The following is a 115,343-nucleotide window of genomic DNA, read 5'->3' on the forward strand; positions in this document are numbered from 1 at the left end:
AAGATGGAAAAATGGCGAGAAACTCTTGGGTTGACAATGGAAAATACTATGTAGGAGCTGATGGTAAATGGGTGAAAGACGCTCATAAACCTGGCTGGCATAAAGATGCCAAAGGCGATTGGTTCTATTACAAAGCAGATGGCTCTCTAGCGAAAAACCAATGGATTGACAATACCTATTGGGTCGGGCAAGATGGAAAAATGGCGAGAAACTCTTGGGTTGACAATGGAAAATACTATGTAGGAGCTGATGGTAAATGGGTGAAAGACGCTCATAAACCTGGCTGGCATAAAGATGCCAAAGGCGATTGGTTCTACTACAAAGCAGATGGCTCTCTAGCGAAAAACCAATGGATTAACAATACCTATTGGGTTGGTCAAGATGGAAAAATGGCGAGAAACTCTTGGGTTGACAACGGAAAATACTATGTAGGAGCTGATGGTAAATGGGTGAAAGACGCTCATAAACCTGGCTGGCATAAAGATGCCAAAGGCGATTGGTTCTACTACAAAGCTGATGGCACTCTAGCGAAAAACCAATGGATTGACAATACCTATTGGGTCGGGCAAGATGGAAAAATGGCGAGAAACTCTTGGGTTGACAACGGAAAATACTATGTAGGAGCTGACGGTAAATGGGTTCCTAATTATTCTAAAAAGTCTTAATTGAATCATAAATTCGCTTTAAATCATAACCCCCAAGTCGTTAGCTTTAGGCTCTTTATCAACTGTGGTGGGTGAGGAAAAGCTAACATCGAGAAAGGACCATATTGGTCTTTTCTTTTTTAATGTTTAGCATGATGAAAACAGGCTTCTTAAAGTTTAAAAAATTTCTAAAGCCGAACCCCTAACACTTGATATCTTTAATAAGCTTGTTTGTAACTTCAAGTTTGGAGTTCAAATAATCTGATTCTAGTGCGCTTGTGATGTATTGTTTATGCTTAAGAAAAGTTTTAAAAACAATCTGAAAATAAGAATTGATGACAGCTAAGTTGTTATGAATTAGCTCAAAAAACTCAGCCACCCTCTTCTCTTAAAAGTGAAAAAGCAAAAATTGATAGAGATTATAGTAATTGGTGATCTCGTTTGAGAATCCTAGTGTTTTCTTAATAAATTCGTATGGCGACAAGGTTTGACGGGAAGTCCCTGAATAGAAGGTATTGTGTGATAGTTTTCGACTGTCCTTTTGAAAGAGTCGCTAGTAATTCTTTAGGGATCGATAAGACAATGATTTTTTGTCATACTGATTCATGATGGCAATGCATGTCTTCAAGAATGTCCGACCTAGATGCTGGATAATCCAGTTTTTCTTGAATCTCAATGTGAGTATTTTTTTCAAAAACGAATGAAATAGTCATATTAGAGTCTTTAATTCCGATTAATTCTGTGGTATTCTTAATAAGTTTCACGAGCAGCTTTCTAGCGTATTGTGTGGTGCTTTCATTATAATTCTTATGAGACTTTTTATGTGCACTCAAAAAGCTCTATAATCTCTACAGTGGATCTAACCACTATAGAGATTATAGAGCTTAAATATACTTCTTAGCATCACTAAATTTACTTGTTTGACTTACTATTATCACCTGATAACAATCACATGTGGAAGATAAGAATCAAAAAATTAAAACGCACATTCATTGGTAAGCGAAAATGCTCTTCTTACCAAGGTGAGATCGGAAAGAAAGCTGATAATCTAATTGAAAGCTTCAAGCTCCTACGAGCAATATTATACAGATGTCACTGAGTTCTCCACTTCAGCAAGTCATCAAAAGTTATATTTCTCACCAATCTTGGATAGCTTTAACAGTGAAATTCTTGCCTATCATCTGTATGCCTCAGAGTAACCAAAATTGGCAATCCCACAGACAGTTTTATCATAATGTTCTTAGGCAAAAGGGCATTCATTTATCCATGGTTTGAAAGGAGGATAGCACCTCATCTCCTCAGTTGTTTTTAATTTTAATATATAAATGTGAATGAGTAAAAATTAACTATCACATCTTCTTTAAATTCCACTGTAAATTATAAGAATGATGAGAGACTTGTTTTTCTTTAGGAGGCAATATCATATAATTTCCATATTCTGATTTTAAGATATTATCATAATCTTGAGGAACTTGAAATAGTTCACCATTAAATTCAAGAAAGTGACCTACACCAAATTTATCATATCGAAAAATACATTTTTTAGCATCAGAAGTTCCAGTTTCATAAGTAGCAATATAAAGACTTTTGTCAAAATCATATTGACTATTATGCTCTGTCAATTTTTGAATATAATGCCTACTCCCCCTCATTTTAAAAGGAAGATTTTTCAACCATCTTAACAATCCCTTTAGTTTAGACATCGAAGAAGGGGCTAATTTCAAGCGAGATTTTTTCCAATATCTATAAAGCTTAAAGGCTTCATCATAATGTTGCACTGCAATATGATAATCATCTCCAGCACCATCCATCAAAAAGATATCAACATAAACACCTAACGGAACTGGTTCAATAATATCATAATCTTGAACGAGAAGTGTCCGTGTATCAACAATCTTAGGAAGTGGCACTTGAAACCGTTTATCTGTATCAGCAGATATGAGTTTATAATAGGGGTGTTGTTGTTCATTTAAAATTGCTAATAATTTTTTATAATCTTTCCTAGGCATCATAATATCAATGTCATCATCCCAAGGAATAAACCCCTTGTGTCGTACTGCACCAATTAATGTACCATACGCTAGATAATAACGAATTTGATTCTCATCACACACTTTTTTAATAAACTGTAAGATACCAAATTCTAATTCTTGAACCTTAGTTAATGTAAATTGTTCCTGCATTTGTCTTCCTGCTTTTATTTTAATGTAATTTTCTTAAAGTTCTCTTTTGAAAAAATCGTGCAAGAGCCAGCATTAAGCTACTTGACTTTAAATACTTTTTCATAAACAATAATCTACTATGATATAAAATCTCAAGTTGCTTACTTTTTTGACTAATCGATTTATTGATACTAACAGAATGCTCATGCTTATAGTAATCATCCAGAATTAACAATGATTTGTACCCTTTTTCTTTAAATTTAAATCCAAGAGTAGTTTCTTCTCCAAACAAAAACATTTCCTCATCATAACCATCTACTTCTAGAAATTTATCTGCATCATAAAGTAACAAAGCACCTGGAACACAATCAACATACTGCTCAGATTTACTAAAATCCAATACATCATTTGTTGGAAAAAAACGAGCAAGCTTACCTGAATTTAAAATGGCATATTCAAATGAAGTTGGAACTTTCCAAGACAAATCGTGAATTGGCTGATTGTTAATATCGTGTTGAATGGCAGAAATCAAAGCTAACTGAGGTTGTTGCTCCATCGTCCGAACAAATCTTTGAATAAGATCATTAGAAAATACAACATCTGGATTAGATAAAAGAACATATTTAGAATTAAAATGTTCTTTTATATATCTCGTTCCAAAATTATTTCCATAACCATAGCCACCATTTTTATCAGTTTTTATGACTGTAACTTTTTCAGAAACTAAAGACTGTAAATCCGCATAAGAATCGTCTGTCGAGCAATTATCCACTACAACAATATGATTAAATACAGGATAATTTTCGATCTCTGTTACTAATTTTTTCACAATCTTTGCATCATTGTAATTTAAAATCATACATGAACAAGTGTCTATCATCTATTCTCACCTTCTTATAACCATCGCTTTTAAACGCTCTAATGTTTCATTTGCCAACTTTTCTTTGAATAAAAGAAGTGACACTCCATACACTCCCACAAACACGCTGCCATACACTACACACGCAAAGAAAGCTGCCTTGACTAAAATATTATACTTTACCACTAACACTACTCCTGACGTGATAAAGGTAGATAATATTGCAATGAGTAATTCTCTCTTCTCAAAAGTTCGACTGACAATCTCTTTTAATGCTTTTAAATGAACAGATAAAACAGCCAATTCTGCTAATGTCGAGGCAATGGCCGCACCAACTCCTCCCCAAGCAGGAATCATTAAAGAATTTAATCCTAAATTAACAATAACCCCTGCAAGCGCACCAATAACAGTGTATTTCTCTTTCCCAAGAGGGATCAATAATTGCCACGCCGTTACACTGCTTAGTCCTATAAAAATTAATGATGGCATTAAAAACTGTAACATTGGTATCGCAGGAAAATAATCTTTTCCTGCTAACACTAAAATGATTTCTTTCGACAGAATGATAACTAAAAAACACATTGGTATTGCAGAAATGATAATAAATTCAAAAGATTTTCTAATCATATTCTCAAAATGCTCACGTCCCTCATTCTTCAAAGCATATGAAATTTTAGGCAACATGACAGCACCTAAGGCAGTAATTAAACTGACTAAAATATTCTGTATTTTAATAGCTGCCGCATAATAACCAACACTTTCATTCGCCTTAATGAAACCTAGCATAACCTGATCAAGGCTAGTAAAAATAACAGTCGTAGCATTGTATAAAAAGAGTGTTACAATCGGCGCTAAATGAATGAATAACTCATACTTTTGATTTCTTTTAAAGCCCAAATCAACATACTTTGATAATTTCAATGCATTTAAAATATTTGAACCAACTGAAGCAAAAACATTTATTCCTGCATATAAAATATAATCAGATGGCTTATGAACAAACACAAACATTAAAATAATCGAAATGATTTTAAATGAAATATTTCTGATTGTAATGTACTGATACTGCTCAATTGCTTGATAAAACCATTCCACCCCTAGCATATTAAACAGAATTGTTAACGATGTAATAGAAAACAACAACGTTTCACTTGAGAAACGTGGAATAGTTATCACTAAAGCAATAAACACTAAATAAGACAACAAAGTACAGATTGAATTGATAATCAATAATTCTGTGACCACCTTTGACAATCTTGCTCTATCATCCCTAACCTCAGCACATTTGCGAATACCATAAGATGGAATTCCCATTGAAGCAACTAATGAAAAATATCCTACGACTGAACTTGCAAAAGCAATTTTCCCATTTGCAGCACTAAGCAATACTCTAGAAACATACGGAAACGTAATTAAAGGAAAAATGACTCCCGACATTTTGAGAATGATATTCATTAAGAAATTATGTCTTACCGACTTTACTTTAAACTTCTCCCCCATAAGGTCCTTTCATTCCAACTTTGTGTTTTTTATTAGAAAATATACCTGAAACTCTAGCATCTAAAAAACTATAAATCGCTAAATAAACCGGTACATCAAAAATTCTTTGCTTATCAAAAATATTCAACAACAAACATGAGCCAATTAAGTAGATTGTTAAACCAAGAGAATACAACAGATAGTCTTTATTTTCTTGTTTGAAACACTTTATTGTAACTTGAACAGCCTTTATAAATAGAAAAATATGTGTCACTATAGTAAATAGCCCAATCTGCACAAAGGTTCCTAGCATACCTAAGTCATCAAGATAATAAATACTCCACTGATTTCTAGCCATCAAAGTGTTTACCGCATAGTTTCCTTTAAGTAAAAATCCTAAACCAAAATAGGCATTTTTTTGAGCCATAACGGATAAATAATGATCCGCTCCTTGAAATCTAACCGCTGTTGATGCTCCATATTGACCACTAGTTAAGATTTTATCTACAAAGGCTTCTAATAATTGAGAATTAAATATCAACATTCCAAACAGGCATATAAACAAGAGTGTTTTTAACAAAAAACCGCCTTTTGTCTTAGTTTTATAAAAACTGTATATCGCACCGACTGTTAAAACAGAAATAAAAGTCTGAAAGCGAACACGCGTAACAACTAGTAGAAATAAAATCATGAAAGCTAAGAGGCATTTATAAATCAATCCCTTCATTCTGTTATTTAAAGATTGAACTGCAACAAAGACTAAAGTTATCCCATAAAGCATACCGGATTCTATTCTCTGAAAACCATCTCTAATCCATTCTTCATACTGGAATAACAATCTTGAAAAATAAATCTGTCCTCTAAAGTTATACATCACCCAACTAAACATTCTTATGAACAACATAAACAAAACAATCTTTGAAATAAGTGATAAGAATCCCTTTATTGAATTATCAGTATGGAAAATAAATATAATTGGAAAAGCTGCTATAGGCAACAAGTACTCTAGTAAAATACCTTTAACCAGTTGATCCCACGAATAACCATAAGTCATGCGGGAAAAGTACACCATAATAATAATTACCAAAATATATAGGAAAAAATATTGATTTAAAAACTTGAATTCTCTTTTCAATTCAGTATTTTTATCCGATAGTATAGGAATGCAAAGTAAAATCGAAACTAGTATGATAATGATTCTTTGAGCAGAGCTCCCAATTATCTCAATAGGAAAAAGCAGAGGGACTCCTACCATAAAGGCTACAAAGATTACAACAATTGCCTTATATAAAGATGATAGTTTGACCATTGATAAATCCCTACCCCTCTATAATATCTTGAACAATTTTATCCAGATTATCTTTCTCAAAGAACTTCAAGCAATTTTTACTCATTTCATCATGATGTTCGTCAACATACTCAACACATTCTAAAACAGATTCTGGTGTCATATCTTTTGCACACCTACCAATATTGTATCGTTCAAATGGGCGCAATAACCCCAATACATTTGTCCCAATCATTGGGACTCCGAAAGCACTATATTCATAAATTTTATTTGGTGCACAATAAAGGGCATTAAGAACTGGATGTAATTTAGACTGAGTTGGGACATAAGGTGTTAAACCAATATATGCATACTTAATAAGTTCAAGATGAGCAGGAGCAGTATGATAACCAAGGTACTCAATATTGGGATATTGTTGTAATAATTTCTCAATATAGCCTACCCCACTTGGACTTCTACCAATTATATATAGTACAAAATCTTCTGAACCCTCAAGCGCTTTCGCAAAATCTTCAATATTTCTTTCCGGCATAATGACTCCCGAATATAAAAGGATTTTTCGGGTTTCTTTTTCTAATTTTTTCAAAGCTACTAATGTTTCTGCAGGCAACTCCCCACTATTTAATGAATAAGGCTTGTTAGGTAAAATCGTAGGAACTTCTGGTAAAGTCCACCAAGCCTGTTGAATATAGGCACGATCTAAATCAGGAACCACAACCTTATAGGCTTTTTGTGCATATTCAGGCAACCGATGATCTAGTATTTTCATTTTAGTAAAATGCGGAAAACGCTGGATTAGCTCCATTAGTTGCATCACGTGTTTATAGTCCAATACAAGGTCACCTAAAACTTTTACCGAAATATCTGTTGTTGTCCATAGCAAATCAGAAGTTAACATAGAGTCTTTTACAGTCTGCCGAATTTGTTTTATATCAAAAAAAGCTTGAATTATTCTGCTTTTTAACCTTGAACTAGTATTAAAAGGTACTTTTTGATAGTTGAAATATTTACTCTCTTTCATCCATTCAGGGATTCTATCAACATCAATTGTGCTAATAACATCCATTTTAATTCCATTGTGCATTAAGTTCTGAATTAGACTAATTACTGGTGGATACATTAAAAAATCTCCGATATGGACGATTGTTATTTTCTTATGCTCTCTCATTAATCTTCCTTTTCTTTCAACAATATTTTAGCAATTCTCTCACTTGCAAAACCATCACCATATGGATTACTTGCTTCACTCATTTGCTTATAACGATTTTCATCCGACAATAGACTTGAAAATTCTTCATAAATCGTTTCTTCTTCTGTCCCAACAAGTTTCAGAGTCCCTGCCTCCACACCTTCTGGACGCTCTGTCGTATCACGCATAACAAGAACTGGTTTACCGAGAGAAGGTGCTTCTTCTTGAACCCCACCAGAATCTGTTAAAATCATATAAGACCGCTTCATAAAATTATGAAAATCAATAACTTCTAAAGGTTCAATCAACCGAATCCGTTTCTCATCACCAAATATCCTTCTAGCTACTTCACGTACCTTTGGATTTTTATGAATGGGATAAATAACTTTTACATCCTCATGTTCTTGTAACACGCGCTTAACAGCTTTAAACATATGTTCCATAGGAGTTCCGAGGTTTTCCCGTCTATGAGCCGTTAGTAAAATTAATCTATTATCTCCTACCCAATCCAGAATCGGATGGTAGTAGGACTCAGTAATCGTTGTACGCAAAGCATCAATTGCCGTATTCCCTGTTACAAAGATGGTCGACTCTGGCTTTCCCTCACTTAAAAGGTTTTGTTTTGCTTGTTCTGTGGGAGCAAAGTTAAAGTTTGATACAATAGAAACGGCCTGTCGATTAAACTCCTCTGGAAATGGGCTCTGTAAGTTATAAGTTCTTAAACCAGCTTCTACATGTCCAATTGGGATATTAGAATAAAAGGCAGCTAAGGAGGTGGCAAAGGTTGTTGTTGTATCTCCATGAACTAAAACTACATCTGGCTTCTCAGATTCTAATACTGGCTTGATTTTTTCCAAGATCGAGGTAGTTATACTATACAAGGTCTGTTCTTCTTTCATGATTTCTAAATCATAGTCAGGAATCACACCAAAGACATCTAATACCTGTTGAAGCATTTCCCTGTGTTGACCTGTTACACAAACAATCGTTTCAAATTGTTCATGCTTTTTAAGTTCTTTCACGAGCGGACACATTTTTATCCCTTCAGGTCGTGTCCCAAATACCAACATTACTTTTTTCATAAACAACCTCCTAAAATATTATATAACATTAAAGACAATTACAATAAACTGTTATAAATGTTTCTCAAAACATTGGCACTATCCTTAATATCAAATCCCGCTGCTTTCAACTTCCTATAAGGATCCCTTAAATAACGAGTATAATCCATCTTTTCAATTTTTTCAACCCAACTCCAAAGATTGTCCGTAGTATTCAAACGATAGAAGTTAGGATTAACTACTGCCAAATCTGGAATAGATGAACTGACAATACATGACAGGCCTGAAGCTTGAGCTTCAATATTTACAATTCCAAATCCCTCGTATAAAGAGGGAAGAACAAACAAATCCATTGCTTGTAAATATAGCGAGGGATTCTCCTGATTTCCTAACATGAAAACACGTTTATTATCTATCTCATTTGCTAGTAATTGTTCAACAGAACCTCTTTCCTCACCATCACCAATCCACAAAAAAAGATATTTCTCGTCACTCCTCTGAAGTTGCTTGATTAGTTCAACAATAAAGTATGGATTCTTTGAAGTTGTAATTCTGCCAATTGTTCCAATAACGACTTGCCGATCCGAAATGTTCAATGCTTTGCGGACTTGTTCTCTATTTACTTTATTAAACGAAAACTTATCAATATCAATTCCATTCTTGATAATAGTTGCTTTTGAGGAAGACTTATTTCCAAACATGTAATCTGCCGCCTCTATCGAACAAGTAAGCCTATCATCTACAAAGCAATTTATAACTATTCTAGCTATTACTCGTTTAAGCTGACTAACAAAACCTTCTTCAATATTAGGGGAAGTTGAATGAGCGTGTACAATAGTACGAGCACCTGATAATTTCGACAAAATAAAATTTACCAGTGCTTCCGATGCATCATCAGCATTTATATGGATAATGTCAAACTTTTCTGATTTTAAGATTTTCAATATTTTTCTAAACTTACTTAACTTATTACTAGTATCTTCTACATGAATAACTTTCCCTCCATTTTTCTCGATAATTTGGTGAAACTGAGGGTTTTTTAATTCTCCAAGTGCCAAAAAGTCAATCTCATAGTCCGTTATTAAAGGATAAGTTAAATTATAAGCAATCACAGATCTACCACCGGCACCAAAATTTTCACTACCAATTTGTAATACTTTGGGTCTATTCATTAACGCTTCCACCTCATAAATTTATACACATCACTTTTTTTGTTCAAAACTACTCTGTGTATTTAATAATTTATCCATTGCAGCAATAAATTCTTGCATCACTTTTTCTTCATCCTTAATATCATACCCATCATTGATACACATAATTTTGTATTTTCCAGAATTTAACAAGTCCCAAAATTCTGGTCCGGCATTGTCCAAAGAAAAGAGGCCTCCCAACTTAGGATTTCCGATCGCGTATTGACCACTGGCAATTTGCCAATATTTAAAAAGCCAAACATTGGTATCAGACGGACTTCTGAAGCGACTAGCCGATGTTCTTTCCAAGACCTTTTTTTCCTTCTCCCATACCAATTCCATGGTCGACTTTAATAGGGGATAGGGTAAGTGACTCTCCCAGAAACCACAGATAAACTGACTGTTTCTGTATAGTAGTGACTTAACAATATTTTTCAATCCCTGCCTAGGATCAAAGAATTGGCCATTCTTCAAAATTTCATTTCGACTGAAATAGCTAGTGACAATCTCCATGTCATTTATCTGAAAATTCCCCGTTCCATATCGCTCAGGAACAATCGGTGAAAGAGCCGTATTATATTTAGGTAAACCGTCCTCTGAGAAAAAGTCTGTCGGCTCGACTGGAGCCGTTAAATACATATCGTCATTGAAAACCACAAAATGCTCACTTAAACCAGAAATCTTATGAAGATTTGCTTCAATTGCATTAGAAGAAAAAACTGGTAGGTAGTCATTGCATATAATCTCTGTATGATCTATCAGAACCAATTTATCATTATCAATATCTAACCAACTTGGTTTTTGCTGATCCGTAACGAGATAAATCTTGTTTACCCAAGGAGCAAACTTTTCAACTCCTCTAAACCAGTATTTAAAGGTTCCCCATTCTCGGTAAGCTTTGACCGAGTTCATACTGTTTTTAGAAGTATCCACAGCTCCAGAATATTTAGCCTTCTTGGTTTGCCAAATAGGATCTCCACCATCTACCCAAGTAACAACAAAATCTATTTTATTCATAACTAATCTTTTCTATCTATTTTATATAATTCCAAGAAGTTCTTAACATAACTATCCAAAAAAATAATTCTACCTGCCGTATTATAGATGTCTACCAAATTGCAATTGTTTATCCTTAATGACCAAGTGCAAAACAACTGATATTAATTCATCTAATTAGCATTGTTTCTTACATTCTAACTCTTGAATAATATTCTATAACCTCTATTACGTGATCTTTCAAAGTTTTAAGTTTAACTGTCTCACGCTGGACACTATTCAATTTATCAAGTAGGTCTTGTTTGTCATAAAATATATGATTTTGAGAAACTAAGTCTTTTGAACCCACATTTTCACTAACAAATACATTGACACCATAAGATAACGCCTCCATCGTGATGAAACCAAATGTTTCTTTCCATTTACTAGGTACAATAAGAACATCTATATCAGCGTAGATCCTATCGATAGTTTCTTTTGTAAAATAACCATTCTGTTGGATATAGGATGGGCAATCTTCATTTGGAAAATGCCCATATGTTTTAATATCATACTTTTCCAGATCTAAATCATCAACTATATTTAGAAAATCAAAATACCCCTTATATTCCTCATCAGGCCCAATATAAGCTACCACTGTTTTCTCCCGGGAATTAGAAAGAATATTATGCTTACTTATTGAGCTGTTAGAAATGGAAACTATGCTACTATTTTGAGGTGTTATATGATTAGCTTCATAAACTTCCTTAGCTAACTGACTATTGAAAAGGTAAGCATCTATCAATCCAAGCATTGCTTTATAATAAGAGCGTATACCACTATAATCAATAACCTCTGTGACCTCACGAATTACCAAGTTTTTCTTGGATTTTGGATTTTTCCCAAGTATTTTCAGCAATTTCCGAATTGTTGGGTAAAAAGGGACTTGAAAAAGTCGAAGTTTCTTTACACTGAGAGCATTGGAGGACATAATATTCCATGCTAAATTAGTGTTATTGCTACTGTAATCTACTCCGTTAAAATAAAAATGCGGAACTGGCGCCAAACCATAATAATCATGGCTTGTAAATACAGTTTTAATTCCTAATTCTTTTGCAACTTCAAGAAATTCCTTATGTAATCCTATAAGCGAATGAATATGAATTACATCCACCTTAATGCTTTCCAAAAATTTCCTATAAGAAACTTTATCACAGCTCTTCATAAATTTATCTGGTTCTGAAACACCACCAAATAGAGCCAAGGGCAGGCTATTTATTATTTTATAGCATTGAAATTTTCGATTCTCTGCTTTTTTTATTCTAACTTGCCTAAATATAAAAGAGATTTCTCCTGGATATAATGCAATTACTTCATGTCCATCTATAGCTTGCTGAGTCATCAAATCCTCAGCGTACTTGACAAGACCACCTGTACGTGATGGTTGAAAACCTAAAGTATAATGCAAAATTTTCATACAATGAACACTTCCTCATAATCTGACACAATCTTTTCCCACTTAAATGCATCCACAATTCGTTGGCTAGACTTTGCGTCTAATTCCGAAATAGCACCTTCATCAAATCGTTCCACTTCCTCGATTACATGCGCTAGCTCATCTTTTTTCCAGTAAATGGCTCCATCCTCACCAACTTCACGGTTAAAGCCAACATCTAGCAACAAGTTAAGCTTTGTTGAGGCAAGGGCTTCTAAAAGCGATGGGTTGGTCCCACCTACTTCATGACCATGGAAGTAAGCAAAAGCATTCTCTCGGATGTATTTGAGCAATTCTTGGTCATAGACAGTCCCAACAAATTTGACTCTCGGGTCTTTGTCGAAGCCTGTATCCTTGAGCAACTGATCGTAAAACTTATTTTGTTCCACATTTGTAATGAGAACAAAGTCTTTTTTAGAATTAGACTTCATAAATTCACGAATCATGGCTTCATAATTATTTTCAGGGACAAAACGTCCAACTACAAGATAATATTCATTCTCTCGAACATTTTTTTATCATACCAAGAACGCACTTTTTCATCTAAAGACGTTAATTGCGATTTGGTTATATCCGTTCCATACGCAATATAAGTTGTCTTGGGTTGATAACGATTATAGTCTTTGTGAATATATTTTTCAATATTTTTACTATCACAAATTAATAGATCTGCATGTTTCACCATCAATCGCTCAGAGTATTTCCAATATTTACGAACAGGCAAGCTCCACTTAGCTCGTAGCCATTCGTGCCCGTCCGGATTAACCATCAGAGTTCCTCCAAGAGCTTTGATTTTTCTTTTTATACTTGAAATAAACGGACCAATTCGGCAGGCTAAAATATAAAATATCGGTGCTTCGTCCCTGTTTGTTTTTGCTATTTCAATCGCCTTATTTAGAGCAGCAATATCATAAGAAATGGCGCGAGCTGGACCGATGTTTGGAACATCAATATTGAAACAAATTGCTCCATTATGCTCAAAAAAATCTTCTGTAATGCCAGACTTTGCTGAATTTTCCCTCATGCAAGCAACATAATATTGAATATTTTTACTGTTTTGAAATTCTGTTAATTTCTCTACAAAGGTTTCAAATCCACCATATTTAGCTGGAATTCCTTTAGAACCAATAATATAAACTGTTTTTATCATTTTTCTTTCATCAAAAATAGAGAAGAGGAAGTAAGACTACTTCGCTCCGTCTTTCATTAGCACAACTTTAATTGTTTTGAGTAAGATTTTGATGTCTGACCAAATGGTCCAACCGTCAATATAAGCGACATCTAATTTGACAACTTCGTCAAAATTAGTAATACTGCTGCGACCACTAATTTGCCACAAACCAGTGATACCTGGCTTGAAACTCAAACGCCGTTTTTGTTCAGGAGTATAGTGCTCATATTCATCTTTGGTTGGTGGGCGCGTTCCCACAAGACTCATATCTCCTTTAAGAACATTATAAAATTGTGGTAATTCATCCAAGCTTGTTTTTCGAATGAATTTCCCAATTGGAGTAATCCGAGGATCATCATCCATTTTAAACATCCCACCACTCATGGTATTATGTGCCATCAGTTCTTTCTTACGTTCTTCGGCATCTATGTACATAGAGCGGAATTTGTAAAATTTAAAGATCCGACCGTTTTTCCCAACACGTTCCTGAACAAAAATAGCTGGTCCACCATCTTTACGAATCATTGGCACTAAGAAAATCGCTGCAATACCACAAAGCAAAAGTCCAAAGAAAGAACCAATAATATCTAAAATTCGTTTGGCAACAATATGACTATAATTGTAGAAATTTGTTGAGAAAGTGACTACGCTAAAACCAGCAATCTCTTGAAGCCTCTTCTCACCAATTTGAAAATCTAAGGCGTTAATATTCACATTAACTGTGATTCCCATATTCTCAAACTGAATAACCAAATCCTCAATGGAATAGTAATCACTTGGCAAACTAATAAAAACTTCATCAACAACGGAACGAGTCGCAAATTCAATGAGACGTTCTCGCGGAACAACATCAAAGTTGGGATGCTGATAATAGGAATTATCAAATACAGAGACAGCAGCGATGCAATCATTAAATGAGCAAGTTTGCGTTAGCTGCTGCAAAATTCTATCCAAGCGGCTTGAAACAGTAATGACTAGTACTTTCTTACTACTTTTTAGTTTCGGATGCACTCGCAGATAATATTGTTTAATCAACAAATTGATACAATAAATACAAACAGCATTTAAAAGAATAAAAAGAATAAGATCTTTCCGAGTTAGTAAAAAGCTACCTTTTGACATAAATGAAAAGAAAGTAATCATAACAGTATATAAGGCACTGTATTTTATCGTTTCTGTAAACTCAATCAAATAACCGCGTTTGAAAAAGTGGTAACCATAATTACTGATATAAAAAGCAACGATATGCAGCAATACTAGTATGATGATGTCTTTACTTGTTAGTTTTGAATTCAAGACTAAATTCATAATTGTAGAAATAGTGACAACAGAAAGTAGTTGTGTCAATACAATCTCTATTTTTTGAAATTCTTTTCTATTTTCAAACATCCCTACTCCTAAATTTACTGAACTTTATTTCTTGCCATAGTTCCCATAGTCTCCATAATTACCATAAGAACCGTACTTTTCTAACTGTGTATCATACTTATTTAAAATAACTCCCAAGAATGGAGTGCCTGTTTGCTCTAGTTGCTCCTTAGCTTTTTGTAAAGCTTTACGTTTTACATTTCCTGATTCAACCACTAACGCACTAGCATCACATTTTTGAGCAATGATGGCTGCATCAATCACAATTCCAATAGGAGGAGTATCGATGATAATATAATCATAATGATTTCGTAAAATATCAATCATCATCCCAAAGTTCTTACTTTGAAGAAGTGCAGTTGGGTTGGGCGAAATCTGCCCTGCTTCAATCACAAATAAATTTTCAACATTTGTATCACATAAACCGTTTGATAAATCAGCTGCACCAGCTAAATAATCTGTCAAACCTGTAATTTTGTCACGTGTTTTAAAAACTCCCGACATGACTGAATTACGAATATCTGCATCAATCAGCAAAGTGTTATAGCCTGATCGTGCAAAAGCAATAGCTAGATTAGTAGAAGTTGTTGACTTCCCTTCACCAGACTGTACAGAAGTAACAGCAATAACTTTAATATTTTCTCCACTAAGCTGAATGTTGGTTCTTAAAGCGTTGTAATATTCTTCTGACTTTTTGAGAGCTTTCTCTTTATTTTTAGCTAATTCTAATCTTGGCATCATTTCCTCCTATTTTAGTTTATCCATATTCGGCACAACTCCAAGAAGAGTAATTCCTAACGCTTCTTCCACATCTTCTGGCTTTTTCACTCGATCATCCAACACTTCAACGATAATAATAACCATTGAAATCAAGGCTCCTCCAGTTAAGAAACCAATTAAGGTATTGCGTTTGATATTCGGTGAAGAAGGAGAGTTTGGTACTTCTGCTTCTTCTAATGTCGTCACGTCTGCTACTTTTGTAACAGCTATAATCTTTTCAGCTGCTACTTGGCGAAGGCTATTAGCAACACGCGCAGCTTCCTTTGCATCACCATCTGAAACGGCTATTGAGACAATACGTGTATCGGTCGGAACAGTGACTGTAATCTTCTTAGCTAGTGCACTTGGCTGCATATTTAATTTTAAGTCAGAGATTACTTTGGCTAATACATCCTGCGATAAAATGATTTCCTTATAGTCTTTAACCAAGTACGATCCAGCCTGCAAATCTTGGTTTGTCAATGTGGAATTATCACTAGGCTGTCGATTTACTACATAAATCCTTGTAGAACTTGTATAATTAGGCTTTATAATAAAGGTATTATATCCTAAAGTAATGATAGCCATCACAAAAGCTGTCACAACGATGAGAAATTTTCGTCTCCATAGACTTTTAACTAATGATAGAACATCAATTTCCACCGTCTGATTATCTTGATTTTTCATTTCTTCTCCTAAATTAATTCGTCTTTTAATAATATTTCTTGATTTTCGCGAAATAGTGCATCAGCATATGCTTTGCCATACTTTTTAGAGATAATTTGGTAGGCTTCCTGCATATAAGGAGGTCGTGGACCTAAATTGTGCATATCACTCGCCACAAAGTGCACTAAATCCTGCTCCATAAAGAACTGCGCCCGTTTCTTCATGAATTTATACTTATCGCCACTAAATAACTTCGGCTTTAGGACACTGGAGCTATTGATTTGCATATAACATCCCATGTTGATCAAGTCTTGCACTTTTTTCACATCGTTTTCCAAGCAATGATAACGCTCAATATGGGCTACAACTGGTGTAATCCCTAAACGCAGAACATTATTTAAAGCACTGTGGATTTCTCTGTACGGAGTTGTCATACTAAACTCAATCAGAGCATAACTCGTTCCACCCAAAGTTGGAATAATTTTTTTATCCAATTTTTCTAAAATATCGCTAGTATAGTAAATTTCGGCACCATAAAGAATGGTGAGGTCGTCCGCCACTTCTTTAGCGATTTGCTGAACCTCATGAAAATTTGCCGCGATTTTTTCTTCAGGAGTTTCAAACATTCCCTTTCTACGATGAGAAGTTGAAATAATCGTTCGAACTCCTTGGCGATAACTTTCCGTCAAAAGCTCTCGCGTATCCTGACGTGTCTTGGGACCGTCATCTACATCAAACACAATATGCGAATGAATATCAATCAATCTTATTTACCTTCCATCACTTTCTGAATTGCCACTTTGGCTGCATTCAAGCTATCTTGATTTAATTCCATCATGTAAAGATTCGCATCTGGCATAGCATAAGACGGAAGGTCTGTCCGTCCCTCACCTGTAACAGCTTGAGAAGTCACAGTATAACTACCGCCAGATTCTAGTTGTGTATTAATGAGATTCATCATCGTTTCAAGACTCATATTGGTTTGAACTGAATTTTGTAAACCTGAAATAATCTCATTGTAATTCTTCAAAGCATGTGTTGAAGTCAACTTTTTAATAATTGCCGCAATTACTTTTTCTTGATTTTTACCACGGTCGTTATCTCCGCCGCTCAATGAATACCGTTCCCGCACAAAGCCTAGAGCCTGCTCAGAATTTAGATGAACATCTCCTACACCAAAATGATAATTCCCGTGCAAACTTGTAAATTCTTGGTCATTATAAACGTCAATACCACCTAACAAATCCACTAATTTGAGGAAAGAAGTGAAATTGAGTCGGATGTAATAGTTGGTTTTAATGCCATAGAGATTTTCCAATGTATGAATGGACGCTTCCACACCATAAATGCCAGCATGCGTCAATTTATCATTTTGATTGTTGCCACCATCAGCAATCGGTACGTAAGCATCACGCGGTGTTGTTGTTAATAACACTTTTTTTGTTTTGCGATTCACTGTCATGATGATATTCACATCCGAACGAGATACAGACGAAACGGGACCATAAGTGTCAATACCACTAACATAAATGTTAAAGACATCGTTGTTGGTAGCTGGTGATTGCGCATTTTCTATTTTCTTACTAATCTTATAAGTATAGATTTTCTTAATTTTTGAAGCATAATCTGGATGTTCGTTTTCGATAACACTTTCAAAAACACTATTTAGCACCATAGCCTTCGCTTCACCATTCCTCAAAGAATTATAAGCTGCCAGATAAGAAGAAGATTGATCAACCGTTAGATTGACTTTTTTAGTTTTTGCTAAGTTGTTTGTTAATGCCTTGATATTTTTTTCATCATTTGCTGTCGGAGCAAGAACATTTTTCACTTGGCTAATATCTTTAATGTCGCTATTTGCCGGTACCACCACACTCATTTCATATTCAGAATAGTTGGATGTTGCATTTAGACCATTAGACAAATCCAGCACTTCTTTAATGGCATACATCGCACCTGAACTAACTAAAATAGCCAAAATGAGAATAATAGTCGTTGTGACACGCGCTTTATTTTTAAAAATTAAAAAGCCAGTCACTAGTGCTACGGCTACTAGCAAGATTGATAGTAAAATATTCAAGTGCCGAAATGCTAGAATATTATACCGAAACATTGAAAAAACCAATAATGCTGTTAGCAATGCAAAAACGATTAGCAAAGCAATATTTAAGATTCGATAACCTCTCTTCTTAGAAGAGCGCAATCTTTTTTGGACCATTTTAAACCCCTACGTAGAATTATCCATTTTATTACTCCATTATAGCATAAAATAACTGAAAGTTAAACATTCTTTAAGAATTACAAAAACTTTAAATTATAAATGCGTTTTCAATGCAATCTTTCGCCATTACATTTTAAACAACAAAAAAGTAGGAACAATCAATTCCTACCTTGGTTCAAATTTATTCTGTTTTATCTCGATTAACCTGCTCAAAACTTTCTGTGCCATCATTCAATCTATCCCAAATAATCACTTTTCCAGCTTTGAGAGACTTTTGTACATCAATAATACGCTGATTAGAGGAACCTCGAAATTGTAACATGAGATTTCGTTTTGCCTTATCAAAACGACCATCTACCAGAATATCAATGAGACTAAGAAGTTCAAGTTTATCTGGTGTTTCCAGCATCATTTCTTCCCATGTATAGCCCGTCCAAGACCAAATATCTTTGTCAGGCAACTCTCGTCGAATACGCTTGACTAAGGGCAAGAGAATCCCAGTATTCAGAAAAGGCTCTCCTCCTAGCAAGGTCAGTCCTTGAACATAGGGCTCAGCCAAATCTTTCATGATTTGCTCTTCCAGCTCTTGCGTATAAGGAATCCCGGCATTGAACGACCAGGTCGCTACATTGTAGCAGCCCTCACAATGAAACATGCAGCCGCTGACATAGAGGGAATTACGCACCCCTTCACCATCCACAAAATTAAAGGCTTTATAGTCAATAATACGCCCCTTGCTTAACTCTTCACTTTTCCACTCACCTGGCTTCGGTGTATTCCATGTCATTTTTCTACTCCAAATCTATCCAATAGCGCTCTTTCCCGGCTCGTACATCTTCCAATATTCCGCCATTTTTTAAAATTACTGCTCGACTAGCTGGATTATCTACCGCACAAGTCACCAGCACTTGGTGAATATTCTTTGAAGCAGCAACAAGAAGTCCTTCTTTCAACATCGAAGTGGCATAGCCTCTCCCTTGCATAGATGGACGAACACTATAGCCTATATGACCACCGTGTTCGAGTAAGTATTCATTTAGGTTCAGGCGCAAATTTAAAAAACCAACTGCTTGTCCTTCATCAAACCCGACAAATTGTATAGCTGGCACCCAAGTATCAGGAATATTGAGACCCATTTCTGCATTTCGGTTCCCAGCAATCCAATCTTCATAATCAAAATCCTCCTTGTTCCAAAAACCACCATCGTGTGCGGCATTTGAATTTTCAAATTCCATTATGAGAGCCATCACAGCGTTTTTATCTTCTAGCCTCGGTCTTCTCAATTCCATTTTTTCTCCCTGATAGAAAGAAAGTGAGATTTACCGATGTCATCTCACTTCTTCTTTTATTGTTTCGCACTTACTTTTTGTAAAAATTGTTCTCGCAGTTTAGCAACTCGATCTTGTTTCTTTACTCCACCCTTGGAGTGTTTTTCATGATAGCGTGTGACTTGTGCTTTTCCTTTATCGTCTAATTGATATTTTCCCATGAAAGTCCCTACTTTTCTACATGATGTCCTTCGAACTTGATTGTTGAACCATTCATGTGTTTAACACGAGCTGAAATCTCCTTGTGACGTCCATTTACCATCGGACGGGCTTGAGGATTTCCAAGATAACCACAAGTTCGCTTCACAACATCAACTGTCTTAGGATCGCTATTGCCGCAGTTTGGACAAGTAAATCCACGTTCTGTCGGCGTGAAATCCCCTTCAAAATCGCACTTGTAACAATGGTCAATCGGAGTATTGGTTCCAAGATAGCCCACACGATCGTAAGCATAGTCCCAGACTGATTCGAGTGCTTTCGGATTTTGTTGTAGAACAGGATATTCACAGTAGTGAATAAAGCCTCCTGAAGCCCCGGCCGCTGGATAATCTTTTTCAAAATCTAATTTTTCAAATGGTGTCGGATTTTTACGGACATCATAGTGGAAACTGTTCGTATAGTATTCCTTATCTGTAATATCTTTTACAAGACCAAATTTTTCTGTATCCAGACGACAAAAGCGGTCTGTCAGACTTTCAGACGGTGTAGAATAAACAGAGAAGTGGTAGTCATATTGGTCAGACCATTCTTCTACACGGCGTTTCATTTCACGAACGATATCGACTGTAAATTTCTTGGCTTCTGGATTGTGCTCCCATTCACCACCATAAAAGACTGTAGCCACTTCATACAGACCAATATAGCCGAGAGAAACTGTGGCTCTACGATGCTTAAAGAGTTGATCCACCTTATCATATTTACCTAGACGTTTTCCAAAAGCACCATATTGATAAAGAATAGGAGCATTAGCTGGAGTCGCTTCTTTGGTGCGTTCAACACGGTAGACGAGCGCATCTTCAGCAATATTCATCCGCTCATTAAAAATTTCCCAGAATTTCTCCATGTTGCCTTCAGATTCAAGGGCAATTCGTGGAAGATTGACCGTCACAACACCAAGATTCATCCGACCAGAATTGACTTCTTGACCGTTTTCATCTTTCCAGCCTTGTAAGAAAGAACGGCAGCCCATTGGAACTTTAAAAGAACCTGTTAATTCCACAATTTTGTCGTAAGACAAGACATCTGGGTACATCCGTTTCGTAGCGCATTCCAAAGCCAGCTGTTTAATATCATAGTTTGGGCTATCCGGTTCTAAGTTCAATCCGCGCTTCAACGTGAAAATCAATTTAGGAAAAATAGCTGTCCGATGTTCAGACCCCAGACCTTTAATGCGAATTTGAAGAATGGCTTTTTGAATTTCACGCTCAAAACGATTGGTGCCAAGACCAAAACCAAGCGATGTAAATGGGGTTTGTCCATTTGACGTAAACAAGGTATTGATTTCATATTCCAAAGACTGCATGGCATCGTAAATGTCTTTTTTCGTCTTTTCCCAAGCAAACTCTTCCTGTTTTTCAGGAACGACCCATTCACGCGCATCCTTCAAATGCTTTTCGTAATTCTTTTCAGCATAAGGCGCTAAAACTTCATCAATTCGATCAGCTGAACAACCACCATACTGACTAGAGGCGACATTGGCAATGATTTGAGAAATTTGCGCAGTCGCGGTTTGAATCGACTTTGGACTTTCCACCTCTGCATTTCCAATCTTGAAACCATTTTTCAACATCCCTTTGAAATCAATCAAGCAGCAGTTTGTCATCGGCGTATATGGGCTATAGTCCAAATCATGATAATGAATATCCCCTTTTTGATGGGCGTTTGCTACATGCGGCGGCAGCATTTGCAAACCAATTGATTTCCCAACAATCCCCGCTGTCAAATCACGTTGAGTATTGAAAACATCACTGTCCTTGTTGGCATTTTCATTGACAACCGCTTGATCTTTATTCAGCAATTTGCCGATTGTGAAGTTGATATCTGTTGCTTTTGAACGCGCAAAATCGCGTTGGGTACGGTAAGTAATATAACTTTCCGCAATAGCATATTCATTGGCTTGCAACAATTCATGCTCAACGATATTTTGAATTTCATAAATTTTAACACCAGCAGGGAAGCGTTCAATCACCTCTGCTACAATTTTATTGGTAATCCCTTCAAGTTTTGCTTCTAACAACGGCGTCATCGTCGTTACTTCTTGACTAGCTTTGACAAGCGCTTTATAAATCTTATCTGCGTCAAAAGCCACACGACGACCGTCACGTTTTTCAACATAAATATCAGCAAAACCTTGTACTGTTTCTTCTTTTAATGCTATCATGAGCTCCTCCATTCATATAAATCATATTATATCACTCTCATAAAAAAAATCAATATCTTGTGGTAAAAAACTTAAAATTTTATTTTAAACACAAGATATTGATTAAATCATTTTAATTTATAAAGCTTGAAATGATGAAGTTCCAGGTCAGTTTTCTCATAATTTTTCTGAATTTGTTTTTGCACATCTTGAAGAACAGGCACTTGATTATTCACTAAAATATAGGTTGGTGCATTTTCTTTCAGACTCCTAGCTAGCGCCATTTTATTTTCATCGGTTCCTTGGTACAAGCTAGGTGTTAAAATTGGTACTGCAGATAAGTGTCTACTCGCCTGATAAAGCGCTGCTGTTTTATCCCAAGCATAGATTTTATCAGTCTTCTTCGCTTTATCTTTGATATAATTTGCCGCAGAAACACGTTCACTTGCTTCACCTGAAGATAAAATATAGTGATTAACAAGCGGAGAACCAATTAAGTAAGCAACTGCTAAAAGCGGCAAGAAAGCATTTTTTGCAACATACGTTCCTAAAATAGATGTAGATTTTTGTACACGGCTATGACGTCCACCTCTTTTAAGTTTACTTTTTCCTAACCACATACTGAGCAGAATCAGGAAGAATGGCAAAACAGGCAACAGCTGATAAGCGCCTTGATCTGGCAAAAAGAAAACAAATAAAACTAAAATTAAGGACGCGAAAAAACTAAATAGCTGCAGGAAACGTTCCAAAGAATTTGCTGGCAATGAAAAACTTCTCACCCAAGAAAACACTAAACCAATTCCAATGATTAACCCACCATAAAGTAAACCATTATACAACAAGTGCTGCCCTGCAAAGCGAAAGCTTTCCAACGGATAAAGAATCTGACTAATCGCAAGACCAAAGCTACCATTTAAAACCGTATAATAGCCCAAAGGATAAAATAGAAACGAAAAGCCTACAAGTGCTGCTAAAAATTGATAAAGGCCATGTACTTTTTTCTTTACACTAATATTATAAGCTGACAAAACAAGGAAAGCCACTAAATAAAACACGAGACTTGTCATCGGATCTGTCATAAACATCAATGTACCGAGCGCACCAAAACCAATAAAACCTCTGTCACTAGCTTCTCCTGCAACATAGCGCATCAGAAAGTACAGTGCACCAAATACAAAAGGAAAAGCAAAAATACTAGAATATAAACCGCCCCAGCCCAAAGCTAAGGTTAAGCCATAAAATAAAGAAAGAATCTTCACAGAGGTATTCCTTACAGTTGTTAATTGGTAAACAATTTTAAAAAGAAAAATTCCTGCAACAAATAGGGCAAAGCACTGCACTACTGCAAATAAAATATTGCCCATGAAAAGACTACCCACCCAATTAGTTAGATAATAAAGCAAACCACTCGTTCCATAAATATTTCCATAAATAACCTGCCCCTGCGCCATTGCCCATCCAGCATATAAATTTTGAGATTGCAGATTAGTAGCAAAGTTGGTCAAAAATGGATTGGCAACACTCAAAACACTCAATAATAAGCTCCACAAAAATAAAACGACAAACGGCGTCGGTGTAGGTTCTACAAAAAATTTTTTCTGTTCACTTTCTTCGTGAATACTCTCTACCATTGGCCCTTGTTCAAGCATTGTGTCGTGCATAAAGATTCTCCTTGATATCAGTCTTATTTAGTATACCAAAATCTCCTCTATCTGTCAGCTTGATTCTGACACAATCTTCATCTTTTGCAAAAGCAAGGCATAATATTCCAAATCTCGAAAACGGTGATGACTTCTGTTTGTATACTTTTGCAAAAATTCTTGTTCTTCTTGTGTTAGATGTATCATTATTTCGCCTTCTTTTTACTAAATTATTCGTAAAAAAGAAAAAATTCCTCTCATACAAGAGAAATTTTTATAGCATCGGCGCAAACAATTCGACAATCTCTTTGATTAAACGTTGATACCAGGTATTTTTAATAGTGTCCTCATGAATTTCTTGAGAATTCTCAAAAAGGTTTTCAAAATCTTGTTTTAAGTCAAACATAGAAGGCGTTTTATACATCAAAATAGCATTTTCATAGTGGTGAACCAGACTTCGATAATCAAAGTTGATTGTTCCAACCACACCAAAATCATCATCTGCCACCACATGCTTACTGTGAATAAAACCTGGGGTATATTCGTAAATCTGCACCCCAGCTGCTATCAAGTCTGGATAAGCGCCTCGCGTAATGAGTTGAATCAGCTTTTTATCTGGAATGGAAGGGGTCACAATCCGCACATCTACCCCACGCATAGCTGCATTTTTAATGTCTTCTGTCAAGTCATAATCAATAATTAAGTACGGTGTAGCAATATACACATAATCTGTCGCTTGACTGATAATATTTTGGTAGACATTTTTACCCACTTGAGCTTTGTACATAGGCTTAGGTCCGCTTCCATACGGAATATAAAGTCCTGATGCATCTATTGCTTTATTGTCCAAATGATATTGATCAAAATCGCTAATGGTTCCACGGTTGATATACCAGTTCATAAGAAAAAGACGTGTCAAGGCCTTTACTGCACGACCATTTAAACGAATCCCACCGTCTTTCCAGTGACCAAAACGCTCAATGTGATTAATGTATTCATCTGCTAAATTGACCCCTCCAGTATAGCCAATCTGCCCATCAATAACAAGAATTTTACGATGATCTCGATTATTATAAGCTACTGTCATTCGCGGAATCACTTTGTTAAATTTATGGGCATCAATCCCTATAGCTTGTAATCGACTGGTGTAGTCGCCAGGAAGAGTCGCCATACAGCCAATATCATCATAGAGCATCTTCACTTCGACACCTTGAGTTACTTTCTCACGCAGAATATCCAAAATACTATTCCACATGAGACCTTCTTCCACAATATAATATTCCAAAAAGATAAATTTTTCTGCCTTACGCAAATCTTCCAGCATTTTTTGAAACATTTCTTCGCCTAAAGGGAAAAATTGTGATTCCGTACCGTCATATACATCCGCATTATGATCCATGCTAAGAAGTGATTTGATAATCCCATAAGCTGACTTATCTGTATTTTTCAACTCTAAACGCAACTCATAACTATTATCCTCACGAAATTTCATTTGATCCATATTTTTCAACTGTTTCAATTCACTTCTAGACAAACGACGCTCACCAAACATCAGATAAAGCAACGGTCCAAAGACTGGAATAAAAGCCACTAAAAGCCAGGTTACTTTGCTTTCTGGCGTCATTGAACGATTGACAATCGCCAAAATCGTTGCCACACTGAACAAAATCACAAAGGCAATCCATAAAGTAGGCGTCCATCGACCGAGCCAAAAGAAAAACCAAAAAACAAGCACCAGTTCTAACACCATAGTAATGATGCTAAAACCATATTTTGACATCAATAGCTGAAATTTCCTAAAACTCATATTCTCTCCCTATCAGTATTTAGTACTAGTATAACGGGGATTACCTAATAAATCAAGCCAAAGTCAAGTCTTGCTTGATTTTCAAATCATTTTTAAAACTTTCAATAAAAAAGGGAACCTAATTCGGCTCTCCATTTCTCATTAGGCTTCCACCTCTAGACTTATTTTTTTCTTGATGAAGTAAACTGCACCCACTAACAATATCATATCCATAAAGATTGCTAAGTAATGAACAGCTGTTCCTGTTTTAGGCAAACCTTTCTTCGGCGGTGTTGCTGGTAGGGTATAGCTATTTTCAAAAGCTTTAACATCCTGATCATATCGACCTTTAGTTTCTAGTATACGCGAACTATTGTCTGTAACAGTCACTGTTACTTTGATCACTTTTTTATCATAGATTACACCTTGAAGTTTCGTATCTTTTTCAGTAATCATATAATGATATGTTCCCACTTTCGTGTACTCAATAGTATCGAAAACCACCTCACCATTAACATCATTTTTCTTGACTTGGTGGACATTATCCTCTGTGCCTTTGAGTTCAAACTCAAAATCACCTGCCTTTAAATCACGTCCAATTAATAATTTCTTAACTCTCAATTGACCTCAACCAATCCTCGTTTATTGAGAACTTCCAAATCATAAGTCTTCTCATTATTAAACTTATCCGGAGTAATCTTAAACTTTCGTTTAAATAGCTGATATCCAGCCGGAGCTTTTATTTCTTTAATTTTATAAGTATCTTTTAATAGATTCGGACTTGTTACCTCCCCTGCACTATCTGTGGTAAATTCCCCAACTGTAGTACCGTTGCGATCTCGTATAACCCTAAAGATAGTTCCCGTTAAAGGCATACCAGAAACTTCATCCTTTTTATGCAGCGTGATTGAGTAAACATAACCTTCTGCATTTCCGCCTGCTTCTCTGTAAGTAGTCTTCACTATGGAATTTATGATTTTTATTTTACTTGACCAAAGTGAAGCAATATTTTCAACAATTTCTCCATTCTGTAAATTATAGTTTGCTTTAGCTTTATAGTTAATACGATAACCTTCTCCTGCTTTGATATGACCTAAATCAACAGAAAATTGTGAGTCAGATATGAAATTGATTGTAAATTGTTCCGTGACATTTATTTTATTCTTCATACCCAACGATTATTTACAATCACCCACTTACCTTTTTCAATTTTGAAACTGTTCTTAATATAAGAAATTTTAGGAGTACTCAGAATGTCTGTTACTTTGGCATCAGAAATCTCTTTACCAGATTGATTAATAGACATGTGATAACTGATAATCTTATCTGTTTTATAGCTACCTAATTTTGTAAGATCTGTCTTTTTAACTTGTCTTCCCCCTTCAAAATCCACCTTTCCTACTGGTACTGTATTTCGATTTACCGTAAGTTGAAAAAATTCTCTCTCGCTGTTCGTTTTTATCACCTATTACACTTCAAAAAGTTAGTCAAATTCTCTTCCCTCATCTTCTTATTTCTAAATTTTTTCTGAAATACTAAACTTTTTTCATTCTCACATAACTCCAGTATAGAGAATCACTAGCGAGCGCAGATAAAATCCACGAAGCGAACAATTTATAAACCATTTGGAGCGGTGGGTAAAACAAACACAATTTAAAGCAGTGGTTATAAAAACTGATGAAATATCTGAACTCAACCTCCTACATTTGCAAGCTACTATTTAGTTTTTCTATTAAGAGTCATTGCTCCAATATCAAATAAGTTATTGCTTCGTTAAAACAACCGTATCATTTTCGCCGTTTTCTTGCTCAATATCCTCAATTGTCAACTGATTGCCATTAATCATATAACGCTCAATGTCGTCACCAATCGTCATTCGCTGATTTGTTGGATCAATGCTCACTTGTTTTACTTCTTTCTTACCATTTGGCTCTTCTTCTGTCCACGTGCCACTGTTTCCCTTGATAACCAAAGTGATCTCATCTTCTTCGTCCATACCTTTATAAGTACCGTCTAATTTTTCTACCGAATTTTCTGCAATAGTTGACGAAGTGCTGCTCTCACTTGAGACTGTAGTTGATTGACTGCTTGAGACAGATTGAGATGATGATGAAGTTTGATTAGACTTGGCACACGATATCAAAATGATAAGCCCTATTAGAAACAATGTGGCATAGCCAAGTTTCTTTAATTGTACCATTTGATTCCCTCCTTTTTTGATTACATTTCTATTCTACTATTTCTCGTTTCAAGCAGTCAATTCTTTCTCCAAAAGAAAAGCACGAACTTCTGCAATGAAATAAAGAGAACCTGTCACAAAAAGAAGCTGATTATCATTAGAATTTTTAATGAATTGTTCAATAAACTCCCGATAAGAGGAAACATAGGTTTCAGTTGTCAGATTCCGCTTATCTATTGCATCGTCATCCTCAAATGTCGTTATCGTCAACCGCACATCTGGCAATTCTTGTTTTAGATAAGACAGCATTCCCTGATAATTTTTACGTTTCAAAGCACCGAATAAAAGAAAAATTTCTTTTTGTTCTTGCTGGCGAATAAACTCCACCAAACGTGACAAAGCGGGTAAATTGTGAGCCCCGTCCAAATAAATTCCTCTCTCAAAATATTCCAGTCTCCCTGCCCAATGGGTCTCTTGCAAAGCCTTGCGTATCCATTTTACTTGTGGTTGCCAATTTTGCTGTTTCATGAATAAAAGAAAACTTTGCAAAGCAACAGCTGCATTTTCTTCCTGATAAGTACCTTTGAGACCCAGCTGTAAACCAACTATCATTTTATCTTGATTAGAAAATTGTCCTTTTGAAAATGAAAAATCCCTACCGTATTCATACAAGACAACTCCCAACTCATCTGCGCGCAATTCGCAGACCCTTCTGGCTTCTTCAGCCAGCGGCCCGATAACAGCTCGTTCCTTTTTCTTGAAAATCCCTGCTTTCTGCTCCGCAATTGCTACTATGGAGTCTCCTAATGTTTCTTGATGATCCAATCCTACAGACGTTACAACCGCAACATCTCCTATCACTACATTTGTTGCATCTAAAAGTCCACCAATTCCCACCTCAATTAAAGCCACATCTACCTGCTTTTCTTCGAAATACAATAAAGCTATGAGTGTTAAAATTTCAAAATAAGATAATGGATCTTGTGTCCGCAAAAGTTGCCTTTCCATTGCTTGAATACGGCGCCTAATTCTAACAAAATCCTTGTCAGAGATTGGTTTATGATTGACACAAATCCGATCATAAATGCTCACCATATGAGGTGACGTAAAGGTTCCCACCTTCTTTTTATGCTCTGCAAATAATTGACTCATAAAAGCAATGCTTGAGCCTTTTCCGTTCGTTCCTGTCACATGAATAATGGGATAATTTTCTTCCGGATGATCCAAAAGACTTATAGCCTGTCTCATTCGCTCTAAACCAGAGCGAAAATTTAAACCAATGCGACTCTCTAGCCACGTTTCAATTTCATTCATATTCTTCTCCCAGCAAAAAGGGAGTGAAACAGAACCAGACTTTGGTTTATGTCACACCCCACAATTCACTTGAATGGCTGAAACTCTTGCTCCACATGGGAATTAACCAACCACTCATTCGTATACCATAAAAATAACTATTCACACAGCCTTTCAATCTCTTCATTGTTTGTAATACGAAAAGCTAGTGTACGCAATTTTTATTCTTCCATAAAGCTATTGAAAACTTCTTCAATCATATCCCATTCAGCATCTGAATCTTCTGGAATTGGTTGGAGGTCACCCTCTGTTCCGTCTTCATTTTCAGTAAACGAGTAGGCTTGAATTTCTACCTCGCCATTTTCATCTTCTTCTGCGCTAGCTGGAATCAATAGAACGTAGTTTTTCCCAAATTCTTCTTTTCCATCAATGGTCAAGAGAATTTCAAACAAAGTTTCGTTTCCCTGCTCATCCACTAAAGTAATTAGTTCACGTTCTTCGTGTTCATGGTCATGGTTATGATCGTGTGCCATGTTTTCTCCTTTATTTATTAAAAATTTCGATCTAAATAATTTTGTAATATAAGCTGTGCTGCGAGCTTATCAATCACTTTTTTTCGCTTCTTTCTGCTCACATCCGCTTGCTCAATCAACATTCTCTCCGCAGCTACTGTTGTTAGGCGCTCATCTTGGTATTCAACTGGCAAATGAAATAGCTGCTCAATCTTAGTCCCATAAGCCTGACTTGCTTCTACACGTGGTCCGCTTGTATTGTTCATATTCTTAGGAAGACCCACAACAAACTTGTCCACCTTATATTCTTGGACAAGTTCAGTCAAACGCTCAAAACCAAATTCTTCTTGTTCTTCATTGATGGGAATAATTTCAAGCCCTTGAGCTGTAAAACCAAGTGGGTCACTAATTGCAACACCAACTGTTTTTGAACCAACATCTAACCCCATAATTCTCATTAGAGATCAATGCCTTGTCCTTTCAAATAATAACGAACTAATTCTTCTACAATCTCATCACGTTCATATTTACGAATTTGATTTCGTGCATTATTATAGCGAGGTACATACGCAGGATCACCACTAAGCACGTATCCTACGATTTGGTTGATTGGGTTATAGCCCTTTTCATTCAGCGACACATAGACATCTTTCAATGTTTCACTAATCTCTTTTTTGTTTGAATCATCAAGATTAAAACGTACTGTCTCATCTGTAAATCCCACAATTACACCTTCTTTCACTAGAATACCCATATTATAGCACATTTCAAGACTTTTCACAAATGAAAGGGGTTGAAAAAAGCTGAATAAATTTCAGCTTTTTTTGTTTCATATACACCTATAAAATCATGGATTTGCAACTTCTTTAGCACCAGCTGCTTTGACAGATTCAATATATTGTTTGGGTGTTAAATTTTTGATAGTTGAAAACATAGAGCCATATGTATCCAGTTTTGATGCTTCATCAAGGTTGATTTTGCTCATATCAATATTGATTGCAACTTTAATAATATAGTCTTTTGTAATGTCTGTTTTAACATCAACACCGCCCAAAGACTTAAATTTATCCAATCCTGCAGCCTTTTCAAAAGCAGAAATCAAGTGCGGCTTAGTGCTTTCTAAATCTTGACCCGCTAATGCACTCTTCATATTTTCAGGAAGTATTTGTTCAAGATTTATCACAAACTTCTTAAAGGTTTTTCCTTCATAAGAAATAGTTTGCGTAAGTGTTTGTTCAATCCCTTGGACAGTCTGTTTTTGTTGAAAAGACTTGGTCACAACAGAATCCTTTTTCACAACACTCGAACCAGTCTTACTATCCCCTGACTGATTCTGACCGGATTTTTGACCACAAGCTGTGAGCAGCAACAAACTTGCTCCTAACAAAACAACCGATTTTCTCATAAAAATATCCTCCTTGTATTTTAGAGCTTTATAAGAATAGTATACCATCTTTTGTAAGCGTTGTCAAAAAGAGCCGTCTAAAAAATCAATTCATGTTTAACAAGTTATTGATTGACTTCCGTTGCACCACTGGCAATCTGATCTTCAACATATTCTTTTGGTTTCATTTTTAAAAATTCTTTTAATTTCATATTCTTTAAATACTCAGTATTTGCGGCTTTATTAACATCCAAAACTTGAAAATCAAACGTATGAGTTCGCTTCAATTCTTGCTCATTTATAATTTCCAAAGAGGTTGAAAAGCCTTGCAAATTTTTTGCTTGTGTAAATTTTTCATCTTCAGCCAAAGATTTTTCCAATAATTTTTGCGCCTCAGCAACTCCAACCTCAGCAACCACCTTTTTTAATTCTTCTTTCATCGGCAAAATTTGTTCAATCGTTAAACCTAAAAATTGGTTCCCTTTGTAAGTAATTGTTTGCGTTTGCTGAACTCCCTCAGCTGTTTTTGGAAACGATAATTTTTTCGTCACAACCGTTTCTTTTTCATCATTTGCAATAACTGGCAACGTACTATCAATAGATTGTTTGCTTGCTTTTGATTTTGTTTCTTTCTTTTGACCACAGCCTACTAAGACTGTAAGAATAATGGTTAATAAAATTAGGCTTCTTTTCATAGATTAACTCCTCCTCATTCTTTATTTTATCATATTTTTAATATCAATAAACATTGAAATAAAAAAGAGTGGAAATCCCACTCTTTACAAGGCCGCGCGTAAACGCGCTTCTGTATTTTCAACATTACGAACCGAGCGAGGTAGGAATGCACGAATATCATCTTCTTTGTATCCTACTTGAAGACGTTTATCATCTACTAAAATAGGACTTTTCAAAATACGTGGCGTTTCCATAATCAAATCAATCACTTCACTCACACTCAATTCTTCGATATCTACGCCTAAACCTTTTGCATAACGATTTTTTGAAGACACAATACTTGCAACCCCATTTTCAGTTTTTGTTAGAATATCTAACAATTCTTCTTTTGTAATCCCTTCTTTACCAAGATTTTGTTCTTTATAAGTTAACTGGTGAGCATTGAGCCATGTTTTTGCTTTTTTACAACTAGTGCAACTTGAGACAGTATAAATTGTAATCATGTAAGTACTCCTTTCGCCACACGGTACTATTATCATACTATATTATACCATAAAATCCCTCCGTCTTACGACCTATTTTTAAAAAATTATTCCTCAATCTCAATCGCATCGTCTAAGTCTAGAGTCACTTCCTCTACTTTGTTTGCTGATTTAATTGCTTCTGCATTTTTTTCATCTTCAGTATCATTCTCAATCAAACCATAGTGAACTCGAACCTTGTGATCAATTTCATCAAAAATTTCTGGATGATCTGCTAAGTATTTCTTAGCATTTTCAGACCCTTGCCCAATCTTTTCATCATTGTAAGAATACCACGCGCCCGCTTTTTTGATAATATCTAGATCTGTTGCAATCTTGATGAGCTCACCTGTTTTGGAAATTCCTTCACCATACATGATTTCCACAAAGGCTTCTTTAAATGGCGGAGCCACCTTGTTTTTCACAACCTTAATTTTGGTTTCCTTACCGACATTAGTGTCCTTTTCATCACCAGTTCCCTTGATTTGAGTATTGCCACGGACATCCAGACGGACAGAAGCATAAAATTTAAGAGCTCGACCGCCCGGTGTTGTTTCTGGATTTCCAAACATAATACCAACTTTTTCGCGTAGTTGGTTGATGAAAATCGCAATTGTCTTCGTTTTATTAATAGAAGCAGATAGTTTACGCATAGCTTGACTCATCATACGCGCTTGCAAACCAACATGGCTATCTCCGATATCACCATCAATTTCAGCACGCGGTACAAGAGCTGCCACAGAGTCGATGACCACCAAATCTACTGCACCAGAATCAATCAATTTCCCAGCAATTTCTAGTCCTTGCTCACCAGAATCGGGTTGAGAAAGGAGTAATTCATCAATATTAACCCCAAGAGCTTGCGCATACGCCGGATCCAGAGCGTGCTCAGCATCAATAAAGGCCGCAATTCCACCTTCTTTCTGAGCCTGAGCAACAGCATGGAGGGCCACTGTCGTCTTACCAGATGATTCTGGTCCATAGATTTCAATAATCCGACCTTTTGGATACCCTCCTGCACCAAGTGCAATATCTAACGCCAAGCTACCTGAGCTCATAACTTGAACTTTTTGTTCAGCGCGCTCACCCAAACGCATAATCGCCCCTTTACCAAAATCTTTTTCGATATTTTTAAGTGCATTATCTAACGCTTTTTGACGTTCCTCACCAAATTTCTTTGAAATTTCTTCTAATTTTTTTTGTTTTTTCGCCATTTATTTCTCCTGTATAGTGATAAATTAATTTTCTCGACTATCTAATTATTATAGCATATTTTCGTTTTTTAATAAAGTTTTTCGTAACTGATTGAAAGCATGCAGAACGGCTATTTTTCGTACATCAGTCCGACTACGACCGGCAATATTAACCTTAAAAGATTGTACATTCTCTGTAGTTGCTAAGCCAATATAAACTGTCCCTGCCGGATATCCTTCTAAGCTGTCTGGACCTGCCACACCCGTCAAACTCACTGCATAGTCACTGGCAGTCAATTTTCTGGCCTGCTCAGCCATTTTCTTTGCTGTAAAAGCAGAAACAACTCCATATTTTTCCAAGTCTGCCAAAGGAATGTCCAGCATGCGGCTCTTTTCCTCCATACTGTAAGTAACAAAGCCACCACTAAAGACTTTGGAAGCTCCAGAAAAGTTTGCCAAAGTTGCTTGAAAAAGGCCAGCAGTCAAACTTTCGGCTGCTGTAACAGTCTTGCCTGCTCTCCTCAACAATTCAAAAGTTGTCTGCGCTAGAGAATTATCATCTCCATAAGCATAGAAAAGGTCCACTAAACGTTGTTTCTCAAAAGTCTGTACAGCTAAAATTTTCTTTTCCAAATAAGCAAACTTAGTATCTGCTTCTTTTTGACTGCTAGCCTTTGTGGATAATCGCAATGTCACCTCTCCCGTCTTAGCATAAGGAGCAATGGTCGGATCGATCTGAGCATCAATTAAATCTCCTAAAAGAGTTACTAATTGACTTTCACCAATGCCAAAGAAGCGCAAAACTCTTGAATACAATTTTTGATCCGTTGCTAAAATCGGAATCAGCTCATTGTTCACCATAGGTTTTAATTCACTAGGTGGACCAGGCAGAACAACATAAGTTACACCACTTACTTCAATCACGCCCCCCACCGCAAGTCCGGTTTCGTTTTGTAGAGAAGTCGAATCTTCCACTATCTGAGCTTGCCGCTCATTATTTGGTGTTCGAACATAGTCCAGTCGACTCGCGAAGAAACGATCTAATTTTTCCATAGCTACTTGGTCAAAGACCAACCTGCGATTTAAAAATTTTGCCAACACCTGTTTGGTCAAGTCATCTTCTGTTGGACCCAAGCCACCACAAAGAATGACAAGATCGCTCCGTTTCTTTGCAATTTCCAAAATAGATAAAAGACGATTTTCATTGTCACCGACAGCAGTCTGGAAATAAACATCAATCCCTAAACTAGCTAATTTTTCCGATAAAAATTGAGCATTCGTATTGACAATTTGCCCGGTCAGAATCTCGGTGCCCACAGCAATAATTTCTGCTTTCATAGAACCTCCTATCTTACTATTCGCAATTTGGTCTTATTTTATCATAAAAAAGATTAAAATTTGTTAATAAAACAATTTTCAAGTTGCTCAGCATATCATCTATAGTATCTTGACAAACAAAAAGAGGCTATGCCTCTTTTTGTTTGTCAATCAATCTAATATGACTGTTCTAATGAGCCACTAATCTGTGTGATATCAACGACCTGATCAACTCGTTCAAAAACATTTGGATCATGCGTCGCAAAAATAACCACAGTGTCTGATGCAACCAAACTAAGCAACAAATCAATAATTGATTTTCCTGTTTGCTGGTCAAGAGCGCCTGTCGGCTCATCTGCTAAAATGACCTTCGCTTTTTTTAATAATAATCGCGCAATTGAAACCCGTTGGGCTTGACCACCGGAAAGCTCATAAATTTTGGACTTCATGACAGACTCATTTAGTCCAACCTGTTTTAAAGCTATCAGAATTTCTGATTTACCCGCCAATAGTTTCAAGTTGTCGAAAACTGTTTCTTCTTCCACCAAAGCATAATTTTGAAAGACATAGCCCAGATAATGTTTAAAATAATCTTTTTCCTTCATTTTCCAAATATCTTGCTTATTGAGCAAAATTCTGCCTTGATCTGGTTTTTCTAAACGAGCAATTGCATTTAACAATGTTGTCTTTCCAGAACCCGAAAGCCCAACTAAAGCATAGGATTGATTCCTTTCAAAATGTAGATTGACATGGCTGTAGACGGTTTTTCGTCCATATTTTTTCGCTAAATTTTCTATCTCAATCATAGTATTTCAAAATCTCCTTTTATAATCTGAACACGATTTTTTCTGACGTTCATTAAAGCAAAGTAAGACATAGCAGTTATCTCAAACGCATAAAGAACTCCTACTAAACCAACTACTAGGAAACTGCCTTTCATCACTAAAATTGTCAATGCACTGACAAATAAAATGCCTGCTATCAATGGCAGTAAAGACTGAAAAATTTCTAGATAACTACTTGCTCCTAACAAACTTTGTAAAGAAATCTTTTTCGCTTTTTGTTTCATGCGAGTGGTAATATATTCATAAATAATAAAGAACTGCGCCAAGATTAACATCAGTAGAGCAGTAATCGTCCCTGTCAGTTGGCTAATAATTTTTTCACGAGCTAATAATAGTTGCTCTGAAATGTTTGTCATACTAGAAAAATGAGTCAAACCAGCTTGGCTAATCTTTTCTTTTATCCATTTCTGTTTAAAAGCTCCTTTTGTTGCAAGAACTGTATAATAGTTATCAAAAGCTGCATCTGCTGGTAGATTGTGAAAATTGATTTGCACTAAAGTCTTGTTCACTACTTCTTGTTTAGCCAATAATTCATCTGGACTGTCTTTATGGTTAAAAAGAAAAGTCTTCTGTCCATCAGGAATTTCTACGATTTGAAAATCCTCAGCTTTTAAAGCTGAATATCGGAAGTGCTCATAGTTAATTATCTTACGAATATTGTCTACGTGAGCCATCTGACTTTTTGGAATATAGATAACACCTAAGCTTTCTTTCGGTGCTTGCCCATACTTATTTTGAGGATACAATTTTTTATTTTTATTCATCAATCCTGTATTGACATAGAACAATGTTTCTGCAATTTTACTATCGACACCATTTCTTACCAGCTCCTGCTTAAATTCTTCCGGAGCGTGCTTAGTTCGATCTGGGCTAAGGCTAGATTGCTCTGAATAAAGCCAGCCATCTGTCCCAAAAGATTGAATCAATTGTCTATGCTTCGCAGCATTTTCTTTTATAAATGTTGAATCAATTTGATGATTTTCATCAGTATGAGTAGCGGTATTTTCAAACCAAGTGATCGCAGCATAATCTTGAGCTATTTTCCAATTTCCCAAAACAGCTATTTCTTGGGCAGATTTGGAAATGGTTTTAACACTTTCCGATGCAGTCACGCCAAAGATAAAGCAAGATAGCAAAATTCCAAAAAGCCAGATATAAAGTACTAACGGATTTGATTTTTTATTCTTCAAGACAGTTACAGCTCCCATAAGGCGAACATTTAAAGCAAAAAGTAGATTGACAAGTAAGCTAATAACCATCAAAATAAAGAGATTGAGAAATAGTAATAAGCTAAACGTCTTAACATAAACATTTACCATACTACCTTGCCATAAAACAAAAAGTAGCCACACAAGGATTCCTGTGCTAATCAAAATAGTAGAATCCAACCAAAGTGAACGCCGAAATTCTCTATCAAAAAGCCCCAGACTGCGCTGAATCATAGCTTTTTTAACATAAAGCATTTTGACTGCAAAAAGAAGCACAGCAAAAACAAAAAATAAAGTCCAAACTGCCAGAGAGCGTAAATTCATAAATAGAAAGTTGATTGGCACTAAGTACCACGGAAGGTCTGCTCCTGTGTAAGTCAAGCCAAATCGCTGCAATTCTGTTTTTAATTCTGTCGGTAGCGCCTTACTAGAATAATACATACCAGTCGCGGTACTTGCTGCCAAGACTCCTCGATCCGTGATATAAGATTGATTTTTGCGCTGTATCTTTCCAAAAACAAATGTAGCTTGCTGACCACTTTTATCTAAAAAAGGACGATAAATAGTTAATTGCTTTTTATCTGCAATTTCCTGTATTTTATCAAAAATTTGGTTTTTATCAACCTCACTAGAGCCCGTCAATGAAAAAGCTGCCTGCGCAGGATAAGGAATGTCGTTCCCAAACTCTTTAACAGCACCTAAAGATAAAAATGATATTAGTAAGACAAATAAAGAAAGAACGGTTAGCCGCCACTTCATACAAGACTCCTTTACAACAAAAAACAAGGAGGGAAAAACTGAAATTCTACTATGCAGGCATTTCCCTCCACGATAAGTTTATTAAATCGTATGACTATTAGAATTCATACCAAGAATAAAATGACTTTGCTTGAATCCATGACCAATGTTTTGTAGCTCCTGAATTTGCCCAGCCATAATTTGATTTGGCATAGTCTTTTACATTTCCCCATATATCGGTCACAGATGAGCCGCTTCCAAGACGGATTGGTGCTTCTAAATAATAATGCGAGTAGGCCCATCCATTTGATGTTACACCATAATTCCAAGTATCCTTATAAGTAGGATGAGGATGCTGGGTATCTGCTGAGACCCCACCTCCAGCCAAAGGACTAAGAGTAAGGGCAAGAGCACCAATAAGTGCTAATTTCGTAAATTTATTTGAACTATTTGATAGGGTTTCCTCCTTTATATGTATGATATATCAAATATTGTCTTAACTAGTATAGACTTCCATTTGATGAAAATATCATAACGTGTTATTTCCTAATTTGAATGAAATGTAAACATAATTCACACCTTACTTATTAAAATGGCCAGATACTTGGATACAGTAACAAAAGTATCATCAATTGTAAACAAGCTGTTCTCATATTCTCCCTCCGTTTCTTTATAAATTTTCACTTCTATGTTATAATATTTGAAATCACTTTTTTGAAAACGCCAACTTTTTTCGCACTATATTATTCTGAGAGGTTTGTAGGTTTGTTATGAGGTATGATTTCGGAGCTGTTTATAAAGAAATTCGCAAATCAAAAGGTTTATCGCAAGCAGATGTATGCGGAGAGGTTCTATCCCGAACAACTCTGGCTAAATTTGAAAGCGGGAAGGCTACTCCCAAATACGAAAATATGGAATTTTTGCTACGTCAAATCAATATGAGTTTTGAAGAGTTTGAGTATATCTGTCACGTCTATAACCCTAGCCCCAGAAGTATCATATTTAACAAAGCTTTAAATATAAGCTCTATTAGTGGCACACAAGATTTAGAAGAGCTACAAGAACTCTGTGAAAGATATCTTCGTAAGGAATACGATTTACCAATTAAGCATATTCATGATTTGTTAAAACTTTTCATTTCTATTAGAAAAAACGGAGTTAAAACATTAACAGATGAAACAATCTCTATCACCAAGCAGTTTTGGAATTATTTAGAAAAAGAAGATACTTGGTATAAAAATGATTTTAGGATTCTAGTATCTATTTTACATCATTTTTCGATGGATACCCTACATTTGATTACTGATAAAATTTTGGAAAATTTAGAGAAATATAAAGACTATAAAAATTTTCAAAACGATCGCTTAACTCTTCTCTCAAATTTAGCAGGAATCTATTTGCACCATAATGAATTTCACCAATGTGAAAAAATTGTCACACTAGCTTTAGAGACTGCACAAAAGTTAAAGAGGTATGATGCTTTAGCTTTATGTAATATTCGATTAGGAATTTGTCAAAATAATAATAAATTAATCAAAAAAGGATTGGTCTTATTAGAAATCACAGATGAACTGGATTTATTACAAGATATGAAACACGAAATCAACCATTTCCACAGGTCTTAGCTTGTGGTTTTTTATCAACTAGGTTCAAATTCTTTCCATATTTTAATTTATACAAAGAAAAACCAGACAGTTCTTGCTGCCTGAGTTTCCTTGGTTTACTTGTGTTAGATAGAATCAAATGTGATAAAATAAAAGAATAAAACTTTAAGGGGTTTCCATTATGTGGGCAATTTTTGCATTTTTTTCTGCTTTGTTTGCAGCACTGACATCTATCTTAGCTAAAATTGGGATTGCCGGGGTTAATTCTAATCTAGCGACAGCTATTCGGACAGTAGTCGTCGTTTTGATGGCTTGGGGTATGGTTTTTTTAACTAAGGGACAAATTGATTTAGCTAACATCAGTAAGAAAAACTGGATTTTTCTGATTTTATCAGGCCTAGCAACAGGCGCTTCTTGGCTTTGTTACTACCGAGCATTGCAAGAAGGAGAAGCCTCCAAGGTCGTTCCTATTGATAAGCTTAGTGTTGTTCTCACGCTCATCCTTGCTTTTATCTTTCTCCACGAAGATTTTACTATGAAATCCTTAATTGGCACCATCTTGATTACCATTGGAACCTTAATCATGGTTTTGTAGCGTTCGGCATATTAAAGAGACAGTTTTTTCTCTAAACTGTCTTTTACGTTATTCGACTGTCATCTTTTGATTCCATTTTATTGTATGTTTAGTGAGGATATAGTACAAATTTAGCAATATTGGTAAATGCTTTTATGCCTTATTTTTTAGGATTCCATTCACAACTTGTTTCATGATCATTGACCAATCCTGCTGCCTGCATGAAAGAATAGACACAAACAGGACCGACAAACTTGAAGCCTCGTTGCTTCATATCTTTAGCTATTTTTTCGGACAGGGAAGTTTTAGACGGAGCAAGTCTGTAATCCTTGACAGAATTGTCAATCGGTGTAAATCCAACAAAAGACCAGAGATAATGATCAAAACTACCGGATTGTTCTTGAACAGCCAAAAAAGCTTGGGCATTGGCTCTGGTCGCATAGAGCTTCATCTTATTACGGATAATATCCGGATTGTCCAAAAGACCATCCAAGTCTGCATCTGTCATCTGAGCAATTTTCTGCGCGTCATAGAAATGAAAGGCCTCCCGAAAAGCCTGACGTTTATTCAAAATGGTCTCCCACGAAAGTCCCGCCTGATAGGTCTCCATGCAAAGCAGTTCAAATAACTTCCAATCATCATGAAGGGGTCGACCCCACTCTTCATCGTGGTAGGCTACATACAAGGGGTTGTTCATTTTTACCCAACCACAACGTTTAGTCATATCCTCACTCCTATTTCACCAACATCTTGAGAGCTGACTTGATGTAGTTTTCAGCTGTATCTGTCGTGCCTTCAAAGAATTTCTTGATTTTCTTGAGTTCAGCAGCCCTGTAGCCCAGAGCCAGCATGGCTTCCATGGCTTCTTCCAACTCCTGATTATCTGCAGTCTGGACGGAAACCTTGCTTTCCGCTGGCGCACCTGTTGCTACCACTTTACCTTCCAAGTCCAACACCATCTGCTGGGCTGTCTTTTTGCCTATCTTGGGAAACTTGGTCAGATAGGTGATGTTTTTCTGCTCAATGGCTTGCACCAATCCAGCATTATCATCGGCTGCGATTATCGCAAGAGCAGAAACGGGGCCAATACCAGAAACCGAAATCAAATTGAGAAAAAGCTGTTTTTCATCTTCTGTGCCAAAACCGTAGAGGAGCTGGGCATCCTCTCTAACCACCTGATGAACAAAAACTTGAATCTCCTGATTGACCTGACCTGAATAGGCATAGGGATTTGCCACATGAAGGATATAGCCAATTTGTCCTATTTCCACCACAATATACTTGGCTGTGATTTTACTTAAAATTCCTTTAAAATATTCGTACATGACTTCTCCTTTTCAACCCTTTTAGTATATCATATTCTGAGCGCAGAAACTGCAAATAAAAGCGCAACCTCCGGTTGACAAAAAGGAAAGCTGGCTATATGTTCAAGTTCTCTCAATCATGGTACAATACAAGTAGAGAAATATGAAAGGAGATTTAGCAAATGCAAATCAATAAACGAATTTTTGAACTGCGAAAGGAAAGAGGCTGGTCTCAGGATCAACTGGCGGAAAAGGTCAATGTCTCCCGGCAGAGCATCTCCAAGTGGGAATCTGCTCAGGCCCTGCCGGAAATCGAGAAGGTCATCGAACTGAGCAAAATCTTTCAGGTGACGACGGATTATCTGCTACTGGATCAGGCAGATGAGAAAGAAGCCAGATCCAAGTGGACTACTTCGGAAAGCGAGGGCTATCAACAGGAGGTCAGAAGCTTTGGTCTGGTCAACGTCCTCTATATCCTCTTTCTGGCCATCACCCTCTTCTTTTTCGCAGGAGGACTCTATCTTCCCTGGAATCCATCCCTCATCTTTTTCCTCTTCTTTCTATCTGCCGGCGCAGCCTTAGCCTGCAAGAGGTATCTGACCATCAAGAAAACTTACTTGGATCAGATAACTAACTTTAGAGTAGAAAGTGCTGAACATCAAGAACCCCATTCCTATAGCCAAACATCTTAAATCACTGCTGAAACTCACTTACAGATAAAATCTTAAAAACAGAAGCTGAGACAAAAGTGCTCAGCTTCTTTTGTTTATATAGTCAGAATTATAAGACGCAGTGGTTTGAAGAAGCTCTAGTGACTTTAGTCAATGTAGAGTTTCCCATGCACAATTGATTAGGCACTTTAGTGCCAATCAATCACTGCTGAGTGGACTCTAATACGTTGATAACTCAACTTTTCCAGTCCTTTTGACCCAAGTTTCACTTGACTTTATTTCCAGCCTCGAAGGGTTCCCCAAACCTTTCATCGTCCCACTCTCTGTTTTAGAGTTTCTATAAATAGTTTCAATACTTGCCCAATTCTCGCAAGCTGGTGTGGTTTTCCTGAATGCGACGGAACATTTTTTCCATATCAGATTTGGTAAAGTTTACCAAAACTGGACGACCGTGAGGGCAATTGTAGGGATTGTCACATTGCGATAACTGGAAGATCAAATCACGTGCCGAATCATTATCTAAGCTATGATTGGCCTTAATAGAGCGTTTGCAACTCATCATAATCGCTAGTTCAGCTCGGTATTTCTTGATAGAAACTTCCTTGGTAAGGAGCAGCATATCACACATCTCATAGATACCCGACTCGATTTCCTCTTCCTTCATCCAGATAGGGTATTCCCTCAGAATAAACTGATTGCTGCCGTATTCGTCCAAGAAAACTCCGACTTCTTCCAGCAGATTCATCCGCTGCTTGAGCCGCAGCATATCGTCCGCTGGAAATTCAAAGATATAGGGAACCAAAAGTTGCTGCTGACTGTCATCCACATCACCGATTTTTTCCCGATAATACTCATATTTGACTCGCTCCTGCGCTGCATGCTGGTCGATAATATAGAGACCACCATTTCCTTGTGCAAAGAGGTACGTGCCATGCATTTGCCCAAAATATTCCAGTTCTGGAAAAGTTGAAGATTCTTCTCCATCTAACTTATCTAAAGCTCTTTCTAAGCTTGACTGATCCAGTTCTGGATGATCTAGCTGATCGTAAGAAGGAGTTTGCCTTGCTGCAAATTTGACAGAAACTGCTCTGGAAGCAAGCATATCTGTATCAGTATGCTGCTGATCAAATGTAGCATTTTCCTCAAAAGGAAGATTGCTTTCTGATACTTGAGGTCTAACAAAAAAGTCATTTCTCTCTTTGTCATAATAGAGTCGGTTTTCTTTGAGCGGAAGACTCGTCTGCTCCGACTTATTTGCTCTGTTAATGGTTGATTTTGCTAAATTCTCCAAAGCATCCGGAATCAAATCCTGTTCTTTTAAACTCGCAGCAATAGCTTGCGAAATCAAGACCATCAGTTCTCGCTCCTTGGAAATCCGCACTTCTTGCTTGGTCGGATGAACATTAACATCCGCAAGGTAAGGATCAATCTGGATAGCAATCACAGCAATCGGGAATCGCCCAACCATGAGCTTACTACCGTAACCATCAAGAATAGCTCGATTGAGCAGGAAATTCTTGATGTAACGACCATTGATGAGAATGGTGATGTAGTTACGATTGGCACGCGTCAACTCTGGTAGACTAATATAGCCTGATACTTCAAAATCCAGATTAGAAGCTGAAATTTCAATCATTTTTTTTGCTGTTGTTAATCCATAGATACCAGCAATTGCTTGACGCAAATTTCCTGTTCCTGCTGTCCGAGTCAACTCTTTACCATCATTGAGCAAGATAAAAGCGACCTCTGGATGAGCTAAGCTCAAACGGTTAATCATATCTACAATGTGAGATAGTTCTGCTTGCTGACTTTTCATATATTTCAAGCGAGCAGGCGTGTTGAAAAAAAGGTCTTCCACTTTGATTTTGGTACCCTTAGGGCAACTACTTGGTTCCACAGTTTCAATTTCTCCCCCCTGAGCAATTAAACGCGTCCCATGTGTTCCACCATTTGTCGCAGTTTCAATTGTCAAGCGTGAAACAGAAGCAATAGACGGAAGCGCTTCACCACGAAAGCCCAAAGTCCGAATCCGAAAAAGATCGGCTTGCTTCTTAATTTTACTCGTTGCGTGCCGCCGCAAAGCCAAGGAAACCTCCTCATGCTCAATTCCTTCACCATTATCGATGACTTGAATACTCTTGAGCCCTGCTTCTTCAATCTCAACTATAATTTGAGTGGCACCAGCATCAATGGAATTCTCTATCAACTCCTTGACCACGCTGCTAGGTCGCTCGATGACCTCACCAGCCGCAATCTGATTAGCAAGATTTTCTGGTAATTCTATAATTTTTGACATAGTTTTAATTTTTACCCTTTCTAAACGTTGATATAACGGGCTTTTGGTTAAGTTCGTACTTAATAAAATTCAAATTTGTTCACCTTTTTGTGGACCTATAGGCTGTTTATGGCTTTTTCGTAATATGAAACAGCCTCTTTTTCTTTGTCCTTGGACAAATGGCTATATACATCCAGAGTTATAGCAATATTAGAATGTCCTAACCTATATTGTAATTCTTTATAGCTGATACCAGCGTTAAGCAATAAACTAGCGTGAGTATGGCGGAAAGCATGGAACGTAAACCGTGGTATTCCAGCTTCTTTGCACCGAGTATTTAAAGCATTTTGCCTAATTGCTAAATCAAAATATTCTCTTGTAGGGGTAGCAAATACAACAGACGGAACACGCGCGCCCGCTTCCAGAAATAGCTGCCTTTGCCTGACTTGATAAAGCCGTAATAAGTTTATTGTTTTTCGGTCAATGCTTATTGTTCTATTTCCTGATTTTGTTTTTGTAGTGCTAATTAGCTTCAGGCCCTTGTTAAAAGTCTTGTTGATGGTTATTGTACCATTTTTTAGGTCTACATCTGCCCATTCCAAAGCGCAGGCTTCTCCTATCCTGATTCCCGTGGATAACAGAACATGATACAGGACATACTCAAAATACAAACCATAACGCCTATGCTGCCGTTTTTCTATGTTATCAAGAAAGACCTTTAGGTCTTCTGGTTCTATAAACTTAACCTTAGCGTTTTCTTTCGGCCTTTGACGTGGCAATATAATCTCCCTAGCAGGGTTGCTATTTGTCACTCCTAACAATATTCCATATTGGAATATTTTTTGAATAATCGATCGGACAGCTTTATAATTCATGTAGTGAAGTGATAAGTCATTGATTAAAACTTGAATGTCACTGACTGATATTTTAGATAATTTCATATCTCCCAAAATAGGGAGAATGTGACAATTGAGCCTTGAAACGGTGCCACTATAAGTTTGAGGCTTGACAGTCAGCCTATAACTTTCTAGCCATAAATTAGCTATATCGCGAAACATTTTTATTTCAGCTACTTTCTTAACCGTTGATCCGTTGGCTTTAAAGTCAAGCTGTGCATGCTTTGCTTTACTCTTAACCTCTTTTTTTGTTCGTCCGGTTACACTAGTCTTGACCTTCTTACCCGTTACCTGGTCAATACCTAGGTAAACACTAGCACGGTACACAGTCTCACCGTTTTTCTTTTTGATTTCTGTTATTTTCATGATGATAAACCTCTCCATCAGCAGGCAAGCTGTTATTAAAAGGGTTTTATAATGTTTTAGGTTTATATCATGCTGAGGCTTACGAGAAGGCCTTTATTTTGGGAAAGTAGTCTATTTATATGATTAAGGTCTAAAATGCGAATACGGGGCTTATATGGGCTTGGTTTTACATATCATCAAATAGCGAAAGTTGGTTATTATCAGGCTGTTTTTCAAGTTCTTTCTGCTTCTTTTTCAAGTCTTGAATGCTTTCATGAGGAGTAGGGAGGTTTTCAGGCATGGTATTGCCTAACTCTCTCATTGTCTGCCTAACAGTACGGCCAACAGCAAAATGCGTTTTATTAGCATTTTCAGCTCCTTGGATATTTTCACGGCGTAGTTTTTCGTCTGTTTGTGTGGCACGGAATAGGTTTGCTGCTAACTCAATGCTACCCATATAGTCGAGAATATGCTCCTTGTCTGCAAGTTCTTTTTTATCGTGTATATCTTGCATTGTCATACCGCCATAAAGTCCCATGTAACCAGCATTATGAAATTCACCGAAGTTTGTAACTCCAGCATTTCCAGCAGCTTGAGAAAGTGATTTGTTATGGCGCTTAATTTCATCACGAATAGCTATACGTTTTTGATCTTCAGTTAGTCGATTAAAGTCATCTTGTAATTCTTGTTGGCGGGTTTTAATTGCAAAATAAGATTGACCCAGTGCAATGACTTCTTTTCTAGGATCACCATTTTGGACAATCAAATAGCAGGCATAACGAGAGAGTTTTATATCTGCTATTTCACGCGCTCCAAAATTAAGCTGTACAGTTTTGTTGACGTCAACAAAATTGGCAACCACGCGCTTTCCAGAGTTTTCACAAGCTATTTTAGCTTTGTCAATAACTTGGTTAAAGTTACGCCATTCAGTGTATTCTAAAACGGTTTGTAGTTCACGAGCATACCAAAACTCTACACCGTTTTCATCTATGCGTTTGATATTTTCAAAAGTTAATTCATCATAATGTTGTAAATCGTTCATATTTTTTCCTTTACAATTTTTAGGACCTTAACGAGTCTTTTTTTTCGTTCTTAATTTAGCTTTTTCTTTCTTCCATTCCCGGCTACCGCGATATTGCAGATATTCATCAAAACCTTTGACAGTTACAAGAGATCCGCCATTTCTAAGAAACTTAGCATAGCTAGGGAAATCTCTCATCTCTCTTCTAATAGCTCCAACAGAACTTTTTGTCATGCAAAACTTTTGAGATAAAAAAGCGTCATTTGCAACGTCAATCATAAAGGTAGAATTAAAAGATCCATTTTTTATGGCTTTTGTGACTATATCAGAAACGGTATCTTTCACAATGAATCGAAGTTCATTTTTAAATTCTTCACTAAAAATATCCATGAGTATTACTCCTCTAAAAGTGACAAGGTTTAGGCAAGGTCAGCGGACTTCTTAAAGTATATTTTACACCGTGAGACAGTCAAGAGAGCTGTTCTGGGCGCGTGGTTCGTTCAGGGGTACAATTATACCTAGAACATATTTCAAACTGACAGAACAAAGCTAGAGCCAGCTCTATGGAGTAAAAACGAGGTGTTAGCGTTTGAGACTAAGTTCGTCAGTGCTAAAATTGCTTCATTCTCTCTTTTTCATCGTATAGTGACTGCTGCAATAAATCAGCCAAACTTTGGATGTTTTGAGCAGCTAAAAACTCCATGTATTGGGCTCTATCGTCCTTGCTGATAATAACCGGAGCACTTAGATACTTCATAGCTAAGTACATCAGGATGAGGCGACCGGTTCGTCCGTTACCATCACTAAAGGGGTGAATACGTTCAAACTGAATATGAGTATCAGCTAGTATTTCTATTATCTCGCGCTCGCTCTTTGCCATATCCAACCTGTAAACAGTGTTATCTACCCATTGGGTCATCAAAAAAGGCGTTTCTTCTGGTGAAGCCGTATTAAACTCAGCCCCTATGATGGCGTTTTGAACAGTTTTGAATTGCCCTCTATCATGCTGCAGGCGGTCTGTCAAAAGCGCGTGGAAATCTTGCACTAGCTCCAGAGTTAAAGGGGCATTATTAGCTAAGCTATCTAATAACAAAGAAAAGGCCTGCTTGTGGTTCTCTATCTCGTAGAACTCCCGAATGCTCTTATGCTTACCGGGTAAGGTGCTTTCTAAGATGATACCGACTGTTTCAGGAAGAGATATAGTATTTCCCTCAATCCCGCTAGAGTGATAAGCCATACGGACTAGAATATCATCCAGATAGTCTTGTTTATAGGTCATGCGGTTTCCTTTCTGTATTATCAAGTTTGTGCAAAATCTGCAAGAATTAAAATAAATAGACTTGTCCAACAGTTGGATAAGCTATAATGGTCCAAATGTCGAAACGTTACGACATTTAGGAACTACTGCCTTACACCTTATAGCCGCTCTTCTAAAATGTTCAACGTTGAACGTTTTTAAAAAAGAGAATTGCCAAATATTGCAACGTTGCAATATTTAACAAATGGTTTTTGATATGCGACAACATCGTCGCTTTTTGAATTTCCCAACGTTGGGAAATTTAGTAGTCGTTGGTGGCTTTCTGAACGCCGAGAAATCACGCGCAGCAAATTTTAAAACTTTTTGTGTTGATTTGTTTCACATTTTGATTATAACTTGTGCCAGTTATTGTTATACCATTCACGCACGGCATCTCTTGGAAAGGCTAGTCTTCTTCCTGGACCTCTATCAATTTTAGGAAAGTCTTTTCGGTAAATAAATTCATACAAACGACTTGTAGAACAACCTAGCAAAGTGGCTAATTGCTTTTGGTTAAGTTCTAGCGGCAATGTTTGATCAATATCAATAACTTTGGTTTTTTCGATAATAACAGCCTGAACCATATCCCCGAACTTATCAGCCATTTGTTGCATTAGTTCATCCATATTTTCACACTTTCTATTTTTTACAGTTAAAGTTAATACGAAAATAGCGAAATCACAACCAAACAGGCGTACAACATACAACAGTTTATTTTTTAACCTTGTCCAGAAGTCATAAAATTTTGTTTGTTTATTTTTCCAAAAAGCAATCATGCGCCTGCTTAATTCTAATTCTATTTTTTGTGGTTTGTCTTTGGTTTTACAAAAGTCAGCGGACTTGCTGAACAGAGAACGAACAAAGGGAAATCACGCGCCTAGAGGTTAATAAATATTTCATCCCTAGCCTATCGTTTTTCACCGTGGCGCGTGGATTAATCCCTCAATTCATTTTCTCGTTGTTCAATTCTATCTAACAAATCAAGTAATTGAAAAATAATTTTATCCATCTCCTGAGCATAAGAATATGGTTTAACTATATCATGACGCAAATTATTTTGGATATTCTCTATAAAACGAATAGCAACCAACATATCAGATTTTAAAGTTTTAAGTTTTTCTAAATCAGTGATGAAGCGTAGATATGTTTCTTCACTCCTGTCTTGCGCTTCTTCATCTACAGTTTTTTGAATTGTAGCTATATGCTTACGAATAGATTCCTGAATCTCTTTATCCTCTATTTCATCAATGGATAACTTTCCGCTTTGCACGAGCGCTGAAAGTTCTAAAATGCCTCCGACTGTATCATAGCCCAACAGATACCCAACAGATACCCCAAAGTAGTCAGCTAGTTGCTGAGCCTTTTCTGGTTTGATATTATGCTTACCGTTTTCCCAGTTAGAAATATTCATTTTTGAAAATGGTTTTTCATTATGGGGAAACGTTTCGTTTAATTCATCTACTAATTGCTGTTGGGTTAATTCTCTTTTTATTCGAAGTTCCTTTAATCTACTCATATTTCTGCCACCTCAACGAAAGTATAGCACATTAGAAATATAGTTGTAAAGTTTTTTTATATTTTCGCTTGACAAATAAAGTAATTCTTTATAAAATGATACTTGTAAAGAAAAACTATACAAAACGAAAGGAGATAGTAAATGCAGATTTCTAAAGAAGAAGCACGAGCATTCCGAAGAAAGCAGGCAGATAGGCAACTAACTTCTCAACAGGCGAGCCAAGAAATTGGAATAAATCCGATTACTTATAAAAAATTAACTACTGGCGGAGAAGTGAGAAATATTATTTATAAAAAAGCCATGCAATGGCTAGCAAAAGATTACTAGAAAGGATCACCCAATGAACCTAGTCTACATGGACGGTAAGAAAGAGCCGTACACAACAAGCGAGATTATCGCTGAATGTTCTGGAGTGAAGCACCACGCAATACAGGAACATATCAGAAAGAACGTTGAACGCTTGGAACGTTTTGGAAAGGTCTCATTTCAAATGCGACCTTTACCAAGTGGACAACAAGCTAAAGATTATATTCTGAACGAGCAACAGGCAACCTTGCTGATTACGTTCTTAAAGAATACCGAGCAAGTGGCTAACTTCAAAGAAAACCTAGTCAAAGCATTCTTTGAAATGCGGGACGAGCTAACTCAGTTTAAGCTGCAGCGTGCTCTAGAAAAGCCAAAGCGCAAGACTTTGCACGACAGCATAGAAAGCTGGAGAGAAGCTCCGAAGCATCCGCATAGCACCATCACAAATCTTTTGCTAAAAGGCACTAGCGGCATGAATAAAAAACAACTGGTGGCAGCGCGTGGTGGTGCTACTGGCATTGACAGTCTAACCAGTGAGGAACTGGTTAAATACCAAGCATTAGAAGATATGGTTATCGCTATGATTAACCTAGGCATGAGCTATCAGGATATCAGAGCCATGGTATTCAGACCAAAAGAAAGGAGTTGACCTATAATGCTGATGATTGAAATTGACGAGCAAGAAGACTTGAGAACAATTAAGGCAGAACTCAGCAAGCTGCAAGCTATGGATAATCTAGCAGATATTGTAAAAGGTCTTGAACGTGTCAAGCAGTTTGCTGATTTGGTTATTTAAAAAGCGCACCAACAAGGCGCGTGATGAAAAGAATCATTCTAGAATCAATTTTAAGGTCTGTAGCTCCGAAGAATACCGGGGTTCTGACAACTGGAAATATTTTCTTGATAAATTATAAGGCTAGACGTTTCAGTTGCCAAAAAACAATATGACAACCGTAGAAAAAGGAGAAAAACCGATATGGCATATTTACCAGAAGACCGAGAAACGGTTATCCGTTATGATGAATTGGAGAAATGCTGGTACTTTGAAAGTAATGTGCGAAGACATGTTACTAAGATTCTAAAGACAGAGGCAGCCTTTGATAGCGTAGAGAAAGAGTTAGAAAATAATTTCTGTGTCTATGTTAGAGCCAAGCTGTCTAACTTGGAAGATTTTTCAGTTAATCCGTTTGTTAAGCATAAACGAAAAATGTCGGAAGAACAAAAACAAGCTATTTCCGAAAGAATGAGAAAGCAATAGTCTCTAAAATCGCTTTTAAGGTTGATAACGAAACGTCCACAGGGCGAAAATCAACCTGAAACACATTCCGGGTATAATTATACCCCCGACAAAAACAAGTCTCAAAAAACGCTGTAGAAAGGAGCATACAGAAGAAAAACAAAAAAGGCTTTGAGAGCGACCAAACTATCAAGCCTTTCAACCACTGACTAAAACACAATAAATAAACAAGCAGGCAAGCTGTTATTAAAAGGGTTTTAGTAAAGATTTATAACTAGATTATAGCATATCTAAGACATTTTGACCATACGGAGGGCGCTACCCCTTAAAACTAGTGAATTATTTAAAATTACACGAGGTAAAACATCATGAAAAAACAAGAACAAATTTCTACAGCGCTAACAGCAGACCAATTTAAAGAGCAAGGTGAACACATTACTAATGTTATGACTGGCATAGACACGATAAAAGGATATACCAAAACCTTTATGTTGGCTATGCACAGCAAACCGGATCAGGTTATTCTATTGAGCTACTTAAACGATTATCTAGGTCAAGTATATGAGCAGATGGAAGTAATGTATAAAGAGCTAGATAGTGTAGCTTATCATCTACTAGAATGTGACAACCCTGAAGAATTAAAAAACCTACAGCATATCAACTAATAATGATGTAGGTTATGGACACAGAAACATAATTACAAACAAACGAGGTAACTATTATGACATCAACAAAGAAAACACAAGCACAACCGGTTTTATTATCTGCTAGCAATCTGAAAGAGTTAGGCAGTGAGCTAACTGGCATTATGAACATTTTATCAATGAACAATCTAGCTCTAGAGGGGCTTGAATTTGCACAAGATAAAGATACAGCAGTTGCCCTATGGCAGGCTAAAAAATATAACGAAGTGGCATACACCCAAAATGAAAAGATAATAAATAAGCTGGATAAAATTGCCTTTCGGCTACTAAACAGTGATAACGCTGAAGAATTGGAGGGACTGGATAAATGAGCGAGCTACTAGGTGCACTCCTAACCCTGCTACTCTTCTTTCTAGCTGGCATATGTGCAGAGCTGTTTAAAATCTGGGCTATTGCTTACAAACGCCGGGGATATGTTACTAAACGGCAGCTAAGAAAGATTGAAAAATGGCTTGAAGTTATGGAGACTAGGGTATGACAAACAAAAATAACAGCTTTGACCTTGCAAATGAAAGAGCAAAGAACTTTGGTGTTTGGCTTGAAGAAGCTTACCAAACTATGCTAGATTTCTCCCTAGAAAATAAATTTGATTGCTACAATGCCGAGGAGCAAAAGCAATTAGAACAAGTTTTAGAGACTTTGATGGATTTTTGTGATATGTGGGAGAAAGGCCAAATTATCCTAGTCAGCGAAGAAAGAGAGATGAGCAAATGACACAAACTACATTACCAGAAAACTATAAGCGTGTGCTGAAACTTATCAAAGTAGGCGCTGAAAACCCAACTACAGGATCGGAGATAGGACTTATTTTGAAGCTAGATGAACGAACGGTACAAAGTATTATCAGTCGCTTAATCACGAGCTACGGCATTCCTATTATCGGTATCAGACACGGCTTTAATCGAGGTTACTTTATACCTGCGAATAAGTCAGAACTGCTAGACGGTGCAAAGGCTTTTTACAACCAAGTACAGAAAGAACAAAAGCGTCTAAGTGTACTGTTAAATGCCGACCTTGTAAGTTATAAGGAGTTGTTAGATTATGGCGTTACTAAGCAATGAAACAGAAACAAGCCTAAAAATGGAACTGCTGGAAACAGTCGACAAATACCTTAAGACACGGGATAAGGCGCTACCTCATATCACAGGACTTATGACAGCCCAGCAGGTTATGACTGAGTTAGACATAAAATATAAGACCCTGCAGCGCTGGGAAAAGGCAGGGCTAAGACGATATCAGCCACCACTAGAGGACACCCGAAAAGTGTTTTACAGGGTGAGCGATATATTGCTATTTTTAGGAGTAAATCAATGAAAGGTGGTAAAAATGAATACTAGAAAAATGAACACACGCATTATAATCTTTGAGAAAATCGGAGGGCAAAACGAAGACGGAGAAGTCATTGATGGCATCCGTAAAGATGTTTATAGCTGCTGGGCAGAAGTGCAACGAACTTCTGTAAAGGACTTTAAAGCAGGCAGCAGAACATCTACGGACAGTCAAAATTCCTTGGAATCAGTTCAGGATATAAAAGTATTCCTTATCCGTTATCTTCCTAATGTTCCATTTGATAACTCTATGTACCTTGAATTTAATGGATTTGAATATCGCATTGTAGAAATAGAAATTGATTATGCCAGTAAAGAAATCATCATGATTAAGGCCGTTAGGATTTCATGATAGAGAAGAAAGACAGAAAGGAATTGATAGAATGGCAAAAACTAAAATCTATTTTTGGCTGAAAGTTGATAAAAAGTTTTTTGATAATATTTTTATAAAACGGCTTAAAAACATGCCTGGTGGCTATACTATGACGGTTATTTATATCCGTTTAATGCTGGAAAGTTTGGAAAGTGATTGTATATTGTACTACGAGGGATACTTTAACGAGTTAACCGAAGAACTAGCCTTAAAGTTAGATGTTTCCGAAGACGATATACAAATGACTATGGCCTATTTTACAAAATGCGGTCTAATCCAAATAGACGGGGATAAAAATGCTGAATTACTTCAAGCTAAAGCTATGATACAGCAAGAAACTGATCAAGCTGCTTACATGCGAGAATATCGCAAAAATAAACGTTTAAAAATAGGCAAATCTTACAACGTAAGAAATAAACCTAACAACGTTGAAAAGTGTAAGACAGAGATAGAGATAGAGAAAGAGATAGAGATAGAGTTAGAAGAAGAAGCAGAGATAGAGAAAAAAGATTCTTCTGCTCCTGCTTCTCCTACTGCTGAAATCTCTAACTACTACCAATCACGTATAGGAGTTATGGACGGACAACAGTATCAAATCTTAACCGAATATCTCGCTCTTGACGGTATGGAGCTAGAAGTTATCAAGACTGCCATAGACAAGGCTGCAGATAACAGCAAGCGATCTTTTAGCTATATCAATTCAATACTCAAGAACTGGAGACAAAACGGTATTAAGACAATGGTACAAGTCGAAGATGAACAGAAACAGTTTCAGCAAAAGAAACAGGGTAGGTCTGATGACGATATTCAAGACCCGTTCATCTACTCCTAATAGAAAGGCTAAAAGATGGAATTATTAAGTACAGAACAGCTAAACAAAAAGACTAAGGTAATTGATGAGCTTTGTCCGACCCATCAGATTAATCTGGTACAGTTCGAAAAACCTGACGGGACTTATCTTGCTCCTTATTGTCAGGAATGTATGCGAGAAAAGATTAAACAAGATGAACTAGACGGCATAGAAAAAGCCCTAGGGCATGATCTGGACTCTTCAACCTATGATGTGCTAGCGCGTGAAAGTACAGTCTCAAATGAGCTGAAAAAAGCCACTTTTAGCACGTTCAAAACAACCACCAAAGAGGAACACGAGGCCAAAGAATTTGCTATCAAGCAAGCTAACCAATATCTAAACGGTATGACGGGAAACACGCTAATTATGGGCAAACCAGGCACTGGAAAAAGTCATTTGTGCTACTCTATGGCTAAAACCATCAACGAGGGCTACAAGGCTAAAAATGAACCTAAGAGCATCCTCTTTGTCAGTATTGCTGAAATTATCACGCGCATTCAGTCAGGTTGGCAATATAAACAAAGTGATTTTACAGAGTATGACGCCCTGAAATTGCTGACTGAGGTTGATTATCTCTTTATTGATGATCTGGGCACAGAAAGCATTATGAACAGCCGAAAAGATGAAGCGAACAACTGGATACAGACTTTTCTTTTTAAGGTTTTTGACAAGCGGGAAACAACTATCATTAACACTAATCACAACGGAAAAGAGTTGGCTAGAATCTATAATGACAAGCTAATCAGTCGAATTGGGAAGCAGTCAGAGGGGAATGTGTTCGCTATGACAGACATCACAGATAAACGAATGAAGCGGAATTTTTAACCAGAGAAAGTGAGGAAGCTATGACAGAGCCAAGTATACTTTGAACAGGCAGATCACGTACTGGAAGAACTCAATCGTAAACATAGTGACTTCATGACCGATACAACACCGATAGAACCTGTAGATATGCCTAAACTGATTGAACTAGGCTAGAAGCTCTGGACAGAAGACACCAGCATAAACGCCTATGAGTTATACAAACATCCTGAAGCGCGTGTAAAATTATTCGCCTAAATCGCAGAAGCCTACTTCTTGCTGATTGCCGATAGTGCGCCGATACCCAAGCGTAGCGGATTCATTTTTGCGAGTACCTAGAAAGGAAATTTTTAAACATCAACAAGAAATTAATTGCAGGTACAGACAAGCAAACTTTAGAGTCTTTACTTGAAGCCTTGCAGCTGCCAAAGGAAAAACAAAAACAGTTTATCCATGATGTGGTAGTAAGTGGTTTACTCAATGAATAATACAACAAAGAGGCTAACGCCTCTTTTAGTTTTGACTTTATGGTTCTAAAGGTGTGAATATAAGCGCGTGATTAAACAAAGAGAAATCACGCAATCAGCTACAGAGCTTTGAACTATTACTGCTTCTATGGTTGATTATCAGCATTTGGATTTAACGCTTTATTGTAGTATCATGAAAGAGCAAAAAAGCCGAGCACACGCCCGACCCTTAGTTATAAATTACACAACACTATTATAACATAAAAGAGAGTAAGAGGCAACAACATGACACCAGAGCAAGTAAAAGTAAAGCTAGAAAGTATTAAGTGGCTGAATACAGAGATGGAGAGTTTACAGTTAGAACTGCAGTATCTGGATCAAGGTTTATTCAAAAAATCAACTCTGACACAAACCAAAGTCCAGACTAGCAGAACAAACAATACAGAGAATGAACTCGTCTATGTTTTGAAGTTGAAAGAAGATATACAAAAACGACTTGCTAGTCTTATCGAGGAACATTTAGAAACCTGTAGGATAATTGATAAGCTAAGTGATCCGCTTGAACGATCCGTATTAAGAATGTTCTATGTTAATCGCTTAGATATATGGGATATAGAGGATAAGGTAGGAAAAACAAAAACCACACTATACAGAATAAGGAAAAAAGGAATTGAAAGTATCGCTAAAATTATGAGTGAAGAAAATTTGTGAAGATAAAGAATACTTAACTACTGATTGACCAATTAGCTATTGGCACCTAGAATATCATACAAAGTTTTTACGTTCGGAAAATACCCCGCCAAATTTTGAACGGGGTAGGGGTTGTTCGTGATTAAAGGACGCTGCCCTTTTCTGTGCAAAAAATTCCCTTTTTGAAGTTTTAAAGCTTAAACACCCCCCGCCCCACCTTTTGTGCAAGGAGAGCCGCGGTAAGGTGTCTTCTTACGTCGCGCGCCAATTTTTCAGATTTTTAAGGGGTGTCATGGAGCCAGAGTTAGGAGGTGAGTTCGCTTGGTTAAAAATCCTTATTATCGGCAGAACAAAGGGCGTTTACCCAGCGACCCGCCGAACTACTTGGGAAAGGTAGCTAGCGAGGTTTGGCGCAAAATCGTTCCGTTTTTAGAACTCTATTTTTCACTTACCTTTCATACGCATAACCTGTATAATGTATAGTGTAAGGAGGTAGTGTGCACCATGCCACTTACAGAAAAAGAAATGGCAAAGTTAGCCGAGAAAAACGATTGGATGGAAATCCGACAGAACGGTAGCCATCACCATTTCAGACATAAAGATTTTAATTATATAGTGACTATCCCAATTCACGGAAACAAAGATTTAAGAAGGCTAGAAAAACAAAATCTTGAAAGATTTGGGGTTGAAATAGTCTCCCTTATCTTTTACCGTTTGGAGGTAATAAACTATGTTAAAATCATATCCAGCAATTTTTCATAAAGAGAAAGACGGTTCTTTTTGGATAGAGTTTCCAGAGTTTGGAGGAGGAACACAAGGGACAAACGTTGAAGAGACCTTAAAAAATGCTCGTGAAATGCTTGAAAGTGTTTTAGCTACTTACATAGACGAAGAGTTAAATATGCCAAAACCTAGCGACATCACGACTTTATCCGTTAAAGACGGTTTTGTGAGTATGATACAAGCAGACCCCACTCCTTTTATCCGCAACAATAAAGCTGTTAGAAAAAATGTGACTGTCCCTGAATGATTAATAAGATTAGCAGACCGTGGAAAAATAAATTATTCTGAAGTGTTAACCCAAGCCCTAGAAACAAAGTTACAAGCCTAGATGCATCAGCACGCGCAGCAAACTAGAAAATTTCAGAATTACGCGGAATAACGTGATATAATAATCTTATCAGCAAGACCTACAAGTAATTAAAAAAGCATAGCTATTTGCTACGCTAGTTCTTGCCTGCTGAACTCATTGAATTTTGACCTATTTTTTAGGTCTTTTTTGTTCACCTTTCTGTGGACTTTTTAAGATTATCCAGCCCTTTCTAATACTATATGAATTTATAAAAAATCAGTAATAGCAAGGGATTTAGACTATAAAGACACTATAAAATAATCATAAACTTAATACTATAATTTTTGACATAGTTTTCTCCGTAATTATTCTAGCTACTATTATAACATAAAGCCGTTTTTCAATCAGAACTCTAGTACGAAAAGAATTGTAATTACTCCTTCGCAAAACAACCAAATAGACAGGCAAAGCAACCACTTAGGCAAAAGCTCTTGTTTTCCTAGCTAAAATAATGTTTAATAGACTTAGGAAAAACGAATCCTCCTTGCAACGAAAGTCAGCAGCAGGCAAGATACAATCTAGAAAGAAGGGATGTTTATGAAAGTTCAATTGCATATTGATGAAAAATTTTCAGAAGAAAAGATCATTATTGAAGCGCCTGCTTTGTCGGATTCCGTTCAACAACTACTGACATTTGCTCAACATATCGGTAAAAATAAAACCATTCGAGCCAAAAAAGAGGAGGAGATTTACCTATTAGATACTGCTGAAATTCAGAGAATTTACACTGAAAACCGCCAAGTTTGGGTTGAAACAGCGACAGACACTTATCTCTTAGGGCTTCCACTTTATCAAGTTTTGGAATTGCTTCCCACTGATTTTCTACAGATTTCCCAATCTGAAATCATTAACATCGAACATATCGATCATCTGAAATTGACTGGTAGTGGTCTGATTCAGATTGCAATGAAAAACGGTCAGATAACTTATTCATCTCGCCGTTATCTCAAAGTCATAAAGGAGAAATTACAGCTATGAAAAAAACATTATTCAGAGATGCTCTAGGAGGCACTGTAATCGGGCTACTCCTATCCACCATCTATTCTTACTTTTTTGCTCCTGTCTATCATCCACTTAATCCTTATTCAGCAGTTGGTCTTTGGATGGAACAGCACCATATTCATGAAGCTTTAGTTGTGCTCTATTGCGCAGTGATCTGGAGCTTTATTGGCTTGCTCTTTAGCCTAGGAAAAGAGCTTTTCAAAAAAGATTGGAGCATCCTCAAAGCAACTATCTGCCATTATGGACTTATGATTTTAGGATTTATTCCTCTAGCTCTTCTAGCCGGCTGGTTTCCAAGCAAACCCATTTTTATCTTACAGTTGATTTTGGAATTTACTATTGTTTATCTCATCCTGTGGGCAATCTTGTTTTATCTAACCAAAAAGAAAATTGAACAAATCAACAATGGATTGAAGAAACAGAATCAATAGTAAAGAAATAACCACCAAGTGAATTCTTGGTGGTTATTTTAGCTTATTCTGCTATATATCAATACAAAACCCTACCTACTTTAATAGTAACTGAACAGAAAAACAGGAATTTATTTTAGGCATTTTCATAGTTGTATCTATCAGAGATGTTTTTTCATATCTGATACAGCCAGCATCACTTCCATTGGAGTCATGTTATAGATGTCCAACTGACGTAATTTTTCTAAAATAGGGGATTCAGTTGTTTCTGTGAATAAAGATATCTGCTCAGATACTTGATTTTCCTTACTATCATTAGCTCCTTTATTAGAAGGATTGAGAGACGGTTTCTCATTTGCTTGTTCTTCTAATCGTGTTAAGATCTGGTCTGCTCTCATCAGCAAATCATTCGGTAAACCTGCAATTTTTGCCACATGAATCCCATAAGATTTATCCGCAGGACCAGCTTCAATCTTATGAAGGAAGGTCACTTGCCCATCTTTTTCTAAAGTTGCTACATGAACATTTTCTAACTGTGTCAAGCTAGTTGACAAGTCTGTCAACTCATGATAGTGTGTGGCAAAAAGGGTCTTTGCCCCTGTTCGATTGTGGATATATTCAATAATCGCCTGAGCAAGAGCCATCCCATCATATGTCGCTGTCCCTCTTCCCAACTCATCAAAAAGAATAAGAGAGTGCTCTGTTGCTTGAGAAATAGCATGATTTGCTTCCATCATTTCTACCATAAAGGTTGATTGTCCAGATACCAAGTCATCTGCCGCACCAATTCGAGTGAAGATGGCATCAAAAATTGGTAATTGAGCACTCTCAGCTGAAACATAGGAACCCATTTGAGCCATAATAACAATAATCGCTAATTGACGCATATAGGTTGACTTCCCACTCATATTTGGACCTGTAATTAGCTGAACGTTGACATTTTCATCCATTGAAATGCTGTTAGGAATATAGGTTTGTGCACCCATGACCTTTTCTACAACCGCATGCCGTCCCTTATCAATTTCAATGGAAGGACGTTCAATAAATTCTGGGCGTACAAAGCGTTGCTTTTCAGCAACTGCTGCAAAACTTTGTAATACATCAATCGTTGCCAGAGTTTGTGCCAAGGATTGCAGACGCTTGATATATTTGCCAGCTTCTTCACGAATACGCATAAAAATCTCATATTCTAAATTAGCAGATTTTTCACGCGCTTCCAACATTTCGCCTTCAATACGAGCCAATTCCTCTGTACCAAATCGTTCTGAATTTTTCAACGTTGCTTTTCGGAAAAAGTGGCTAGGTACGTGCTCCAACTGTGAATTAGTGACATGGAAATAATAACCATCTTTTTTATTGTAATCAATTTTTAGATTATTAATCCCACTAGCCGCCCTTTCTTTCGCTTCGATATCAGCAATCCAGCTCGTACCATCTCGCAGAACCACTCGATACTTATCTAAGGTTTCATCAAAACCAGTTTGAATGATATTCCCTTCAGTAATAACATTTGGAGCATCGGGAGAAATTGCCGACTGAATCAAGTTTGCCAATTCTGGAATGTCATCCAAGTTTTCAATCAACTGTCCCAAAACAGGATGATCAATTCCTTGTAAAATTCCCTTAATCTGAGGGACATTGCTCAATGTTGCCGCCAACTGCAATAAATCTTTCGGATTGGTCTTTCCAAACGAAACACGACTAGCTAAACGCTCAATGTCATACACACCTTTGAGACTATCTGCTAAATCACTGCGCTCAAAAAAATAATCTAGAAATACCTGCACGACATCCTGCCGCTTAAGGATTCGCTCTTTGTCAATCAAGGGCTGCTGAATCCATCTTCTTAAAAGTCGCGTTCCCATAGCTGTCTTGGTCTCATCCATCAGCCAATACAGACTACCGTGCTTCTTTCCTGTACGTGCATTCTCTGTTAAATCCAGACTTGTCATAGTTGCATAATCCATCTGTAAGAAATCCTTGATTTCATAATGATGAACTCGCTTTAAGTGACTAAGCTCCCGCAGCTGCGTCTGATGAACATATTCTAACAGTTTCCCAGCTACTTGATGTTCTAAGCGAGGCAATTCATCCCCTAATAGCTGAACATCTTCAAAAGCAGTTCCCACCTGTGATAATAACAAATTCATTTGATTTGCCAACACTTGGTGCTCTGATTCAGGTAATTCATATCCTAAGACCACTTCACGCGCTCGCAGGTTCCGAATTTCTCCACAGACCATGTTAAATTCACTAAGACTTGTGACCTGAAATTCACCTGTAACCAAGTCCATGTAAGCCAGCCCATATAAATTTTCTAGTTTATCTAAAGCTACCAAGAAATTATTTTGACTATCTGGTTTTGAAGAATCAACGACTGTCCCCGGTGTGATGACTTGTACCACCTCACGTTTGACTACACCAACTGCTTTTTTAGGATCTTCCACCTGCTCTGCAATCGCTACTTTATAGCCCGATTCAATTAAAACATCAATATACTGTTGCACCGAATGGTAGGGAACTCCTGCCATCGGGATTGGATTTTCCGAATTTTTATTACGGCTAGTCAGAGCAATTTCTAAAATCTGTGCTGCATTGATCGCATCTTCATAGAATAATTCATAAAAATCTCCCATGCGAAATAGCAAAAAAGCATCCGGATAATCTTTTTTTATATCTAAATACTGTTGCATTCCCGGAGATAGTTTTTCTTTTGTCATTCTCAGCCTTTCCGTTTATTAAATAGCAATGAGAGTCGGACAGAAATTAAATATTTCGGAGACACTCAATTTCGTCATCCCACTCACACTACATCTTGTCATTAGAACTATATAAATAAAGGAAGCTGAGCGCTTCTATCTCAGCTTCATCATCTTCTCCTCTTAATCCATTTTCTCAAGGAGCTGCTCTTCCATTTGTTTCGCAGCTGCTGTATCACGACAGATCACTAAGAGCGTGTTGGCTCCTGCTACCGTTCCTAAAATCAACTCTCCTTTATTAGCATCCACGAAGTTAGCTAAAATAGAAGCGTCTCCTAAGCGTGTATGAAGAACCAAGGAAAATTCAGCCCGAGAAACTCCCTGCAAATGATAAGATAAGAATTCAACCAGATCAATCTTGTTTGTTTCATCCGCTAAAACATAATAAACTTCATGGTTTTTCTTGGCTTTCGTCAAGCCAATTTCTCGTAAATCTCGAGAGAGGGTTGTTTGTGTGACAATAACTCCTTGTACTTTCAAACGATCCTGAATATCTTTCTGTGTACTTAGTTTCTCTTCCTTAATTATTTTCTTGATCAGTTTATGACGCTCAGTTTTTTTCATTTTATCCTCAACAATGTATATTTATACTCTAAATTATATCAAAAAAATTGAAGATTCGTCAAAAAATATGTTAAAATACTAGTAAAAGACCAAAGGAGAAACCATGAATAATAAACAATTGATTGCAAGCGAATTGGCTAAGGTCATTGACAGCTTAGACCAAGATGCTATTTTTAATTTACTAGAACAACCAAAAAGCTCAGAGTTAGGCGATATTGCCTTTCCTGCCTTCTCTTTAGCAAAAGTAGAACGTAAAGCTCCTCAAATCATTGCTACAGATATTGCAGAAAAGATTGATACGACAAACTTTGAAAAAGTGGTAGCAACAGGTCCTTATGTAAACTTCTTTCTTGATAAATCAAGAATTTCAGCTCAAGTTATTAAAGAAATTGTAAAAGAAGGAAATAACTACGGGCAACAAGATGAGGGGCATGGGGAAAACATCACAATTGACCTCTCCAGTCCTAACATTGCAAAACCCTTTTCAGTTGGTCATTTGCGCTCCACCGTTATCGGAGATGCTCTCTCTAATATTTTCCGTAAACTAGGCTACAACACCATTAAAATCAACCACTTGGGTGACTGGGGTAAACAATTTGGGCTTCTGATGGTTGCTTATAAAAAATGGGGCAGCAAAGAAGCTGTTGAAGCCAGTCCAATTGACGAGTTATTAAAACTCTATGTCCGAATCAATGCGGAAATTGAAACCGATCCTGAACTTGATGACGAAGGACGTCTTTGGTTCAAAAAATTAGAAGACGGTGACCCTGAAGCTACGGAATTATGGCAATGGTTCCGTGATGAAAGTCTGAAAGAATTTAACCGCATCTATAAATTGCTTGGTGTTGAATTTGACAGCCTAGCCGGTGAAGCCTTCTATAATGACAAGATGGACGAAGGAATTAAGCTCCTTGAAGAAAAAGGATTGCTAGAAGAATCTAAAGGAGCAAGCATCGTCAATCTTGATGATGTCAACCTTCCGCCAGCTATGATTAAAAAATCTGATGGTGCTACTCTCTACATTACCCGTGATATTGCTACAGCTATGTACCGCGCCCGTACTTATAACTTCGTCAAAAATGTTTATGCTGTGGGTCAAGAACAAGCTAACCACTTTAGACAATTGAAAGCTGTTTTAAAGAAAATGGGATTCGGCTGGAGCGACGATATGATTCATGTAGACTTTGGTTTGGTGACAAAGAACCGTCAAAAATTGTCTACACGTAAAGGTAATATCATTCTGCTTGAACCAACCCTTCAAGAAGCTATCAGTCGTGCGAAGAACCAAATTGAAGCTAAAAATCCTGATCTTGAAAACAAAGATACTGTTGCTCGTGCTGTCGGTGTGGGAGCTGTCAAATTCTACGATTTAAAAACAGACCGCCGCAACGGTTACGACTTTGATTTGGAAGCAATGGTGTCCTTTGAAGGAGAAACAGGTCCATATATCCAATACGCTTATGCGCGTATCCAATCCATCCTTCGCAAAGCTGATTTTAAGCCAAGTGTTGAAGCAACATATAGCCTTAAAGATGCTGAAAGCTGGGAAATCATTAAACTGCTGCAAGATTTCGCCCGTGTTGTTAAACGTGCAGCTGACAATTATGATCCATCACTCATTGCAAAATATGCTATCAGCCTTGCACAAGCATTCAACAAGTTCTACGCTCATACGCGTATTTTGGACGAAAGTCCTGAACGTGACAGCCGCTTAGCTCTCAGCTATGCAACAGCTGTTGTTCTAAAAGAAGCTCTTCGTCTTCTCGGTGTTGACGCTCCAGAAAAAATGTAATTATTTTAATGGTATCATAAAAACCTATCGATATATCGATAGGTTTTTGTCTTATAGCCCGTATAATTCTTCGATTTTTAGACCAATTCGTTTAATATCTTCATTCAAGCCGCGAAGCTCAAATGTATCTAAGACTGGAAAGCCAAATCGTTCTGAATATTGTTTAGCTGTTAAACAATATTGGTGGTTAAAATTACGATTACCACTGCCAACAATGCCAAAACAACGCTTATAATTTTCTTCAAAAGCAATAAAATCACCTAAATCATTGGTAAGAATTTCGACATCGCCATTGTCCAGACCATTTCCACCTTCTAAGTAAGTTGGCAAAAAAGCTATAAAAGGCTGAGACATGGCGTAAAATGGTCGTCCTGCTTTCACCATATCTTTTATATCCACTTGCTCAATCTCAACGCTTTCATGTCTCTCTTGCAAAAATGCAGATAAGCGTTTGATAAAACTCGCTGTATTTCCACTCAAACTAATATAAACTAAGGAAATTTTCATAGTTTCTCTCTTTCTAAAATTAAAACATATCTATCATTCTCTTAAAATTTTAAGCTGATAGATATGTTTTGTCAACTATTGCAATTCTTTTTTTGCTAAGTCTTGTTGCTGCCGTTTCATCTTGAAAAAGACAATAACAAGGAAAAGAATATTAAAAGCAAAATAGATAATAGTCAGAATTCTTGTCGATGAAATTGCTGTAGCACGCATCGTTTGATCTTGATAAAGATAGTTTAGCGGCATCCCACCTACGTAATTGTAAATTGTTCCAATAATTCCTAATAATACATAGGCAATATAGGCAAAATTAGCGTATAAAATGTTTTTCTTAACAATGAAAACAACAGCAGCTATCAACAACAGAATAGAAAGGATAGTTAATAATTTATGGGGACCATTATGAAGAAAGACAAGACTCTTTTCAGTCACTTTCACTATTTGTTTTACAACTGTTTCAGATAAACCTTTGTAGGAACTTGTATTCGTTATTTTTTCACTGCCAAAAAAAGTTCCTATGAATGTAAACGATGATAAAATGGCTGATACCGTCAGCAATACATATAAATAAATTGGTCGTTTTTTCACAATAAGCCTCCTGCTTAAAAGAGTTTTCAGTTTTATTTATTATAACGTAAGCAGTAAAAAAAGGCAACAAAAATAAACAAAGTTACAAAAAATGTCATTCTGCTTATACTATCAAAAATCATGGAGTCTGGGACAATATCAAACTACTCTTGTTGATATACGAGCAGGCTAGTAAGTGATCGCTCCAAGCGTTGCTTTGTGGTTTCGTCTTATTCCCTTATTTGCCTTACACTTATCAGAATAAGAAGAAATGAAAGCCACATAAATAAAAAATCTGGGAAAATCCCAGATTTTAAACTAAGCGTTCAAATGCCAAATTTCATTGTTATATTGGGCAATGGTACGGTCTGCTGAGAAGAAGCCTGCTTTCGCAATGTTAATCAGAACTTTTTCAAGCCAAACATCACGGTCTTCATAATCCTTAAACATACGTTCTTTCGTTTTGATATAATCTTCTAAGTCAAGAAGCGTCATGAACCAATCTTTATGAATCAATTCATTATAGAGACGTTCTAAGCGTTCTTTCTTACCAACTGCGAGAACCGTATCACTAACAATGAAATCAACCAACGGTTTGATTGCTTCACGAGCATAGAAATCTGATGATTTGTACGCTTCTTTCGCATACAGATCAATAACTGTTTCAGAATCTTCACCAAAGATGTAGATATTGTCTTGGCCTACCAATTCAGCAATCTCTACATTAGCGCCATCCATAGTACCAAGTGTCAATGCACCATTCAACATGAATTTCATGTTACCAGTACCTGAAGCTTCTTTAGAAGCAAGAGAGATCTGCTCAGAAATATCACCAGCTGCAATTAAGAAGCTAGCTGCAGTAACATTGTAATTTTCAACCATGACGACTTGCAAATATGGAGAAACTTCTGGGTCATTAGCTATCACCTCTGACAAACAAAGAATCAAATGGATAATATCTTGAGCGATTGTGTATGCTGGAGCAGCTTTACCACCAAAGAAGACCGTAATTGGACGTGCAGGAATATTCCCAGCCTTGATGTCCAAATATTTATGAATAACATAAAGAGCGTTCATTTGTTGGCGTTTGTATTCGTGAAGACGTTTGATTTGGATATCAAAAATAGAGTTTGGATTGATTTCAACACCTTGGTGTTCCTTCAAATGACGAGCCAATTTCCGTTTGTTGTGAGCTTTGATTTTTTCAAGTTCAGCTTTTACATCAGCCTTGTCAGAAAAATCAAGTAAATCTTCTAATTTTGAAGCATCATGATGCCAATCACGCCCAATCAAGCTATCGATATAATTTGATAAACGTGGGTTTGCATGCATGAGCCAACGACGGAACGTAATACCATTTGTCTTATTGTTGAATTTTTCTGGATAAATATCGTAGAAAGCTTTAAGCTCTGAGTTCTTCAAAATTTCTGTATGAAGTGCTGCAACACCATTTACACTATATCCATAGTGAATATCCATATGTGCCATGTGTACTCGATTGTTTTCATCAATAATTTGAACAGCCGGATCTGCATATTCTGCTTTTACGCGTTTATCCAATTCTTTGATAATTGGAACCAAGTGTGGAACAACTTCTTCCAAGAATTCAAGCGGCCATTTTTCCAATGCTTCTGCAAGAATAGTATGGTTTGTATAAGCAGTCATATTACGAACGATTGAGATTGCTTCATCAAGCTCAATCCCACGTGCAGTCAAGAGACGAATCAACTCAGGAATGACCATTGATGGGTGAGTATCATTAATTTGCACAACTGCGTAGTCAGCCAAGTCATGAAGATTGCTCCCTTTTTCAATCGCTTCATCAAGAATCAATTGCGCACCATTTGATACCATGAAGTATTGTTGGAAGATACGAAGCAATTCACCTTGCTTATTACTATCATCTGGGTAAAGGAATAGAGTCAAATTACGAGCGATATCTGTCTTATCAAAGTCAATCCCATCTTCAATGATACTTGCATCAACTGAGTCAAGATCGAACAGACGAAGGCGGTTTTTAGTGGCCGTCTTGTAACCAGGCACATCAATATCATAAAGAGTTGATGTTAATGTAAAATTAGCAAATGGTACTTGATAGCTACGGCTTGATTTTACCAACCAATTTTGTTCAGTTAGCCAGAAGTTTGGAACTGTTGTTTGCTCATTATTTTTCAAGACTTGTTGGAACAAACCAAAGTGATAATTTAGTCCAACACCATCTCCATTCAAACCAAGAGTCGCAATTGAATCAAGGAAACAAGCAGCCAGACGTCCCAAACCGCCATTTCCAAGTGAAGGTTCTAATTCTACTTCTTCAACTTCAATTAGATCTTTACCAGCGTCTGCTAACTCTTTTTTAACATTGTCATAAAGGCCAAGGTTAATTAGGTTGTTTGACAAAAGTTTCCCAATCAAAAACTCGGCAGAAATATAGTAAAGCTTCTTTTTACCAGTATTAACTGACTTTTGTGCACTAGCTAATTTTGTATAGTTTAAAAGGGCAATATACAATTCTTCATTGCTACATTCAGCAATTCCTTTTTGATAATTTTTCTTAATATATTCTTGTAAGTTTGACATTTTTTCTCCTAGACTAGAAAACAAACACTAGAGTTCATTTTCATGATTTAATAATTTTTTATTTACACGACGATATGTTTTCGTCAAGCTATATAACTCTGCTTCAACCACAGGATTCAATTCATCTGCTGTCATACGCCAGGACCAATTTCCACCAATAGTTGATGGATAGTTCATGCGAGCTGAACCGTCTAATTCAAGTAAATCTTGCATGGTTGCAATTGCCATAAAGCTGACAGAAGCAAAGATAGTCCGTAACATAGCATGAGGTACTGTTTCGTATTCCTTACGATTGGTGTATTGAGCCATATATTCACGTGTAGCATCATCAATTTCATCGCGATACCAACCAAGAACAGTATTATTATCGTGCGTACCTGTATACATGACAGAATTGTTAGGTGCTAAGTGTGGACTATCAATGCTTTCGCTGTCTGGATTAAAAGCAAATTGAGTCACTTTCATACCAGGGAAGCCTGTCTTTTCACGTAAAGCAATCACTTCATCGGTCATAAAGCCCAAGTCTTCAGCAATAATATTCAGATCACCTAACTCTTCTTTCACTGCTTTAAACAAAGCATAGTCAGGTCCCTTAACCCATTTACCAGGAGCTGCTGTATCGGAACTAGCAGGGATTTCCCAGTAAGATTCAAATCCACGGAAATGATCAATACGCACTACATCATAAATCTTGAAGCTTTCACGTAGGCGTTTAATCCACCAACTATACCCATCTTTATCCATTGCTTTCCAGTCATAAATTGGGTTCCCCCAGAGTTGGCCAGTCGCAGAGAATTCATCTGGTGGGCATCCCGCTACGCATGTAGGCTGCCCTAGCTCATCTGTTTTAAAGAAGTGTGGTTGTGCCCAAACATCACAGCTATCAGCTGCTACATAGATTGGCATATCGCCGACAATTTCAATGTAATGTTCATTGGCATACGCTTTTAATTCTAACCATTGTTTAAAGAAAAGATACTGCGTTACACGATGATAAGTCAATCTGTCAGCTAATTTTTCACGATAATGAGCTAAACTAGCTGCTTCACGACGCCGAAGAGCCGCATTTGGCCATTCAGTCCAAGCTTTCAAGTCAAAATATTCTTTAATCGCCATGTATTCAACAAATACTTCAAGCCATGATGAATTGTCAGCCACAAATTTTTCATAGGCTGCCAAATCTCCACATTCTAAGAAACGTTTCACAGCTTTTTCCAAAACAGGTCTGCGATTGTTAAACACTTTCGCATAATCTACTTTTCTTGGATCCTGACCAAAGTCTAACCCTTCAAGATCACTTTGCACAAGCAATCCTTCTTCAATCAATCGATCAAAATCAATAAAATGTGTATTTCCCGCAAATGCAGAGAAAGATTGATATGGAGAATCTCCATAACTAGTTGTTCCTAGTGGCAATATTTGCCAGTAACGTTGCTTAGTTCTCACCAGAAAATCGACAAAATCGTAAGCACTTTTCCCAAATGAACCAATTCCATATTTTCCTGGCAGAGAAGAAATATGCATGAGAACACCACTTTGACGCTCTTTCATCTTTTTCACCTCAATAAATTTTTCTGTTAAATTTTGCATTCATTTAACGAAAACGTTTGCGTTGATTTGATTATAACTTAATTCCAAAATGGACGCAACCATTTTTCTGCTTTTTTTATTATTTTTTAAAATATTTTGGACAATCCTTTCCTTTTCTTCTATATTTTGTCAACATTTTTGAGTGAGAAATAAAAAATTTTTAAGATTTTTAAAAAAAGTGTTGCAACCGTTTTCTATTTATGGTATACTAATCTCAGTTTAAGAAAACGTTTGCGTAAACTAATTAAATTATTATCTTATTATTTTATTCTTTAGGAGGAATAAATCATGAAACATAAAGTGTTGAAAAGTGTTGCAGTTCTTGGAACTGTAGGATTAGCTAGTTTGTTACTAGTAGCTTGCGGTAGCAAAAATAATAAATCAGCTTCTTCTGGTGATGGTAAAAACCTCACTATTTACGTAGAAAAACAATACGAAAAATATGTAAAGAAAGCAGCTGAAGCTTTTGAAAAAGAAAGTGGAACAAAAGTTACTATTAAAACTGGCGACCAACTTAAAGGTCTTGAAAATCTTTCACTTGACAACCAATCTGGCAAGGCTCCAGACGTTATGATGTCTCCATATGACCGCGTAGGTAGTCTCGGTTCGGACGGCCAACTTTCAGAAGTGAAACTTGACAAAGGTTCAATGACTGATGACACAACAAAAGCACTCGTAACTACAAAAGGTAAGACTTATGGCGCACCTGCTGTTATCGAAACATTAGTAATGTACTACAATAAAGACCTTGTTTCTAAAGCACCTACTACTTTTGCTGAATTAGAAGAACTTGCAAAAGACAGCAAATATGCTTTTGCCAGCGAAAATGGCAAAACAACTGGTTTCCTTGCTGACTGGACAAACTTCTACTACACTTATGGTCTGTTAGCTGGTAATGGTGGATATGTCTTTGGTAAGAACGGTACCGATCCTAAAGACATTGGACTTGCAAATGACGGTTCTATCAAAGGTGTTGAATACGCTAAAACTTGGTATGCAAAATGGCCAAAAGGAATGCAAGATACTAAAGGTGCCGCAAACTTAATTCAAACTCAATTCCAATCAGGTAAAACAGCTGCTATCATTGAAGGCCCTTGGAAAGCTGCATCATTCAAAGAAGCTAAAGTGAACTATGGTGTTGCCACTATTCCTACACTTCCAAATGGTAAAAATTATCAAACCTTTGGTGGTGGTAAAGCTTGGGTCATCCCTGCAGGATCTAAAAATGCCAAAGCAGCTCAAAAATTTGTTAATTTCTTGACTTCGACTGAACAACAAAAAGCTTTCTATGATGCTACAAACGAAGTACCTGCAAACACAGAGGCTCGTAAATACGCTGAAGGAAAAAATGATGAATTAACTTCAGCTGTTATTAAACAATTCCAATCTGCTCAACCTATGCCAAATATCTCTGAAATGAGTACTGTATGGGATCCAGCAGCAAGTATGCTCTTTGATGCTGTAAGTGGTAAAAAAGATACTAAAACCGCTGTAAATGATGCCGTTAAATTGATTAAAGATACTATCAATCAAAAATTTGGTAAAAAATAAAACAGATTGAGGTAGGATAGAACTCGATTGGCAGCACCAGTCGAGTTCTATATTTTAGAAAAAGGAGACTCTGATGACTACACAACAACAGCCACGTAAAGCATTGCTGCTCTCCCTCATCCCAGGACTTGGGCAAATTTATAATAAACAAAAAGCAAAAGGGGTTATCTTTTTAGGAGTTACCATCTTATTTTTGATTTACTTTTTCGCCATTGCTGCTCCTGAGTTAGGAAACTTAATTACTCTCGGTGAGGTGCCTGGACGCGACAACTCTCTTTTCATGCTGATTCGTGGTGCGTTCCACTTTATTCTTGTCATTGTTTATTTCATCTTTTATGCTCTCAATCTAAAAGATGCTTATACTATTGCGAAACGTTGGAATAATGATTATCCAGTTCCTACGACGTTCAAAGATATGTTAAAAGGAATTTACGCTAATGGTTTTCCTTACCTATTGATCATTCCTTCATATATTGCAATGACTTTTGCTATCATTTTCCCTGTATTGGTCACTCTTTTAATCGCCTTTACAAACTATGATTTCCAACATCTGCCTCCAACCAAACTCTTGGATTGGGTTGGCGTGACAAACTTCACTAATATTTGGCGACTTAGCACTTTCCGTTCTGCTTTTGGAGCCGTTCTTGGTTGGACTATTATCTGGGCACTGACTGCCTCAACCGTCCAAATCGTTATTGGTATTTTTACCGCTATTATTGCAAACCAACCATTTATTAAAGGAAAACGCATTTTCGGTGTTATCTTCCTACTGCCTTGGGCTGTCCCAGCATTCATCACTATCTTAACTTTCAGTAACATGTTCAACGATAGTATCGGTGCGATCAATACCCAAGTCATTCCGCTTCTTGGTAAAGTATTGCCATTCTTAAACGGACATCTGATTCCTTGGAAAACAGATCCAACCTGGACTAAAGTTGCTCTAATTATGATGCAAGGTTGGCTTGGTTTCCCTTACATTTATGTATTGACACTTGGTATCTTGCAATCCATTCCAAACGATCTTTACGAAGCAGCTTACATTGATGGTGCAAATGCATGGCAAAAATTCCGCAATATCACCTTCCCAATGATTTTAGCAGTTGCTGCCCCTACACTCATCAGTCAGTATACTTTCAACTTCAACAACTTCTCTATCATGTACCTCTTTAATGATGGCGGTCCTGGTACAGTTGGTGGTGGTGCAGGTTCGACCGACATCCTCATTTCATGGATTTATCGTTTAACGACAGGTGCAGCTCCTCAATACTCAATGGCTGCTGCGGTAACACTTATCATTTCTCTTATCGTGATTTCAATCTCCATGATTGCGTTCAAGAAACTACATGCATTTGATATGGAGGATGTGTAAGATGAATAATTCTATTAAATTTAAACGCCGTTTAAACCACTTTTTAACTTATTTCTATCTAGTGGCTTTATCTATTATCATTATCTATCCTCTCTTGATTACGATTATGTCTGCTTTCAAGACAGGGAATGTCCTTGCATTTAAACTCGATACAGATATTAATTTTAGCTTAGAGAACTTTAGCAAGCTTTTTACTGAAACTCTTTATGGGACTTGGTACTTTAATACCTTAATCATTGCTATCTTGACAATGATTATCCAAACAAGTATAGTTGTACTAGCTGGTTACGCTTATAGTCGTTATAATTTCCTAGCTAGAAAACAAAGTCTGGTCTTCTTCTTAATCATTCAAATGGTGCCAACAATGGCTGCCCTGACCGCCTTCTTCGTTATGGCTTTGATGTTAAATGCGCTCAACCACAGTTGGTTCCTCATCTTCCTTTATGTCGGCGGTGGTATCCCAATGAACGCTTGGCTCATGAAAGGATATTTTGATACTGTGCCTATCTCGCTTGATGAGTCCGCTAAATTGGACGGTGCTGGTCACTTCAGACGCTTCTGGCAAATTGTACTGCCACTCGTTCGTCCAATGATTGCTGTACAAGCTCTCTGGGCTTTCATGGGACCATTCGGAGACTACATCTTATCTAGTTTCTTACTTCGTGAAAAAGAATTCTATACAGTTGCTGTTGGTTTACAAACCTTTGTTAGTGATGTGAAGAATTTGAAGATTGCTTACTTCTCAGCAGGCGCTATCCTGATTGCTTTGCCAATCTGTATCTTATTCTTCTTCCTACAAAAGAACTTTGTATCTGGTTTAACAAGTGGTGGCGACAAGGGATAATCTTGTCCCACCCTCTTTTATTTATAGTTGTATGATAGCTAATAAACTTTGCTTTATTAGCCATTACCTGATTATAAATTTTTAGAAAGAGTGTCTTATGCTACCTTATCCATTTAATTATTTTTCTAGTATTTACGGTTTTAAAAAGCCTTTTGCCAACCGAAAATTACTGACCTGGTTTCAATTGATTTTTACAAGCATCTTTTTAATTTCCTTATCCATGATACCAGTTGCTGTGCAAAACGCGTCTCTCAAGACTTATCCACTCACTACTTTTGTAGATGGTGTTTTTGACCCTGTTACAAAGGAAGTAATGGACGATATCACAGAGAATGCTAAAATAGAAAATCATCAATTCAGCTATGCTGGTCAGCAATCAACTCACAATAGCAAAGCAGGAACTGTCCTTCTAGGGAAAGAACAGTCTACCTTAGGAGAAAAACTAACACTTGCTTTTGGATCCAAACAACTGATTATCAGCAAAAAAGGAAAAAAACTGGCAGACATTCAATATCAGCATATCAATCAAGCTGCTCTAAAAAATAAAAAGTCGCTCAGTGCCGCCATTTCACAAGATTGGTTTCAACAAAATCGTGTGACAGTCAGTCTATTTCTCGTTCTCCTTTCTGGCGGTCTTTTGACACTGAATTTCTTCATCATCATCTTAGGAGCTACCTTTTTCCTTTATTTAACGAAAAAATCACGTCTTTTTTCTTTTAAAACCGTCAAAGAATGCTATCATTTTGCTTTGAATTGTTTAGGTTTGCCAACTTTGATTGCTGTTGCAGCAGGGTTATTGTTCGGTCAAGCCATGACCACTATGATTACCATTCAAAACATTCTTTTTGTGCTTTATCTCGTCATTATTTTCTATCGGACACATTTCCGTGATGAAAAAATGAAAAAGTAGGAGGTTTTTTATGCGAGTTACTATTAAAGAAGTTGCTAAATTGGCAGGAGTTTCGCCTTCTACCGTTACCCGTGTTGTCCAAAATAAATCCAGCATCAGCGATGAGACCAAAAAAAGAGTCCGTAAAGCTATGAAGGAATTGAATTATCATCCTAATCTCAATGCACGTAGTCTTGTTAGCAGTTACACACAAGTCATTGGTGTTGTTTTACCTGATGATTCCGATGCTTTTTATCAAAATCCATTTTTCCCTTCAGTATTTCGTGGGATTGCTCAGGTAGCTTCTGAATTTCACTACGCTATTCAAATTGCGACCGGGAAAAATGAAAAAGAGCGCATGGAAGCTATTTCCCAAATGGTTCTAGGGAAACGTGTGGACGGGCTCATTTTTCTCTATTCTCAGGAAAATGATCCATTAGTGAAAATGGTTAGTGAGGAACAATTTCCTTTCTTAATTTTAGGAAAATCTCTTTCTCCGTTTATTCCTTTGGTGGATAATGACAATATCCAAGCTGGATATGATGCAACAGAATATTTTATCAAAAAAGGCTGCCGCAATATTGCTTTTATCGGTGGTAGTAAAAGACTATTTGTAACGCAAGATCGTTATAAAGGGTATCAAAAAGCGCTGGAAGATTACCACTTAGAGCTTGATCCTCAAAACACAGCATTTGCAAATGAATTTTTGGAAGAAAAAGGATATCAATTCACAAAACATCTTCTAAATCATGATTCAAAAATTGATGCGATTATCACAACAGATAGCATGCTAGCAGAAGGGGTCTGCAACTATTTAAATCAAAATCAATTATCTATTCCTACTCTAGCTTTTGACTCTATTAAACCCAAACTTGACTTGGCAGCTTATGTTGATATTAATACGCTAGAACTGGGGCGGATTTCTTTTAAAACTATCCTGCAAATTATCAATGATACCAAAGAAAATCGACAAATTTGTTATCGCCAAGTAATTCCACATCGCATTATCGAACAATAAAGAAAGGAAGTTTATGGCTTTCCGATCATTCCAAGCCTACTTAGATGACCAAAGTCTCATCACTATCGAGTTAGAAAAACAATTTTATACTGAACAATTACAATTTACAATCGAAACGGTCGATAGCACACAAATTTTACAGATAAGATCTCTGGAAGAACAAGACGACTTTGTGCAATACAGTCTTGCTCCTCTAAAACCGCTAGATTTAACTGAACATTATTGGATTTACGACCAAGATCGTAATAAAACGTTCTTACAATTTCGCCATATTGTGAGAAAGCCAATTTTTGACCAGACTTTTGCTTACAACGAAAACGATTTAGGAGCTCATTATACCCCGGAAGCAACAACTTTTAAGCTCTGGGCACCAATTTCTGAACAAGTATTACTTCATTTACAAAATACTGTTTACCCAATGACTCTCGGAGAAAAGGGAGTGTGGCAAACAGAAGTATTCGGAAATTTTGATGGAGCTGCTTATTACTATCTACACAAAGTAAATGGTCACTGGGTAGAAGTTCACGACCCTTATGCTCTATCGTCCGAAAGTAATTCTGGAGCTAGTTACATAATTAACTTAGAGAAAATTTCTCATCCTATCCATCGAGCACAGACACAAATGTCAATGACAGAGGCCATTATTTACGAGATGAGTGTGCGAGATTTTTCCATGCAAAAAGAAGCTAAGTTTACTTATCCTGGTAAATTCAAATCTCTGACAGAGTCTCCGCAGTTGCAAAAACATACTTTAGGGATGGAGTACATCAAACAATTAGGTGTAACTCACATTCAGCTCATGCCTTTGTATGATTTTGGCAGCGTTGATGAAAATCATCCAGGGCTCGTATACAACTGGGGATACGACCCTATGCAATACAACCTTCCCGACGGCAGTTTTACAACTAATCCACATGATCCATATGCAAGAATCGTTGAATTGCAAGAAGCCATCACTACTTACCACAAAGCTGATATTAGCGTTATCATGGACGTTGTTTATAATCATGTCTACGATCCTAAAGCCTATGCTTTTGAAAAAATCGTTCCAGGTTATTTTTTCCGCTACGATCACAACGGTAATTTAACAAATGGTACATTTTGTGGAAATGATGTAGCAAGTGAACGAGCAATGGTTCGTAGCTATATTAAGCATTCCCTCAAACAATGGTTAACGATTTACGGATTCGATGGATTCCGCTTTGACCTCATGGGGATTTTAGATATAGAAACCATGAAACAGATTGCAGAGGAGTTGCAATCTCTCTATCCGAACGTCTATCTTTACGGAGAAGGCTGGCGTATGAATACGGGGCTAGATAACAATAGACTGGCTCACCAGTTCAATGCTGACAAATTACCAAGTTATGGTTTTTTCAATGATCATTTTCGCAATACAATAAAAGCAACCATCGCAAAAGGCGAACAAATACAAAAAACAAATTCCATAAATTCTATAGAGAATGTTTTAACTGCCAATATTGGTTTTATAGGTACTGAACACTTTATCGCACCGCAACAAGCAATCAACTATGTAGAATGCCATGACGATGCAACTGCTTTTGACTATTTTGCGATACAAAATCCCAAGATTGATTTAAAAGAGCGACTTGACAATGCTCGACTTGCTCTGCATCTCTCTTTGTTGACACAAGGAGTACCATTCATTCATAGTGGTCAAGAATTTTTCCGTAGCAAAAATCTCATTGAGAATACTTATAATACTCCAGATACTATTAACCGTCTAGATTGGCTACGCTCAATTGAATATGAGAAAGATGTGGCATTTATCTGTCAGCTCATTCAATTCAGAAAAAAACATCCACTCTTACGTTTGAAAACACGTACAGAAATCAAAAATTGTTGCTCTGCTCAATGGCTGAATGAATCTATAGTCGAATACAAAATCAAAGAAAAAGAAAATCAAATCACTATCCTCATTAACTTTGGGAACAATTCATTTATCTATCCAAATCAGGATAAACAAGCTGTGTTTATCAACTATCCTAAAATCAGCCTTGATACTCCTCTCGACGCTAACAAAGATTACTATATTGTCCCTGGAAAACAAGTTCTCGCACTTAAATAATTATGGAAAGAAGACTTGCTTTATCAGTCCTGCCCACTTTTCAAAGCTGTGCTTTTTGAACCCAGCTATTGTATCTTTGATTTATTTCATTCTATACTTTAACACAAAAACTTTTTAGCTCACTTCCTATTGATTTTGATCTTAAAAAGGGAAGACAGTCTTAAAGGTGTCTAACAAAAAACCATCAGATTAGCTAATTCAGCTAATCTGATGGTTTTATTCTTCCACGAAACGTCCAAGAATGTGAACATTATCCGCTACCGATACAAAAGCATGCGGGTCTACTTTTCGCATGATATGCTTGAATTCATTAAATTCAGCACGCGTAATAACTGTAATCAAAACTGCTTTTTTCTCATGATTGTAGGTACCTTCTGCACCATTGATAATCGTTGCACCACGATGCAACTTATTGTGGATTTTTTCAATAACGGCTTCAGGATAACTGGTAATAATCATAGCTTGCATCCTCTTTTGCTTGGTAAAGACGGCATCTGTCACCCGACTCGAAACAAAAATCGTAATCATCGAATAAAGCGCATATTTCCACCCAAAGGTCACACCCGCAATAATCATAATCATCCCATTGACAATAAAAGAAATATTTCCGACATTTCTGCCCGTTTTCTTCCGAACTGTCAAACTGACAATGTCTGTCCCACCACTAGAAATATTGGAACGCAAAGCAAAACCAATCCCCATTCCCATAATGACCCCACCAAACAATGCATTGATAATTGGGTCATTTGTTAAACTCACTTCAGGAACAAACTGGATAAACAGTGAGCTCATGGAAACCGTAATAAAAGTAAACACCGTAAACTTGTGCCCAATTTGATACCAAGCCAAGATCATTAGTGGGATATTGATGAGATAAAAAGTTACAGAAACAGGAATGGCAAATCCCAAAAAACGTGTACTTAAAGCGGCTAAAATCTGTGCCAATCCCGTCGCCCCACTTGAGTACACATGCCCTGGTTGAAAGAAGAGATTAACTGCAACTGCAGATAAAAAACCATAGATTAGTGAAGCAGATATTTTTTCATCATACTTCTTGCGGGAGATACTTTTAAGCACTTGTATCAATTTAAAATTATAAGCCAAACGGCGCAAATAATAACGAAATCGTTTATAAATCTTAGTTTTCTTCATGAGTTTCTACTTGTAAACTTAATTCCTCAAGCTGCTTAGTGTCAACTAGACTTGGCGCCTGTGTCATAGGATCACTTGCTTTATTATTTTTAGGGAAAGCAATCACTTCACGGATATTTTCCTCACCAGCTAGCAACATGACAAAGCGATCTAGTCCGATAGCCAACCCACCATGTGGTGGAAAACCGTAATCCATAGCTTCTAGCAAGAAACCAAACTGATTAGTAGCTGCTTCTTTAGAAAAACCAAGGGCTTTAAACATTCGTTCTTGCAAATCTTTATGGTTAATACGAAGACTTCCACCACCCAATTCATAACCATTCAAGACAATATCATAAGCAATAGCACGAACTTTACTCAAATCACCTTCTAACTCATGAGCTGTGTCTGCTTGTGGAAGGGTGAATGGGTGATGTGCACTCATATAACGCCCTTCCTCTTCTGACCATTCAAACATTGGCCAATCCACTACCCAAAGATAATTAAATTTCGACTCATCAATCAAGCCTAGTTCTTTTGCCAAACGGACACGAAGTGCACCCAAAGTTGCATTAGCCACTTCTACAGTATCAGCTACAAAGAGAACCAAATCATTTTCTTCTAGCTGTAAAGCATCTGTCAACTCACTTGTCAAGCCTTGCAAAAATTTAGCAATTGGGCCATTTAATTCATCTGAAGTCACTTTGACCCAAGCAAGTCCTTTTGCACCATATTGTTTTGCCTGCTCTGTCAGCTTATCAATATCTTTACGAGAATATTTATCAGCAGCATTTTTCACAACAATAGCTTTAACTACTGGTGCTTCTGAAAAAACTTTAAAGTCAATCTCCTTGACAATATCTGTCAAGTCTTGCAAAAGCATTTCAAAACGAGTATCTGGTTTATCGCTTCCATATAAAGTCATCGCATCATCATATGTCATTCGTGGGAATGGTAGCGTAACCTCAACTCCCTTCGTTTCTTTCATCACTCGAGCAATCAAGCCTTCTGTAATATCTTGGATTTCTTGGTCAGAAAGAAAAGAAGTTTCTAAGTCAACCTGTGTAAACTCTGGTTGACGATCTCCACGCAAATCCTCATCACGGAAGCACTTCACAATTTGATAATAACGATCAAAACCAGCATTCATCAACAATTGTTTTGTAATCTGAGGACTTTGTGGCAATGCATAGAAATGTCCTTGGTTCACTCGACTTGGCACCAAATAATCACGCGCACCTTCTGGAGTTGATTTCGTAAGAAACGGAGTTTCTACGTCGATAAACTCAAGCTCATCTAAGTAATTACGAATTGAATGTGTTACTTTAGCTCGTAATTTCAAATTTGCCAACATTTCAGGACGTCGCAGATCTAAATATCGATAACGAAGGCGCGTATCATCATTCGCTTCAATGCCATCTTTAATTTCAAATGGGGTTGTTTTGGCCGTATTGAGAATTGTCAAAGCCTCCACATGCAGTTCAACAGTTCCTGTTGCAAGTTTATCATTTGCCTGCGTACGTGCTTCTACTTTTCCAGTCACTTCAATAACATATTCGCTTCGCAACCTTTCGGCAGTTCCCATGACTTCTTTAGTTACATTCTCAGGATTGATAACCAGCTGCATAATGCCTTCGCGGTCACGTAAATCAATGAAAATCAAGCCTCCCAAGTCACGACGACGGGATACCCAACCTTTTAAAGTGATTTCTTGACCGACATGTTCACTACGAACACGTCCAGCATACATTGAACGTCTCATTTTTATTCTCCAAACTTTTAATTCTTTTACTATTTTACCACAAAAGAGATGAAAAAGAAGTCCGCTTTTCAAAAACTTCTTATCTTAACCTAATCTCTCATAAAAAGGAGACTAAGTTTCATTTCTTAATCTCTCTTTCATATAATTCAGGATGCAAAACCTTAACAACATAACTTAAGGCTAAGCGCAACAGTCCTGCCGCTAAGCCAAAAATCGGTGCTAAAAATCGAAAGAAAAAGTCTCCTCTCACAAAATAAGCAATACCACCTATTACTAAAAAAACTATTATAAATTGAAGTATAGATGGAATGACAATTTTTTTCATCAGTTATTCAACCTCTGTTCACCTTACACAAATAATAGCAAAAAGCCAGTACCTAGCTTTTGCACTTCTCAACTAAAATCCTACTTGCTTAAAAATTACTTGAAAATCTTCTTGGATCTGATTTAAATCGACAATTAATTCTTTACGCGTTTGATTGTTTTTGATAGTGACTTGTTTGCTTTCAATTTCACTTTCGCCAAGAGTTATTAACACTTTAGCACCAAAGGTGTCTGCTGACTTGAATTGCGCTTTCAACTTACGATTTAAATAATCACGCTCAGCTGTAAACCCTTGCTTGCGAAGTGCTTGCACAATTTCCAATGCTTTATTATTAGCACCTTCTCCCAAAACTGCAATATAAACATCTAAGCTATCTTCTAACGGCAATTCCACACCTTGCTTTTCAAGAACGAGGAGGAGGCGTTCCACACCCATTCCAAAGCCAAATCCAGCTGTCTCTGGCCCACCAAAATAAGCAACAAGGCTATCATATCGACCACCTGCACAAATTGTCAGTTCATTACCTGCTACATCTGCGGTAAATTCAAAAATCGTATGATTATAATAATCTAATCCACGAACCATATTGGTATTGATGATATAAGGAATTTCCAGCGCCTCCAACAGCGACCGCACAGCTTGAAAATGAGTTTGGCTTTCTTCATCTAGATAATCCAAGATAGAGGGTGCATTTTCAACAGCGAGTTTATCTTCTTTTTCCTTACTGTCTAGCACACGGAGAGGATTTTCTTCCAGACGACGCTGACTATCTTTAGAAAGACTGTCTTTCAACGGCGTCAAATAATCAATCAAAGCCTGACGGTAAGCAGCACGACTCTCCGCATTCCCCAGACTGTTCAATTGTAACGTCACATTGCGAATACCAATTTCATTAAAAAATTGGGCTGCCATAGCAATCGTCTCTACATCTGTCGCAGGATTGTTTGAGCCAAAACACTCTACACCAATCTGATGAAATTCCCGCAAACGACCAGCTTGTGGACGCTCATATCGAAACATTGAACCCATATAGTAAAGTTTTACCGGTTTTTGGATTTCTGGTGCAAATAGCTTATTTTCCACATAAGAACGTACGACAGGTGCTGTCCCTTCAGGACGCAAGGTAATATGGCGATCGCCTTTATCATAAAAATCATACATTTCTTTCGTCACAATATCGGTCGTATCCCCAACAGAGCGACTGATCACTTCATAGTGCTCAAATAGTGGTGTGCGAATCTCAGCATAGTTGTATTTTTTAAAAGTATTACGAGCAAATTCTTCCACATACTGCCATTTCCCAGAATCCTTTGGAAGAATATCTTGTGTGCCCTTTGGTTTTTGTAATTTCATAGTCTTTCCTCCAATTTATATAATATAATTATTGTACCACAAGTCCGTTATTTTGCGGGACATTTGAAAATATTTCCCATAGAAAACTTCCCTTTACTGAAAAAACTGGCTAGTTTGTCCAAAAATTTGTCAAGTAACTTTACTTTACAAAAAAAATTTGATATACTACTAAAGTTGATGAAAATCATCATTGAATAGATTTTAAAAACTAAAAGGAGAATTTAAAATGGCAGTACCTGCACGTCGCACTTCAAAAGCGAAAAAAAACAAACGTCGCACTCACTACAAAATTACAGCTCCATCTGTAACTTTTGATGAAACTACTGGAGATTACTCACGTTCTCACCGTGTATCCCTCAAAGGATACTACAAAGGACGTAAAATCGCTAAAGCTACTGCAGCTGAATAATAGAAGGGAGCTATCATGCGCGTAAATATTACACTTGAACACAAAGCATCTGGTGAACGCTTGTACCTTACTTCTAAAAACAAACGTAACACTCCAGACCGTCTTCAATTGAAGAAATACTCACCAAAACTTCGCAAGCACGTTGTGTTTACTGAAGTTAAATAATTAAGTGAGCCAAAAGTCCTTGAAATCAACGTTTCAAAGGCTTTTTTCTTTTTATTTTAGGAAAATAACTGAATTTTAACTGATTATGATTGTTCATATCAAATAGGGGAATGTTTTTGATATAATTATTTTGAAAAACATTAAGGAGCTTAATATGAAGAAGCCTATAAATAATAATTGGGGAGAAAAAATTTCTGAAGTCTCTAAACAAATCAAAGAATTTAAAATAACTTCTTTTTATATGTTAAGTACAGACTTATATAAAATTAATAATAAAAAATTAACACAAATTATTACTAAAAAATTTAAGAATCATCCAGCCACAATAATGGTTTTAATAGGTACCAAAGATAGTCAACTTATTGCTAAAAAAAATGAATTTTGGAATATTCCCTCTGAGATACATCATTTGAAAGAAGCGATTGATGAAAAGACTAATGACTATCTTGACTTATACTTTATTAAACTTGAGAAGGAAAAGCAAAATTGGTTAAATAACGCAGAAGGTAATCAATTTATTAAATTTATCTTCACTCCTCTTATAGAATTTGGTAAAAAGAGCGAAATATACCTCTACTTTGTCACACTTACCGTATATCAAAATGGGGCAATAGTAATTGATTTATTTGAAGATTTGAGAGATTCTTTTTATAACATCGATTTTCTACACCCGTATACCAAAATGATAGCCAAACTCTTTCCTGATTTTAAAAATAAAAATAAAGCATACTCTTTGAACTCTTCTCAACAGTTAGATGATATTTTAAATTATATAAAAAAAGAATTATCTTTAATAAACGGAGGAATTCAATTAAGCGAACGTTTTTTTACACTCCACTTCATTACCAATATGAAAGATATGAATAAATTAGAATTCTTTAAAAAAGACAAATTGTATACTTGGATGATTAATGCTCCATATACTTCGCATGCTCTATCCTCTATGAATAAATCAAAATATTACATAGCAGACTATTTTGATTTAGAATACATTAACTACATAAACAAAGGCGCTAATTATATCATTTGGAATAACAATGATTCTAATAATTTTGAGTTCAATTTTCTACAACAAGCTAGTTTCTTTTTGGCTTCTGCTACCCCGTTTTTTTCAATTAGTTTGCCTTGAAGAAACTATTATGGACGGACTTGAAAAATTCCACCTCTCAAACGAAAAACATCTTATTAATTTTAATGAATGGGCTCACAATTATAAAAAATCATATATTTTTATGTACCGACTTAATTATAGACCTATTTTTGAACTTTTTAATCATCTTAAAGAGCACTCTGATTTCACTCACGATGAATATGTAGAAAAAGTAAAGCAAGAGGAATATGACTTAATTAAAGAAAAATATCAATTTAATGAATTACGAAATACTAAACTTATGGAAGCAATACTTTTTATTATTGCTTCCGTATCTGTTCTTCAAGTAATAAATATCTTTACTAATAACATTGAGATTTTATTGATAAGTTTAGCTAGTCTTATTGTTATTTCTATTTTTATAATCATATCAAGAAATCTAAAATAGCTGAATTTTAACTGATTATAATAATTTTGTTGATAACAGATTTAACACTTTTCAACAACTCCTTAACAGCGGAATGCTCCATTTTTATTCTCCTCATTCCTCATTCTCTCCACCAATACAGCATTCTTCATGCTCATCTAAACTTTCATCTGCTTGAATGGTGACTTTTTTAATTCCATATATTTTAAGATGTTGGCGAATAAGCTGTTGAGTTTCTGCTTGTTGTTCGGGATGTTTCATGCAAATATGAATCATCGCAAATTTTTCTAGTCCATCGGTTGTCCAAACATTTAACTGAGTTATTGCTTGGATATTCTCAATTGTTTGAATTTCTGCATAAAGATCGTTCAAATTCACATCACTCGGTACGTGATCAAGAAAGATTTGAACATTTTCCCAAAACTTTGGTAGTGCTTTACTTAAGATAAAGGTCGAAATGATGAGCGAAAGCAACGGATCAAGAAAATACCAGTTTGTAAAACGAAGAATAAAGGATACGAAAATAACAGCCAACCAACCTAAAATATCTTCTAGGAAATGCAGACTAAGAATAGATTCATTGTGTGTACGTCCATGACTAACCACCCTGCTAGCTGCAAAGTTGATCACAATTGCAAAAATGCCTAAGACAAGCATACCGTCGTAGTTCACCCGTTCAGGTGCAAATAATTTAGGAACATTTTCAACCAGAATAAGAATAGAACCCACTATTAAAATGGTAGAGGTCAACATGGCTCCCAGTAAACTATACCGTTTATAGCCTAATGTATAGTTTCTATCACCTCGTCTATTGGAAATTCTTTCAAAAAATGCTGATAAGCCAATTGCTAAAGCATCACCCGTATCATGCACCGCATCTGCTAGCACAGCACTAGAATTAAAAAGAACACCAAAGGTAAATTCAATAATTGCAAAAGAAAAATTTAACAGAAATGCAATCCAGACATTTTTACTTGATTTCATGATCTTCTCCTTCTAATTGCACATTGAGATTTCATTTTATTTGTTGTATAATGTATTCAAAACAAAACACTTTGTTCACTTATATTATCTACTATTTTAATGGAGGAAACAAGAAACAAATCTAATGCTTCGTTTGATAGCGTACATTTAGGGAGATTTGTTCGGAAACGATGGATAGACGAGTTAAAAAATCACGCGCAGCCATTTATCAGGCATTCATCACTCTTTTAAATCAAAAAAGTTATGAATGCCTCACAGTCCAAGAAATCATCGACCTTGCAGATGTAGGTCGATCGACTTTCTATGCTCATTTTGAGACAAAAGAAGCACTACTTGAAGAAATGTGTCAAGATTTGTTCCAACATACATTTGTCGAACGATACCAAGCAAGTGAGCTTTTTGATGCAACAGCTCATATTTTTTACCATTTCAGGAAAAATCAAGATAAAATAGCCACTTTATTATTATCTAAAAATATCTATTTTATTAATCGTTTAAAATTAGAGCTAGAACACTATCTCTTTCCTCTCATTCGCGAAAAGCTATTGACACAAAAATCTAATTTACCAGAACCATTTTTAAAAAACTATGTCACAACAACTTTTATCGAAACAGTTACTTGGTGGCTAGGACAACGAAATAAAATTGAAGAAGCCACTATTACATCCTACTATCTGGAGCTCATGCACTAATATAGAGCTATAATTTCAGCTATTTCTATGGTATAATTTTCTAAGAACCCCTTAGGAGTATTTATGAAAAAACAACATTCTATCTTTTTATTACCAGGAATTATCATGGTGGGTGTCGCTTTGCGGACGCCTTTTACAACGCTTCCAACTGTTTTAACGAACATTGCTAGTGGGCTTCATGTTTCGGTGAGCTCACTTGGTCTTTTGACCAGTCTGCCCTTGATCATGTTCGCTCTCTGTTCTTCATTTTCAGCGCGTTTAGCGAGTAAAATTGGGCTAGAAAAACTGTTTGCTCTTGTCCTCGCTCTTCTTACCATCGGCTCTTTAATTCGGATTTTTAATCTACCACTCCTTTATATGGGAACCATTCTTATTGGAGCTTCCATTGCAGTGCTTAACGTATTACTTCCAAGCGTCATCCAAGCCAATCAACCGCATCGGATCGGGCTATTGACAACGATGTATATCACTTCTATGGGATTATCAACAGCTATCGCTTCCTCTATTGCTGTGCCCATAACAGAAGCCAGTTCATGGAAAGGGTTGGTACTTTGTCTGACAGCCATCTGTCTTTTAGCATTTTTAGTTTGGTTGCCAAATACTTCCTACAATCACTACTTAGTCAGCAAAGACAAATCAAGTCAAGGCAACACTATTTGGAAAAATAAAAAAGTCTGGGCTATTATTATTTTTGGTGGTCTGCAATCACTACTCTTTTACACTTGCCTAACATGGTTGCCGACGATGGCCATACAAGCTGGCATTTCAAATGCTTCTGCTGGATTTTTAGCTTCTGTTTTTAATCTGATTAGTCTGCCATTTTCAATGACCATTCCCAGCTTGACAACTCGACTCTCTCCTCGTTATCGCCTCATCATGCTTGGTCTAATATCATCATCCGCTCTTATCGGCATTAGCATGTTACTGATACAGACAAATAATTTTATGTATTGGCTCATTATCAACATTCTAATTGGTACAGCCGTAAGTGCACTCTTCCCTTATCTTATGGTTACTTTTTCAATGAAAACTAGCAGTCCTGAGCAAACCGCACAGTTATCTGGATTAGCACAAACAGGCGGGTATGTCCTTGCCGCTTTTGGTCCAGCTCTCTTTGGTTACAGTGCAGATTTTTTCCGCTCTTGGATACCAGCTATCGTCATTTTGCTTGTTCTTACAATCATCATGATTATTGCGCTCTTTTATGTAGAAAAATCTGATAAAATTTTATAAAAAAAAACGAGAATGAAATTCGAAACTAGATTTCTATGAAATCACACGTTCGGCTTCATTCTCTTTTTTCTTTAACAAAGTTTGAGACATTCTTCTAAATCAATATCTCGCTCTAAATGCTCTGGTGTCCAAGGGATGAAAATATCTGGTATCACTCCTTTATCATTCATTCCTTGTCCTTTATCAACGGCAAGGCTCCGTGAAGTTGGAAATACAAATTCATAATCGCCAAAATCCACCGTGCAGCAATTAGAATAATCTAAAATTCCTAGAGTTGGTCTACCTATCACGGTAACTTTGTCAAATGCTTTCATCATCGAAACGAAATTATCCCCTGATGAACCACAGTAGACATCCGATAAAATAAACAATTTTTCTGGTTTTTCTTGTCCAATCACATCTGGTAAAATCGCTTCATCTGATTGATCATAAAGTACATACCCCTTGTCTTTATTGACAGCCAATTCAGTTATAAACTGCTCCAGCATATTTCGAGTTTCAGGCGAAATATCTTCTTGCCTTAGCATTGCTTGAAAATCTTGTAAACGCAGTTCTACATTACGCTTAGTATATAAAATTTCCATACCATCATCAGAAAAAGTCACGTCCTTAAAACTTTTGCCATCAGAAAGTGCATATTGCAATAAAGGAAAATACAACGAATCCGATCCACCATGATTAACACGCACATCAACAATAACATTCTTTGCTGTGCTAATAGCCGAGCTACTTTCTTGGTATAAGTTTGCAATGGCTTCTTCATCAAAGAAATTTTCCATTTTCAAATATAGAGTTTCTTCTGATAATTGTTTATATTCAAAAGCAGGAGTGTATGTAGTCAATTTTGTTTCCTGTACTGAAATTGTCTGCTCTTGCCCATTTCGCAGCAAGGTCACCGTATCAGATTTAGCCACAAAGTAGGCCCACTCCATATATTGGCGCTCTTCTGTCTCACTGACAAAATAATCACGATGCACTTGATAAAATGCTGGAATTGTTTGATTATCTATCAAAATTATCTGGTCTGCAACGCGTAAGTCCGTATCAGGATTTGCATTCAGTACATATAGTCGATTCTCAAATTTTCTCAGCCGAAACCCTAGTGCCTGCCGATGTTTGGGATGAAAACTAACGTGACTAATGATTCCAAAACTTGCCAGATAACACCGCATTTGATAAAGAAAATCCTCATCCTTCATCTCGTTTGTGATTTGCCTGCGATACATGTCTGGATCTGCTCCTTTTAGATCCTTTTTGGTTGACGAATCCTGTTTCATCATCGCCACAACCTGTTCAAAAATTTCAATTTTCGTCATCAAGTGTTCTCCTCCATGTTTCTTCATCTGGTAATAACCCTATTTTTGCAATTTTTGACACATGACGATTGCCAGCTACATAAAAGCAAAGTGGCTCTTCTCGCCAATGATCTGTACAGGTGACGCCGATTCGTGGACGTGAACTAATTTGCAAAGGAAGTGCATCGGCTGCCAGTTGCAAACGTGATTCTTGTACATTCTGACCATCAAAAGCTTTACTAATCCCTACAAATTTAGTTAATTTCCCCGGACCATTAGCAAGTAATGTACCATCTGGTAATTCCAAGGCCCGAATCAAGACGGCTTCTGCTATATTTTCAGCCCTCGTCACTAAATTCAGCATCTGATGACCGTAAATCTGATAGACATACCAATGCCCTGCTGATAAATACATAGATTCATTTTTCGGACTGCGTTTACCATGCGCACTATGGCAAGCACTATCTTTTGCACCCAGATAAGCTTCCGTTTCAACAATTCTTCCTACGGGTTTTCCATCCAAACAAAGTTGCATGCCAAGCAAGGCTTTTGCTGTGGCAATTGTATCTACTCGCATCAGCTCTTGAAATTCTTTTGAAATCATGGTCTTATTATAACATGAATTTCACACAAAAAAGCAATCGTATTTGTCCAACTTTTGAAGGCCGTACAATCGATTGCTTTTTTCTTTAGGAGATTAGTATGAGAAAAGGTTTTTAGGATTATCTATAGTATAAGAAAGTTAACTTAAATTTGCCTTAAGGCTTTACAGTTGAATCGCACTGCGAAAAAACTTATAAAACATTAAAAAAACTTGAAAACACTTACTCTCTATGCTAAAATGAAATCATAGGAGGAATAGTATGTATCAAGAACAACGATTAAATAAAATATTAGAATTACTTGCAGAGAAAAGACAGCTTTCTGCAAAGGAAATGGTTGACTATTTTCACGTTTCTAAAGATACCATTCGCAGAGATTTTGCTATTTTAAATGAGCGCAAGCTCGTACAACGGACTCATGGCGGAATCCTTCCTTTAGAAAACAAACAACAAATCCTCTCCTTCAATGATCGTAGCAAAAAATTTACCAAGGAAAAAAGAAAAATTGCTCAAAAAGCGTACGAATTGATTGAGGAAGAACAACTGCTTTATTTTGACGTCTCAACAATTATCTTGCAATTAGCTCAAGTGATGAATCAAAAAAACACTATTTATTCGCATTCTTTAGACAATGCTATCATGCTTAGTGGCCAGAAACAGATTGATTTTCATCTACTTGGAGGCAAATTCTATCCCAAAAACCGCTTCTATTATTCCTTAAATGAAGCTGAATTATTAGAACATCTTCAATTCGATATTGCTTTCTTTGGAGCAGCAAGTTTGAAAAATGGACAAGTTAGCTATGAGGATGCTGAAGATGCCTATATTAAAAAACTAGTCATGCAACATAGCCAAACGAAAGTATTGCTAGCCGAGCAGGAGAAATGGCAAAAAAATTCCAATTATATTTTAAGCGATATCAGTTCATTCGACTATTGGATTACAGACCAAAAGCCAACTACAGAAATCAAGACACTCCTACCTGACACTTTAAAAATCATCTACTAAATTTACGGAGGATACAATTATGAATAACCAAAGTATTCGTTTGATTGTCAGTGATATTGATGGAACCATCTTAAATGACCAACATCAGGTTGACAAAAATCTGAAAGAGCAAATTCCGCTTTTAAAGAAGAAAAACATTCCCTTTGTCTTGGCATCTGCTCGCTCTCCACTTGGTATGAAGCCAATCGCGCACGAACTAGGGCTTGGTGATAATCCCTTAGCTTGCTACAATGGTGCTCTCGTTATTAAAGGTAATCCGCAACATTATGAAACTATCATTGAACACCCTTTGGATAAAAAAGAAATTCGGACTTTCATTGAATTAATCAAGCAAGAATTTCCAACAGTTTCTATCAATCTCTACTCTGGAAAGAACTGGCTAGCCGACCGTTTTGATAAGTGGATCCAGATTGAAGCTGACATCACTGGAGAAGTCCCCACAATTCAAAATCTACTCATTCTTGTCTTAGATGTACTTGTCCCAATCCACAAACTTCTCTTGATTGATGAACCTGCAATAATTCAGCGTCTCTACAATTATCTCCAAACTCTTGATTTTCCCAATACAGCTTTCTATCTTTCAAAAGACAATTACTTAGAGGTCACTGCTAAGAATGTCTCCAAAGAAAATGCCCTCCAAGAAATCGCTCAACACTATCAAATTCCGCTTCCTCAAGTCATGGCAATCGGAGATAATTTTAATGACCTTCCGATGATAAAGTTAGCTGGTTTTGGAGTCGCCATGGGAAACGCCCCTGAACCTGTGAAAGTTCAAGCCACCGCTATTACTCAAACCAATAATCAGCACGGTGTTGCCAAGGCCATTGAAGATTATATCTTGATTGGATGTAAATAAAATTGTCAAAGTGCTGGAACATAAACGTTCTGACATAATAAAACTACTGAGAAATCCTCTCTTTTTACAAGTCGTATCATCCCTTTCTCCCATTCTAAAAAGCTGAGATTTCTCTCAGCTTTTTATGATTATTTAAAATCCTTGGCATCGCCGTTATAATTTGCCCATTCTTTGCTAAAGAATCGATTATTTATCTGATAGTTAGGAGCTGGTTTTGGATTTGAAATAAAAGGATTCACAGCCTTATCAAACGCTAGCCAACCAAGCCATCCCATATGAATCGTATCCTGCATAAAGTAAGGTTTTCCGCCATCGTTTGAAAAGTCAGCAATATTCTTGAATCCTTGACTTTCCAGTTGATAACGAATTTTTTTCACAGCCTGTTGGTATTTTTCCTGACTCAATCCTGTGTAAGCCGTCCATTTCGCATTAACGGGCGGAATCACAAAAATTGGATTGGTTTTTGACTTTGCGAACTGATTCAAGACAAGCTGCAAATCATTATACTCAGGAGATTTGGTATAAGAAAACCTTTTTTGCGTTCCTTTAAGTTTCTTTATGCGCTTTCGCAAGCGATGTTTATAAAACTTATTGTCAATTCCTAAGTCATTGTTTGTTGTATTCCTCTGAGCATCTCTTGTCGCAAATTTCTCTAGATCTGAGTAAGAAAATTTATCTGGCAATCGATTGACCTGAGGTTGTACTAATTTTTCATAATTCTCATTATGTTCGGAAAAAAGGGAGCTAAAAAGAGCGTCTTCGCGGTTATTCAAGCGGCTTATAAGGCGAATGTACTGTTTATCAAAATTTGACAGTTTCTGATTATCAGCGACTTTTTTTACATTATCTTTCATAGCTACTGTCGGATACAGTTGCAAGAGACGCTTCGCCGCATATTGAGCAGCAATGTCTCCTTCTTGTTGGTGCAAGAAACTAGTTAATTGATCACTATTAAAATATTGTTGAAAAGCTGCAGGGCTGTAACCTTTTTTTGTAAACCATTGAGGAGAAATCACATAAACAGCTGTTTTATTTTCTATTTGGGGGAGCATTTGTTGCATCCCAAAATATTGTGTGAGAGATGCCGCTCCACGTTGTCCCAAAAAATATGGACGATAATTCCGCTTGTATTTTTCAGACAAAACAGCAGGGTGCATGCTATCAAATCGCAACCATTCACTTGACCCAAAGTAAGGAACAAAACGATGCTTTTTATCTGTTAAAGCACGTACTTTTTGTGTTCTTCCTTTGAAACTTCCTGCTGTCAGGGTAACGGCTGAGCGCTTTTCAGATTGATAATCATGTCGCTGCTTGGTTGGATAGAAAAATAGTAAGGTTACAACCATCAAAAAGGCACAGATAACCGGACCTAAAATGAGCCATAAACGTTTAAGCATCACGAAGCTCCGTTACACCTTCAATAATTTTATTAGCTGTATTCCAATCGTCGCGACCAAATTCTGATACTGGAACATGAATATCAAAGTGATTTTCTAATTCAACAATCAATTCAACTGTTCCCATACTATCCAGAACGCCTGCATCAAACAAATCTTCATCCATCATGTCTGATACATCTTCCATAAACAATTCATCAATAATTTCCAATACTTCTGCTTTTATATCCATTAGAGAACTCCTTTTTATTTTTTAAACCATAAATCATTCAAAAATCCTGAAAAGATTAAGAATGAAAACATTACAACATTAAAGGTGATAAACATTCCCGCTACTTGCGTCCATTTGTTATCTGACAAGGGAGGTAAATTCTTCTTTTTCCGCTCTTTATTGATGATCTTCTTCTTTCGCACCCAAGCATCATTGATAACGAGTCCTAGACCATGAAAGAGTCCATAAGCAATATAATACCAAGTGACTCCGTGCCAAAAGCCCATGACTAGCATATTGATGATATAAGCTACACTTGAAGTGGTATTCCGATTTTTAAAAACTTTGTTTCGGATAAGTACTGTAACCAGACGCATAAAGACAAAGTCACGGAACCAAAATGATAAACTCATATGCCAACGATTCCAAAATTCTTTCAAATCATGCGAAATAAAAGGCTTATTAAAGTTAATCGGACTTTTAATTCCCATTAGATTGGAAATAGCAAGGGCAAACATTGAATAGCCTGCAAAGTCAAAGAACAAATCCAGTCCAAAGATATACATTACTCCTAGCGTTGGTAGATTAAACCAACCACCCATTTGTAATGCGTACTGCTTCAAAGGCGGTAATATCATAGAGCCGAAGATATGTGCTAAAATAAACTTATATAGGAAACCTAGCATGATACAATGCACTGATTTCTCAAGCATATCCAACAATTCATCACGCTCAGGAATCTTCTCATAGTCTTGATTAAAACGTTTGAAGCGATCAATCGGTCCACTTGAAAAAGTTGGCATAAAGAGCATGAAACGTAAAAATTCCCATAAACTAAAGTCTTTGAGCACACCATCTCGAAGTTCAATCATCATTCCTACTGAACGGAAAGTTAAGTAGGAAATTCCTAAAAAGCCCAATAGTGATTGATGACCATAAATAGCTGGCGTTACCTTTACAAAGAAAAGCGGCAGAACAGAGAGCGCAACATGTAAATAGAATATCCACTTACTATCTCTTGTTTTTCGATAAATTTTATAAGTCCAAACCCAAAGCATTTGCCAAAGAACATAAAACAGTAGAGCATAGATTTGCGTTAATTTAGGTCCAATTAACATAAAAATGATGAAAGCTAAACTAACTAAGGCCTCATAAATGGGAAATCTCTTTTTGAAGAACAAACCAACAAAGATAGGCAAAACAGCTAAAATGATATACACAAAATATTGTGGATCCCCGTACGGTTCCAAATGAGGAATCTGTCTTATGAAATCCATCATCGATTGTTAACCTCACTAATCAAACCTTTAATATCAATCTTCCCATTCGGTGTTAGTGGTAAAGATTCACGATAAAGGAATTTTGAAGGCATCATATAAGACATCATAATATCTTGTAAGTCGTCCTTGATAGCTTTTGTGATGTCGATCTCACGCTCAAATTGTTCTTTCACTCCGTCTTTCAAGATAACATAGGCTAAAAGATTTTGTACTTTATGATCTTTGTTATATCGCGGTACAGCCACAGCCGAGTCGACATATTTGGATTTGTTCAGATTTTGTGAGACATCTTCCAGCTCAATACGGAAACCATTAAACTTAATTTGGAAGTCCATGCGACCACCGTAAAGAAGTAAACCTTCGTCAGTCATGGTGCCGACATCTCCTGTATGATAGGCTGGTAGCCCTTCAAATTCAAAGAATGCTTCAGCTGTTTTTTCTGGATTATTCATATAGCCTTTTGACACAGCGGGTCCAGAAACGATAATTTCGCCTTGCTCACCGTTTGGTAACTTGTTTCCATCTTCGTCAATAACAAAGGTTGGTGAATCTAGTTTGGTATAACCAATCGGTAAGCGTTTCATGTTTGCTAGCATATCATCTGTTATGGCAACGGCAGATAAAGCCACCGTTGCTTCTGTCGGACCGTAAGCATTGATAATACGCGCATTTGGGAAACGGTCACGCAATTTTTGTGCTGTTTTAACCGTCAATTCTTCCCCGTCAAAGTAGAAATGCGTAATGCTTGGCATTTTTTCAGCGTTGAAATCTTCCGATAACATCGCCATATCTGCAAAAGACGGTGTTGATGTCCAAATGGCAATCGGCAAATTCAAGATAGTTTCAAATAGCTGCTTGAAATCTTGCGTAATGGCAGACGGAACCGCAAAAAGTGTGCCTCCAAGTGCTAAGGTTGGCGCCCAATACATAACCGATAAATCAAAAGAATACGGTGGCTGTGCCAGCATTTGTGGCTGCTCTGGAGTCGCAAATTCCTTATCTGTAATCATCCAGTTAGTGAAACTGAGCAAATTATCGTGCGAGATTTGCACACCCTTTGGCTTTCCAGTCGTTCCTGAAGTGAAGATGATATAGTAATTATCATCCCCTTTAACAGAATGTGTAAGCTGGTAAGGCTTTTTTTCTGCAAAAGCTGCTTGAACTGTTGCTAAATCAAGAATTGGTATCGATTTATCTTTCAGTGGAAATTCATTGATTGCAATGATGAGACTAGGTTGTGCCACTTCCACAATTGCTGTCACACGTTCAAGGGCGGAATGACTATCAATCGGGATATAGGCATGACCTGACTTCGTTAAGGCTACAAAAGTCGCCAACATGTCGTATTCTTGCCCACCAAAAACTACTACTGGTGATTTCTCAGGAAGCGCAAGGCTATCAATCTTTGCAGCAAGGGAATCTGAGTCCACTTTCAAATCATGATAAGTATGAACTTCTCCGAGGACATTGTAAACTGGAAAATCTGGTTGAGACTGAGCAAAATACTCAATCGTTTCAATCATATCATTAATTACTGAATTGGTCACAATCTGCTCCTAAAATTCATTGTAGATAAAACCACCTTGACCTTGGCCAAGATAATTAAAGAAATAAAGCAAGGCTAAAAATATCACAAAATAAAGTAGCGTCTGCCCAAAAAATTTAAAAATTATTTTATGTTTTTTCATTATATTCATCACTTTTGTCTTACTTCTAAGATAGACTTAGTATATTTTACCATTTTCTAGCGCAATTTTTCAATACAAAACATTCTTTAATTAATGAATTAAGCTAGAATTAAGGTTTATTTACAACAAACCTAGGGAAATCACAGATGTGCTGTCTCAAAAAACTAGAAAAGAAAATGGTTTTAGACTTACATTTTAAAAATATATAAAAATTTTATATATTTTCTTGACTTTGAAAGTGAAAAGCACTATACTATGTATAGAAAAATTATATATAAAAATATTATACATAGGAGGTGACTCATGTATTTTCCAACATCTTCTACCCTGATTGAATTTCTCATTCTAGCGATTTTGGAAAGTGAAGATTCCTATGGCTATGAGATTAGCCAAACGATTAAATTGATTGCCAATATCAAGGAATCAACCTTATATCCTATTTTAAAAAAGTTAGAAAAGAATCGTTACTTAACAACTTACTCGCAAGAATATCAAGGTCGAAAACGGAAGTATTACTCCCTTACTCCAGAGGGACGAAAGCAGTTAAACACCCTTAAAGGGGAGTGGAAGTTATATACAGCGACAGTCAACGGTATTATAGAAGGGAGCGTTCGTCATGACAAGAACTGATTATTTAGCCGCATTAGAGAAATACTTAAAAACATTACCTGAGGCAGACTATAAAGAAGCGATGGATTATTTTACGGAATACTTTGAAGACGCTGGATCTGAAAATGAAGCACTAGTTATTAAAGAGTTAGGAGATCCTAGAGACGCAGCAGAAGAGATTATTCGCTCGCTTTCAGTACATTCGACAGAAGAGATAAATTCTGATAGTGCAGCAAGACAACCATCTCCGAATATTCATCTTTCACAATATGCTAGCGACACTTATATCTTTGAAGATTACTCAACCGTCTCTGAATTGCATATTGATGTGAGTACTAAAGATATTCAAATTGAGCCTTCACCTGATGCTTTCTTTCATATCAAATACTACAACGGAAAGAACAGCAATCAGTTAAGCTCGATTGTTCGTGACAAGAAATGGTACATTACAGAAAAAGGAGCAGCAAACTCTAGTGGTTTGAACTGGATTATTCATGTCATGAAAAATGGCCTGGATCGTCATCCAGTTTGCATTCAAATCCCAAGCGGAACTCTTCTCCAATCCTTCTCATGCCAATCTTCTTCGGGAGACGTCAATATCTCTCAACTGCAAACGCAAGAAGGAATGATTGAACTTGCAAGTGGCGATCTGTCCATGCGGCATTGTCAATTACAACAAACCGATGTGACCCTTACTAGTGGCGATATCCATCTGGTACATGCCAAATTAACAGATTGTAAAATTACTCTTGTATCAGGTGATCTCGACACGCATTCTTTAGAAATTGCTGGTAAAACCTCTATTCAAACAACAAGCGGAGATGTTACGCTTCATTTGTTGCACCATGATTTTAGCTATGATATTGAAACGGTACATGGAGATATTTCTATTTCTGAGCAGCTCCAGCCAAGCCACCAAATTGTTGGCAACACAATCCGTCATAAAGTATCAACTTCTACAGATTCTCTTGCTATCCAGGCTGTCAGCGGAGACATCAATCTTTATTAGAGGTTTAGCATGAAACAGATTCATTGGTTATTCTTTGATATTGGCTCAACTTTGGTAAACGAAGAAAAAGCCTATCAAGATCGGATTAAACAGGCTCTTGCTGATACTAATATTTCTTATGCAGCATTTTATCAAACTATGATCCACTATTTTATGGAAAATAAAAAAGGCGATGTAGAAGCTCTGAAATATTATGGCTTGAGATGTCCAGCTTGGAATTCGGATTTAGAGGTGCTTTATCCTGATTGTAAGAATGTGCTGAAAACTCTTCACTCACACTACAAGATTGGTATCCTTGCTAATCAATTGCCGAATTTACTAGCAATATTGAGAAACTTTGGTATTGATTCTTACATAGATCTCATTATTTCTTCTGCCGATGTTGGCCTGGCAAAAGCTAATCTAGCCATTTTTAAGCTGGCTCTCCAACAAGCAAACTGCTTGGCTAAACACGCTGTGATGATTGGCGACCGTTTAGACAATGATATTCTTCCAGCTAAACAACTTGGTATGCGAACTATTTGGATCCGGCAGGGTTTTAGTCGCTTGACTCACATAACTAACCCAGCAGAAACTCCAGATTGGACTGTTGATAATTGGCAGAAATAGGAGATATTTTGAAGAATTAGTAACATAAAAAGCTAGAGCAAGAAACTCTAGTTTTTTAATATCACTAATTTTATTATAGCATATATTTTCCTTCAAAAATAGACTTGTTTTTTGCTATTGTGCTATATTGAAGGCCAAGGAAGGGGAATTGTTTAAGCAGTTCCTTAGTGTTATTCTTAAATTGTATGATTGGTTTTATTGTGAAGGTCAAACGAAAGAGGTTGGGGCTCCCCAGCCTCTTTTCATGCTATTTCCAACCTCCGCCCATCCCATTTGCGTTTTGAGTAGTTAGGCTAGCTGTTGCAGTCGTGGATTGTCCATTGACTGTAATGGTGTAGCTTTTACCGTCTTTAATAGCAGCTGAGCTCGCCAGAACAGATTGGAAATTCTTAGCAGCGGTGTAGCTGAGGATTTCTTTTCCTGACGAATCAGAAATCGTCACCTTAGCACCAGCATTCCCAGGTACATTCGTAAGGATAGAGGCCTGTTTAGAGTTTGAGCCAAATCCCATTGCCATGCCATTGCTACCGACCATTACAACGGTGCCACCAGTAATGGTGCCATTGCCATCATAGTCAAGAGCACCATTGCCACCATTTGTGGGACCGTCCACATAGACTTCCCCACCTGAAATGGTCAAATCCCCGTTAGAATCCAAACCGTCACCTTGTGCATTAATCTTTATCTTACCACCAGTAATTGTCAGGCTGACACCAGCAGTAGCTTGTCCCGGAGTCTTTTTACTACTGCTACCGTCTGCGGCATTGATTCCATCGTCATTCGCTGTCAAGTCTAAATCCCCACCGTTAATGGTTACGGTTTTGCCTTCCAGCGCTTCTTCGCTCTTTTCTACCTTAATCGTACCACCATCAACAAGAGCAATGTTAGAAGCATGAATACCATCATCCCCAGCGTGAATGGTTATCTTGCCAGAATGGATATAGAAATTCCCCAGAGACGTATTTTTATCATTGTCTGCATGAATTGCATCATAAGTAGCAGTCAAATTCATTGTTGCGTCTTTGATATTGATTGCGTCATTAGCTGAAAGGGCGTTTTTATAACCTTTAATCGTATAAGTTCCGCCTGAAATACGCAAATCATCATTAGACTCAATAGCATTCCCATAATTGCCTTCTACCGTCAAACTGCCAGAACCATTGAAAGTGAGATCATCTTTACTGTAAATTGCAGCATCATACTTTGTATTCTTGTGATGGGCAGAATCCGAAATCGTATTCTTACTACCTTTTGCAAGGGTGATAAAAGTCTTATCTGCATTTTCTACGACAATTGCAGCATCTGTTCCAGTCATCCTGACACCATTCAGAACTAGCTGAACCTTATCTTTTTTCTTAACTTTCACAATGATTTGAACGTTTTCACTTGAACCAGACAAGATATATGTCCCAGCTTTAGTAATTGTCACCGTAGATCCCGACACTTCTGCACCAGAACCAGAAGCCTTAGCAGATAAACCGCTCAGACTAATCTTAGTTGCTTTTGATTCATCATAAGAAGCATCTTGGTCACGCTTGGTAAAATAATTGGACAGTTTAACGGTCGTTACCTTACTGGTGCTAGAGGAATTGGTACTGGTTGAACTACCGTTTTTCGCACCACATGCTCCCAAAGCAACTGTCAATAGGACAAGCAGAATCAAACGTTTGAACTGTTTTCGTTTTGAGGTTGATTTTCTCATGGCTGTCCTCCTTTTACAGTTCATTTTCTTTTGTGACATAGCGGCTAATGGCAATCTCTAAATTCCCATTTCGCGTCCGCAGAGCGTCTACCAATTCTTTCTCTGTCATCGTACCATTTAATTGGGCAATATACTTAATCTTGAACAAACTTCCCATATCAGACGTTTTGACATTTGCCAGTTCAACATAGTTGGTCGCCTTTTGAAAGATGTCATCAAAGACAGTTTCATAATCCAAACTTTCTGGAATGACAACAGTCACTTGACGCATAGAATGCTTCATCTGCCCAAAATTCACCGTTTCCAGCAACAACATAACCACCGACATAATGATTGTAAAGACGCTAGCAAAAATAAGATAGCCCATGCCGACAGCAATCCCAATCGTCATAACAAGGAAAATTGCGAGCAATTCCTTAGCACCACCCGGTGCTGAACGAAAGCGAATCAAGCTGAAAGCTCCCATTACCGCAACCCCTGCTCCCAGACTACCATTTACTAAAAAAATGACAATAGCAATCAAAGTCGGTAGCATAACCAAAGTCATCATAAAGGACTTGCTGTAAATGGTTTTGTACTGATAAACCTTGGCTAATATCAGTCCCAGCACAAGGGCAACACCAATCGTACCAAACATACTGGCTGGATTGATTGTTGTTCCTGTAAAAACGTTATTAAATAACTGATCGAACATGTCTGATTACTCCTTTATAGTCTGTTGTTTTCTTATAGGCGACTCCATATTTTGAGAAAGATTTTGGAAAAACGTGGTAGCAGTCCAAAATTTCTGCCAGCCAGAGTGGATACGCCCCAGGTACCTTAATTTCCATGATAACATGGTTGTCAGGTAGCAGGTTCTTGCCATCTTTTCCTGCTAACAAACTTAATTTTTTCGTTCGATAAGCGACATCATAATCGATGGTAATCCGCACATTTGAATCTTCCAAACCTTTTAAAGAGTAGCGGTTGTAGTAAATATACATCATGGGCTGCACACCTCCATACCGCTTGCAGAGCCATTCGATTTCTTTCTTAATTTGCGAATCCTCAAGCTGGCATTCCCCCGCGAGGTATCGCTCTGCTGTCAACAACTCAGTCGCAATCCGACGTTTATACACAACCTTACGCACTTTTTTCTTGATTTCCAAAAAAACTTGGCTATCAGCCTGAGGGCTAGCGTCATAAGTCCGCACGCGCAATTTTTCCTTGAAATAAGGCTTCTCCAAAGACTCCCGAATCATCTGATAGGTCGGCGTGTCATAGTAGAGATTGCCAATCGTAGAATAGGCATGCTCGTCTTCTGCCATATACGCTTCAAACTCCTTTAGCAAATCTGCCAACGTTTCCTTTGAGATGACATACTTGGTTTCTATCCGTTGAAATTTATCTTTAAATGTTTTTTTAGCCATGAGATTGCTCTCCTTTGTCGTTCTTTATCTACGTAGTTTACGGGCAAATCCTTAAAAGAAAGCTAAAGAAAACTTAAAGAAAACAAAACACCCCCATTTTCTGGAGGTGTTTAATAGATGTCTGTAGAATGAAATAGAAAATAGAGGCTGCCGCATCTTATTCCTCGCTCTTCTCTGCTTTTTCTCTTTTGATTAGAAATGAAAGAAGAGCAATAAGTGCCCAAACTAGCAAAATCCAGTACCACACATCATGGCTATTTCTTGGACCAGAAGAGAAGAAGTGTAAAAAATACATTATCAAATACAAAGAAATATCATTATAAAATTCCCAGTTAAAATGATAACTGCCTACTGGATAGGAGCGCTTATGCGAGCGCTCTGGAACAAAGATTTGCAAAAGCAAAAATATTCCCAGCACAGTAAAATAAATCACATTGAACACATCCAATTTCACGTAAGGATCAACCAATCCAAAGAATATCAGCATGCTCAACAGATAAAACCGCCACCGAAACCAAAATTCGTTATTAAAATGAAATTTTATCATTACATCACGCTTTCTAATCTGCTGCTCGTTCCTCTTCTTCACCTTTATCTTACCACTCTGACAGACAAACTTCAAGCAAGATGAAGGAGAAATTTTAGTTGATTTCTGCTACTTTTCCTGCTTCCACTTTAGGCTCTTTCCCCTTGCGGCGAGCAAGGATATCCGCATAATATTTGCGGCTATTATTGAGCACGGAAAGTACGTTCTGGTAAAACTCATCTGATTTGACCTGACTTAAAATTTCGACATAGTCTGCCAATTGTTTGTAAGGCGTCGCTACTTCTTTGCGCAATTGCTTGACATCATAGCTCACTTTTTGCAACTTCTCTTGTGAGCGTGAAGCAAAGAGTTGCTCAAAGGCAGTGTGGCTTTCCGTCAGATTGTCAACAAATTTCCCAATCGCTAACGTATCCAACTGATCTTTGTAAGGGGCTGTTTTTAGCTTGTCCAGCAAGCTAACAATCAAGGCTGTTTCTTCCTCGTAATGCTTGCTATGTGCACCCTTGTACTGCTCAAACAGGCGTTTCAAACTTTCATAAGCGGCTGTTTCTTCCTCACGCTTAGCTGCCCGATAAGGCTTAATTGCATCGCGAAGAGCTTGCAAATCAGTGTCACGTAATTCATCAGCCGCACTAATCGAAGCTGACTTTTCACTCGCCCGAATCTGACCGAGAGAGGCTTGATAAGCCGGCAAGGCTGCTTTTATCTTCTTGACGAGAGCGGTAATGACGTCCTCATTTTTAAAGTCGAGCGCTTCTTTCTCCACATCGTCTAAAAAACGAGTGATAAACTGCGTGAATTCCGCATGACGGAGACTGCTCACCTGAACATTAACTAACTTTCCTTTTGGCATAAAATCCTTTCCTTATTAAAAAATATTTTTTCTTATCTGACCCTCAGATAAGATGAATGACTTTTCTTTATCCTGTCCGAGGCTCGGACGAAGCAAACTTGTTTCAAGGCAAACCGTCTGACCCTCGGACGAAGCAAACCTGTTTCAAGGCAAGCCGTCTGACCCTCGGACGAAGCAAACCTGTTTCAAGGCAAGCCGTCCGACCCTCGGACAAAGCAAACCTGTTTTAAGGCAAGTCGTCCGACCCTCGGACAAAGCAAACCTGTTTTAAGGCAAGTCGTCCGACCCTCGGACGAATGAAAAATCATCTCATTTAGTATAACATGAATGGGAAATTATAGGAAATTTTCTGAAAAAGAGGATTAACCACTTTCAAAACAGTTTTAACACACAGTCCTTAATGGAACGCAGAAGCAGAAAAGGTATTTTTCTTCATCACTTTTTCTCCTTTCATCTATATGATATAATATGATGAAAAGGCATTCACAAAATGCCCACTATTTTCACATTTCATATTTAACACAAGGAGTCGCCTATGCGTTGGGATATTGGCACAGTTTACAAGACGATTCGAAAAGCAAAGGGAATCACCCAGCAAGAGATTTGCGGAGATTGGATTTCTCGCTCCAATCTTTCCAAGTTTGAAAGCAACCAATCCGTTCCCAGCTATGAAACCATGGAATTTCTGCTCCACCAGATTGACATGAGTTTTGGGGAATTTGAATATATTTGTGATTATTATCATTCAAATCACAGAATGAAAATCATCTTACAATTTAAAAATTATTTGTCTGTCGTTGAAACAGAACAATTACTGGATTTAACCAAACAGTGTGAGGACTACTTGAAAGCTCATCATGATATTCCCATTAGCAATATTTTGCGTATGGCAAATATACTAATTGAAATTAGAAAAAATAAAATCAGTAGTCAAGCACAAGTTTTAGCTCAACAGTTATGGACAGATTTAGAAAAACGAGATACTTTTTATGAAAGTGACCTAAATTTACTAAGTGTCATTCTTTATTTCTTCCCACTAGAAACTATTCAAAATATAACGGAAAAAATCTTAGCCAGTCTCAACAAGTATAAGCATTACAAAGAAATTCACAGTACACAATTCTCCATTTTAGCCAACCTTTCGACCATCTACCTTTACAACAATCGCCTTGACGATTGCCAGCGTATCACCGAGATGATCTTACCGCTCGCCAAGCAAACAAAACGATACGACAAGCTCGGCTTTGCTCAGGTTCGCCTGGGTATTTGCCAGAGAGACGACGACCTTATCCAGAAAGGTCTCCAGTTGCTTGAGCTGACAGAAGAAACGACCTTGCTCGAAAACTTGAAAGAAGAAGTCAAACAGCATCGTACTTCTTATTTCTCTCATATTTCACATGGAATTTCAACCACTTCAATAGAAACGGAGAAGTAAATGACTTACAACGGATTTGTATTTTTTGATATTGATGGTACTTTAGTAAATAGTCAGGGACAAGTTCCGATAGAAAATAAAAGAGCCATTGCTCAACTACGAGCCAATGGCTTTCTTCCCATTGTCTGTACCGGACGTGGCCGCGGAGAAATGGGAACGGTTCTGGAAGACGCTGGTATTCATTCTGCCATTTTGCTAAACGGAATGGAAATTCTCCATGAGAAGCAATTCCTGTTTGAAGGACGGATTGCACAAACCAGTATTCTCAAACTCCTGCAATTGGCAAAAGAAAATAAGCACGGCATCGGTTTTTATTCACAAGGAGAAATGCGTGTGACAGCACTCAGTTCAACTGTTCAGCAGAATTTCCGTTATTTCCATCAAGACCTGCCCCAAGTTGGACCGACCATTTACCAAAACCAGCCTTGTCAGATGTTGCTCATTTTTAGTGAAGATCCCGAAAAAGACACTCAGTACCAAACAGAAGTCCCTGAACTGCACTTTTTCCGTAACAGCCCTTACTCGATAGACATCACGCCGCACGGTTGTAATAAAGGCTCTGGAATTCAGCACCTACTGACCTTATTAGCAGACGAAGCACCAACTTACGCATTCGGAGACGGACTCAATGACCTATCAATGTTTGAAAGAGTGGATTATTCAATTGCAATGGGCAATAGCCAAGCAACCGTCAAAGAAGCAGCCACTTTCATCACGCGCTCTAATGATGAAAATGGCATTCCACACGCCCTTGCTCACTTTGGTTTAATTTAAAAAAGAAGCTCCTGTATTCAAGATACAAGAGCTTTTAGATTAGACTAATTCTTTTTTATTCGGACTGTAGACCAAGAAACCAAGACCGACAAAGAGCAGCAGAACAACTGTCATGAAGGCAACTTGTCCACCGACTTGCCCTGTTATCGAAATTGTTTGACGCAAAGCCGAAACAGAGTAACTCATTGGCAACCACGGATTGATATTTTGGAAAATCTTGTCCGTCAACGGAAGTGGGTAAGTCCCTGCACTAGAGGCTAGTTGCAACAATAACAAAATCAAAGAGGTGAAAGCACCAAGCTTAGTGTCCCACGTTACCAGAGCCGTCACCACCGCCATGAAGCACATGCTCGTTAAAAGAATGATTCCAAGCGTCGCCCATTCATAATTGGCAGTCAAGCCAATCATGTGCACTGCACCATACACCAATAAACCTGCCAAGAGAGAAATAACGCCATTGACCTGAATACGTGCTGTCAGCCATTCCATACGTGTCTCAGGTTTCTTACCAGAAGGCAACGTGTTAAAAATGATATTGGTTGAAATCGCTGCTACAAAAAGTGCCACAGAAATCATGTATGGAGCCATACCGATACCATTTTTACCAACATGGTCTTTATCTATTTTCTTCGTTGTCAATGGATTTGCGAGAGCTTTAGCATTGGCTTTATTGGTTGTCACCATAGATAATTGATTTTTGGCATCTGTCAAACCTGCTGTCAAGGTGTCCACACCCGACACAAGTGTTCCCAGATTAGACGTGATAGTTGAACTACCGTCTGCTAACTTCGTAGAACCATTTGCAATTTGACCAGCACCGTCAGATAGTTTGCCTGCCCCTGACACAAGAGCCGCAGAGTTGTTCACTAATTGACTAGCGCCGTCTGCTAATTTTGCTAAACCAGCGTCAATTTGACCATTATTAGCCGCCAATTGATTAGCTCCGGAATTGATTTTTGCCATACCAGATGTCAATTGACTATTTTTACCAGCCAAAGTCTTAGAACCTGAACTGATTTTCGCCATGCCAGATGTTAGTTGCTCGTTATGACTAGATAAGGTGTTAGCTCCTGCCGTAATTTGAGCCACTCCATTTGTATAGTCTGTCACACCTTTCACCAATCGACCAGCACCCGTTGCTAAACTCCTTTGCAATTGGTCAACTCCTGCTGCCACTTGACTAGCACCCGTAGTCGATTGTTGTAATGCCGCAAGAATGCTTTCTTGAGATTGTTGTGCACTCGTTTGGAGACTTGAAAGAGCACCTTTGGCTTGTTCGATGACAGCGATGCTTTGTTGGTTAGAAGATTGATCTGGCAAATTTTCCACTTGCGCCTTGAGCGCTTGAATCGTTGTCAACATCTTTGTCACGGCTGTAGAAGTTTGGCTTGGAGCTTGTGAAATAGCGGTATTGATTTCTGCTTGTTCACTAGCACTTAATTTTTGATAAGCAGCTGTAGCAGCTACGTTATTTGTAATCGTAGCCTTATCTGTCGCAACACTATTGACAAGCATATTTGCAGTTGTTTCCATATCATTCAAAGCAGTTGTCATGCTCGCTTTAGCAGCTGACAAGTCTGAACCTGTTGACAGAGCAGTTTGAACAGCAGTTAAACCTGTTTGCAAAGCTTGTAGTTTTTGAACTTGCTCAGCTGTCATACCAGATTGTTTAACAGTCGCCATCAAAGTGTTCAGACCCGTAGCTAGTTGATGCGCACCGCTTGATAATTTTTGAATTTCCTCATTAGAAGCAGTTAATTGATTGACTCCTGCCAATAAATTTTTTGATTGATCATTTAATTGATTGGCACCACCTGCAAGATTTGCCACGCCATTAGTATAGTCGCTTAAGCCATCTGAAAATTGTTCTGAACCGTCCGCTAACTGACCAACAGCATTTGTATAGTCTGTCAACCCTTTTGATAATGTTGTTGAGCCAGAAGCTAATTGACCGACACCTGATGTATAAGCTGAAAGGCGTGTTGACAAGGTACCAATCCCGTCTGACAACTGACGCACACCAAGAGTATACGTTCCCAAACCTGTCGTTAATGTATTAGCACCATCCGCAAACATCATACTAGAACTAGATAAAGTCTGTAAATTATCTGTCAAGGTTTGACTACCGTCTTTTAATTGTTGACCGCCAGAAGCAAGTTGCCCACTACCAGAAGCAGCTGTTGTCATACCTTTTCTCAATTTATTCATACTCTTAAAAAGAGAAGTCATATACGTATTGGTCACATTGTTTGCGACAGTTTGTTGAAGTCGCGTCATAGCCGAATCACTCATCTTACTAGCAATAAAGCTATGTCCACTAGACGTTTGATAATCAATCTGCATTTTTTGTGGTTTATTATCCAGAATACTAGCTGCCTTTTGGGATAAATCACTCGGAAGCGTGATAATCATATAATAATCACCCTTCTCCAAACCTTTCTTTGCCTTTACTTCAGATACAAAATGAAAATCTAAAGCATCATTCTTTTTAAGGCTTTTCACCATATCATCCCCAACAGACAACGTGTTACTGTTAAATCTTGCATGTTGATCCTTATTCACCACTGCTACTGGTAATTCCGATACTTTTCCATAAGGATTCCACATTGAGCTCAAAAAAATAACATTATAAAGAGCCGGAATCAAGGAAACACCAATCATGACAATAATGAAGAGTGGTTTTTTAAAAATTGCTTTCCATTCGTTGAACATTTTTTCTCCTCTATCTTAGACACTCTGTATAAAAATTTTAATTTTTGAAATATTTTTATACACATTGTCTAAATATTTGATATAATAGATTATACAGTTTCTGAAATTTTTCACAAGAGGAAAAATTCAATTTTAGACATGTTGTATAAATTTGTTCAAAAGAGGAAAACTAATATGGCAGAAAGTAACAAGCGCCAAAAAACGAAAATGATTATTGAAAATGCAATGGTCGATCTGCTTAAACACGAATCATTCGATCAGATTAGCACTGTCAAGTTGACAAAAACGGCCGGTATCAGTCGCAGCAGTTTTTATACACACTATAAAGATAAATATGATATGATTGAGCATTATCAACAGAAACTTTTCCATAAGTTAGAATACATTTTTGAGAAGTATGCTCAAGACAAGCGTAGCGCGATTATAGAAGTTTTTGATTTCCTTACACGCGAATCCCTCCTTTCTGCTTTATTGACAGAAAACGGAACAAAAGAAATCCAAACATTTTTACGTCATAAATTCCAAATCATGCTGGCTGAAGACCTACAAGAGCGCTTTAGTAGTAAACTACTAAGTCAAGTGGAGAAAGAATACAGCCATGTTTACCTGACAAACGCCTTTTTTGGAGTTTGTCAAATGTGGATTGCTAGAGGAAAAAAAGAAAGCCCTGAACAAATGGCAGATTTTCTTTTAAAAATGTTGGATTAGAAGGTAATTCTATTTTGCTACTACCAAGATTATTCAAATATTAACGAATAAAGCCATTTAGTGTTAAAATGTGAAAAACTTCAAGACAAAAATGCTCATCACTTTTAAAACTAGAAAAGAGAAAACGAATTTGAACTGCACCCCAAAAGTTAGACAGAAAAAATCTAACTTTTTTGGGGTCAGTATATTCATTTTCTCTTTTTTGATATTTTCAATGAGTCATAAAAAAGAAGCTGGGAGTCTTCCCAACTTCGGATAAGTCTTAGATTAAAGTTGTTTGTTGTAGTATTCAACGACAAGCGCTTCATTGATTTCTGGGTTGATTTCGTCGCGCTCTGGCAAACGAGTTAATGAACCTTCCAATTTGTCAGCATCAAACGATACGAATGCCGGACGTCCAAGAGTTGCTTCAACCGCTTCAAGAATTGCAGGTACTTTCAATGATTTTTCACGAACTGAAATCACTTGACCTGGGGTTACGCGGTATGATGGGATATCAACGCGTTTTCCGTCAACAAGGATGTGACCGTGGTTTACGAATTGACGAGCTTGACGACGAGTAGTTGCAAGACCAAGACGGTAAACAACATTATCCAAGCGACGTTCCAAAAGAAGCATGAAGTTGAAACCAAGGATTCCACCTTTGATTTTAGTTGCTTGTACGAACAAGTTACGGAATTGCTTTTCACCTACGCCGTAAGTAAAACGAAGTTTTTGTTTTTCAGCCAATTGCAAACCATATTCTGACAATTTGCTACGGTTATTTGGTCCATGTTGACCTGGTACGTAGTTACGACGTGCCAATTCTTTACCTGTACCTGTAAGTGAAAGACCCAAACGACGAGCTTGTTTCCAAGAAGGTCCTGTATAACGTGACATAAATATGTCCTCCTGTAAAAATAATAATTTGAGGAAATAGTCACTTAGAAAGCCCTGATTCGTGCAGAACATTTTCGCCTAAACAGCCAAGGTTACTTTTTATAGCTAATGTTCTGTTGACGAGCTTCATGCTCTCCTGCTGCTATTTCACACAAAAGCCATTATATCAAAAAAAATCCTATCTGTAAAGATGGATTTTGTCAGATTATTTCTTTCTATGGAAAAAACCTTTCTTTTGCAATAATTCCTCTATCGCAATTATATTTTGCTGTTCAGATGTTGCTAAAATAGTTTCAAACCCCAGACTTTTAGCAGTATCTAGATTAACCTGTAGATCATCTATAAATACACATTGACTAGCTTGCAATGTATACTGGGTCAGTAATTTTTGATAGATACTTTTATCTGGTTTTGCACATCCTACTTCGTAAGAAAGGATTTTCCCCGTCAATACTTTTGTCATTGGTAATAAACCGGCATTTTCAACTATATAAAAGATCTCACTGGTAGTAGATAAAATATAAATACTATACCCCATCTGAACCCATTCAAAAATTTTCTCTTGTAGCTGATAATAGCTATCTATTACCTCATACCAACGAGTAAAAACAGCTTCAACAGTAGGAGCATACGAACCGTCTAGCAATTTTTGAGCTTTCCGAATGGCTTGTTTCAAGCTTAATTCTCCAATATCCGTCTGAGCCCAAATTCCCGAGTCAAAAACAGCCGTTTTGACACGCTTACGATCTTCTGCATCCTCTACGAAAGCAGCTAAAATCTTAGCAGGGTTCCATTCAATTAAAACATTGCCAAAATCAAAAATTAGATTTTTAATCATTTCTTACTCCAGCCGCATTACATTAAAATAAATTTATCTTAATCTAAATACCGAATCAAGTTTTTCTCTGTTAAAATATCCGAATAAGTATAGGATTCGACGTAAGTATTTTCAATTTCACCTGGATTACTACTATTGTTGGTATATTCAACGATAAACAAAGAAGGATAGACTTCGATTAAACGACCTTGCTTATTTTTTTGACGTTTACGACCGTTTTCAAGAGTCATTTCTACCATTTTTCCTTCATGGGCCTTGATTTCTTCTTTAATTTTTCTCATTTTTGCAACATCTGTAAATGCATCACTCATTATCTATTCCTCTCTCTTAGAAATATTTGAAAACTTATTGTATTCTTTTTGAAAAATCAATTCCACCGTACCACGTGCACCGCTACGGTTCTTTTCGATAATCACTTCGACTTTGTTGTTTGGAATCCCTTCAGTTTCTTCACCGCCCCGTTCATAATAGTCATCACGGTAAAGAAAAGCTACAATATCCGCATCCTGCTCAATTGAACCAGACTCACGAATATCTGACAAAACTGGTCTCTTATCCTGACGTTGCTCCACACTACGCGAAAGCTGGCTCAACGCAATGACTGGAACTTTCAACTCTTTTGCTAAAATCTTTAATTGACGAGAAATTTCAGAAACTTCCTGTTGACGATTTTCTCGACCAGTCCCTGTAATTAATTGCAAGTAATCAATTAAAATCAAGCCAAGATTTCCTGTTTCTTGCGCTAATTTTCGAGCACGTGAACGAATCTCTGTAATCCGAATTCCTGGTGTATCGTCAATGTAAATGCTAGCTTCTGCTAAATTTCCTTGTGCAATCGCATACTTGCTCCATTCTTCATCTGTCAATTGTCCCGTTCGGATTGAATGCGATTCAATCAAACCCTCAGCCGCCAACATCCGGTCTACTAAGCTCTCGGCACCCATTTCTAGAGAAAAAATAGCAACTGTTTTATCTAACTTGGTTCCAATATTTTGTGCAATATTGAGGGCAAAAGCAGTCTTACCAACCGCAGGACGAGCTGCCACAATGATGAGCTCTTCTTCATGGAGACCAGTCGTCATATGATCTAAATCTTGATAACCTGTCGCAATCCCTGTAATATCAGAAGTTTGTTGGGAGCGTGTTTCCAAACTACCGAAATTAAGATTCAAAATCTCTTTGATATTTTTAAAACCACTTCGACTAGCATTTTCACTAACATCAATTAACGCTTTTTCCGCTCCAGCAATGATTTCATCTGCAGGACTAGCACCATCATAAGCTAGGTTGATAGAGTCTGTCAAACGTGAAATTAACCGCCGCAGAACAGCCTTCTCTGCTACAATTTTAGCATAATATTCAGCATTGGCAGAAGTCGGCACTGAATTTACAACTTCAACCAAGTAAGACAAACCACCAATGTTTTGCAAATCACCCTGACTGTCTAAAATATTACGAACAGTCGTTGCATCAATGGCATCACCTCGATCTGCCAAATCAATCATCGCTTTAAAAATTAAGCGATTGGCATATTTAAAGAAGTCGTTTGGCTCGATATATTCACGAACAAAAACTAGCTTACTCTCATCAATAAAAATCGCACCTAAAACAGATTGTTCTGCCAAAATGTCTTGCGGCTGTACTCGCAATTCATCAATATCTGCCATAAGACCTCCTCAAAAAATAATCTTCTTTATTAGCCTTCTTTTACACGTAAATTGATAACGCTAGTCACATCTTGATAAATTTTCACTGGCACATCAATCAAGCCAACAGAACGAATAGGATTCTTGACTTGAATCAATCGTTTATCAATCTTAATTCCAAATTGCTTTTGTAATTCTTCAGCAATTTTTTTATTGGTAATAGAACCAAAAGTACGTCCATCTGGTCCTACTTTTTCAGTAAATTCAACAATTGTATTTTCTGCTTCCAGCTTTTCCTTAATAGCTTGTGCTTCAGCTAACATTTCTGCATGCGCTTTTTCTTCTGATTTTTGTTTACCACGAAGTTCACCAATAGCTGCAGCAGTTGCTTCCTTTGCAAGATTTTTTTTAATCAAAAAGTTCTGTGCATAACCAGTTGGCACCTCTTTAATCTCGCCTTTTTTCCCTTTTCCTTTAACATCTGCTAAAAAAATTACTTTCATTTCTTTAACTCCTTATCTTTTAGTACTTCATGAACAATAATTTCATTCAACCGTTGGATGATTTGTGCGATTGTCTGGTCAGAAATTTGCGCTGCTGCCAAATTAAAATGACCGCCTCCGCCAAGCTCTTCCATAATCCGCTGTACATTGATTTTACTACGACTACGAGCAGATATCGATATACTATTTTGTTTATTTTTGCTGACAACAAAACTCGCTTCAATTCCCGACATAGCTAGCATAGCATCTGCAGCTTTACTAATAACAACTGTATCATAGCATTTTTCTTCTGCTCCAGTGGCTACAAGTACATTTGGCAAGATTTTCTTACCATTTAAAATTAGCTCATTCACCTCACGGTACTCATCAAAGTCTGTGGCAGAAATATCCTGAATGGCTACACTGTCACTTCCACGCGTGCGCAAATAACTTGCTACATCAAATGTTCGACTAGTGACACGCGAAGAAAATTTCTTCGTATCCAGCATAATTCCAGCCATCAATACACTAGCTTGCATTTTACTCAAACGTCGATGCTTAGAATTTTGGAATTGAATCAATTCTGTCACTAATTCACAAGCACTGCTTGCTCCACTTTCAATGTAGCTAATAATGGCATTTTCTGGAAAATCCTGGTCTCTTCTATGGTGGTCAATGACGATAATTTGATGAAATAAATCATAAAATTCCTTTGATAAGGTCAGAGCTGTTTTTGAATGATCCACCATAATTAGTAAAGAGCGATTCGTTACCATTGTCATCGCATCAGCGACCGAAAGAAGATTGGTCTCTCCTTCATCTTGCAATCTATGAACTGCTCGCTCAATATCAGCAGCCATTTGATGAGGATCATAGACAGCATAGGTCTGATCAATAATATTGCTAGCAAATACTTGCATTCCAACAGCAGAGCCCAGTGCATCCATATCCAAGTTTCTATGCCCAACCACAAAAACTTGGTCCACACTTTTAATCTTATCTGAAATAGCAGTCATCATAGCGCGCGTGCGAGTACGCGTCCGTTTCACAGATGCAGCTGATCCACCACCAAAATAAACTGGATTCTTTGACTCATCATTTTCTTTTACAACAGCCTGATCACCACCACGAACTTCAGCAAGGTTCAAGTTTAACAGAGCTACTTTACCAATCTGTTCATGATTGCTATCTCCATACGAAAATCCCATACTCAAAGTAAGAGGAATTTCCCGCTTTTTCGCCTCTTCCCTAAACTGATCAATCACTGTGAACTTATCTTGCATTAACTGATCCAAAACTGTGTAATCTGTAAAAATATAAAAACGATCCATCCCCACACGACGAGAAAACATGGCGTATTTTTCGGCAAATTCAGCAACAAACTTTGCGATGAAACTATTAATATGACTAATATCTGAATCTGACACAACATCCTCCAGATCATCATAATTATCAACTGAAACAATGCCGATAACTGGTCTTGTCGTCACGAGTTCTGTAGTTGCTTCATATTCGCTAGACGCATCAAAAAAGTAAAACACACTTGAAGCCTGATCCAGATACACTGAATATTTGGTATCACCAATCGTTGCATACGATCCTGTATTTTCAAATGGTATTTTAGTGATTTTTTGCAGTAAATCCATATCAAACTCACCATCTTCATTGGTGAGAACCAACTCTGCATAGGGATTAAACCATTCAACATTTCCAGATGCTTGGTCAACTTTCACAACACCAACTGGCATCCTTTCAAGTAATGACGCCAAACTGTTTTCTGCTTGATTGTTTACATACTGGATTTGTTCTACTTCATTAAGTTCATAACTTTTTTGTTGGAAAATCAATAGAAAAATCAAAATAGCCAGCACCAAAAAAAGCACAACTAACATCAAAATGCCGCTACCAAGAACTCTTAATAAAATAGCTAAAATTCCAAAGGAAATAACACCCATGATTACAAAATGGATTGGAGTAAAACGAAATTTTTCCATCATAAACCTCTTAACCGCCATTTTACCATAAAAGCTCTAAAAAAGCGAGCTTTCCCTGTATAAAGCAAGCCAAATATCTTGTTAGACATCAATCTTTCTATTACCACTTGGTCTACTTTACAAGGAAAAACAAGTTCTGTCACTGTTTTCTCAACTTTACTAACTCAATAGTTTACAAACTTGTCAAACATTTTTCACGAAAAAGATACTTGTTCAATAGTATGAACAAGTATCTTCATCATTATTTTTTTGTTTTTTCCTGGTTTTTCGAAATACTTCGTGATTTACCTTCCAAATAAACCATCAAAATAGAAATATCTGCAGGATTGACACCAGAAATCCGACTCGCTTGCCCAATAGTTTCTGGATTAATTTTCTTAAACTTCTGACGAGCTTCTGTCGCAATAGAATCAATATCATCCCAATCTATAGTTGCCGGAATACGTTTTTCTTCCATGCGCTTCATCTTCTCAACTTGATCCAGCGCTTTAGAGATATAACCCTCGTATTTGACTTCGGTCTCAATCAATTCAATAATTTTTTCATCTAAATCTTCCGCTGCTGAGCCGATAAAATTGACAACATCTTGATATGAAACTTCTGGACGACGCAAAAATTCTTTCGCTGTAACTGCGTCTGTCAATGGTTTAAAGCCTAATTTTTCAACCATTTCATTCGTTTCTTTAATTGGCTTTAATTTAATAGAATTCAAACGCTTCATTTCAGTTTCATATTGATGTTTCTTAATTTCAAAACGCAGCCAGCGCTCATCATCAACCAATCCTACTTTACGTCCAATTTCAGTCAATCGCATATCCGCATTGTCATGACGTAAAATGAGACGATATTCGGCTCGACTAGTCAAAAGACGATACGGCTCTACCGTTCCCTTAGTGACCAAGTCATCAATCATGACCCCAATATAACCATCACTGCGTTTCAAAATCAGTTCTGGTTTTCCTTGAATTTTTAGAGCTGCATTGATCCCTGCAACAATGCCTTGCCCCGCTGCTTCCTCATAACCAGATGTCCCATTTGTTTGCCCAGCTGTAAATAAACCTGAGATTTTCTTAGTTTCTAGAGTAGCACGAAGCTGATGTGGCATAATCATATCATATTCAATCGCATAGCCAGTTCGCATTAATTCAGCATTTTCAAGTCCCTTAATAGAATGCACTAAGTCTTTTTGAACATCTTCTGGCAAACTCGTTGAAAGCCCCTGAATATAAACTTCTTCTGTATCTCGTCCTTCCGGTTCCAAGAAAAGTTGGTGGCGTTCTTTGTCCGCAAAACGAACAATTTTGTCTTCAATGGATGGGCAGTAACGTGGACCAACACCCTTCACCACTCCTGAAAACATTGGTGCACGATAAAGATTGTTTTGAATAATTTCATGACTCCCTGCATTAGTATAAGTCAACCAACAAGGAATCTGATCCTTAATATAATCTTCATCTCTAGAAGTGTAAGAGAAATGGTTTGCCTTCTTATCTCCTGGCTGAATTTCTGTTTTATCATAATCAATTGACGCCGCCTTTACACGTGGTGGCGTTCCTGTTTTAAAACGTCCAATTTCAAACCCTAAGTCACGTAAATTATCTGCTAAGTTAATTGCAGCTAAACTATGATTAGGACCAGAAGAATACTTCAAATCCCCAATAATAATTTCTCCACGCAGGGCTGTACCGGTCGTTACAACAACTGCCTTTGCAGCAAACTCTTGATGCGTAGCTGTTTTCACACCAATGACTTTCCCATTCTCAACTAGAATCTCATCTATAACGGTTTGACGCAAAGTCAGATTTTCTTGGTGTTGAACCGTCTTACGCATTTCTCTGGAATAGAGTTCTTTATCTGCTTGAGCACGAAGAGCACGAACAGCAGGCCCTTTCCCAGTATTAAGCATCTTCATCTGAATATAAGTTTTATCTATATTCTTAGCCATCTCTCCGCCTAGAGCATCCACTTCCCGTACAACAATTCCCTTAGCAGAACCTCCAATAGAAGGATTACAAGGCATAAAGGCTAACATTTCAATATTGATTGTCGCAAGTAAAACTTTACAGCCCATCCGGCTGGCTGCTAGTGAAGCCTCAACACCTGCATGCCCTGCTCCAATTACGACAATATCATAACTTTCAGTAAAATTGTATGTCATCTTTTCTTTCCTTATTTTTTCACCAAAAAAGTCAAACCTCTAGAAGTGCAGGACAAAAAGCCTGCAACATCCATGAGCTTTGACCATCATAGTTATTGCTACATCTATTTTAGCAGATTGCTAAAATATGTCAATCTAAATATACTGTTGAAGCTTACCATTTTTATAGGCATTATCAATCAAACCACCACCCAAACATTCTTCTCCATCATAAAAAACAACAGCTTGTCCAGGTGTAATAGCACGTTGAGGTTCTGCAAAGTTGACAGTTGCCTTGTCACCCTTTACAGTAACTGTCACCTTAGAATCTGGCTGACGATAGCGAAACTTAGCAGTACATTCCATAGTAAATTCTTCTGGCATTTCTTTTGTGAAATGAACCTGACTAGCGTCAAGGCTGGTTGACATTAAGTTGTCATGATAAAAGCCTTGACCAACATAAAGAATATTTTGACTGAGATCTTTTCCAACAACGAACCAAGGTTCATTATCACCACCATGCTGACCACCAATTCCAAGACCACCTCGCTGGCCAATAGTATAATACATCAACCCAGCATGCTGACCCATATCTCGGCCATCCAGAGTCATCATGTGACCGGTATGGGCTGGTAAGTATTGACTCAGAAACTCTTTAAAATTCTTTT

Annotated in this window: 118 protein-coding genes and 7 pseudogenes (1 of these 125 running past the window's edge); 45 read left to right on the forward strand and 80 right to left on the reverse strand. The window is 37.1% G+C overall.

Annotated features, from left to right (window positions below):
• Positions 1–665: pseudogene (locus PCY71_RS10060) on the forward strand (hypothetical protein); the annotation flags it as partial.
• 82 nt (positions 666–747) lie between these two features.
• On the opposite strand, the pseudogene PCY71_RS10065 reads toward PCY71_RS10060, so the two are convergent.
• Positions 748–1,299: pseudogene (locus PCY71_RS10065) on the reverse strand (transposase); the annotation flags it as partial.
• A gap of 342 nt (positions 1,300–1,641) precedes the next feature.
• On the opposite strand from PCY71_RS10065, the pseudogene PCY71_RS10070 reads away from it, so the two are divergent.
• Positions 1,642–1,828: pseudogene (locus PCY71_RS10070) on the forward strand (IS3 family transposase); the annotation flags it as partial.
• Positions 1,829–1,993: 165 nt separating this feature from the next.
• Here PCY71_RS10070 and PCY71_RS10075 read toward each other — a convergent pair.
• The 38 genes and pseudogenes from PCY71_RS10075 to PCY71_RS10260 all read right to left on the reverse strand — a co-directional run bounded on the left by PCY71_RS10075 (position 1,994) and on the right by PCY71_RS10260 (position 37,893).
• Positions 1,994–2,827, reverse strand: a complete 834-nt coding sequence (locus tag PCY71_RS10075) for a phosphorylcholine transferase LicD (protein WP_003071398.1) — start codon at positions 2,825–2,827, stop codon at positions 1,994–1,996.
• A gap of 19 nt (positions 2,828–2,846) precedes the next feature.
• Positions 2,847–3,686: a glycosyltransferase gene (locus PCY71_RS10080; RefSeq protein ID WP_003071401.1), complete on the reverse strand. Its 840-nt coding sequence runs from the start codon at positions 3,684–3,686 to the stop codon at positions 2,847–2,849.
• 6 nt (positions 3,687–3,692) lie between these two features.
• Complete coding sequence (locus PCY71_RS10085) at positions 3,693–5,165, reverse strand: flippase (protein WP_003071404.1); 1,473 nt, start codon at positions 5,163–5,165, stop codon at positions 3,693–3,695.
• Positions 5,149–6,453, reverse strand: coding sequence for a hypothetical protein (locus PCY71_RS10090; RefSeq protein ID WP_003071407.1), 1,305 nt, complete (start codon positions 6,451–6,453; stop codon positions 5,149–5,151). Before PCY71_RS10090 ends, PCY71_RS10085 begins: the two co-directional genes overlap by 17 nt.
• Positions 6,454–6,463: 10 nt before the next feature.
• Complete coding sequence (locus PCY71_RS10095) at positions 6,464–7,600, reverse strand: glycosyltransferase (RefSeq protein WP_003071409.1); 1,137 nt, start codon at positions 7,598–7,600, stop codon at positions 6,464–6,466.
• The gene (gene wecB / locus PCY71_RS10100; RefSeq protein ID WP_003071412.1) at positions 7,600–8,703 is read right to left on the reverse strand and encodes a non-hydrolyzing UDP-N-acetylglucosamine 2-epimerase; all 1,104 of its coding nucleotides are present in this window, start codon (positions 8,701–8,703) and stop codon (positions 7,600–7,602) included. The genes PCY71_RS10095 and wecB overlap by 1 nt, the downstream gene beginning before the upstream one ends.
• Before the next feature lie 38 nt (positions 8,704–8,741).
• A complete protein-coding gene (locus tag PCY71_RS10105; protein WP_003071415.1) occupies positions 8,742–9,854 on the reverse strand; it encodes a glycosyltransferase in 1,113 nt (370 codons plus the stop codon).
• Between the two features lie 30 nt (positions 9,855–9,884).
• Positions 9,885–10,889 carry a Stealth CR1 domain-containing protein gene (locus PCY71_RS10110; RefSeq protein WP_003071416.1) on the reverse strand — a complete coding sequence of 335 codons (1,005 nt, stop codon included), beginning with the start codon at positions 10,887–10,889 and terminating at the stop codon, positions 9,885–9,887.
• Positions 10,890–11,058: 169 nt separating this feature from the next.
• On the reverse strand, positions 11,059–12,324 hold the full coding sequence (locus PCY71_RS10115; RefSeq protein WP_003071418.1) for a glycosyltransferase: 1,266 nt from the start codon (positions 12,322–12,324) through the stop codon (positions 11,059–11,061).
• Positions 12,321–13,492 (reverse strand): annotated as a pseudogene (gene cps2T / locus PCY71_RS10120) (beta 1-4 rhamnosyltransferase Cps2T). Before cps2T ends, PCY71_RS10115 begins: the two are co-directional and overlap by 4 nt.
• 36 nt (positions 13,493–13,528) lie before the next feature.
• On the reverse strand, positions 13,529–14,902 hold the full coding sequence (locus PCY71_RS10125) for a sugar transferase (protein WP_301412548.1): 1,374 nt from the start codon (positions 14,900–14,902) through the stop codon (positions 13,529–13,531).
• A gap of 24 nt (positions 14,903–14,926) precedes the next feature.
• Positions 14,927–15,619, reverse strand: coding sequence for a tyrosine-protein kinase (locus PCY71_RS10130; RefSeq protein ID WP_037598432.1), 693 nt, complete (start codon positions 15,617–15,619; stop codon positions 14,927–14,929).
• 9 nt (positions 15,620–15,628) lie between these two features.
• Positions 15,629–16,327 (reverse strand): Wzz/FepE/Etk N-terminal domain-containing protein, encoded by a 699-nt coding sequence (locus tag PCY71_RS10135; protein ID WP_003071428.1) that lies wholly within the window; start codon positions 16,325–16,327, stop codon positions 15,629–15,631.
• A gap of 8 nt (positions 16,328–16,335) precedes the next feature.
• Positions 16,336–17,070, reverse strand: coding sequence for a capsular polysaccharide biosynthesis protein Cps4B (cps4B, locus tag PCY71_RS10140; RefSeq protein ID WP_003071431.1), 735 nt, complete (start codon positions 17,068–17,070; stop codon positions 16,336–16,338).
• A 2-nt stretch (positions 17,071–17,072) separates the two neighbouring features.
• A complete protein-coding gene (locus PCY71_RS10145) occupies positions 17,073–18,524 on the reverse strand; it encodes an LCP family protein (RefSeq protein ID WP_247950444.1) in 1,452 nt (483 codons plus the stop codon).
• Positions 18,525–18,708: 184 nt separating this feature from the next.
• Entirely contained in the window at positions 18,709–19,314 is a 606-nt protein-coding gene (nrdG, locus tag PCY71_RS10150; RefSeq protein WP_003038320.1) for an anaerobic ribonucleoside-triphosphate reductase activating protein, read from the reverse strand.
• Positions 19,315–19,318: 4 nt separating this feature from the next.
• Entirely contained in the window at positions 19,319–19,816 is a 498-nt protein-coding gene (locus tag PCY71_RS10155; protein WP_003071437.1) for a GNAT family N-acetyltransferase, read from the reverse strand.
• Between the two features lie 56 nt (positions 19,817–19,872).
• Complete coding sequence (locus tag PCY71_RS10160) at positions 19,873–20,016, reverse strand: hypothetical protein (protein ID WP_003071441.1); 144 nt, start codon at positions 20,014–20,016, stop codon at positions 19,873–19,875.
• Between the two features lie 8 nt (positions 20,017–20,024).
• Positions 20,025–22,235: an anaerobic ribonucleoside-triphosphate reductase gene (gene nrdD / locus PCY71_RS10165; RefSeq protein ID WP_003071444.1), complete on the reverse strand. Its 2,211-nt coding sequence runs from the start codon at positions 22,233–22,235 to the stop codon at positions 20,025–20,027.
• 107 nt (positions 22,236–22,342) lie between these two features.
• Positions 22,343–23,875, reverse strand: a complete 1,533-nt coding sequence (locus PCY71_RS10170; protein WP_247950447.1) for a heme transporter CcmD — start codon at positions 23,873–23,875, stop codon at positions 22,343–22,345.
• A gap of 54 nt (positions 23,876–23,929) precedes the next feature.
• Positions 23,930–24,061 carry a hypothetical protein gene (locus PCY71_RS10175; protein WP_003071451.1) on the reverse strand — a complete coding sequence of 44 codons (132 nt, stop codon included), beginning with the start codon at positions 24,059–24,061 and terminating at the stop codon, positions 23,930–23,932.
• A gap of 67 nt (positions 24,062–24,128) precedes the next feature.
• Complete coding sequence (gene cls / locus PCY71_RS10180) at positions 24,129–25,661, reverse strand: cardiolipin synthase (RefSeq protein ID WP_003071454.1); 1,533 nt, start codon at positions 25,659–25,661, stop codon at positions 24,129–24,131.
• A 141-nt stretch (positions 25,662–25,802) separates the two neighbouring features.
• Positions 25,803–26,261, reverse strand: coding sequence for an FctA domain-containing protein (locus PCY71_RS10185; RefSeq protein WP_301412550.1), 459 nt, complete (start codon positions 26,259–26,261; stop codon positions 25,803–25,805).
• Entirely contained in the window at positions 26,258–26,809 is a 552-nt protein-coding gene (locus tag PCY71_RS10190) for a collagen binding domain-containing protein (protein WP_301412551.1), read from the reverse strand. The genes PCY71_RS10185 and PCY71_RS10190 overlap by 4 nt, the downstream gene beginning before the upstream one ends.
• Entirely contained in the window at positions 26,806–27,105 is a 300-nt protein-coding gene (locus PCY71_RS10195) for a hypothetical protein (RefSeq protein ID WP_301412552.1), read from the reverse strand. The genes PCY71_RS10190 and PCY71_RS10195 overlap by 4 nt, the downstream gene beginning before the upstream one ends.
• 297 nt (positions 27,106–27,402) lie before the next feature.
• A complete protein-coding gene (locus tag PCY71_RS10200; RefSeq protein ID WP_301412553.1) occupies positions 27,403–27,840 on the reverse strand; it encodes an SP_0198 family lipoprotein in 438 nt (145 codons plus the stop codon).
• A 48-nt stretch (positions 27,841–27,888) separates the two neighbouring features.
• Positions 27,889–29,133, reverse strand: a complete 1,245-nt coding sequence (locus tag PCY71_RS10205; protein ID WP_301412554.1) for a folylpolyglutamate synthase/dihydrofolate synthase family protein — start codon at positions 29,131–29,133, stop codon at positions 27,889–27,891.
• Positions 29,134–29,333: 200 nt separating this feature from the next.
• A complete protein-coding gene (locus PCY71_RS10210) occupies positions 29,334–29,645 on the reverse strand; it encodes a DUF1292 domain-containing protein (RefSeq protein ID WP_003027765.1) in 312 nt (103 codons plus the stop codon).
• Between the two features lie 17 nt (positions 29,646–29,662).
• Positions 29,663–30,082: a Holliday junction resolvase RuvX gene (ruvX, locus tag PCY71_RS10215; protein WP_003071469.1), complete on the reverse strand. Its 420-nt coding sequence runs from the start codon at positions 30,080–30,082 to the stop codon at positions 29,663–29,665.
• Positions 30,082–30,348: an IreB family regulatory phosphoprotein gene (locus PCY71_RS10220; RefSeq protein WP_009569646.1), complete on the reverse strand. Its 267-nt coding sequence runs from the start codon at positions 30,346–30,348 to the stop codon at positions 30,082–30,084. The genes ruvX and PCY71_RS10220 overlap by 1 nt, the downstream gene beginning before the upstream one ends.
• Positions 30,349–30,471: 123 nt before the next feature.
• On the reverse strand, positions 30,472–31,029 hold the full coding sequence (locus tag PCY71_RS10225; protein ID WP_003071476.1) for an SP0191 family lipoprotein: 558 nt from the start codon (positions 31,027–31,029) through the stop codon (positions 30,472–30,474).
• 104 nt (positions 31,030–31,133) lie between these two features.
• Positions 31,134–31,703 carry an SP0191 family lipoprotein gene (locus PCY71_RS10230; RefSeq protein ID WP_301412555.1) on the reverse strand — a complete coding sequence of 190 codons (570 nt, stop codon included), beginning with the start codon at positions 31,701–31,703 and terminating at the stop codon, positions 31,134–31,136.
• Positions 31,704–31,787: 84 nt separating this feature from the next.
• Positions 31,788–32,186 carry a transcriptional regulator Spx gene (spx, locus tag PCY71_RS10235; protein ID WP_003026638.1) on the reverse strand — a complete coding sequence of 133 codons (399 nt, stop codon included), beginning with the start codon at positions 32,184–32,186 and terminating at the stop codon, positions 31,788–31,790.
• 86 nt (positions 32,187–32,272) lie between these two features.
• The gene (gene recA / locus PCY71_RS10240) at positions 32,273–33,418 is read right to left on the reverse strand and encodes a recombinase RecA (protein WP_006269775.1); all 1,146 of its coding nucleotides are present in this window, start codon (positions 33,416–33,418) and stop codon (positions 32,273–32,275) included.
• 48 nt (positions 33,419–33,466) lie between these two features.
• Positions 33,467–34,735, reverse strand: coding sequence for a competence/damage-inducible protein A (locus tag PCY71_RS10245; protein ID WP_006269781.1), 1,269 nt, complete (start codon positions 34,733–34,735; stop codon positions 33,467–33,469).
• Between the two features lie 155 nt (positions 34,736–34,890).
• Positions 34,891–35,520 carry an ABC transporter ATP-binding protein gene (locus PCY71_RS10250; protein WP_006269784.1) on the reverse strand — a complete coding sequence of 210 codons (630 nt, stop codon included), beginning with the start codon at positions 35,518–35,520 and terminating at the stop codon, positions 34,891–34,893.
• A complete protein-coding gene (locus PCY71_RS10255) occupies positions 35,517–37,526 on the reverse strand; it encodes an ABC transporter permease (protein WP_301412556.1) in 2,010 nt (669 codons plus the stop codon). Before PCY71_RS10255 ends, PCY71_RS10250 begins: the two co-directional genes overlap by 4 nt.
• Before the next feature lie 97 nt (positions 37,527–37,623).
• Positions 37,624–37,893: a hypothetical protein gene (locus PCY71_RS10260; RefSeq protein ID WP_020998096.1), complete on the reverse strand. Its 270-nt coding sequence runs from the start codon at positions 37,891–37,893 to the stop codon at positions 37,624–37,626.
• 382 nt (positions 37,894–38,275) lie between these two features.
• On the opposite strand from PCY71_RS10260, the gene PCY71_RS10265 reads away from it, so the two are divergent.
• Both PCY71_RS10265 and PCY71_RS10270 read left to right on the forward strand, forming a co-directional pair.
• Positions 38,276–39,130 (forward strand): Rgg/GadR/MutR family transcriptional regulator, encoded by an 855-nt coding sequence (locus tag PCY71_RS10265; RefSeq protein WP_006269187.1) that lies wholly within the window; start codon positions 38,276–38,278, stop codon positions 39,128–39,130.
• Positions 39,131–39,290: 160 nt separating this feature from the next.
• Complete coding sequence (locus tag PCY71_RS10270) at positions 39,291–39,704, forward strand: EamA family transporter (RefSeq protein ID WP_049480871.1); 414 nt, start codon at positions 39,291–39,293, stop codon at positions 39,702–39,704.
• A gap of 139 nt (positions 39,705–39,843) precedes the next feature.
• On the opposite strand, the gene PCY71_RS10275 is transcribed toward PCY71_RS10270, so the two are convergent.
• Both PCY71_RS10275 and ruvA read right to left on the reverse strand, forming a co-directional pair.
• Complete coding sequence (locus PCY71_RS10275) at positions 39,844–40,407, reverse strand: DNA-3-methyladenine glycosylase I (protein ID WP_301412557.1); 564 nt, start codon at positions 40,405–40,407, stop codon at positions 39,844–39,846.
• A gap of 10 nt (positions 40,408–40,417) precedes the next feature.
• A complete protein-coding gene (gene ruvA, locus PCY71_RS10280; RefSeq protein ID WP_301412558.1) occupies positions 40,418–41,008 on the reverse strand; it encodes a Holliday junction branch migration protein RuvA in 591 nt (196 codons plus the stop codon).
• Between the two features lie 161 nt (positions 41,009–41,169).
• On the opposite strand from ruvA, the gene PCY71_RS10285 reads away from it, so the two are divergent.
• Positions 41,170–41,679, forward strand: coding sequence for a helix-turn-helix domain-containing protein (locus PCY71_RS10285; RefSeq protein WP_003071502.1), 510 nt, complete (start codon positions 41,170–41,172; stop codon positions 41,677–41,679).
• 328 nt (positions 41,680–42,007) lie between these two features.
• Here PCY71_RS10285 and mutL read toward each other — a convergent pair whose 3' ends face one another.
• The 7 genes from mutL to PCY71_RS10320 form a co-directional block, all read right to left on the reverse strand.
• The gene (gene mutL / locus PCY71_RS10290) at positions 42,008–43,954 is read right to left on the reverse strand and encodes a DNA mismatch repair endonuclease MutL (RefSeq protein WP_049492340.1); all 1,947 of its coding nucleotides are present in this window, start codon (positions 43,952–43,954) and stop codon (positions 42,008–42,010) included.
• A 95-nt stretch (positions 43,955–44,049) separates the two neighbouring features.
• Positions 44,050–45,195 (reverse strand): site-specific integrase, encoded by a 1,146-nt coding sequence (locus PCY71_RS10295; protein ID WP_301412559.1) that lies wholly within the window; start codon positions 45,193–45,195, stop codon positions 44,050–44,052.
• A gap of 166 nt (positions 45,196–45,361) precedes the next feature.
• Positions 45,362–46,216: a DNA damage-inducible protein D gene (gene dinD / locus PCY71_RS10300; protein WP_301412560.1), complete on the reverse strand. Its 855-nt coding sequence runs from the start codon at positions 46,214–46,216 to the stop codon at positions 45,362–45,364.
• 27 nt (positions 46,217–46,243) lie between these two features.
• A complete protein-coding gene (locus PCY71_RS10305) occupies positions 46,244–46,585 on the reverse strand; it encodes a hypothetical protein (RefSeq protein ID WP_301412561.1) in 342 nt (113 codons plus the stop codon).
• Positions 46,586–46,805: 220 nt separating this feature from the next.
• Positions 46,806–47,474: a Fic family protein gene (locus PCY71_RS10310; protein ID WP_301412562.1), complete on the reverse strand. Its 669-nt coding sequence runs from the start codon at positions 47,472–47,474 to the stop codon at positions 46,806–46,808.
• Positions 47,475–47,842: 368 nt separating this feature from the next.
• Complete coding sequence (locus tag PCY71_RS10315) at positions 47,843–48,268, reverse strand: helix-turn-helix domain-containing protein (protein WP_301412563.1); 426 nt, start codon at positions 48,266–48,268, stop codon at positions 47,843–47,845.
• 158 nt (positions 48,269–48,426) lie between these two features.
• The gene (locus PCY71_RS10320; RefSeq protein WP_301412564.1) at positions 48,427–49,008 is read right to left on the reverse strand and encodes a helix-turn-helix domain-containing protein; all 582 of its coding nucleotides are present in this window, start codon (positions 49,006–49,008) and stop codon (positions 48,427–48,429) included.
• Between the two features lie 141 nt (positions 49,009–49,149).
• Between PCY71_RS10320 and PCY71_RS10325 the strand changes: the two genes are divergently transcribed.
• The 19 genes and pseudogenes from PCY71_RS10325 (at position 49,150) to PCY71_RS10415 (ending at position 58,329) form a co-directional block, all read left to right on the forward strand.
• Positions 49,150–49,335: a hypothetical protein gene (locus PCY71_RS10325; protein ID WP_301412565.1), complete on the forward strand. Its 186-nt coding sequence runs from the start codon at positions 49,150–49,152 to the stop codon at positions 49,333–49,335.
• Positions 49,336–49,348: 13 nt separating this feature from the next.
• Positions 49,349–49,963 carry a Rha family transcriptional regulator gene (locus tag PCY71_RS10330; protein ID WP_301412566.1) on the forward strand — a complete coding sequence of 205 codons (615 nt, stop codon included), beginning with the start codon at positions 49,349–49,351 and terminating at the stop codon, positions 49,961–49,963.
• A gap of 6 nt (positions 49,964–49,969) precedes the next feature.
• Complete coding sequence (locus PCY71_RS10335) at positions 49,970–50,110, forward strand: hypothetical protein (protein ID WP_301412567.1); 141 nt, start codon at positions 49,970–49,972, stop codon at positions 50,108–50,110.
• Positions 50,111–50,290: 180 nt separating this feature from the next.
• Positions 50,291–50,572 carry a hypothetical protein gene (locus PCY71_RS10340; protein WP_301412568.1) on the forward strand — a complete coding sequence of 94 codons (282 nt, stop codon included), beginning with the start codon at positions 50,291–50,293 and terminating at the stop codon, positions 50,570–50,572.
• A 347-nt stretch (positions 50,573–50,919) separates the two neighbouring features.
• The gene (locus PCY71_RS10345; protein ID WP_301412569.1) at positions 50,920–51,216 is read left to right on the forward strand and encodes a hypothetical protein; all 297 of its coding nucleotides are present in this window, start codon (positions 50,920–50,922) and stop codon (positions 51,214–51,216) included.
• Positions 51,217–51,272: 56 nt separating this feature from the next.
• A complete protein-coding gene (locus PCY71_RS10350; RefSeq protein ID WP_301412570.1) occupies positions 51,273–51,566 on the forward strand; it encodes a hypothetical protein in 294 nt (97 codons plus the stop codon).
• A complete protein-coding gene (locus tag PCY71_RS10355; protein ID WP_016670426.1) occupies positions 51,563–51,733 on the forward strand; it encodes a hypothetical protein in 171 nt (56 codons plus the stop codon). Before PCY71_RS10350 ends, PCY71_RS10355 begins: the two co-directional genes overlap by 4 nt.
• Complete coding sequence (locus PCY71_RS10360) at positions 51,730–51,969, forward strand: hypothetical protein (RefSeq protein ID WP_003077256.1); 240 nt, start codon at positions 51,730–51,732, stop codon at positions 51,967–51,969. The genes PCY71_RS10355 and PCY71_RS10360 overlap by 4 nt, the downstream gene beginning before the upstream one ends.
• On the forward strand, positions 51,966–52,316 hold the full coding sequence (locus PCY71_RS10365) for a hypothetical protein (RefSeq protein ID WP_049508844.1): 351 nt from the start codon (positions 51,966–51,968) through the stop codon (positions 52,314–52,316). Before PCY71_RS10360 ends, PCY71_RS10365 begins: the two co-directional genes overlap by 4 nt.
• Entirely contained in the window at positions 52,297–52,569 is a 273-nt protein-coding gene (locus PCY71_RS10370) for an XRE family transcriptional regulator (RefSeq protein WP_301412571.1), read from the forward strand. The genes PCY71_RS10365 and PCY71_RS10370 overlap by 20 nt, the downstream gene beginning before the upstream one ends.
• A 12-nt stretch (positions 52,570–52,581) precedes the next feature.
• A complete protein-coding gene (locus PCY71_RS10375; RefSeq protein WP_301412572.1) occupies positions 52,582–52,935 on the forward strand; it encodes a head-tail adaptor protein in 354 nt (117 codons plus the stop codon).
• 31 nt (positions 52,936–52,966) lie between these two features.
• Positions 52,967–53,788: a DnaD domain protein gene (locus tag PCY71_RS10380; RefSeq protein ID WP_301412573.1), complete on the forward strand. Its 822-nt coding sequence runs from the start codon at positions 52,967–52,969 to the stop codon at positions 53,786–53,788.
• Positions 53,789–53,803: 15 nt separating this feature from the next.
• Positions 53,804–54,631: an ATP-binding protein gene (locus PCY71_RS10385; protein WP_301412574.1), complete on the forward strand. Its 828-nt coding sequence runs from the start codon at positions 53,804–53,806 to the stop codon at positions 54,629–54,631.
• 728 nt (positions 54,632–55,359) lie between these two features.
• Complete coding sequence (locus PCY71_RS10390) at positions 55,360–55,785, forward strand: DUF1492 domain-containing protein (RefSeq protein WP_003077305.1); 426 nt, start codon at positions 55,360–55,362, stop codon at positions 55,783–55,785.
• 300 nt (positions 55,786–56,085) lie between these two features.
• Positions 56,086–56,199, forward strand: a pseudogene (locus tag PCY71_RS10395) (phage terminase small subunit P27 family); the annotation flags it as partial.
• A gap of 69 nt (positions 56,200–56,268) precedes the next feature.
• Positions 56,269–56,436: pseudogene (locus PCY71_RS10400) on the forward strand (type II toxin-antitoxin system HicA family toxin); the annotation flags it as partial.
• A 58-nt stretch (positions 56,437–56,494) separates the two neighbouring features.
• Positions 56,495–56,875, forward strand: a pseudogene (locus PCY71_RS10405) (type II toxin-antitoxin system HicB family antitoxin).
• 558 nt (positions 56,876–57,433) lie between these two features.
• Positions 57,434–57,874 (forward strand): LytTR family DNA-binding domain-containing protein, encoded by a 441-nt coding sequence (locus PCY71_RS10410; protein ID WP_049492344.1) that lies wholly within the window; start codon positions 57,434–57,436, stop codon positions 57,872–57,874.
• The gene (locus tag PCY71_RS10415) at positions 57,871–58,329 is read left to right on the forward strand and encodes a DUF3021 domain-containing protein (RefSeq protein WP_003071509.1); all 459 of its coding nucleotides are present in this window, start codon (positions 57,871–57,873) and stop codon (positions 58,327–58,329) included. The genes PCY71_RS10410 and PCY71_RS10415 overlap by 4 nt, the downstream gene beginning before the upstream one ends.
• 140 nt (positions 58,330–58,469) lie before the next feature.
• Here PCY71_RS10415 and mutS read toward each other — a convergent pair whose 3' ends face one another.
• Positions 58,470–61,028: a DNA mismatch repair protein MutS gene (gene mutS, locus PCY71_RS10420; RefSeq protein WP_301412576.1), complete on the reverse strand. Its 2,559-nt coding sequence runs from the start codon at positions 61,026–61,028 to the stop codon at positions 58,470–58,472.
• A 162-nt stretch (positions 61,029–61,190) separates the two neighbouring features.
• Positions 61,191–61,631: an arginine repressor gene (argR, locus tag PCY71_RS10425; protein ID WP_003071513.1), complete on the reverse strand. Its 441-nt coding sequence runs from the start codon at positions 61,629–61,631 to the stop codon at positions 61,191–61,193.
• A gap of 103 nt (positions 61,632–61,734) precedes the next feature.
• On the opposite strand from argR, the gene argS reads away from it, so the two are divergent.
• Complete coding sequence (argS, locus tag PCY71_RS10430; RefSeq protein WP_003071514.1) at positions 61,735–63,423, forward strand: arginine--tRNA ligase; 1,689 nt, start codon at positions 61,735–61,737, stop codon at positions 63,421–63,423.
• 51 nt (positions 63,424–63,474) lie between these two features.
• Here argS and nrdI read toward each other — a convergent pair whose 3' ends face one another.
• The 4 genes from nrdI to malQ form a co-directional block, all read right to left on the reverse strand.
• Positions 63,475–63,930 carry a class Ib ribonucleoside-diphosphate reductase assembly flavoprotein NrdI gene (gene nrdI, locus PCY71_RS10435; RefSeq protein ID WP_003071516.1) on the reverse strand — a complete coding sequence of 152 codons (456 nt, stop codon included), beginning with the start codon at positions 63,928–63,930 and terminating at the stop codon, positions 63,475–63,477.
• 75 nt (positions 63,931–64,005) lie between these two features.
• Complete coding sequence (locus PCY71_RS10440; RefSeq protein ID WP_037598377.1) at positions 64,006–64,515, reverse strand: hypothetical protein; 510 nt, start codon at positions 64,513–64,515, stop codon at positions 64,006–64,008.
• A 297-nt stretch (positions 64,516–64,812) separates the two neighbouring features.
• Positions 64,813–67,074: a glycogen/starch/alpha-glucan family phosphorylase gene (gene glgP, locus PCY71_RS10445; protein ID WP_049492353.1), complete on the reverse strand. Its 2,262-nt coding sequence runs from the start codon at positions 67,072–67,074 to the stop codon at positions 64,813–64,815.
• A 27-nt stretch (positions 67,075–67,101) separates the two neighbouring features.
• Complete coding sequence (gene malQ, locus PCY71_RS10450; RefSeq protein WP_285305509.1) at positions 67,102–68,625, reverse strand: 4-alpha-glucanotransferase; 1,524 nt, start codon at positions 68,623–68,625, stop codon at positions 67,102–67,104.
• 327 nt (positions 68,626–68,952) lie between these two features.
• Here malQ and PCY71_RS10455 point away from each other — a divergent pair, with 327 nt between their 5' ends.
• From PCY71_RS10455 to pulA, 6 genes are all read left to right on the forward strand, one after another.
• Positions 68,953–70,215: an extracellular solute-binding protein gene (locus tag PCY71_RS10455; protein ID WP_301412577.1), complete on the forward strand. Its 1,263-nt coding sequence runs from the start codon at positions 68,953–68,955 to the stop codon at positions 70,213–70,215.
• Positions 70,216–70,288: 73 nt separating this feature from the next.
• Complete coding sequence (locus PCY71_RS10460; RefSeq protein WP_082311989.1) at positions 70,289–71,584, forward strand: sugar ABC transporter permease; 1,296 nt, start codon at positions 70,289–70,291, stop codon at positions 71,582–71,584.
• A gap of 1 nt (position 71,585) precedes the next feature.
• Positions 71,586–72,428, forward strand: a complete 843-nt coding sequence (locus PCY71_RS10465; protein WP_003026676.1) for a sugar ABC transporter permease — start codon at positions 71,586–71,588, stop codon at positions 72,426–72,428.
• Between the two features lie 97 nt (positions 72,429–72,525).
• Positions 72,526–73,338: a DUF1189 domain-containing protein gene (locus PCY71_RS10470; protein WP_301412578.1), complete on the forward strand. Its 813-nt coding sequence runs from the start codon at positions 72,526–72,528 to the stop codon at positions 73,336–73,338.
• A 10-nt stretch (positions 73,339–73,348) separates the two neighbouring features.
• Positions 73,349–74,335 (forward strand): LacI family DNA-binding transcriptional regulator, encoded by a 987-nt coding sequence (locus PCY71_RS10475; protein ID WP_003071525.1) that lies wholly within the window; start codon positions 73,349–73,351, stop codon positions 74,333–74,335.
• A gap of 13 nt (positions 74,336–74,348) precedes the next feature.
• The gene (pulA, locus tag PCY71_RS10480) at positions 74,349–76,424 is read left to right on the forward strand and encodes a type I pullulanase (RefSeq protein WP_006269340.1); all 2,076 of its coding nucleotides are present in this window, start codon (positions 74,349–74,351) and stop codon (positions 76,422–76,424) included.
• Between the two features lie 216 nt (positions 76,425–76,640).
• On the opposite strand, the gene PCY71_RS10485 is transcribed toward pulA, so the two are convergent.
• The 4 genes from PCY71_RS10485 to hisS form a co-directional block, all read right to left on the reverse strand.
• Positions 76,641–77,576, reverse strand: a complete 936-nt coding sequence (locus PCY71_RS10485; protein WP_003071527.1) for a YitT family protein — start codon at positions 77,574–77,576, stop codon at positions 76,641–76,643.
• Complete coding sequence (gene aspS, locus PCY71_RS10490) at positions 77,563–79,317, reverse strand: aspartate--tRNA ligase (protein ID WP_301412579.1); 1,755 nt, start codon at positions 79,315–79,317, stop codon at positions 77,563–77,565. Before aspS ends, PCY71_RS10485 begins: the two co-directional genes overlap by 14 nt.
• Before the next feature lie 118 nt (positions 79,318–79,435).
• Complete coding sequence (locus tag PCY71_RS10495) at positions 79,436–79,642, reverse strand: hypothetical protein (RefSeq protein WP_003071529.1); 207 nt, start codon at positions 79,640–79,642, stop codon at positions 79,436–79,438.
• A 72-nt stretch (positions 79,643–79,714) separates the two neighbouring features.
• Positions 79,715–80,995 carry a histidine--tRNA ligase gene (hisS, locus tag PCY71_RS10500; protein ID WP_115263572.1) on the reverse strand — a complete coding sequence of 427 codons (1,281 nt, stop codon included), beginning with the start codon at positions 80,993–80,995 and terminating at the stop codon, positions 79,715–79,717.
• 226 nt (positions 80,996–81,221) lie between these two features.
• Between hisS and rpmF the strand changes: the two genes are divergently transcribed.
• The 4 genes from rpmF (at position 81,222) to PCY71_RS10520 (ending at position 83,107) form a co-directional block, all read left to right on the forward strand.
• The gene (rpmF, locus tag PCY71_RS10505; protein ID WP_039677780.1) at positions 81,222–81,404 is read left to right on the forward strand and encodes a 50S ribosomal protein L32; all 183 of its coding nucleotides are present in this window, start codon (positions 81,222–81,224) and stop codon (positions 81,402–81,404) included.
• A gap of 15 nt (positions 81,405–81,419) precedes the next feature.
• Positions 81,420–81,569 (forward strand): 50S ribosomal protein L33, encoded by a 150-nt coding sequence (gene rpmG, locus PCY71_RS10510; RefSeq protein ID WP_003026692.1) that lies wholly within the window; start codon positions 81,420–81,422, stop codon positions 81,567–81,569.
• 154 nt (positions 81,570–81,723) lie between these two features.
• Positions 81,724–82,698, forward strand: coding sequence for a hypothetical protein (locus tag PCY71_RS10515; protein ID WP_301412580.1), 975 nt, complete (start codon positions 81,724–81,726; stop codon positions 82,696–82,698).
• 10 nt (positions 82,699–82,708) lie between these two features.
• On the forward strand, positions 82,709–83,107 hold the full coding sequence (locus PCY71_RS10520; protein WP_301412581.1) for a hypothetical protein: 399 nt from the start codon (positions 82,709–82,711) through the stop codon (positions 83,105–83,107).
• A 93-nt stretch (positions 83,108–83,200) separates the two neighbouring features.
• Here PCY71_RS10520 and PCY71_RS10525 read toward each other — a convergent pair whose 3' ends face one another.
• Positions 83,201–84,070, reverse strand: coding sequence for a cation diffusion facilitator family transporter (locus PCY71_RS10525; protein WP_006269331.1), 870 nt, complete (start codon positions 84,068–84,070; stop codon positions 83,201–83,203).
• A 170-nt stretch (positions 84,071–84,240) separates the two neighbouring features.
• Between PCY71_RS10525 and PCY71_RS10530 the strand changes: the two genes are divergently transcribed.
• A complete protein-coding gene (locus PCY71_RS10530; protein WP_003071558.1) occupies positions 84,241–84,762 on the forward strand; it encodes a TetR/AcrR family transcriptional regulator in 522 nt (173 codons plus the stop codon).
• A gap of 63 nt (positions 84,763–84,825) precedes the next feature.
• Positions 84,826–85,995 (forward strand): MFS transporter, encoded by a 1,170-nt coding sequence (locus PCY71_RS10535; RefSeq protein WP_003071559.1) that lies wholly within the window; start codon positions 84,826–84,828, stop codon positions 85,993–85,995.
• Between the two features lie 71 nt (positions 85,996–86,066).
• On the opposite strand, the gene PCY71_RS10540 is transcribed toward PCY71_RS10535, so the two are convergent.
• A complete protein-coding gene (locus PCY71_RS10540; RefSeq protein WP_301412582.1) occupies positions 86,067–87,311 on the reverse strand; it encodes a S41 family peptidase in 1,245 nt (414 codons plus the stop codon).
• Positions 87,298–87,894, reverse strand: coding sequence for a DNA-3-methyladenine glycosylase (locus PCY71_RS10545; protein WP_003071561.1), 597 nt, complete (start codon positions 87,892–87,894; stop codon positions 87,298–87,300). The genes PCY71_RS10540 and PCY71_RS10545 overlap by 14 nt, the downstream gene beginning before the upstream one ends.
• A 259-nt stretch (positions 87,895–88,153) precedes the next feature.
• On the opposite strand from PCY71_RS10545, the gene PCY71_RS10550 reads away from it, so the two are divergent.
• Positions 88,154–88,900 carry a DeoR/GlpR family DNA-binding transcription regulator gene (locus PCY71_RS10550; RefSeq protein WP_301412583.1) on the forward strand — a complete coding sequence of 249 codons (747 nt, stop codon included), beginning with the start codon at positions 88,154–88,156 and terminating at the stop codon, positions 88,898–88,900.
• A gap of 19 nt (positions 88,901–88,919) precedes the next feature.
• Positions 88,920–89,756: a Cof-type HAD-IIB family hydrolase gene (locus tag PCY71_RS10555; RefSeq protein WP_037598325.1), complete on the forward strand. Its 837-nt coding sequence runs from the start codon at positions 88,920–88,922 to the stop codon at positions 89,754–89,756.
• Between the two features lie 128 nt (positions 89,757–89,884).
• Here PCY71_RS10555 and dltD read toward each other — a convergent pair whose 3' ends face one another.
• From dltD to PCY71_RS10580, 5 genes are read right to left on the reverse strand one after another with little or no spacing between them, the layout of a single operon-like run.
• A complete protein-coding gene (gene dltD, locus PCY71_RS10560; protein ID WP_301412584.1) occupies positions 89,885–91,153 on the reverse strand; it encodes a D-alanyl-lipoteichoic acid biosynthesis protein DltD in 1,269 nt (422 codons plus the stop codon).
• A complete protein-coding gene (gene dltC / locus PCY71_RS10565) occupies positions 91,146–91,385 on the reverse strand; it encodes a D-alanine--poly(phosphoribitol) ligase subunit DltC (RefSeq protein WP_301412585.1) in 240 nt (79 codons plus the stop codon). The genes dltD and dltC overlap by 8 nt, the downstream gene beginning before the upstream one ends.
• Before the next feature lie 14 nt (positions 91,386–91,399).
• Positions 91,400–92,644, reverse strand: coding sequence for a D-alanyl-lipoteichoic acid biosynthesis protein DltB (dltB, locus tag PCY71_RS10570; RefSeq protein ID WP_301412586.1), 1,245 nt, complete (start codon positions 92,642–92,644; stop codon positions 91,400–91,402).
• On the reverse strand, positions 92,641–94,191 hold the full coding sequence (gene dltA / locus PCY71_RS10575; protein ID WP_048800942.1) for a D-alanine--poly(phosphoribitol) ligase subunit DltA: 1,551 nt from the start codon (positions 94,189–94,191) through the stop codon (positions 92,641–92,643). The genes dltB and dltA overlap by 4 nt, the downstream gene beginning before the upstream one ends.
• A gap of 9 nt (positions 94,192–94,200) precedes the next feature.
• Positions 94,201–94,332, reverse strand: a complete 132-nt coding sequence (locus PCY71_RS10580; RefSeq protein ID WP_003026731.1) for a teichoic acid D-Ala incorporation-associated protein DltX — start codon at positions 94,330–94,332, stop codon at positions 94,201–94,203.
• A 303-nt stretch (positions 94,333–94,635) separates the two neighbouring features.
• Between PCY71_RS10580 and PCY71_RS10585 the strand changes: the two genes are divergently transcribed.
• Genes PCY71_RS10585 through PCY71_RS10595 form a run of 3 tightly spaced genes read left to right on the forward strand, consistent with a single transcriptional unit; the run spans position 94,636 to position 96,559 of the window.
• Complete coding sequence (locus PCY71_RS10585) at positions 94,636–94,962, forward strand: PadR family transcriptional regulator (RefSeq protein ID WP_301412587.1); 327 nt, start codon at positions 94,636–94,638, stop codon at positions 94,960–94,962.
• A complete protein-coding gene (locus PCY71_RS10590; protein ID WP_301412588.1) occupies positions 94,949–95,950 on the forward strand; it encodes a DUF4097 family beta strand repeat-containing protein in 1,002 nt (333 codons plus the stop codon). The genes PCY71_RS10585 and PCY71_RS10590 overlap by 14 nt, the downstream gene beginning before the upstream one ends.
• 9 nt (positions 95,951–95,959) lie before the next feature.
• Positions 95,960–96,559, forward strand: coding sequence for an HAD family hydrolase (locus tag PCY71_RS10595; protein WP_301412589.1), 600 nt, complete (start codon positions 95,960–95,962; stop codon positions 96,557–96,559).
• A 247-nt stretch (positions 96,560–96,806) separates the two neighbouring features.
• Here PCY71_RS10595 and PCY71_RS10600 read toward each other — a convergent pair whose 3' ends face one another.
• The 5 genes from PCY71_RS10600 to PCY71_RS10620 all read right to left on the reverse strand — a co-directional run bounded on the left by PCY71_RS10600 (position 96,807) and on the right by PCY71_RS10620 (position 101,070).
• Positions 96,807–98,261 (reverse strand): carbohydrate-binding domain-containing protein, encoded by a 1,455-nt coding sequence (locus PCY71_RS10600; protein ID WP_301412590.1) that lies wholly within the window; start codon positions 98,259–98,261, stop codon positions 96,807–96,809.
• A 13-nt stretch (positions 98,262–98,274) separates the two neighbouring features.
• Positions 98,275–98,955 carry a DUF4956 domain-containing protein gene (locus PCY71_RS10605; RefSeq protein WP_301412591.1) on the reverse strand — a complete coding sequence of 227 codons (681 nt, stop codon included), beginning with the start codon at positions 98,953–98,955 and terminating at the stop codon, positions 98,275–98,277.
• Positions 98,936–99,670, reverse strand: a complete 735-nt coding sequence (locus PCY71_RS10610; RefSeq protein ID WP_006270365.1) for a polyphosphate polymerase domain-containing protein — start codon at positions 99,668–99,670, stop codon at positions 98,936–98,938. The genes PCY71_RS10605 and PCY71_RS10610 overlap by 20 nt, the downstream gene beginning before the upstream one ends.
• Before the next feature lie 157 nt (positions 99,671–99,827).
• The gene (locus PCY71_RS10615; RefSeq protein ID WP_301412592.1) at positions 99,828–100,103 is read right to left on the reverse strand and encodes a hypothetical protein; all 276 of its coding nucleotides are present in this window, start codon (positions 100,101–100,103) and stop codon (positions 99,828–99,830) included.
• A gap of 208 nt (positions 100,104–100,311) precedes the next feature.
• Entirely contained in the window at positions 100,312–101,070 is a 759-nt protein-coding gene (locus PCY71_RS10620; RefSeq protein WP_301412593.1) for a DUF6261 family protein, read from the reverse strand.
• Positions 101,071–101,605: 535 nt separating this feature from the next.
• On the opposite strand from PCY71_RS10620, the gene PCY71_RS10625 reads away from it, so the two are divergent.
• Together PCY71_RS10625 and PCY71_RS10630 are read left to right on the forward strand one after the other, a co-directional pair.
• Entirely contained in the window at positions 101,606–102,505 is a 900-nt protein-coding gene (locus PCY71_RS10625) for a helix-turn-helix domain-containing protein (RefSeq protein WP_301412594.1), read from the forward strand.
• Positions 102,506–103,279 carry a Cof-type HAD-IIB family hydrolase gene (locus PCY71_RS10630; protein WP_301412595.1) on the forward strand — a complete coding sequence of 258 codons (774 nt, stop codon included), beginning with the start codon at positions 102,506–102,508 and terminating at the stop codon, positions 103,277–103,279.
• A gap of 39 nt (positions 103,280–103,318) precedes the next feature.
• On the opposite strand, the gene PCY71_RS10635 is transcribed toward PCY71_RS10630, so the two are convergent.
• Complete coding sequence (locus PCY71_RS10635; protein WP_301412596.1) at positions 103,319–105,991, reverse strand: YhgE/Pip family protein; 2,673 nt, start codon at positions 105,989–105,991, stop codon at positions 103,319–103,321.
• A gap of 174 nt (positions 105,992–106,165) precedes the next feature.
• On the opposite strand from PCY71_RS10635, the gene PCY71_RS10640 reads away from it, so the two are divergent.
• Positions 106,166–106,699, forward strand: a complete 534-nt coding sequence (locus PCY71_RS10640; RefSeq protein ID WP_301412597.1) for a TetR/AcrR family transcriptional regulator — start codon at positions 106,166–106,168, stop codon at positions 106,697–106,699.
• Positions 106,700–106,966: 267 nt separating this feature from the next.
• Here the strand turns inward: PCY71_RS10640 and rpsD are convergent, their stop codons facing one another.
• The 8 genes from rpsD to mnmA form a co-directional block, all read right to left on the reverse strand.
• Positions 106,967–107,578 (reverse strand): 30S ribosomal protein S4, encoded by a 612-nt coding sequence (rpsD, locus tag PCY71_RS10645; RefSeq protein ID WP_006268824.1) that lies wholly within the window; start codon positions 107,576–107,578, stop codon positions 106,967–106,969.
• Between the two features lie 205 nt (positions 107,579–107,783).
• On the reverse strand, positions 107,784–108,416 hold the full coding sequence (locus PCY71_RS10650) for an HAD family phosphatase (RefSeq protein ID WP_301412598.1): 633 nt from the start codon (positions 108,414–108,416) through the stop codon (positions 107,784–107,786).
• Between the two features lie 38 nt (positions 108,417–108,454).
• Positions 108,455–108,727: a Veg family protein gene (locus PCY71_RS10655; RefSeq protein ID WP_003071603.1), complete on the reverse strand. Its 273-nt coding sequence runs from the start codon at positions 108,725–108,727 to the stop codon at positions 108,455–108,457.
• 3 nt (positions 108,728–108,730) lie between these two features.
• Positions 108,731–110,083 (reverse strand): replicative DNA helicase, encoded by a 1,353-nt coding sequence (gene dnaB, locus PCY71_RS10660; RefSeq protein WP_301412599.1) that lies wholly within the window; start codon positions 110,081–110,083, stop codon positions 108,731–108,733.
• 29 nt (positions 110,084–110,112) lie between these two features.
• On the reverse strand, positions 110,113–110,565 hold the full coding sequence (gene rplI, locus PCY71_RS10665; protein ID WP_003071606.1) for a 50S ribosomal protein L9: 453 nt from the start codon (positions 110,563–110,565) through the stop codon (positions 110,113–110,115).
• Positions 110,562–112,538 carry a DHH family phosphoesterase gene (locus tag PCY71_RS10670; protein ID WP_037598287.1) on the reverse strand — a complete coding sequence of 659 codons (1,977 nt, stop codon included), beginning with the start codon at positions 112,536–112,538 and terminating at the stop codon, positions 110,562–110,564. The genes rplI and PCY71_RS10670 overlap by 4 nt, the downstream gene beginning before the upstream one ends.
• A gap of 241 nt (positions 112,539–112,779) precedes the next feature.
• Complete coding sequence (mnmG, locus tag PCY71_RS10675) at positions 112,780–114,696, reverse strand: tRNA uridine-5-carboxymethylaminomethyl(34) synthesis enzyme MnmG (protein WP_301412600.1); 1,917 nt, start codon at positions 114,694–114,696, stop codon at positions 112,780–112,782.
• Positions 114,697–114,831: 135 nt separating this feature from the next.
• Positions 114,832–115,343: the end of a tRNA 2-thiouridine(34) synthase MnmA gene (gene mnmA, locus PCY71_RS10680; RefSeq protein WP_301412601.1), read on the reverse strand. 610 nt of this gene lie beyond the right edge of the window; only the last 512 of its 1,122 coding nucleotides appear in the window; its start codon lies beyond the right edge, outside the window; the stop codon is at positions 114,832–114,834.

It is taken from the genome of Streptococcus sp. SN3 (assembly GCF_030439905.1).

Bases quoted from the DNA above. Each gene is read 5' to 3' on its own strand.
- dinD (WP_301412560.1), bottom strand. From the start codon at position 46,216: ATGAACGATTTACAACATTATGATGAATTAACTTTTGAAAATATCAAA.
- PCY71_RS10250 (WP_006269784.1), bottom strand. From the start codon at position 35,520: ATGATTGAGATAGAAAATTTAGCGAAAAAATATGGACGAAAAACCGTC.
- PCY71_RS10090 (WP_003071407.1), bottom strand. From the start codon at position 6,453: ATGGTCAAACTATCATCTTTATATAAGGCAATTGTTGTAATCTTTGTA.
- PCY71_RS10670 (WP_037598287.1), bottom strand. From the start codon at position 112,538: ATGGAAAAATTTCGTTTTACTCCAATCCATTTTGTAATCATGGGTGTT.
- PCY71_RS10225 (WP_003071476.1), bottom strand. From the start codon at position 31,029: ATGAGAAAATCGGTTGTTTTGTTAGGAGCAAGTTTGTTGCTGCTCACA.
- PCY71_RS10540 (WP_301412582.1), bottom strand. From the start codon at position 87,311: ATGACGAAAATTGAAATTTTTGAACAGGTTGTGGCGATGATGAAACAG.
- PCY71_RS10535 (WP_003071559.1), top strand. From the start codon at position 84,826: ATGAAAAAACAACATTCTATCTTTTTATTACCAGGAATTATCATGGTG.
- PCY71_RS10320 (WP_301412564.1), bottom strand. From the start codon at position 49,008: ATGAGTAGATTAAAGGAACTTCGAATAAAAAGAGAATTAACCCAACAG.
- PCY71_RS10530 (WP_003071558.1), top strand. From the start codon at position 84,241: ATGGATAGACGAGTTAAAAAATCACGCGCAGCCATTTATCAGGCATTC.
- spx (WP_003026638.1), bottom strand. From the start codon at position 32,186: ATGATTACAATTTATACTGTCTCAAGTTGCACTAGTTGTAAAAAAGCA.
- argR (WP_003071513.1), bottom strand. From the start codon at position 61,631: ATGAAAAAAACTGAGCGTCATAAACTGATCAAGAAAATAATTAAGGAA.
- PCY71_RS10410 (WP_049492344.1), top strand. From the start codon at position 57,434: ATGAAAGTTCAATTGCATATTGATGAAAAATTTTCAGAAGAAAAGATC.
- mnmG (WP_301412600.1), bottom strand. From the start codon at position 114,696: ATGACATACAATTTTACTGAAAGTTATGATATTGTCGTAATTGGAGCA.
- rpmF (WP_039677780.1), top strand. From the start codon at position 81,222: ATGGCAGTACCTGCACGTCGCACTTCAAAAGCGAAAAAAAACAAACGT.
- PCY71_RS10125 (WP_301412548.1), bottom strand. From the start codon at position 14,902: ATGTTTGAAAATAGAAAAGAATTTCAAAAAATAGAGATTGTATTGACA.
- PCY71_RS10340 (WP_301412568.1), top strand. From the start codon at position 50,291: ATGGCATATTTACCAGAAGACCGAGAAACGGTTATCCGTTATGATGAA.
- dltC (WP_301412585.1), bottom strand. From the start codon at position 91,385: ATGGATATAAAAGCAGAAGTATTGGAAATTATTGATGAATTGTTTATG.
- argS (WP_003071514.1), top strand. From the start codon at position 61,735: ATGAATAATAAACAATTGATTGCAAGCGAATTGGCTAAGGTCATTGAC.
- PCY71_RS10145 (WP_247950444.1), bottom strand. From the start codon at position 18,524: ATGGTCCAAAAAAGATTGCGCTCTTCTAAGAAGAGAGGTTATCGAATC.
- PCY71_RS10385 (WP_301412574.1), top strand. From the start codon at position 53,804: ATGGAATTATTAAGTACAGAACAGCTAAACAAAAAGACTAAGGTAATT.
- glgP (WP_049492353.1), bottom strand. From the start codon at position 67,074: ATGTCAAACTTACAAGAATATATTAAGAAAAATTATCAAAAAGGAATT.
- PCY71_RS10370 (WP_301412571.1), top strand. From the start codon at position 52,297: ATGGCGTTACTAAGCAATGAAACAGAAACAAGCCTAAAAATGGAACTG.
- PCY71_RS10595 (WP_301412589.1), top strand. From the start codon at position 95,960: ATGAAACAGATTCATTGGTTATTCTTTGATATTGGCTCAACTTTGGTA.
- PCY71_RS10605 (WP_301412591.1), bottom strand. From the start codon at position 98,955: ATGTTCGATCAGTTATTTAATAACGTTTTTACAGGAACAACAATCAAT.
- PCY71_RS10585 (WP_301412587.1), top strand. From the start codon at position 94,636: ATGTATTTTCCAACATCTTCTACCCTGATTGAATTTCTCATTCTAGCG.
- mutS (WP_301412576.1), bottom strand. From the start codon at position 61,028: ATGACAAAAGAAAAACTATCTCCGGGAATGCAACAGTATTTAGATATA.
- PCY71_RS10245 (WP_006269781.1), bottom strand. From the start codon at position 34,735: ATGAAAGCAGAAATTATTGCTGTGGGCACCGAGATTCTGACCGGGCAA.
- PCY71_RS10415 (WP_003071509.1), top strand. From the start codon at position 57,871: ATGAAAAAAACATTATTCAGAGATGCTCTAGGAGGCACTGTAATCGGG.
- PCY71_RS10625 (WP_301412594.1), top strand. From the start codon at position 101,606: ATGCGTTGGGATATTGGCACAGTTTACAAGACGATTCGAAAAGCAAAG.
- PCY71_RS10525 (WP_006269331.1), bottom strand. From the start codon at position 84,070: ATGAAATCAAGTAAAAATGTCTGGATTGCATTTCTGTTAAATTTTTCT.
- pulA (WP_006269340.1), top strand. From the start codon at position 74,349: ATGGCTTTCCGATCATTCCAAGCCTACTTAGATGACCAAAGTCTCATC.
- wecB (WP_003071412.1), bottom strand. From the start codon at position 8,703: ATGAAAAAAGTAATGTTGGTATTTGGGACACGACCTGAAGGGATAAAA.
- PCY71_RS10485 (WP_003071527.1), bottom strand. From the start codon at position 77,576: ATGAAGAAAACTAAGATTTATAAACGATTTCGTTATTATTTGCGCCGT.
- PCY71_RS10330 (WP_301412566.1), top strand. From the start codon at position 49,349: ATGAACCTAGTCTACATGGACGGTAAGAAAGAGCCGTACACAACAAGC.
- malQ (WP_285305509.1), bottom strand. From the start codon at position 68,625: ATGAAAGAGCGTCAAAGTGGTGTTCTCATGCATATTTCTTCTCTGCCA.
- PCY71_RS10635 (WP_301412596.1), bottom strand. From the start codon at position 105,991: ATGTTCAACGAATGGAAAGCAATTTTTAAAAAACCACTCTTCATTATT.
- PCY71_RS10655 (WP_003071603.1), bottom strand. From the start codon at position 108,727: ATGAGTGATGCATTTACAGATGTTGCAAAAATGAGAAAAATTAAAGAA.
- PCY71_RS10115 (WP_003071418.1), bottom strand. From the start codon at position 12,324: ATGAAAATTTTGCATTATACTTTAGGTTTTCAACCATCACGTACAGGT.
- PCY71_RS10255 (WP_301412556.1), bottom strand. From the start codon at position 37,526: ATGAAGTGGCGGCTAACCGTTCTTTCTTTATTTGTCTTACTAATATCA.
- dnaB (WP_301412599.1), bottom strand. From the start codon at position 110,083: ATGGCAGATATTGATGAATTGCGAGTACAGCCGCAAGACATTTTGGCA.
- PCY71_RS10640 (WP_301412597.1), top strand. From the start codon at position 106,166: ATGGCAGAAAGTAACAAGCGCCAAAAAACGAAAATGATTATTGAAAAT.
- PCY71_RS10295 (WP_301412559.1), bottom strand. From the start codon at position 45,195: ATGAAAATAACAGAAATCAAAAAGAAAAACGGTGAGACTGTGTACCGT.
- dltB (WP_301412586.1), bottom strand. From the start codon at position 92,644: ATGATGGATTTCATAAGACAGATTCCTCATTTGGAACCGTACGGGGAT.
- nrdD (WP_003071444.1), bottom strand. From the start codon at position 22,235: ATGATAGCATTAAAAGAAGAAACAGTACAAGGTTTTGCTGATATTTAT.
- PCY71_RS10160 (WP_003071441.1), bottom strand. From the start codon at position 20,016: ATGGGAAAATATCAATTAGACGATAAAGGAAAAGCACAAGTCACACGC.
- PCY71_RS10230 (WP_301412555.1), bottom strand. From the start codon at position 31,703: ATGAAAAGAAGCCTAATTTTATTAACCATTATTCTTACAGTCTTAGTA.
- PCY71_RS10545 (WP_003071561.1), bottom strand. From the start codon at position 87,894: ATGATTTCAAAAGAATTTCAAGAGCTGATGCGAGTAGATACAATTGCC.
- hisS (WP_115263572.1), bottom strand. From the start codon at position 80,995: ATGAAATTACAAAAACCAAAGGGCACACAAGATATTCTTCCAAAGGAT.
- PCY71_RS10365 (WP_049508844.1), top strand. From the start codon at position 51,966: ATGACACAAACTACATTACCAGAAAACTATAAGCGTGTGCTGAAACTT.
- PCY71_RS10465 (WP_003026676.1), top strand. From the start codon at position 71,586: ATGAATAATTCTATTAAATTTAAACGCCGTTTAAACCACTTTTTAACT.
- PCY71_RS10205 (WP_301412554.1), bottom strand. From the start codon at position 29,133: ATGAATGAAATTGAAACGTGGCTAGAGAGTCGCATTGGTTTAAATTTT.
- PCY71_RS10085 (WP_003071404.1), bottom strand. From the start codon at position 5,165: ATGGGGGAGAAGTTTAAAGTAAAGTCGGTAAGACATAATTTCTTAATG.
- PCY71_RS10345 (WP_301412569.1), top strand. From the start codon at position 50,920: ATGAAAAAACAAGAACAAATTTCTACAGCGCTAACAGCAGACCAATTT.
- dltD (WP_301412584.1), bottom strand. From the start codon at position 91,153: ATGCTTAAACGTTTATGGCTCATTTTAGGTCCGGTTATCTGTGCCTTT.
- PCY71_RS10325 (WP_301412565.1), top strand. From the start codon at position 49,150: ATGCAGATTTCTAAAGAAGAAGCACGAGCATTCCGAAGAAAGCAGGCA.
- PCY71_RS10105 (WP_003071415.1), bottom strand. From the start codon at position 9,854: ATGAATAGACCCAAAGTATTACAAATTGGTAGTGAAAATTTTGGTGCC.
- PCY71_RS10610 (WP_006270365.1), bottom strand. From the start codon at position 99,670: ATGGCTAAAAAAACATTTAAAGATAAATTTCAACGGATAGAAACCAAG.
- ruvA (WP_301412558.1), bottom strand. From the start codon at position 41,008: ATGTACGAATATTTTAAAGGAATTTTAAGTAAAATCACAGCCAAGTAT.
- PCY71_RS10350 (WP_301412570.1), top strand. From the start codon at position 51,273: ATGACATCAACAAAGAAAACACAAGCACAACCGGTTTTATTATCTGCT.
- cls (WP_003071454.1), bottom strand. From the start codon at position 25,661: ATGAGTTTTAGGAAATTTCAGCTATTGATGTCAAAATATGGTTTTAGC.
- PCY71_RS10175 (WP_003071451.1), bottom strand. From the start codon at position 24,061: ATGATACATCTAACACAAGAAGAACAAGAATTTTTGCAAAAGTATACA.
- rpmG (WP_003026692.1), top strand. From the start codon at position 81,420: ATGCGCGTAAATATTACACTTGAACACAAAGCATCTGGTGAACGCTTG.
- PCY71_RS10550 (WP_301412583.1), top strand. From the start codon at position 88,154: ATGTATCAAGAACAACGATTAAATAAAATATTAGAATTACTTGCAGAG.
- PCY71_RS10515 (WP_301412580.1), top strand. From the start codon at position 81,724: ATGAAGAAGCCTATAAATAATAATTGGGGAGAAAAAATTTCTGAAGTC.
- PCY71_RS10455 (WP_301412577.1), top strand. From the start codon at position 68,953: ATGAAACATAAAGTGTTGAAAAGTGTTGCAGTTCTTGGAACTGTAGGA.
- PCY71_RS10110 (WP_003071416.1), bottom strand. From the start codon at position 10,889: ATGAATAAAATAGATTTTGTTGTTACTTGGGTAGATGGTGGAGATCCT.
- PCY71_RS10375 (WP_301412572.1), top strand. From the start codon at position 52,582: ATGAATACTAGAAAAATGAACACACGCATTATAATCTTTGAGAAAATC.
- PCY71_RS10630 (WP_301412595.1), top strand. From the start codon at position 102,506: ATGACTTACAACGGATTTGTATTTTTTGATATTGATGGTACTTTAGTA.
- mutL (WP_049492340.1), bottom strand. From the start codon at position 43,954: ATGTCAAAAATTATAGAATTACCAGAAAATCTTGCTAATCAGATTGCG.
- PCY71_RS10095 (WP_003071409.1), bottom strand. From the start codon at position 7,600: ATGAGAGAGCATAAGAAAATAACAATCGTCCATATCGGAGATTTTTTA.
- rpsD (WP_006268824.1), bottom strand. From the start codon at position 107,578: ATGTCACGTTATACAGGACCTTCTTGGAAACAAGCTCGTCGTTTGGGT.
- PCY71_RS10495 (WP_003071529.1), bottom strand. From the start codon at position 79,642: ATGAAAAAAATTGTCATTCCATCTATACTTCAATTTATAATAGTTTTT.
- PCY71_RS10305 (WP_301412561.1), bottom strand. From the start codon at position 46,585: ATGGATATTTTTAGTGAAGAATTTAAAAATGAACTTCGATTCATTGTG.
- PCY71_RS10310 (WP_301412562.1), bottom strand. From the start codon at position 47,474: ATGACCTATAAACAAGACTATCTGGATGATATTCTAGTCCGTATGGCT.
- PCY71_RS10270 (WP_049480871.1), top strand. From the start codon at position 39,291: ATGTGGGCAATTTTTGCATTTTTTTCTGCTTTGTTTGCAGCACTGACA.
- PCY71_RS10335 (WP_301412567.1), top strand. From the start codon at position 49,970: ATGCTGATGATTGAAATTGACGAGCAAGAAGACTTGAGAACAATTAAG.
- PCY71_RS10590 (WP_301412588.1), top strand. From the start codon at position 94,949: ATGACAAGAACTGATTATTTAGCCGCATTAGAGAAATACTTAAAAACA.
- PCY71_RS10600 (WP_301412590.1), bottom strand. From the start codon at position 98,261: ATGAGAAAATCAACCTCAAAACGAAAACAGTTCAAACGTTTGATTCTG.
- PCY71_RS10265 (WP_006269187.1), top strand. From the start codon at position 38,276: ATGAGGTATGATTTCGGAGCTGTTTATAAAGAAATTCGCAAATCAAAA.
- PCY71_RS10080 (WP_003071401.1), bottom strand. From the start codon at position 3,686: ATGATAGACACTTGTTCATGTATGATTTTAAATTACAATGATGCAAAG.
- ruvX (WP_003071469.1), bottom strand. From the start codon at position 30,082: ATGAGAATTATGGGGTTAGATGTTGGTTCAAAAACAGTTGGTGTTGCA.
- PCY71_RS10520 (WP_301412581.1), top strand. From the start codon at position 82,709: ATGGACGGACTTGAAAAATTCCACCTCTCAAACGAAAAACATCTTATT.
- PCY71_RS10355 (WP_016670426.1), top strand. From the start codon at position 51,563: ATGAGCGAGCTACTAGGTGCACTCCTAACCCTGCTACTCTTCTTTCTA.
- PCY71_RS10360 (WP_003077256.1), top strand. From the start codon at position 51,730: ATGACAAACAAAAATAACAGCTTTGACCTTGCAAATGAAAGAGCAAAG.
- PCY71_RS10075 (WP_003071398.1), bottom strand. From the start codon at position 2,827: ATGCAGGAACAATTTACATTAACTAAGGTTCAAGAATTAGAATTTGGT.
- PCY71_RS10155 (WP_003071437.1), bottom strand. From the start codon at position 19,816: ATGGAATTGAGAAGACCGAGGCTAGAAGATAAAAACGCTGTGATGGCT.
- recA (WP_006269775.1), bottom strand. From the start codon at position 33,418: ATGGCGAAAAAACAAAAAAAATTAGAAGAAATTTCAAAGAAATTTGGT.
- PCY71_RS10650 (WP_301412598.1), bottom strand. From the start codon at position 108,416: ATGATTAAAAATCTAATTTTTGATTTTGGCAATGTTTTAATTGAATGG.
- PCY71_RS10210 (WP_003027765.1), bottom strand. From the start codon at position 29,645: ATGGCACACGATCATAACCATGACCATGAACACGAAGAACGTGAACTA.
- PCY71_RS10555 (WP_037598325.1), top strand. From the start codon at position 88,920: ATGAATAACCAAAGTATTCGTTTGATTGTCAGTGATATTGATGGAACC.
- rplI (WP_003071606.1), bottom strand. From the start codon at position 110,565: ATGAAAGTAATTTTTTTAGCAGATGTTAAAGGAAAAGGGAAAAAAGGC.
- PCY71_RS10130 (WP_037598432.1), bottom strand. From the start codon at position 15,619: ATGCCAAGATTAGAATTAGCTAAAAATAAAGAGAAAGCTCTCAAAAAG.
- PCY71_RS10275 (WP_301412557.1), bottom strand. From the start codon at position 40,407: ATGACTAAACGTTGTGGTTGGGTAAAAATGAACAACCCCTTGTATGTA.
- PCY71_RS10200 (WP_301412553.1), bottom strand. From the start codon at position 27,840: ATGGTACAATTAAAGAAACTTGGCTATGCCACATTGTTTCTAATAGGG.
- nrdI (WP_003071516.1), bottom strand. From the start codon at position 63,930: ATGAAAATTTCCTTAGTTTATATTAGTTTGAGTGGAAATACAGCGAGT.
- PCY71_RS10470 (WP_301412578.1), top strand. From the start codon at position 72,526: ATGCTACCTTATCCATTTAATTATTTTTCTAGTATTTACGGTTTTAAA.
- aspS (WP_301412579.1), bottom strand. From the start codon at position 79,317: ATGAGACGTTCAATGTATGCTGGACGTGTTCGTAGTGAACATGTCGGT.
- PCY71_RS10285 (WP_003071502.1), top strand. From the start codon at position 41,170: ATGCAAATCAATAAACGAATTTTTGAACTGCGAAAGGAAAGAGGCTGG.
- PCY71_RS10460 (WP_082311989.1), top strand. From the start codon at position 70,289: ATGACTACACAACAACAGCCACGTAAAGCATTGCTGCTCTCCCTCATC.
- PCY71_RS10580 (WP_003026731.1), bottom strand. From the start codon at position 94,332: ATGAAAAAACATAAAATAATTTTTAAATTTTTTGGGCAGACGCTACTT.
- PCY71_RS10380 (WP_301412573.1), top strand. From the start codon at position 52,967: ATGGCAAAAACTAAAATCTATTTTTGGCTGAAAGTTGATAAAAAGTTT.
- PCY71_RS10475 (WP_003071525.1), top strand. From the start codon at position 73,349: ATGCGAGTTACTATTAAAGAAGTTGCTAAATTGGCAGGAGTTTCGCCT.
- nrdG (WP_003038320.1), bottom strand. From the start codon at position 19,314: ATGACATGGAATACACCGAAGCCAGGTGAGTGGAAAAGTGAAGAGTTA.
- PCY71_RS10190 (WP_301412551.1), bottom strand. From the start codon at position 26,809: ATGAAGAATAAAATAAATGTCACGGAACAATTTACAATCAATTTCATA.
- PCY71_RS10620 (WP_301412593.1), bottom strand. From the start codon at position 101,070: ATGCCAAAAGGAAAGTTAGTTAATGTTCAGGTGAGCAGTCTCCGTCAT.
- PCY71_RS10170 (WP_247950447.1), bottom strand. From the start codon at position 23,875: ATGCACGACACAATGCTTGAACAAGGGCCAATGGTAGAGAGTATTCAC.
- PCY71_RS10135 (WP_003071428.1), bottom strand. From the start codon at position 16,327: ATGAAAAATCAAGATAATCAGACGGTGGAAATTGATGTTCTATCATTA.
- PCY71_RS10315 (WP_301412563.1), bottom strand. From the start codon at position 48,268: ATGATTGCTTTTTGGAAAAATAAACAAACAAAATTTTATGACTTCTGG.
- PCY71_RS10390 (WP_003077305.1), top strand. From the start codon at position 55,360: ATGACACCAGAGCAAGTAAAAGTAAAGCTAGAAAGTATTAAGTGGCTG.